The 115343-nt window shown below is 37.9% G+C and carries 72 protein-coding genes and 4 tRNA genes (1 of these 76 only partly in view); 34 read left to right on the top strand and 42 right to left on the bottom strand.

Annotation, left to right across the window (positions count from 1 at the left end):
• Positions 1 to 548 precede the first annotated feature (548 nt).
• The 5 genes from ABD917_RS01845 to ABD917_RS01825 all read right to left on the bottom strand — a co-directional run bounded on the left by ABD917_RS01845 (position 549) and on the right by ABD917_RS01825 (position 23760).
• A complete protein-coding gene (locus ABD917_RS01845; RefSeq protein WP_345118375.1) occupies positions 549 to 4682 on the bottom strand; it encodes a Vomp family autotransporter in 4134 nt (1377 codons plus the stop codon).
• A 556-nt stretch (positions 4683 to 5238) separates the two neighbouring features.
• Positions 5239 to 8787, bottom strand: a complete 3549-nt coding sequence (locus ABD917_RS01840; RefSeq protein ID WP_345118374.1) for a Vomp family autotransporter — start codon at positions 8785 to 8787, stop codon at positions 5239 to 5241.
• A 1011-nt stretch (positions 8788 to 9798) separates the two neighbouring features.
• Positions 9799 to 15825, bottom strand: coding sequence for a Vomp family autotransporter (locus tag ABD917_RS01835; protein ID WP_345118373.1), 6027 nt, complete (start codon positions 15823 to 15825; stop codon positions 9799 to 9801).
• A gap of 436 nt (positions 15826 to 16261) precedes the next feature.
• Positions 16262 to 21862, bottom strand: a complete 5601-nt coding sequence (locus ABD917_RS01830; protein WP_345118372.1) for a Vomp family autotransporter — start codon at positions 21860 to 21862, stop codon at positions 16262 to 16264.
• A gap of 1361 nt (positions 21863 to 23223) precedes the next feature.
• Positions 23224 to 23760, bottom strand: a complete 537-nt coding sequence (locus tag ABD917_RS01825) for a helix-turn-helix domain-containing protein (RefSeq protein ID WP_345118371.1) — start codon at positions 23758 to 23760, stop codon at positions 23224 to 23226.
• 253 nt (positions 23761 to 24013) lie between these two features.
• Between ABD917_RS01825 and ABD917_RS01820 the strand changes: the two genes are divergently transcribed.
• From ABD917_RS01820 to ABD917_RS01810, 3 genes are all read left to right on the top strand, one after another.
• Complete coding sequence (locus tag ABD917_RS01820) at positions 24014 to 24166, top strand: hypothetical protein (RefSeq protein ID WP_345118370.1); 153 nt, start codon at positions 24014 to 24016, stop codon at positions 24164 to 24166.
• Positions 24167 to 24242: 76 nt separating this feature from the next.
• Positions 24243 to 24473: a hypothetical protein gene (locus tag ABD917_RS01815; RefSeq protein WP_345118369.1), complete on the top strand. Its 231-nt coding sequence runs from the start codon at positions 24243 to 24245 to the stop codon at positions 24471 to 24473.
• A 220-nt stretch (positions 24474 to 24693) separates the two neighbouring features.
• Positions 24694 to 24975, top strand: a complete 282-nt coding sequence (locus ABD917_RS01810) for a hypothetical protein (RefSeq protein WP_345118368.1) — start codon at positions 24694 to 24696, stop codon at positions 24973 to 24975.
• Between the two features lie 534 nt (positions 24976 to 25509).
• On the opposite strand, the gene ABD917_RS01805 is transcribed toward ABD917_RS01810, so the two are convergent.
• The 3 genes from ABD917_RS01805 to ABD917_RS01795 all read right to left on the bottom strand — a co-directional run bounded on the left by ABD917_RS01805 (position 25510) and on the right by ABD917_RS01795 (position 28170).
• Positions 25510 to 26721, bottom strand: coding sequence for an MFS transporter (locus tag ABD917_RS01805; RefSeq protein WP_345118367.1), 1212 nt, complete (start codon positions 26719 to 26721; stop codon positions 25510 to 25512).
• 935 nt (positions 26722 to 27656) lie between these two features.
• Positions 27657 to 28043 (bottom strand): dTMP kinase, encoded by a 387-nt coding sequence (locus tag ABD917_RS01800; RefSeq protein ID WP_345118366.1) that lies wholly within the window; start codon positions 28041 to 28043, stop codon positions 27657 to 27659.
• A complete protein-coding gene (locus ABD917_RS01795) occupies positions 27988 to 28170 on the bottom strand; it encodes an ATP-binding cassette domain-containing protein (RefSeq protein WP_345118396.1) in 183 nt (60 codons plus the stop codon). The genes ABD917_RS01800 and ABD917_RS01795 overlap by 56 nt, the downstream gene beginning before the upstream one ends.
• A gap of 503 nt (positions 28171 to 28673) precedes the next feature.
• Here ABD917_RS01795 and ABD917_RS01790 point away from each other — a divergent pair.
• The 7 genes from ABD917_RS01790 to ABD917_RS01765 all read left to right on the top strand — a co-directional run bounded on the left by ABD917_RS01790 (position 28674) and on the right by ABD917_RS01765 (position 36064).
• Positions 28674 to 29450, top strand: a complete 777-nt coding sequence (locus ABD917_RS01790) for a class I SAM-dependent methyltransferase (protein WP_345118365.1) — start codon at positions 28674 to 28676, stop codon at positions 29448 to 29450.
• 1416 nt (positions 29451 to 30866) lie between these two features.
• A complete protein-coding gene (locus tag ABD917_RS01785) occupies positions 30867 to 32093 on the top strand; it encodes an MFS transporter (RefSeq protein ID WP_345118364.1) in 1227 nt (408 codons plus the stop codon).
• Positions 32094 to 32136: 43 nt separating this feature from the next.
• A complete protein-coding gene (locus ABD917_RS01780) occupies positions 32137 to 32451 on the top strand; it encodes a hypothetical protein (RefSeq protein ID WP_345118363.1) in 315 nt (104 codons plus the stop codon).
• Between the two features lie 12 nt (positions 32452 to 32463).
• Complete coding sequence (locus ABD917_RS01775) at positions 32464 to 33342, top strand: ATP-grasp domain-containing protein (protein WP_345118362.1); 879 nt, start codon at positions 32464 to 32466, stop codon at positions 33340 to 33342.
• 346 nt (positions 33343 to 33688) lie between these two features.
• Entirely contained in the window at positions 33689 to 34081 is a 393-nt protein-coding gene (locus tag ABD917_RS08860; protein WP_425548538.1) for a YqcI/YcgG family protein, read from the top strand.
• A complete protein-coding gene (locus ABD917_RS01770) occupies positions 34074 to 34388 on the top strand; it encodes a cupin domain-containing protein (RefSeq protein WP_345118361.1) in 315 nt (104 codons plus the stop codon). The genes ABD917_RS08860 and ABD917_RS01770 overlap by 8 nt, the downstream gene beginning before the upstream one ends.
• A gap of 1052 nt (positions 34389 to 35440) precedes the next feature.
• Positions 35441 to 36064, top strand: coding sequence for an MFS transporter (locus tag ABD917_RS01765; protein WP_345118360.1), 624 nt, complete (start codon positions 35441 to 35443; stop codon positions 36062 to 36064).
• A 900-nt stretch (positions 36065 to 36964) separates the two neighbouring features.
• Here ABD917_RS01765 and ABD917_RS01760 read toward each other — a convergent pair.
• The 4 genes from ABD917_RS01760 to rplU all read right to left on the bottom strand — a co-directional run bounded on the left by ABD917_RS01760 (position 36965) and on the right by rplU (position 42167).
• Positions 36965 to 37054, bottom strand: a tRNA-Ser gene (locus tag ABD917_RS01760).
• A gap of 443 nt (positions 37055 to 37497) precedes the next feature.
• On the bottom strand, positions 37498 to 40014 hold the full coding sequence (ptsP, locus tag ABD917_RS01755) for a phosphoenolpyruvate--protein phosphotransferase (protein WP_345118359.1): 2517 nt from the start codon (positions 40012 to 40014) through the stop codon (positions 37498 to 37500).
• Positions 40015 to 41393: 1379 nt separating this feature from the next.
• Positions 41394 to 41660 carry a 50S ribosomal protein L27 gene (gene rpmA, locus ABD917_RS01750; protein WP_345118358.1) on the bottom strand — a complete coding sequence of 89 codons (267 nt, stop codon included), beginning with the start codon at positions 41658 to 41660 and terminating at the stop codon, positions 41394 to 41396.
• A 12-nt stretch (positions 41661 to 41672) separates the two neighbouring features.
• Positions 41673 to 42167, bottom strand: coding sequence for a 50S ribosomal protein L21 (rplU, locus tag ABD917_RS01745; RefSeq protein WP_345118357.1), 495 nt, complete (start codon positions 42165 to 42167; stop codon positions 41673 to 41675).
• A 299-nt stretch (positions 42168 to 42466) separates the two neighbouring features.
• On the opposite strand from rplU, the gene ABD917_RS01740 reads away from it, so the two are divergent.
• Positions 42467 to 42556, top strand: a tRNA-Ser gene (locus ABD917_RS01740).
• A 358-nt stretch (positions 42557 to 42914) separates the two neighbouring features.
• Here the strand turns inward: ABD917_RS01740 and ABD917_RS01735 are convergent.
• From ABD917_RS01735 to ABD917_RS01720, 4 genes are all read right to left on the bottom strand, one after another.
• Complete coding sequence (locus ABD917_RS01735; protein WP_345118356.1) at positions 42915 to 43304, bottom strand: VOC family protein; 390 nt, start codon at positions 43302 to 43304, stop codon at positions 42915 to 42917.
• Positions 43305 to 43973: 669 nt separating this feature from the next.
• On the bottom strand, positions 43974 to 45638 hold the full coding sequence (pgi, locus tag ABD917_RS01730; protein WP_345118355.1) for a glucose-6-phosphate isomerase: 1665 nt from the start codon (positions 45636 to 45638) through the stop codon (positions 43974 to 43976).
• Positions 45639 to 45832: 194 nt separating this feature from the next.
• Complete coding sequence (locus ABD917_RS01725; protein WP_345118354.1) at positions 45833 to 48967, bottom strand: efflux RND transporter permease subunit; 3135 nt, start codon at positions 48965 to 48967, stop codon at positions 45833 to 45835.
• Positions 48967 to 50106: an efflux RND transporter periplasmic adaptor subunit gene (locus ABD917_RS01720; RefSeq protein WP_345118353.1), complete on the bottom strand. Its 1140-nt coding sequence runs from the start codon at positions 50104 to 50106 to the stop codon at positions 48967 to 48969. The genes ABD917_RS01725 and ABD917_RS01720 overlap by 1 nt, the downstream gene beginning before the upstream one ends.
• Before the next feature lie 387 nt (positions 50107 to 50493).
• On the opposite strand from ABD917_RS01720, the gene ABD917_RS01715 reads away from it, so the two are divergent.
• From ABD917_RS01715 to ABD917_RS01700, 4 genes are all read left to right on the top strand, one after another.
• A tRNA-Arg gene (locus ABD917_RS01715) sits at positions 50494 to 50570 on the top strand.
• 628 nt (positions 50571 to 51198) lie between these two features.
• Positions 51199 to 52872, top strand: coding sequence for a formate--tetrahydrofolate ligase (locus tag ABD917_RS01710; RefSeq protein WP_345118352.1), 1674 nt, complete (start codon positions 51199 to 51201; stop codon positions 52870 to 52872).
• A gap of 228 nt (positions 52873 to 53100) precedes the next feature.
• Positions 53101 to 53307, top strand: a complete 207-nt coding sequence (gene rpsU, locus ABD917_RS01705; RefSeq protein WP_208440757.1) for a 30S ribosomal protein S21 — start codon at positions 53101 to 53103, stop codon at positions 53305 to 53307.
• Positions 53308 to 54487: 1180 nt separating this feature from the next.
• A complete protein-coding gene (locus ABD917_RS01700) occupies positions 54488 to 55060 on the top strand; it encodes an SH3 domain-containing protein (protein WP_345118351.1) in 573 nt (190 codons plus the stop codon).
• Positions 55061 to 55122: 62 nt separating this feature from the next.
• On the opposite strand, the gene irrA is transcribed toward ABD917_RS01700, so the two are convergent.
• A complete protein-coding gene (gene irrA / locus ABD917_RS01695; RefSeq protein ID WP_345118350.1) occupies positions 55123 to 55617 on the bottom strand; it encodes an iron response transcriptional regulator IrrA in 495 nt (164 codons plus the stop codon).
• Between the two features lie 231 nt (positions 55618 to 55848).
• Between irrA and fabA the strand changes: the two genes are divergently transcribed.
• From fabA to fabI, 3 genes are read left to right on the top strand one after another with little or no spacing between them, the layout of a single operon-like run.
• Positions 55849 to 56358, top strand: a complete 510-nt coding sequence (fabA, locus tag ABD917_RS01690; RefSeq protein WP_345118349.1) for a 3-hydroxyacyl-[acyl-carrier-protein] dehydratase FabA — start codon at positions 55849 to 55851, stop codon at positions 56356 to 56358.
• 55 nt (positions 56359 to 56413) lie between these two features.
• Complete coding sequence (fabB, locus tag ABD917_RS01685; protein ID WP_345118348.1) at positions 56414 to 57634, top strand: beta-ketoacyl-ACP synthase I; 1221 nt, start codon at positions 56414 to 56416, stop codon at positions 57632 to 57634.
• 49 nt (positions 57635 to 57683) lie between these two features.
• Entirely contained in the window at positions 57684 to 58502 is an 819-nt protein-coding gene (gene fabI, locus ABD917_RS01680; protein WP_345118347.1) for an enoyl-ACP reductase FabI, read from the top strand.
• Between the two features lie 317 nt (positions 58503 to 58819).
• Here fabI and gpsA read toward each other — a convergent pair whose 3' ends face one another.
• From gpsA to acnA, 11 genes are all read right to left on the bottom strand, one after another.
• Positions 58820 to 59842, bottom strand: a complete 1023-nt coding sequence (gpsA, locus tag ABD917_RS01675; RefSeq protein WP_345118346.1) for an NAD(P)H-dependent glycerol-3-phosphate dehydrogenase — start codon at positions 59840 to 59842, stop codon at positions 58820 to 58822.
• 401 nt (positions 59843 to 60243) lie between these two features.
• Positions 60244 to 60885 carry a cytochrome o ubiquinol oxidase subunit IV gene (cyoD, locus tag ABD917_RS01670; RefSeq protein WP_345118345.1) on the bottom strand — a complete coding sequence of 214 codons (642 nt, stop codon included), beginning with the start codon at positions 60883 to 60885 and terminating at the stop codon, positions 60244 to 60246.
• Positions 60885 to 61550 (bottom strand): cytochrome (ubi)quinol oxidase subunit III, encoded by a 666-nt coding sequence (locus ABD917_RS01665; RefSeq protein ID WP_345118344.1) that lies wholly within the window; start codon positions 61548 to 61550, stop codon positions 60885 to 60887. The genes cyoD and ABD917_RS01665 overlap by 1 nt, the downstream gene beginning before the upstream one ends.
• On the bottom strand, positions 61547 to 63565 hold the full coding sequence (gene cyoB / locus ABD917_RS01660) for a cytochrome o ubiquinol oxidase subunit I (RefSeq protein ID WP_345118343.1): 2019 nt from the start codon (positions 63563 to 63565) through the stop codon (positions 61547 to 61549). The genes ABD917_RS01665 and cyoB overlap by 4 nt, the downstream gene beginning before the upstream one ends.
• Positions 63566 to 63640: 75 nt before the next feature.
• On the bottom strand, positions 63641 to 64612 hold the full coding sequence (gene cyoA / locus ABD917_RS01655; protein WP_345118395.1) for a ubiquinol oxidase subunit II: 972 nt from the start codon (positions 64610 to 64612) through the stop codon (positions 63641 to 63643).
• Between the two features lie 115 nt (positions 64613 to 64727).
• A complete protein-coding gene (gene aroQ, locus ABD917_RS01650) occupies positions 64728 to 65192 on the bottom strand; it encodes a type II 3-dehydroquinate dehydratase (protein ID WP_345118342.1) in 465 nt (154 codons plus the stop codon).
• 54 nt (positions 65193 to 65246) lie between these two features.
• Positions 65247 to 66377 (bottom strand): DNA replication/repair protein RecF, encoded by a 1131-nt coding sequence (gene recF / locus ABD917_RS01645; protein WP_345118341.1) that lies wholly within the window; start codon positions 66375 to 66377, stop codon positions 65247 to 65249.
• 20 nt (positions 66378 to 66397) lie between these two features.
• Positions 66398 to 67519: a DNA polymerase III subunit beta gene (gene dnaN, locus ABD917_RS01640; RefSeq protein ID WP_345118340.1), complete on the bottom strand. Its 1122-nt coding sequence runs from the start codon at positions 67517 to 67519 to the stop codon at positions 66398 to 66400.
• A 188-nt stretch (positions 67520 to 67707) separates the two neighbouring features.
• A complete protein-coding gene (gene dnaA, locus ABD917_RS01635; protein ID WP_345118339.1) occupies positions 67708 to 69273 on the bottom strand; it encodes a chromosomal replication initiator protein DnaA in 1566 nt (521 codons plus the stop codon).
• A 706-nt stretch (positions 69274 to 69979) separates the two neighbouring features.
• The gene (gene rpsT / locus ABD917_RS01630) at positions 69980 to 70246 is read right to left on the bottom strand and encodes a 30S ribosomal protein S20 (RefSeq protein ID WP_345118338.1); all 267 of its coding nucleotides are present in this window, start codon (positions 70244 to 70246) and stop codon (positions 69980 to 69982) included.
• A 229-nt stretch (positions 70247 to 70475) separates the two neighbouring features.
• A complete protein-coding gene (acnA, locus tag ABD917_RS01625; RefSeq protein WP_345118337.1) occupies positions 70476 to 73160 on the bottom strand; it encodes an aconitate hydratase AcnA in 2685 nt (894 codons plus the stop codon).
• Between the two features lie 298 nt (positions 73161 to 73458).
• Between acnA and ccmA the strand changes: the two genes are divergently transcribed.
• Genes ccmA through ABD917_RS01600 form a run of 5 tightly spaced genes read left to right on the top strand, consistent with a single transcriptional unit; the run spans position 73459 to position 76440 of the window.
• Positions 73459 to 74085: a heme ABC exporter ATP-binding protein CcmA gene (ccmA, locus tag ABD917_RS01620; RefSeq protein ID WP_345118394.1), complete on the top strand. Its 627-nt coding sequence runs from the start codon at positions 73459 to 73461 to the stop codon at positions 74083 to 74085.
• The gene (gene ccmB, locus ABD917_RS01615; protein ID WP_345118336.1) at positions 74082 to 74750 is read left to right on the top strand and encodes a heme exporter protein CcmB; all 669 of its coding nucleotides are present in this window, start codon (positions 74082 to 74084) and stop codon (positions 74748 to 74750) included. The genes ccmA and ccmB overlap by 4 nt, the downstream gene beginning before the upstream one ends.
• Before the next feature lie 43 nt (positions 74751 to 74793).
• Positions 74794 to 75549, top strand: coding sequence for a heme ABC transporter permease (locus ABD917_RS01610; protein ID WP_345118393.1), 756 nt, complete (start codon positions 74794 to 74796; stop codon positions 75547 to 75549).
• An 11-nt stretch (positions 75550 to 75560) separates the two neighbouring features.
• Positions 75561 to 75812: a hypothetical protein gene (locus ABD917_RS01605; RefSeq protein ID WP_345118335.1), complete on the top strand. Its 252-nt coding sequence runs from the start codon at positions 75561 to 75563 to the stop codon at positions 75810 to 75812.
• The gene (locus tag ABD917_RS01600; RefSeq protein WP_345118334.1) at positions 75787 to 76440 is read left to right on the top strand and encodes a DsbE family thiol:disulfide interchange protein; all 654 of its coding nucleotides are present in this window, start codon (positions 75787 to 75789) and stop codon (positions 76438 to 76440) included. Before ABD917_RS01605 ends, ABD917_RS01600 begins: the two co-directional genes overlap by 26 nt.
• A 383-nt stretch (positions 76441 to 76823) precedes the next feature.
• On the opposite strand, the gene ABD917_RS01595 is transcribed toward ABD917_RS01600, so the two are convergent.
• Positions 76824 to 77351, bottom strand: a complete 528-nt coding sequence (locus ABD917_RS01595) for a GcrA family cell cycle regulator (protein WP_345118333.1) — start codon at positions 77349 to 77351, stop codon at positions 76824 to 76826.
• Between the two features lie 482 nt (positions 77352 to 77833).
• Here ABD917_RS01595 and ABD917_RS01590 point away from each other — a divergent pair, with 482 nt between their 5' ends.
• Genes ABD917_RS01590 through ABD917_RS01580 form a run of 3 tightly spaced genes read left to right on the top strand, consistent with a single transcriptional unit; the run spans position 77834 to position 81014 of the window.
• Positions 77834 to 79015, top strand: a complete 1182-nt coding sequence (locus ABD917_RS01590) for an aspartate aminotransferase family protein (protein ID WP_345118332.1) — start codon at positions 77834 to 77836, stop codon at positions 79013 to 79015.
• Between the two features lie 28 nt (positions 79016 to 79043).
• A complete protein-coding gene (gene argF / locus ABD917_RS01585; protein ID WP_345118331.1) occupies positions 79044 to 79979 on the top strand; it encodes an ornithine carbamoyltransferase in 936 nt (311 codons plus the stop codon).
• Positions 79980 to 80012: 33 nt separating this feature from the next.
• Positions 80013 to 81014, top strand: coding sequence for an Hsp33 family molecular chaperone (locus ABD917_RS01580; RefSeq protein ID WP_345118330.1), 1002 nt, complete (start codon positions 80013 to 80015; stop codon positions 81012 to 81014).
• A 777-nt stretch (positions 81015 to 81791) separates the two neighbouring features.
• Here ABD917_RS01580 and ABD917_RS01575 read toward each other — a convergent pair.
• Both ABD917_RS01575 and ABD917_RS01570 read right to left on the bottom strand, forming a co-directional pair.
• Positions 81792 to 82391, bottom strand: a complete 600-nt coding sequence (locus ABD917_RS01575; RefSeq protein WP_345118329.1) for a Smr/MutS family protein — start codon at positions 82389 to 82391, stop codon at positions 81792 to 81794.
• Between the two features lie 56 nt (positions 82392 to 82447).
• Entirely contained in the window at positions 82448 to 83140 is a 693-nt protein-coding gene (locus ABD917_RS01570; protein WP_345118392.1) for a Tim44/TimA family putative adaptor protein, read from the bottom strand.
• Positions 83141 to 83345: 205 nt separating this feature from the next.
• On the opposite strand from ABD917_RS01570, the gene ABD917_RS01565 reads away from it, so the two are divergent.
• Together ABD917_RS01565 and secB are read left to right on the top strand one after the other, a co-directional pair.
• Entirely contained in the window at positions 83346 to 83828 is a 483-nt protein-coding gene (locus ABD917_RS01565) for an FxsA family protein (protein ID WP_345118328.1), read from the top strand.
• Between the two features lie 146 nt (positions 83829 to 83974).
• Positions 83975 to 84457, top strand: coding sequence for a protein-export chaperone SecB (gene secB, locus ABD917_RS01560; protein WP_345118327.1), 483 nt, complete (start codon positions 83975 to 83977; stop codon positions 84455 to 84457).
• A gap of 49 nt (positions 84458 to 84506) precedes the next feature.
• Here secB and ABD917_RS01555 read toward each other — a convergent pair whose 3' ends face one another.
• Complete coding sequence (locus ABD917_RS01555) at positions 84507 to 86798, bottom strand: NADP-dependent malic enzyme (RefSeq protein ID WP_345118326.1); 2292 nt, start codon at positions 86796 to 86798, stop codon at positions 84507 to 84509.
• A 211-nt stretch (positions 86799 to 87009) separates the two neighbouring features.
• On the opposite strand from ABD917_RS01555, the gene mutS reads away from it, so the two are divergent.
• Positions 87010 to 89745 (top strand): DNA mismatch repair protein MutS, encoded by a 2736-nt coding sequence (gene mutS, locus ABD917_RS01550; protein WP_345118325.1) that lies wholly within the window; start codon positions 87010 to 87012, stop codon positions 89743 to 89745.
• Between the two features lie 514 nt (positions 89746 to 90259).
• On the opposite strand, the gene ABD917_RS01545 is transcribed toward mutS, so the two are convergent.
• From ABD917_RS01545 to ABD917_RS01530, 4 genes are all read right to left on the bottom strand, one after another.
• Positions 90260 to 90388, bottom strand: a complete 129-nt coding sequence (locus ABD917_RS01545; RefSeq protein WP_345118324.1) for a hypothetical protein — start codon at positions 90386 to 90388, stop codon at positions 90260 to 90262.
• 201 nt (positions 90389 to 90589) lie between these two features.
• Complete coding sequence (gene ilvD, locus ABD917_RS01540) at positions 90590 to 92428, bottom strand: dihydroxy-acid dehydratase (protein WP_345118323.1); 1839 nt, start codon at positions 92426 to 92428, stop codon at positions 90590 to 90592.
• A 486-nt stretch (positions 92429 to 92914) separates the two neighbouring features.
• Positions 92915 to 92990, bottom strand: a tRNA-Ala gene (locus ABD917_RS01535).
• A 128-nt stretch (positions 92991 to 93118) separates the two neighbouring features.
• Positions 93119 to 93499 carry a TIGR02300 family protein gene (locus ABD917_RS01530; protein ID WP_345118322.1) on the bottom strand — a complete coding sequence of 127 codons (381 nt, stop codon included), beginning with the start codon at positions 93497 to 93499 and terminating at the stop codon, positions 93119 to 93121.
• A gap of 189 nt (positions 93500 to 93688) precedes the next feature.
• On the opposite strand from ABD917_RS01530, the gene aroA reads away from it, so the two are divergent.
• From aroA to pncB, 5 genes are all read left to right on the top strand, one after another.
• Positions 93689 to 95017: a 3-phosphoshikimate 1-carboxyvinyltransferase gene (aroA, locus tag ABD917_RS01525; protein ID WP_345118321.1), complete on the top strand. Its 1329-nt coding sequence runs from the start codon at positions 93689 to 93691 to the stop codon at positions 95015 to 95017.
• A complete protein-coding gene (gene cmk / locus ABD917_RS01520) occupies positions 95014 to 95661 on the top strand; it encodes a (d)CMP kinase (protein WP_345118320.1) in 648 nt (215 codons plus the stop codon). The genes aroA and cmk overlap by 4 nt, the downstream gene beginning before the upstream one ends.
• Before the next feature lie 134 nt (positions 95662 to 95795).
• Positions 95796 to 97496: a 30S ribosomal protein S1 gene (gene rpsA, locus ABD917_RS01515; protein ID WP_345118319.1), complete on the top strand. Its 1701-nt coding sequence runs from the start codon at positions 95796 to 95798 to the stop codon at positions 97494 to 97496.
• 230 nt (positions 97497 to 97726) lie between these two features.
• Positions 97727 to 106309 (top strand): glycoside hydrolase family 94 protein, encoded by an 8583-nt coding sequence (locus ABD917_RS01510; protein WP_345118391.1) that lies wholly within the window; start codon positions 97727 to 97729, stop codon positions 106307 to 106309.
• Positions 106310 to 106416: 107 nt separating this feature from the next.
• Positions 106417 to 107721: a nicotinate phosphoribosyltransferase gene (gene pncB / locus ABD917_RS01505; RefSeq protein WP_345118317.1), complete on the top strand. Its 1305-nt coding sequence runs from the start codon at positions 106417 to 106419 to the stop codon at positions 107719 to 107721.
• Between the two features lie 661 nt (positions 107722 to 108382).
• Here pncB and ABD917_RS01500 read toward each other — a convergent pair.
• The 6 genes from ABD917_RS01500 to pheT all read right to left on the bottom strand — a co-directional run.
• Positions 108383 to 108769, bottom strand: a complete 387-nt coding sequence (locus tag ABD917_RS01500) for a YbaN family protein (protein WP_345118316.1) — start codon at positions 108767 to 108769, stop codon at positions 108383 to 108385.
• Between the two features lie 379 nt (positions 108770 to 109148).
• The gene (locus ABD917_RS01495) at positions 109149 to 110054 is read right to left on the bottom strand and encodes a metal ABC transporter permease (RefSeq protein WP_345118315.1); all 906 of its coding nucleotides are present in this window, start codon (positions 110052 to 110054) and stop codon (positions 109149 to 109151) included.
• Complete coding sequence (locus ABD917_RS01490; RefSeq protein ID WP_345118314.1) at positions 110051 to 110917, bottom strand: metal ABC transporter permease; 867 nt, start codon at positions 110915 to 110917, stop codon at positions 110051 to 110053. Before ABD917_RS01490 ends, ABD917_RS01495 begins: the two co-directional genes overlap by 4 nt.
• Positions 110914 to 111744 (bottom strand): manganese/iron ABC transporter ATP-binding protein, encoded by an 831-nt coding sequence (locus ABD917_RS01485; RefSeq protein ID WP_345118313.1) that lies wholly within the window; start codon positions 111742 to 111744, stop codon positions 110914 to 110916. The genes ABD917_RS01490 and ABD917_RS01485 overlap by 4 nt, the downstream gene beginning before the upstream one ends.
• On the bottom strand, positions 111741 to 112649 hold the full coding sequence (locus tag ABD917_RS01480) for a metal ABC transporter substrate-binding protein (protein ID WP_345118312.1): 909 nt from the start codon (positions 112647 to 112649) through the stop codon (positions 111741 to 111743). The genes ABD917_RS01485 and ABD917_RS01480 overlap by 4 nt, the downstream gene beginning before the upstream one ends.
• A 287-nt stretch (positions 112650 to 112936) precedes the next feature.
• Positions 112937 to 115343: the 3' portion of a phenylalanine--tRNA ligase subunit beta gene (pheT, locus tag ABD917_RS01475; protein WP_345118311.1), read on the bottom strand. The gene runs 8 nt beyond the window's last position; only the last 2407 of its 2415 coding nucleotides appear in the window; its start codon lies beyond the right edge, outside the window — the gene reads right to left on this strand; the stop codon is at positions 112937 to 112939.

The raw sequence follows: 115343 nt of genomic DNA, 5'->3' as shown, positions 1-115343 counted from the left end.
CATTGTACTTAAATAAGGGTTTTATTGCTTAAAAGAGTGCTTTCGAAAGTGTTTTTTGTATTGAACTTCTTTTTATTAAAAAGCTCTTTTTCTTAATAATAAGTAAATTAAGGACTTATAGTGTTTAAGAAAGATTCAGATTTTTTAAGAAATTTTGTTCTAGAGCGTTTTTTTTATTAAGCGTAATGTAATAGTATGAATTTGCTTTGTTATTATATCTTTGTCTTTTACGCATTATTTCTCCCCCTCATAATTGTCTATTTAATCAAAATGAGTCTTACTAAGATACTTTCCGTATCGCTATCTGTTATTTAATAAAATAGCAACAAGAAAATAAAATTTTTAAGAAAATGGAATAAAAATATACGCTTTCACGTCAGTGTGTGATTTTTTTTCAACATTTTAAAAACAAATATTCTAGAAAAAAGCAATAGCTCTATAAAAAATGAACGGTCTAAACGAATCTCTATGGAATTTATTGTCGAAATAAAATTAAAATACTTTAAAAATATAGTTTCATAACTCGAGTATAATATTCCTAACATATATCAATTTAGCTTTACTCTTAAGCCTGCTCCTATGCCCCAATGACTTCCTGAACTTGTCACTGATATATTAGACCGGATCTTACCATTTTCAGACATATAACCAGCGCCTATAGCAAAGGCCGATTGGCTACGCCACACACCCGTACCAATCGATAAACTTAAGGATCCTGGAGTATCTTCATAACTCAAATTTGATACAGCCAAACCTATCGCCGCTGCCTGTCTTGACTCCTTCCTAACTTCTCTAACTTCATATCTTAAGCTTTCAAATTTCATATTCGTATAAGATTTCGCTTCATTAATAACATCTTCCATCTGGCTATTTATAATGTCATTGAAACGCTCATCCGTATATTTCTTCGCATCATCAAGGATTGTTTTCATCTGCTGGTTCGTTTCCCATAGCTGACTACCATTAACCGCTTCTTTCGAACCACTCTCAATACGACCATCCGCTACATTGTCTATCAATACTGGTTCACTTTCATTGCCACCAACTAACGTGATCTTATTACTCTTCTTGCCATCAGCTCCTTTATCATACTTAACCGCATCATTCGTAACCGTGTTTTCAATATCTTTTACATGTTGATCTATACTCTCTACACGATCTTCAACTGCTTCAACTTTCTTATTTGTTTCCCAGAGTTGTCCTCCATTAACAACATCCTTCGAGCCTTTCGATACATCTCCATCTGCTACATGCGTAATCTTACTATCAACTCCATCATGACGAGCATCAAAAGCTTTTTCTGTCTCATTCCAATTTAAACCACTCGATGAGATATCCTTAGCAACATTATTAATACGCTCGTTGATATTTTTCATGCTATCATTCACACCTTCAAACGCACCTGCAACATCATGATAGCCACTTTTGTCATTACTACTTCCATCATTCTTGAATTGTGAAACATAAAATGTAGGCTCTTTCCATTCTCCATTCTGATAGCTTGCACCACCACCAAAATACCCAGAAAGTGAATTGATCACTGAATAAAGCTGAGATCCATTGATTGCATCCATTGATTGAGCAGTAATGTCTCCAGCCTTAAGGTGCATAATCTTGCTCTCTGCTTTTTTATCGCCTTCCCCATGCTGGGCTACAAATGCTTCTTTCTCATTATCCCACAATAAGGCATCCCCTTTTGTTTTATTGATTTCCTTGGTAATTTCATTGGTGATTGTATTCTGAATATTCGTGAAAGATGTACCAACAGCAGAAAATGCGTCTGCTACAGTATGATAGCTTTCTTCATTTGCTGTACCATCATCCTTAACGGTATTAACCTTTAAAGTAAGCTCTGCCCATTTGCCATCTTTGTATTCAGCTCCACCTCCTAAATATGCGGCAAGACTATTCCCCATCGAATAAAGTTGAGAACCATTGATCGCATCCATTGAGTTTTTAGTGATATCACCATTCGCAAGAAAGCTGATCTTACTATTCGTCTTTTCTTCACCGTGTTGAGCTACAAATGCTCCTTTCTCACTGCTCCACAATAAGGAATCACCTTTAACTTGTTGCGTAATATTCGTTATATTTTGATTAAGCTCATTATATTTATTTGTTATTTCGTTATTTACATATTTTATACTTGTATCAAACTGCCCTTTGTTAATGGCTTCATTCTCTTGTGTTGCTGCCTTAACACCAGAAATTGTTCTATCCTCACCATTTTTGTTGGCTATATTGATAGCACTGCCTTCTACTTCTCTACCAATAATGATATCATTTGTTTTTGAATCTTTCTTAACAAGGCTATCTCCTTGTATATTGGTAATCGCATTATTAATCTGGTTGGTAATATCCTTGATAATTTTATTCTGAACATTTGTAAAAGAAGTACCAACTCCTGTTAAAGCATCGCTTACATTTTGATAAGTCTTATCTTCTTCTTTGCCTTCATCGTTAACAGTTTTCAGTGTAAAAGTTGGAGCACTCCATTTGCCATCTTTATAGTCAGCACCACCGCCTAAGTAAGTAGCAATATTTTTATTTGTCTCAAAAAGTTGTGAACCAGTTACAGCTTCTTTTGAATCTTTTGATATGTCACCATTCTTTATACCCGTAAGAGTACGCTGTTCATTTTTGTTATTGGTAATATCGATTTTATCACCACCTGCACCCTTACCAATAGTTATGTTTTGCGTTTCAATATTTTGTTTAACCAGACTATTATTCACCACATTTTTAATTTGATTTTCAACATTCGTGACAGAATTACTCACATCCGTAATCTGTTGCTTTACCTTTGTAAAAGAGCCACTCACACCAGAAAAAGCACTAGAAACATCATTATAGGACTCGTCTTCAATAGTATAGGTGGGTGCTTTACTATTCAATACATCAGCACCACCACCCAAATATTGCGATGTATTTGTAGATATTGTTGATAAGTTTGTTTGAACACTTGTTACACTCGTCTGTATCTCAGAAAAGTTATTCTTAAGAATTACCACATCATTATTGGTCGCAAAAAGCTGCGAACCAGTCACTGCTTCATTTGAATCTTTTGAAAGTGCCCCATTCTTTACACCAGTGAGAGTCCGATTTCCTTTATCCTTGTTAGCAATATCAATTTTATCTCCACCTGTATCTTTACCAATGGTGATATGTTGCGTTTTAGTATCTTGTACAACTAAGATACTGCCTTCTAATTGTTTTTTAACTTCCTCAAGCTGCGCAAAATTCACCGCATCGGTATTTTCTGTACCCTCTTTTATACCTGTTATTTTTTTATTGCCTGCAGAAATTCCAGAAGTTGTTATCTTAGGACCATCTTTAATGATTAAACCCATTCTATCGAAGGTATTTTCACCTGTTTTTACGCTATCCAGCGTAATGTCCTTTGCTAAGTCAAACTTTACCTTTTTGTCGTCTTTATCTTTGGTAATTTCAAAATTTTTACTTCCAGCTGCCAAAACTAATGTATCGCCTGAACCAATGGTTGTCTTCTCTGCACCATCAACAATAAGATCCCACCCCTCTTGTTTTGTGATCATTCCTCTTAACGCTTTTAGCTGTGCAACATTTACCGCATCGGTATCTGCAGTACCAGCTGCTACTCCTGTAATTTGTCGTGTTATGTTTTCCTCAGGATTACCAATACTTAAAGAACCTACAGAACTTTTCCATGCCGCACTCTTATCTTTTGATGGCGTGTCCCCCGTAGGATCATAACCCAAAATACCATCTCCAACATTAGCAACAGAACCATAACCCAAGGCAATACCTTTTGAAACAGATACAACCGCACTTGCACCAACAACAACTGAATAATCCTGAAGACCCATAGCATTAGAACCTATAGCAATTGCTTGTATACCCATTGCTGAGGCTGAATTATTTTTCTCTCCCCCCTCAGTGCCACTACCTATCGCAATAGATTCCTTACCCTGAGCACTAGACTTCGTCCCTATAGCAATACTACGTTCACCGCTTGCTTTTGTCAGTCCACCAAAAGCAACCGCAGCATCTCCTGACGCTTCTGCCCCCACACCAATAGCAACCGTCACCTTCCCACTTGCAAGCGCCGCAACACCAAAAGCTTGCGACCCTCCAGTCACTGCTGTTGCATTTGCACCAAATGCTACAGAATAATTCCCCTGCGCAGAAGATCCACAACCAGTTGCAAAAGAATAAATACCATAAGCCTCAGGCATGATATTGGTATCACCACCAGTCGAATCTTTCCCCATATAACCCGTACCTCCATTTGTTTTCCCATCACCAGACCAAATTTGTGATGTTGAGCTTTGGCTATAAGGAGAAGTGCCATTAAACTTTGCTTGTTCAAGAAATCTCCGATATTCTTCTTCTACAGTTATTGCAGACCCAGAACGCGGAGCACTTCCTCCACGACCCGTAACATTATCCACACCGCAGTAGTCATCATCACCAGAAAAAACAATACTGCCATGACTCCCTTTAGTATAACCTACACTTGGAGCATTTTGACTCATATTTTTTGCTCCTGTTATTGCAAGATTTGCAGCTAGCACAGGCGATACATTCGATAAAAATGTAATCATTGCAGTTCCAAATGAAAGCTTTGCAGATACAGATAAACACCGAGAAACAGGTGAAGCATTCAAACCATGTCTCTTTAATGTGGCAGATAATTTTTTCATAATAAGTTTCCCAATGCAAAAAAGCGAATCAGTTTATTTATGACACAAAAAAGACATATTTCAATTTATAATATTTCATCCTTTTATATTTAATGAATTATTAATAGTTGTTGGAAAAGATTTTCTGTATGACGCAATAACAAAAAGAAACCGATTTAAAAAAGTTAAAAGGTTTCTGATAGTGCTATTTCTGTAGTGGTGCGTTATTGGAACATAAATTTATTTAAGAAATAAATCGATAACAGCGTATTTTTATGCAAGATTCGTAAAGTTACCTGTGAACTTAAATAATATATTGGCATCATGCTCTTTTGAACGGTTTTAGTTAAAAGCAGAAGCTTTTTGTGATATTCTCCATTCCTATCAAGTTATAAAAAGAGCTTTGTTATTAAGGGTACGTTCTGTTTAATTACTCATCGAATGGTTATGTTTTTCTTTAAAGACTTCATTATTTCATTTAGTGACTTTATTGGTTTCTTATCAAAATAAACTTTCGCCCTTGCCTTTATTGAAGACAAGGGCAAAAATGTTTTTACTCAAGCTATTTTATTGATTATCAGTTCAATGTCATATTGAATCCCGCACCTATACCCCAATGACCACCAGAATTAGTGACAGATACATTCGATAGAACAGAGCCACTCTCAGATGTATAACCAGCACCAAAGGCAAACGCAGATTTGTTACGCCATAAGCCGGTACCAAATCCAACACTTAATTTTCCAGGCGTTTCATTGTAGCGTAAGTTGGCCACTGCTATACCAATAGCCGCTGCTTGTCTTGCTTCTTTTCGCACACCCTCAATGCTGTAATTTAAAGCATCAAATTTCATATCCGTATAAGATTTTACCTCATTAATAACATCACCCATTTGGTGATTGATAATGTCATTGAAACGCTCATTCGTATATGTTCTTGCCTTATCAAGGACTACATCTATCTGCTGGTTTGTCTCCCAAAGTTGACTACCAGTTACAGCTTGTTTTGAATTTTTGGATACGTCACCGGACGCTACATTGTCTAACACGATTGGATCACTTTCATTCACACCAGCTAATGTGACTTTATTTATTTTATCACCCTTATCATTTTTATCATACTTAACTGCATCATTCGTAACCGTATTTTCAATATTTTTTACCTGTTGACCTATAGTGTCTACGCGCTTTTCAACCTTAGATACTTTCTCATTCGTCTCCCAAAGTTGTCCCCCATTAACCGCATCCTTCGAGCCTTTCGATACATCTCCATCTGCTACATGCGTAATCTTACTATCAACTCCATCATGACGAGCATCAAAAGCTTGCTCTGTCTCATTCCAATTTAAGCCGTTCGTTGACACAGTCTGCTCTACATTATTAATACGATCGTTGATATTTTTCATGCTATCATTCACACCTTCAAACGCACCTGCTACATCATGATAATCCTTCTTGTTATCACCATTCCCATCATTCTTGAATTGTGAAACATAGAATGTCGGATCTTTCCATTCCCCATTCTGATAGCCTGCACCACCACCAAAATATCCAGAAAGGGAATTGATCACTGAATAAAGCTGAGATCCATTGATTGCATCCATTGAGTTTTTAGTGATGTCACCATTTGCAAGAAAGGTGATCCTGCTATTTGTCTTTGTCTCACCTTCTCCATGCTGAGCACTAAAGGCTTTATCAGCAGTGCTCCATAATAAAGCATCGCCTTTAACTTGTTGTGTAATATTCGTTATGTTTTGAGTAAGCTCATTATATTTATTTGTTATTTCGTTATTTACATCTTTTATACTTGTATCAAGCTGACCTTTGTTAATAGCATCATTATTGTTTTTTGCATCTGCCACACCAGAAATGATCCGATCCTTGCCACTTTTATTGGCAATATTGATTTCTGTGCCCTCTGTTTTGGCACCAATAGTGAAACGATTTGTTTCCTTATCCTGCTGAATGAAACTCTCACCTTCCACTTTGGTAATAGCATTATTAATCTGGTTGGTAATCTCATTGGTGATTTTATTTTGAACGTTTGTAAGAGAACTACTAACTCCCGCCAAAGCTTTTGCTACATCCGGATAAGTTTCATCTTTTTCTTCACCATCAGTGTTAACCGTTTTAAGCGTAAAAGTTGGAGCACTCCATTCGCCATCCTTATACTCAGCACCACCACCAAAATAACCTGCAAGCTTATTACTTGTCGAATAAAGCTGAGAGCCATTGATTGCATCCGCCGAGCTTTCAGTGATATCACCATTTGCAAGAAAAGTGATCTTGTTATTTGTCTTTGTCTCACCTTCTCTATGCTGAGCACTAAAGGCTTTATCAGCAGCGCTCCATAACAAAGCATCCCCTTTAACTTGTTGTGTAATATTCGTTATGTTTTGAGTAAGCTCATTATATTTATTTGTTATTTCGTTATTTACAGCTTTTATGCTTGTATCAAACTGACCTTTGTTAACAGCATCATTATTGTTTTTTGCATCTGCCACACCAGAAATAATCCGATTTGCACCGCTTATATTGGTAATATCGATTTTATCACCATCTGTATCTTTACCAATGGTAATGTATTTTGTTGTATCATCCTGTTTTACAAAACTATTGGCTGCAACTTGTTTTTCAACTTTTTGCAGTTGTGCAAAATTCACAGCGTCAGTCGCATCCCTACCGTCTGCTAAACCTGTTATCTTCCTACCAGCAGCATTCATACCCTCAGCTGTTATTTGCGGACCGTCTGTAATTTTTAAGCCTGTTGCATCTAAGGTATTCGTACCTGCTGTTAAACTATCCAGTGTAATATTCTTTGCGAGATCAAATTTTATATTATTGTCTTCTATGCCTTTTATAATTTCGAAATTGCTACTTCCAGCTGCAAAATCTACAGTATCGTCTATCCCTACAGCTTCAGCATTTTCACCGCCAACAGAAAGTTTCCAACCCTTATCTACGTATGTTTGTAATGACTTTAACTGCGCAATATTCACAGCATCAGTATCTGCACTACCTGCTGCTACGCCTCCAATTTGCCGCGTTTTACTCTTAGAAATATCACCAACACTAACGGCACCTTGTGTACTTTTCCATACAAAATCGGCATTTTCCCCCTTCTTCCCAAGAGGACTATAACCCTCAACACCAGCTGCAACATTAGATACAGAAGCACTCCCCAATGCAACTCCTCCTGCTATTTCAGTTACAGCATAATCCCCAAGCGTAACACTTCTCTCTTTATTCGCTTCCGAATAAAATCCCATAGAAATAGATTGTTTACCCTTTGCGAATGCACGATGACCAACAGCAGTTGCACCATTTGCAGTAGCCTTAGAAACAGACCCCAAAGCTGTTGAATAATTACCACTAGCCGTTGTATAATCATTTTCTCCGTGTTCACTATTAGCATTATATTCACCACCCAGTGCAGTACTGCTTTCCCCCACAGCATGCGCCATATAACCCACAGCAACACTGAATTGTTTTTGTACTTGCGTTCCGCCACCCAAAGTGACATTTGTATTTGCACGTTGTAATCCGGCATCAAGCTGCGCTATTGCCGTTGAATCATCACGCGAGGCATTAAATACACCAATAATTTCTGTATTCTCATCATGCTGTGCAAGCTGTTGGGAAGACATACTATTACGAACAGACAATTGCGGACTGATAATAGATTGCTTCTTTTCTTCCTCTGTACTTACCGCTCTTTTCGAACGTTTCTTACCATCTGCCGTAAGAGTATTGACAACAACACTATCATCACTCCCATCAGAAAGGGTGCTCGTTAAAAAATTTACATAGTCACTGTCATCTGTAGAAGCGCTTACTTTTGGTGTCAGCACTGTATTCAGCACTGTCACATAATTTTCTTTTGATCCATAAAGAGGCTCTAAATAACTGGCAGAGGTGTCGTAAGCAGAGATAACACTTTTTGGATATGCCACAGCAACCTTCTTTATATTCGTAGAAATTTCTTCTTTTGAATCAAGATTTTTTGCCAATACAGGAGAAACGCTCGATAAAAGCGCAGCAATTGAAGTTAATGACAGAACTTTAATAAAAAGAAAACGAGAAAATTTTAAATCAATCCCCGCTGATTTTGTACATAATTTTTTCATAAACAAATTCCCCAATGAAAAAAATTAACTATAAACACAAAAAAAGACATATTTAAATGTATATGTTAAAGGTCCCCCGATTTGTTTTTTTCTAACGTATTCAGAAAATTAAAGCGTAATTGAAAAGAGCGAGAAATTATGTTTAGTTAAAGTAATGTGTTAGTATTTTATCGTCTTTTTTAAAGAAAACAAGAGGTATCTTTTTGTATATTGGTTAATATTTCCTTAATTTTTTAGACTGATTGATTATTTTTTTGCAAGGGGATGTTGTTTTCTTAGTTTTTGATCTGCCCTTTTTATTTAATAATAACTTATTGCACTGTAAAAAAGGTTTTTTAAGTCAAATAAGCTTAGTATTACGGGTTTGGTGATTTTTTAAAATGCGTGAAAGGATGTTATTATCTCTAGATTCTGCGTTTGTATTTCTTTTTTCCTAAACGCATTACAAAGGTTAGAATGGTATCACTTTTTTTACAGTTCAATACCAAAAGCAGATGTGTGTTAGAACGCACTATGTGCTATTATCAAATGCTGCTTGACTTTTTGCTAAGTAAAGGCATTTACACTTTCATTTCTCCCCTTTCAGTATAAAAGCACTAAAGAATGCTGTTTCATCATCAGCACTATAATTTTGTATGCCTTCAGCACCTGTTATGACAGCAATAAAGAGATAAATAAGTAAATGTGTATTTTATAATAAGTTCGTAACTTGTCTTCTGTAGAAATTAATTAATACATTGATTTTAGAGCTCTTTTAAACTGCTTTTAGCAGAAAGTATTCATATGTGGTATTTTACCTTTTTACCAAATTATACATGAGTTAGAAAAAGAGCTTTATTATGAATGTTGTGTTTTGTTTTACGCTTCAGCTCTTTATAATTTATTGCTTTAAAAATTTAAATTCACTCTTTGTTATCTCATTTGTAACTTTGATTGTTTCTTGTCAAAATGAATTTTTACCCTTGTCAATTAAGATAAAGGAAAAAATTCTCTTAAAATTTAGTTTTCATATTATTTTATTTTCAGAGTTATCGCACCGCCTACGCCCCAATGACCACCAGCACTTGTTGCAGATAGATTAGAGCGAATTTTTCCATTTTCAGACGTATAACCAGCGCCAAGAGCAAATGCAGATTGTCCACGCCACGTGCCACTACCAAATGAGACACTTAAAGATCCTGGATCGTCGAAGTAACGTAAATTAGACACAGCTAAACCAATGGCTGCTGCTTGCCTTGCTTCTTTACGTACACCTTCAATGCTGTAATTTAAAGCATTAAACTTCATATCAGTATATTGTTTGGATTTATCTACAGCATCGTCCATGGCATCGATAACGATATTATTAACCCGTTGATCTGTATAGCGCTTCGATTCATCGAGAACGATTTTCATCTGTTCTTTGGTGTAGTCATGAAGTTGTCCACCATTTACAGCTTCTTTCGAACCCTTCTCAATGCGGCCGTCAGCAACATTATCGATCATCACAGGTTCACTAGGATCGCTCCCCTTCAGAGTAATTTTATTGGTTTTTTTACCATTTTCATCTCTGTCATAGCGAACAGCATCCTCAGAAATATTGTTAACCTTGTCATCAATCTTATCAACTTTGACATTAATATTGGCAATTGTATCACCAATATCCCCAATCGTATTGGAAATATTATCAACTCTTTTGTCAATAATCTCAACATGATTTTCAACATCCGTAACACGATTTTCAACCTTCGCAACACGCTCATTGGTTTGCCAAAGTTGTCCGCCATTAACCGCATCCTTGGAACCTTTTTCAATTTTACCATCAGCTACATTGATAATCTTACTTGGTGTTCCATCATGAGTAGCATCATAGGCTCCCTTTTCCTTATTCCACTTTAACGCATCGGAATCGACCTTGTTGATAACATCATCAATACGGTTATTAATGTTTGACATATTTTTATTGACGTCACCAAAGGCATCAGCAACATTATTGTGCGTGTTTTCAACTGTCGTACCATCAGCATTAACTTGAACAATCTTGAATTGAGGAGATGTCCATTGGCCATTCTCATATTTAGCACCACCACCGAAATAAGCAGCAAGTTGATTGCTTATGGAATAAAGCTGGCTACCATTAATTGCATCCGTTGAATCTGCAGAAATGTCACCATCTACGAGATATTTAAGCTTGCTATTTGTCTTCTTACCATCTTTTTCATGACGTGCAACAAATGCTTGCTCCTCATCATCCCACAATAACGCATCTTTGGAGATACCTTCAATTTTCTGATTAAAGTTATTGGCTACATTCGTTATACGATTATTTACACTTTTGACATTCGCATCAAGCCCTGTTAAAGCTGAGCCAACATCATGATAATTAGCTTTTGCTACCTGACCATCTTCAGTAATAACAGATAGAGTATATTTGGGTCCTTTAAAAGCACCGTCAACAAACTTTGCATCACCACCAAAGTAATTTGCAATATCCTTAGATATTTCATTAATTTGGCTACCATTAATAGCATCGTGGGAATTTTCAGCAATTTTGCCATCTTTGACATTGAGAAGTGCAACGGGAGTTTTGTTCGTATCGCCGCCTAAAGTCACGCTACCATAATTAACAATACCATCTTCATCTTTATCATAGAGAACCGCAGCAACACTTGCTGCCTCAATATCTTTAGAAATTTTCTCTATGCTTTTATCAAGTTGGTCTTTGTTGACAGCTTCATCGCCCTTCTCTGCTGCCTGCACGCCAGAAATCTTGCGCGCTACACTGGCATATCCTGCAATATTGATTTCAGTACCAGATTTATCCTTACCAATAGTGATAAGTCTCTGTCCTTCATCCCATTTAACAAGACTATTTTCTTTCATCTCAATAATCTTATCATTAATATTATGGATAGAAACATTCACACCAGTAAATGCCTCTGTAACATTACGATATGTCTCTCCATCAATAACAAAAGTAGGTTTTATCCCTTCAATTACATCTGTACTACCACCAAAATATGCAGATGTATTTTGAGCAATATTGAAGAGCTGAGAACCGTTGACTGATTCTGTTGATGTTATGGAAAGTGTTGCTTCTTTCACACCAGAAATGGTTCTTTCTTGACCATCTTTATTTGCAATACTAATTTTTGTCCCTCCTGTTTCTTTACCAACAGTGATAGGATCATCCTCTCCTTCTTGCTTCACAAAACTATTTTCTGTCACATTGTTAATCTGATTATAGATATCCGTGATAGAATTATCGACACCTTCAAAAGCATCAGCAACATTATGATGCTTTTTCTCAACAATAGTGCCATCCTCATTACGCTGAGAAATTTTGAAAGTAGGCTCACCCCATTCTCCATTTTCATAACGCGCACCACCGCCAAAATAATTAGCAATTTTATCGCCCATTGTATAAAGCTGAGAACCATTTACGGCATCTGTTGAATCTTTTGTAACATCACCATTCAAAAGAGAGGTAATCTTACTGTCTGTTTTACGTCCATCTTTTTCATGACGTGCAGAAAATGCTTGCTCTTCTTCACTCCAAAGCAAGGCGTCTTTAGAGAAATCATCAAATTTCTGATTAAATTCATTGGTGACATGTGTCAAACGACTATTGACATTTTTGACATTCGCATCAAGCCCTGTTAAAGCTGAGCCAACATTGTCAAAGGCCTTCTGTTCTACATTACCATCTGCAGAAACTTTAGATAAATTATATTGTGGACCTGAAAAAACTCCGTTATTAAATTCTGTACCACCACCAAAGAAATTTGCAATATCTCCTGATATCTTATTGATTTGGCTACCATTGATTGCATCATGCGACTCTTCTGCAATTATACCAGCTTGTACATTATGGAGAGCAACTGGAGCTTGGTTATCACTTCCACCTAAAGTCACACTCTTATAATTGACAGTACCATCCTCATTTTTATCGTAGAGAACTGCAGCAATGCTTGCCGTTTCAATATCTTTTGAAATCTTCTCTATGCTTTTATCAAGTTGGTCTTTGTTGACAGCTTCATCGCCCTTCTCTGCTGCCCGCACACCAGAAATAGTACGCCCTGCACCAGCATATCCTGCAATATTGATTTCAGTACCAACTGTATCCTTACCGATAGTGATAATGCCTGATACATCGCCCTCTTGCTGCACAAGATTATTTTTTTCCAAATTGGAGATCTTATTATCAATCCTATGGATAGAAACATCCACACCCGTGAAAGCCTCTGTAACATTATGATATGGCTTTCCATCAATAAGGAAGGCTGGCTCTACACCGTTCAGTACATCCGTGTTGCCACCAAAATACTTCGATGTATTTTGCGCAACTTTCGATAAATCACCAGTAACATTGGCAATTCTTTCATCAGTAGCAAAAAGCTGTGAACCATTTACTGCTTCTGTTGATGTGCTAGAGAGTTCTGCTGCTTTCACACCCAAAATGGTTCTCTCTTGATTATTTTTATTTGCAATACTGATTTTTGTACCACCCGTTTCTTTACCAACAGAGATAAGACCGTTCTCTCCCTCTTGCTTCACAAGACTGTTTTCTGTCACATTGTTAATCTGATTATAGATATCTGTGATAGAATTATCGACTCCTTTAAAAGCATCTGTAACATTGAAATACGTTCCCTCAACGAGATCACCATTCTCACCGCGCTCAGTAACTTTAAATTCAGGACCCTTAACCCACTTTCCATTCTCATAATGCGCAACACCGCCAAAATAATCGGCAATCTTATCGCCCATCGTATAAAGCTGAGAACCATTTATGGCATCTGTTGAATCTTTCGTAACATCACCCTTCAAAAGAGAAGTAATCTTACTGTTTGTTTTTTGATCTCCTGCTCCATGACGTGCAGAAAATGCGCCCTTTCCATTATCCCACAAGAGGGCATCTTGAGAGAACTTATCAAATTTATTATCTACATATTTTATACGGCTATTCACATAGTTGATATTTTCATCAAGCCCTGTCAAAGCAGAACCAACATTATTATGATCCTTAGATACTACACCATCTTCAGAAATCTGCGATAAATGATATAGTGGACCGAACAAAATACCTTCACTAAATTCCGCATTCCCACCAAAAATGTTTGCTACATCTCGGGATATTTTTTCAATCTGGCTACCATTGATTGCATCATGCGACCCCTCTGCAATTGTACCAGCTTGTACATTATGGAGAGCAACTGGTGCCGTAGTCTTATCACCACCTAAAGTCACACTATTATAATTGACAGTGCCATCACCATTTTTATCGTAGAGGACAGCAAAGCTATTTGCTTCTTTAATAACCTTAATACTGTACGTGATATCTGCAATTTCACCATCGAGTTGTTTTTTATTAACGGCTTCATCATCATTCTCTGCTGCCTTCACACCGGAAATTGTACGAGCATCACCTGATTTGTTTGTAATATTAATTACAGAACCACCTGTCTCTTTACCTATGGTGATCCAACCTGCTTTTCCCTCATCTTGCTTGACAAGACTATTTTTTACTATTTGATCTTTTGTCTCTTGTAGCTGTGCAAAATTCACTGCATCGGTATCATCAGTCCCCTCTGCTACTGCTGTAATCTTTTTATTACCAGCATCGATACCATCTACAGTTATTTGGGGACCATTACCATCAACAAAAGCAAAACCTGTATCACTTATAAGAGTATTCCCTGCGGTAACACTTTTTATTGTAATCTTTTCAGCTAAATCAAACCGTACTTCATTGTTATCATCTCTTACAATTTTGATATTTTTGCTACCATCCTCACCTGCAGCAGCAAAATTTACTGTACCGCCAGCTTGAATGTCTGTAGCATCTCCATCTTCAACAGAAAGCTTCCAGCCTCCTGCTTTTGATATCAATCCTTTCACCTCAGTTAATTGTTTGAAATTCACTGCATCGGTATCTTCTTCCCCTGCCGCTACTCCTCTAATCTTTTTATTATCAGCATCAATACCATCAGTAGTCATCATTGGCCCATGCTCAATAATAAAGCCATCATCACTCATAGAGCTTTGACCTGTGGTAACACTTATTAACTCAAGATTCTCAGCTAAATCAAATTTGACATTATTATTGTCTTTACCTTTTGTAATCTCAAGGTTGTTACTTCCTGTTGATAAATCTACCACGTTCTTTATACCAACCGTTGTAGCATTTTCCCCTCCAATAGATAGCTTCCAACCTTGGTCTACGTATATTTCTAACGCTTTTAACTGTCCAACATTAGCCGCATCAGAAAACTTGGTACCAGCTGCTACCCCTTGAATCTGTCGCGTTATACCCCTATCAGAATCACCAACAGTCGCTGCAGGCGCAGTACTTTTCCATACCAAGTTGTCACTATTTGCTGGACCTTTTCGCAAAGAACTATAACCGTAAACACCAGCAGGCGTTTCTGTTGCAGAACCGTCTCCAAGAATAACATTACTATATGCTCGCGTTTCAGGTTCAGTCTCTATAGCAATATCTGCATTACCTTCAGCCCTTGCTCTTGGAGAATCATCATTCACGAATGTATACTCCCCAGTGTCATCTTGGTTATTATAGTCGGAATCTATAGCGCTACTGCTTAGCCCTAAAGCGCGAGCCATGGATCCTGTAGCAGCACTTTTCTTCTTTGTCGTATATGTCTTTGGATTTAAAACAACAGCATTTTTAGTCTTCTTGTCTTTTTTTGAATTAGAAACAACAACAATCCCTGCTGTAAAGATATTTTGTGCATCTCCTCTTATAGAGCTTCCGTCAACTGTTAAAATATTTATGACAGACTTATCACCATCCATACCACTGTTATCATCAATATAAGGAGAAAGAATAGTTTGCGGATAAACCACAGCAGAATTCTTTACACTTTCAAGAGATACTTTTGTTAAATCAAGTTTTGCTGAAGAAACAGGAGAAACATTTGATAAAAATAAGACCACCGCAGTGCCCAATGAAACAACTTTAAAAAACGAGGTTCTTTCATGTGAACGAGAAAAATTTAAATCACATGCCGTTTGTGTCGTATATAATTTTTTCATCATATCCCCCCTCATAATAATACTTCTTAAACACAAAAGACAGATTTTAGAGTTTTAAAGCTCTCTCTTTTCTTTGCGTATTTGTGCTTTTACAGCGTGTTTTTAGATCATAAATAAAACAAAATATAAGCTGCCATTGCTACCTCACCTTTTAGGAGAATTAGGAGCATTTGTGTAAAAATCAATGTGGGAAACATAAAAAAGTGATTTTCATGAGTAAATATGTTTTCGTTTTTATCAAAGATGACGCATCATTTGTTTAACTGTATCCTCTATGAAGAGTCCATAATCTTTATGCTTATGGATCATCCTGTTAAGAGAGGGATTATTATTCACGGATAGGATTTTTTACTTCATGAAAGGATTTTAAAGCTCTTACCAAAATGCCCCTGCTTCATCAAAGCAAGGGCAAAAAGTGTGTTTAAAAAGTTTTCGAATATCAGTTCAGAGTCATATTGAACCCTGCACCTACACCCCAATGGCCGCCAGAAGTGGTGACAGATACATTAGAGCGAATATTTCCCTTCTCTGATGTATAGCCAGCACCAAAGGCAAAGGCAGATTGGCTACGCCATAAACCACTTCCAAATCCAACACTTAATTTTCCAGGTGTATCATTATAGCGTAAGTTTGCTACTGCTAAACCAATAGCCGCTGCTTGCCTTGCTTCTTTTCGTGCCCCTTCAATGCTGTAATTTAAAGCATTAAACTTCATATCAGTATATTGTTTGGACTTATCAACGGCATCGTCAATGGCATCGATAACGATATTATTAACCCGTTGATCTGTATAGCGCTTCGATTCATCGAGAACGATTTTCATCTGTTCTTTGGTGTAGTCATGAAGTTGTCCACCATTTACAGCTTCTTTCGAACCCTTCTCAATGCGGCCGTCAGCAACATTATCGATCATCACAGGTTCACTAGGATCGCTCCCCTTCAGAGTAATTTTATTGGTTTTTTTACCATTTTCATCTCTGTCATAGCGAACAGCATCCTCAGAAATATTGTTAACCTTGTCATCAATCTTATCAACTTTGACATTAATATTGGCAATTGTATCACCAATATCCCCAATCGTATTGGAAATATTATCAACTCTTTTGTCAATAATCTCAACATGATTTTCAACATCCGTAACACGATTTTCAACCTTCGCAACACGCTCATTGGTTTGCCAAAGTTGTCCGCCATTAACCGCATCCTTGGAACCTTTTTCAATTTTACCATCAGCTACATTGATAATCTTACTTGGTGTTCCATCATGAGTAGCATCATAGGCTCCCTTTTCCTTATTCCACTTTAACGCATCGGAATCGACCTTGTTGATAACATCATCAATACGGTTATTAATGTTTGACATATTTTTATTGACGTCACCAAAGGCATCAGCAACATTATTGTGCGTGTTTTCAACTGTCGTACCATCAGCATTGACTTGAACAATCTTGAATTGAGGAGCTGTCCATTGGCCATTCTCATATTTAGCACCACCACCGAAATAAGCAGCAAGTTGATTGCTTATGGAATAAAGCTGGCTACCATTAATTGCATCCATTGAATTTGCAGCAATTCTGCCATCTTTGACATTGCGAAGAGAAACTGGTCCACTGCTTTTATCGCCACCCAAAGTTACACTACCATAATTAACAATACCATTTTCATCTTTATCATAGAGAACTGCAGCAACACTTGCTGCCTCAATATCTTTAGAAATTTTCTCTATGCTTTTATCAAGTTGGTCTTTGTTGACAGCTTCATCGCCCTTCTCTGCTGCCTGCACGCCAGAAATCTTGCGTGCTACCTTGCCAAATCCTGCAATATTGATTTCAGTACCAGCGGTATCCTTACCAATAGTGATAATACCTGATACACCTCCCTCTTGCTTAACAAGATTATTTTTTTCCAAATCAGAGATTTTATTATCAATCTTATGGATAGAAATATTCACACCTGTGAAAGCATCTGTAACATTATTATATGAGTTTCCATCAATAAGAAAGGCTGGCCCTATACCGTTAAGTACATCCGTTCTGCCACCAAAGTACTTCGATGTATTTTGAGCAACTTTCGATAAATTATCAGTAACAGTGATAACATTCTGATTAGTTGCAAAAAGTTGCGAACCATTAACTGCTTCTGTTGATGTTCTAGAGAGTTCTGCTTCTTTCACACCCAAAATGGTTCTTTCTTGATTATTTTTATTTGCAACACTAATTCTATCTCCACCTGTTACTTTACCAATAGTGATAAGACCGTCTTCTCCTTCTTGCTTCACAAGGCTATTTTCTGTCACATTTTTAATCTGATTGTAGATATCTGTGATAGAATTATCAACACCCTCAAAAGCATCCGCGACATTATAATATATTCCCTGCACAAGAGCACCATTCTCACCGCGCTCAGAAACTTTAAATTCAGGTCCCTTAACCCACTTTCCATTTTCATAACGCGCACCCCCGCCAAAATAATTAGCAATCTTATCGGCCATCGTATAAAGCTGAGAACCATTTATCGCATCTGTTGAACTTTCCGTAATATCACCATCCAAAAGAGAGGTAATCTTACTGTTTGTTTTTTGACCTCCTACTTCATGACGTGCAGAAAATGCTTCCTTTCCCTCATCCCACAAGAGGGCATCTTGAGAAAACTTATCAAATTTATTGTCTACATATTGTATATGTTTATTGACATTTTTGACATTCGCATCAAGCTTTGTCAAAGCATCACCAACGTTTTCAGCTGTATATTGAATTACTTCACCATCTGCAGAAACTTTAGATAAATTATATCTTGGTCCTACAAATTTACCACCTTCAAATGCTGCATCTCCACCAAAGAAATTCGCAATATCTCCTGATATCTTATTGATTTGGCTACCATTAATAGCTTCTTTCGAATCCTTTCCAAGGTTACCATCTGCAACACCAAAAACAACTCGATTTTCGCCGTCAGAGTTAGCAATACTGATTTTTGCGCCACCTTTTTCAGCACCAATAGTGATAAGTTTCTGTCCTTCATCCCATTTAACAAGATTATTGCCTGCTATTTCATTTTTTATTTCTTTCAACTGCGAAACATTTACTGCATCTTCGTCTAAAACACCATTTGCTACTCCGCTAATCGTTTTATTACCCGCATGAATACCGCCCAATGTCACTCTCGGACCACCCCTGATCATGAAACCGGCATTACTCATACTGCTCAGCCCTGTTTCTACACGATTAACTTTAATATAATCATTTAAATCAAAGGATACTTTATTGCCTTCTTTTACAATTTTAATATTTGTAACGTCATCATTTTCACTACCATCATCGTTTTTATGCTTAATAGCAACAAGATCTACTGTATTGCCAGCTTTAACATCTGTAATATTCTTACCATCAACAGAAAGCTTCCAACCACTTTCTGCAAGTGTTTTTACATCTTTCAACTGTTTATAATTTACTGCATCGCTATCATCAGCCGCATCTGCTACTTTAGTAATCTTTTTATTCCCTGCATCAATACCATTCATAGTTACGCTTGGCCCCCCATCAACAAACTTAAAGCCATCTTTGCTCATTATGCTGTTGCCTGTAACAACACTTGTCAACTTAAGATTCTCATTTAAGTCAAACTTAACTTCATTATTGTCTTTTTTAAGTGTGATGTTTTTGTTTCCATATTTACTCTCAGAAGCAACAAGATTTACTGTATTGCCAGCTTTAACATCTGTAGCATTTTGGCCATCAACAGAAAGCTTCCAGCCATTTTCTGCAAGTGTTTTTACATCTTTCAACTGTTTATAATTCACTGCATCAGTATCATCAACCGCATCTGCTACTTTTGTAATCTTTTTATTCCCTGCATCAATACCACTTACCATTATTTTGGGCCCATTACCATCAATAAACCCAAAGCCCGAAGCATCCATAATGCTGTTGTCTGTAATGACACTCGTCAATTTAAGCGTATCATTCAAAGAAAAGGTGACTTTATTGTTATCTTTTACAATTTTGATATTTTTGCTACCGTCTTCACCTGCAGCAACAAGATCTACTGTATTGCCAGCTTTAACATCTGTAATATTCTTACCATCAACAGAAAGCTTCCAGTTTCCCCCGTTCTCTTCTACATATTTTTGCAGCTGCCCAAAATTCACTGCATCGGTATCTTCTTCCCCTGCCGCCACTCCTTTAATTGTTTTACCACCAGCATGAATACCGTTAATAGTTATGCTCGGTCCACCACCACCGTCAAACCGAAAGCCCGAAGCATCCATAATGCTTTCTCCTGTTTTGACAGTCATTACATTAATATTATCAGCTAAATCAAAAGAGATGTTTTGCCCACTTGTATTTGCAATTTTTATATTTTTGTGACCAGTATCATTATTCGCAACAGCAAAAAAACGAACTGTGCTGCCTGGATTAACATCTGTAGCCTCTCCCTCTTCAACAGAAAGCTTCCAACCGCCCCCTTTAATTCCTGCCGTAAATTTTTTCAGCTGCCCCAAATTCACTGCCTCATGATCTTGAGTTGCATCTAACACATTTTTAACGTTTGTGAGGCCAGCATCAATACCATCCTCAGTCATATTTGGGCCTTTATCATCATTCACATAAAAGCCATCCACAGTCATGCGTGTACCATTTACGCCATTAGTAAAAAAGCCATCATCACTCATAGAGCTTTGACCTGTAGTGACACTTATTAACCTAAGATTATCAGCTAAAGTAAATTCAATTTTATGCTTATTCTCTTCAGTGTTTTTTGCAATCGTTAAGTTATCTTTTCCTAACTCACTATTTTTCACTGAAAAATCTACGGTATCACCTGCACTCACTGCTGTAGGATCTGTATCGTTAGCAGAAATCTGCCAACCTCCCCCTCCTGCTATGACATCTCTCATAGCTTTTAACTGTGCGACATTCACGGCATCGGTATCTTTTTTACCAGCAGCCACACCGGTAATCTGCCGTGTTATTACACTTTTACCATCACGACCTTCAACTTCACCAACGCTAAAAGCACCTGCTGTGCTTTGCCATACTATATCGGTTTTTGTTGTCTCTTTACCTGTTGCAGGGTCATACCCCTTTTCCTTTTCTCTATCAGAGACAGAGCCACCACCTATAGCAACGCCATCCTGAACATTCACTTGTGCATTTGCACCAATAGCAACTGAATCGTGTCCTTCAGCAAAAGTGTATGAACCTATAGCAATAGCATTTTCATCCTTCGCTATGGCTTTTCTTTTGGGATCTGCTTCTGTTGTTCTGTCTGACTTAACGCCACCAATTGCAATAGAACCTGATGCTTTAGCTTCCGCCCTCGCGCCAATAGCAATCGCATATTCCTTTTCTGCTTTTGCCTCTGTCCCGAAAGCAACAGTATCTTTACCAGAAGCAGTTGCAAGTCCACCAATAGCAACTGAGGAAACCCCTGATGCTTCTGAACTCACTCCCATAGCCACACTTGCTGTACCGCTTGCAAGCGCCGCAACACCAAAAGCCTGTGCTCCACCAGCCTTTGTGGTTGCACCAGCACCAAATGCCGTTGAATAGTTCCCTGTTGCTGAAGCTCCACAACCCGTTACAAAAGAATAAACACCATAGGCTTCAGGCATAATATTTTGAGATCCTCCTGTATGAGTTCCCATATAAGTAGCATCGTTGGTCAGAAGCCCATCGTTTACCCAAGTAACCTTTTCAGTGGTTGTGCCATAAGGATTACGACCGTTGTTGTCTGCTTGATTAACAATAAAATTTTCAAACTCTTGCTTTGCAGTTATTTTATTATTAAGGTTCTCCTGTTGTTTGCCTCCACGCCCTTGAACATTATCCACACCGCAGAAGTCATCATCACCAACAAAAACGATACTCCCATGGCTTCCGTACGGATAAAGAACACCTGTGCTAGGTGTACTTTGACTCGTCCCTCCTACTATAGCAAGATTTGCAGCTAAAACGGGAGAGACACTTGATAAAAGTGTGGCCATGGCGGTTCCTAATGAGACCGCTTTAAGTAAATTTGATTTTGAATATTTTTTCATAAAAACCTCCTCCAACAGAACTCAATATCATTGCAACGCGCAAAAACTCCCAAGACAAAACCCTCGTTTGCGCACCAAAAACGAATAAATAAAGGTAAAGCTGTCCCCTCCTGATGCCGGCATTTCTTAACTTACGGCATCATCCTAAAATCTCTGTAAAAACATTGAATCTAGAAAAGTCCCCAACCCTTTTAGCTAAAGGGATTCAAGCTAAAATTAAAGCAAAATACAAAGTTTTGAGAATATATTAAATCTCCATTCAAAAATATCGCGATTTATCTCATAACAAAAACAGCTTCTTAAAGAGCAATTCTACCTTTCAAATAAAGCACATATGTAGAATGGCAAGAGTATGAAAAATAATTTTTCATTAATTTGCAAAATACTTCTTATTAAATACAAAAAGAGTTCTTTAAAATAACTGTTCTTATAAGCATAAAATTATTTTTTTAAACTTATAACATCATATGATAAATAATAATCATACTCATTACCGAATTTTTGCTACGAGACACTCTCCCTTAGCATGGGATAGGAGTGTTCGAAAAAACTTTTCCATTTATTGCTATATAATATCAGTTGTCACTTTTTTGAGCGATTTTATCTTCGTACTACAGAGTTTTTTCATAAACCTCTCTTAAGAATGAGCATCTAGAACAAGCTCTCAAAACATTTTTTACAAATAAACCATGCTCTCTCTGTTTTTTGTACAAACAATACAAAAGGTCGCCTGAAAATGAATAGCTTATAGGTTTTTAATTATCTAAACGGACATTACAGAAAAATGCGTACTGTTGCATTTGAACTGTTAGTGCAAAGATAATTGCTGATATTCTTTGAACATTCTCAAAATATATCGCTAAGATATCAGCATGTTTAGACGTCCTATCATCTAAAATACATATTTTAGTGAATCGTCTGACTTATCAAATATAAGACATTTATAGCTTTCTCTTCTCAGCAAATGCTATATTTTGAAAATTTGCTTTTTCTTTATGAAAGAAAATACAAAAACTTTACCCAAAATGATAAAAAACTGAAAAATCAAATTATTCGCAGGTCAAGCCTTTATAATTTCTCTCTTTTTCCTCTGAATATCATTCGTTCATTTATCTCTAGATAAAAATATCTCCAGTATATTTGGAAATGAATATGCACGTTGTGCCAATCTTTTTCTGTATCCCCAAATGATAAAAATATGCGGAATAGATAAAAAACCAATAAAATGAATTTTCTGTATTATCTGCAGCTTTGTATCCCGTAGAAAAATTCAACAAGAAATATGTCTTAGAGATGTTTATCATTCAAGGCATTGTTTTTGAGAGAATATTTTTACAGCAAAAAAGATTTTTCTTTTGAGATCATTCATCTGTTTCTTTTGTCGTTGTTTGCTGTGCCTTTTCAGCTTCGATTTGGCGTTTTAAATGAAGTTTTAATAGAAGCAAAGTGGCTTCCACTTCTTCCATATCATAGATGTTTTGAATAAGTTCTTGCAATTTTCCATAAAGCTTCTCTGCTAATTCCGCCACATCTTCAGGAGAAAGTATTATTTGTACATCATAATAAGTTGTATAAACTAAATGCCCAAGCTTTTTCATCACCCCTGCAGGGATCGCTTGCGGTTTAAAACCAGCAGCCTTTGCCTTGTCTGTGTCTGTGAACATTTCACCTTTACCAGTTATCAGCCAATCTAATGAAACACCGCAAATTTCTTTGTATTTAGAGAGAGCAGAGGCGGTAGGTTCACTTATGCCGGTCTCATAAGTCCCTATAGAACCAACAGTTACACCAAAATGTTTAGCAAATTGTTTACGCTCCGTGAAACCAAGTACACGTAGCACTTCACAAAAACGTCTTGTTAATTCGGTTTTAGATTCTTTTTCAGGACGTGCCCCCAAAATTACTCCAAAAGCCTATTTAGGCTGTATACCTACTATCACTGCCCGTTAAGGTGGCGGTTATTTAAATAAACCCTACAAAAATGGATGCTTTACCATCTATTTAAGCAGGAGCAAAATCTATGACAATCACACAAAAATGCGATCGCCGTGGTATTTTGTTAAACTGCCCCGTTGTCATATGACCTTGGAAAAAGTACAAAAACCTCTTAAAAATTATTTTCCAGTGTCAAAAGCATTTGGACACAGCCCAATGAAAAAGCCAAACGCGCCATTACTCACTTTATCAGTTTGCCCGTTAAGCCAATTTATTGACCGCTCTCTTAAAAATTACAGTCGCATCCTTTCAGCAGCAAAACAGCTTAATACGATTTTTCTCATCTTCCTGCGTAACAATACTGCTTAAACCTCTTTGCAAGGATCTACATATCAAACGTATTCCCATCATTTTTAAATTACAACATAAGGTAAAAGGTTTATCAATGTCTAAAAGTCAATACAAAATGGATAAGATAAGTGATGTTCTACAAAAAATGAGCATATCAACTCTTCTGCAAAGGCTAAATATTTATAAACCGCACTTGCTTATTAACAATGGTACTGATTTGGCTTTTATTGGCAAGGATAAAATCTTAACGCGCTTTGTTCATCGTAAAAATATTCTCTCTTACATGCAAATTAAAAGCTGTTTAACGATACAGCTTAAATTCTGAAAATCCTATAGTAAAAATATTGCTACATCTCTTCACAGTTGGAAAATTCATAACATTAACGCAATAACGTTTCTAACTAACAGCATTTTTAAAACTGCTCCTTTGTAGAAAATTGACAAAATGATCATGTTGGTATACATGGCAATTCTTGGTGATGACCGTGAGGTAAGACCTAAAATATCAAAGCCACACGAAAAAGCCGCAACGTGGAGGAGCGAGCATGGCCTCTTTATGCGATAAAGAATTATCCGATACACTTGTTGGTCTTTATGATGACTATCAACGCGGTTTTGATATTGGGGAAGAGCTTAAATTGTGCGTGGATTTGGCTTTATCTCTTGAATTGGAACTGAGTATTCATCGTTTAAGCGAAGCAGATGCAATTTTGAAAAAAGAAATTATACAAACTTTGCACCGTCGCAAAAACATTCATTCCAATGAAGATGAAATAATCGATAAGACGGACACAATTATTCATATGGATTTTGAAGAACGCAATTAAGAAAACATAGCAGGTATAAGAAAAGCGAATTGTTCTACTCTCTATTATTTTCATTAGATTGATTTATAAAGATAATTTATCGCTCTCCCTATTGAATAATAACCCCGCATATCCTAAAATTCTCTCCGTTCAAATCTGGATCTCTTGCCCCCCCCCTTAAAACCATTTGCTTGCGTTTCACAAGCGGGATTGCTGTATAGATAAAATGAGGAAAGAAATGATTCTCATAAATGCTCTACAGCGCCAAGGGCTGTTATAACATTGGAAGTAGGCAAATAGTATGATGGTGTTGCTTGCTAAAACATAAAAACTTTTCAAAGTCTTAAAGCGCTGTATGAGAGAAGCATGGCGATAGTGAACTTGATCAAAAAGAACTCTTGACGCGCTTTCTTGGTAATGCATCAACACAACGCGCATTTTAGAGCATCAATAAAATTTATGCTTTATCGGTTAGCTTCCCTAGCATTCACTTCCTCTTTAAAAGCAAAATATGAAGGCTCTCGCAACTGTTTGTGAATAACGCTTAAATAAAATTTATTGTTTTTTACTTTTGTAAAATAGGGCGATGAGCGTACCAATAACAGCAATCATACCTTGAAAAAAGTATATCGACTGAGATGAGATGCTGTTGGTATCACTTGCCATAAAGAGATAGACTCCAAGAATAAAGCACCCAGAAAGACCATTAAAACTTGCTTGCAATCTTCCTTGATATTTGGGATCACAAGAGAGTTGCGATAAAGAAATCGAAAGAGCCCAACTTGAAAGTCCAAATCCAATCATGAAATAAATAGGAAAAACAATGTGTGTCTGTATATTAACAGACAGAATAATAAGACCGATAGCCATAATAGCTAATAAAAATGCCAGTGTTTTACTTATAGAGAAAGCTTTACAAAGAAGTGGCGAAAAAAGCGCACCGATCAAAGCGCCTGCAGAATAAAGTGCTTCCAATATTGCAAAGATCCTGCCATCTGCTTTTAAAATCTCTTGTGTATAAGGAACAAGAATAACAGGAATGGTCATCAAAAGAGTCATAATAATCATCTGACTTACATAAGGCATAAAAAGAACCGGATTCTGCTTAAAATAATGAAATGACGATATATAACTTTTCCACCAATTGAGTTTATTTTGGCTTTCATATCCTCGGGTTTCAGGCACCTTCATTGCAAAGTTAAACAAACCAGCAATAATAAAAAATATGCCACCTATGAGAAGCGTTCCTTTTGTTCCTGCATAGGCGAGTATAAATCCACTTACCCCCATACCCATGATTGTGCCAAGTTCATAAACCATATCGATAGTGGCATTTGCATTGACGAGCTGTTCTTTTGGAACAATCGTTTGGATTAAAGGTATAGCTGATGGCATATAAAAAGAGATAAAAATACCTAAACAGGTAGATAAAACTATTAATTCAATTTCTATGCCCAATTTTCCAAGTATTACCCAAGCCACGAGTACCACCCCCCTGACAAGATTTGAAATTATAATCTGCATTTTACGATTATACTTATCTGCCAATACGCCAAAAACAGGCGCAAAAATAATGCTCGGCATCCAGAGAAAAAACATGAGAAGCGCTACACCACGAATTGAACTCGTTTGATTGTAAGCAAGCCATGACAAAGCGATATAATTTAGCCCATTGCCAAATGTAGCAAATAAACCACTCAATGTAAAATAGAGAAAAGTTCTATTCTCGAATAAAGCAGCGCGTTCTTTCAAATTTGCCGCGAACATAAATTACCCGCTTCATATCAATATCATACGATATATATTGAAACCCATTTTAAAAGATATGTTTTTTTACAATTTTATATTTTAGCCAATGAAATTAAAAAAATTCCTCATTTGGATGCTTTTAAATATCCATTTTGTCATAATGTGACTCACTTTTCTATAAAATAAAACACCTTAGAGATAAGCTTAAATCATTTTACAATCTTGAAAATTTATAAATATTCCTGCTCTCATTGAGTATTTACACCGTCAACACAGGATAGTCATGGTGAAATAATTGCTTTTCTTGTACCAAAGAATAAAAGCTGCAAATCAAAGACCAGCAAAACCTTACCAAGCCAAAACTGATGTCATTTTATAGATATCAATATTAAAAAAGAAAGAAACTTTGCTACTGCATCTGTGAAAGACAAGAGGGAATATTAAATCCTCACAAAAAGGAGACATGATTGCCTTCAGCTTTAACTTACTTTCTTTATGCAAATATATTTGAGCATATCCACACCTTATCGTGCTTATATCGCTAAATTTAATGTAAAAAATTAAGTTATTATCATCGCCATAAATATTGATGATTTTTTTAGTACTTTACACTCTCCTACCAAAAATCTTTCAAAAAAGTACTTTGCAATTTAATGATAGATAATTTCCCAGTAAAAAGCTTCAAATATTCAAGGCAATATTTTTCAAGCACATATCAATTATTATAACATCTCTAAAATTTCCTATATAAGCTTTAAGTAAAAATATAAAAGAATATACCGCAGATAGGTTTTAAGTTTAATACTCAATATTACAGTTATGTTTAGCCAAAACAAATCTTATCTATATGATGGCGTATTTGATGATGGATTGAAGAAATAGGGGAAGTTCCATCAATTATGATAAATCGTTCATCTGTTTTTGATAAAAATCGATATACTTCACAAACTTTTTCAATAAATGAGAGCTTTTCTTCGTATTTTTAAAATTAAACCATCCCTTTTTTGCAACCGTTCTATAATCACAGCAGGCAGTAAATGAAGGTAAAATGTGATATGAGGCCTTGGAAGAGATTGGTTTAATTTTACCACAGAAAGATCTCGCGTATAAAAATAAGCAAGACTAGAATAAACATATCGATCGCTGATTAATAAATTTTGTGATGACATTAAAGAGGGTTCAATAATTTCAAGGATATGTTTTCGTCTATCTGTCGCAGCTAATAGTGCTAAAAGTAATGAATCGATGCTTTTACCATTCTCTAAATAATTTCTAGCCTCTGGATTATTTCTGTACCAATGACTGGGTTGAAAAGTTTGTATGACCTGTTTCTTGTGCATAATGGTGGGCAAGCTCTTTTATCTGCGTTGTCTTACCACTCCCATCAAACCCACATAAAGCAATAAAAGAGCCAGAGTATGTCGTTAAAGACCACATGGAATTATAAACATCTTTATTAAAATACATCTTATAAAACCATCCATTCTTTCAGTCATTTGATATGCAAAATCTCTTTTTAGACATAGGGCATGTTTAAAATTTATCTCTCGATACCAGAGAGAGGCATCAAGAATATTAAACTCCTTAAGTGGAAGATTCTGAAATTTTTGACTTGAATTTTCTGATAGCGTGCAAATGCGTGACCTCATTTTTTGCATTCCAGTATTCGGATTTGATCGTTCGCATCTAGTGAGCTGTAAATTCAAGACTCGCTCAAAACTTTGATGCGATAATCGCGCTAGAATTGAGACGGATTTTTATCGGAATGTATAAAATTTCTACCTGATTATGATTGCACTGCAAAAGAGATCATTGAGAGAGAAATGTGCGCATCAATTTTATCGAATGAAAGAGAAAAGATACTAAACTAAAGGGTGCTACTCATTTCTCCCTTTTTCAGAACTTATGCTTAATACTAGCCAAAGAAGAGCTTCTCAATTATGTATGATAACAATTATAAGGAGGGTACTATGATACAAAGCGTTCAACCAAAAAATGAAAAATTTGACGGATTGGCTGATGATTATGATCGCTATCATCCACGCTATCCTTTTGCCTTATTGAAAACTATGCTGCTTCCTTTTAAGGATAAAAAGCATTTGTCTATCGTAGATGTGGGGGCTGGAACAGGCATTGCATTAGAGGGAATTGTTAAAATGCTAGGGAATGAACATCAATATCATGCTATTGATGTCTCAGCAGATATGATTAAGCAAGGGCAAAGAAAGTTTCCTTTTGTGCAATGGTATCAAGGCAAAGCTGAAAGCTTATTGCCTAAAATCGGTAAAATCGATCTTGTTGTTGCAGCGCAAGCGTTTCAGTGGATGAATCGCCCTCTGTTGCTTAGCACTGTCTCAAACCAACTCCGAGATGGAGGTGTTATGGCAGTCATTCAAAATAATCGTGATTTTAAACAGAGCGAATTTCTCAACGCTTATGAGACATTATTAGAGGAAATGAGCCCTAACTATTCCCGTTATTATCGTCATTTTGATTTCCTACAGGAAATGCGTGATGGTCTTGAGGAAAATCCAGAAAATATTTCTCTTCATACACACAATTGGACGATGACAATTCCATCCGATACCTTTATTGGCATGATCCGCTCTTCAACACAAGTACAATGCGCTATTACTAAGCATGGAGACGAATATTTGCAACGATTATCTACATTGATAAAACAATATGAAGTACAAGGACATTTACAGCTTTTGTATCAAAGCGAGCTCTACATGTATGTAAGATAAGCTACCTCAGTTACCTTCACTCTCTTTCGGTATCCTAAAACAAATGATGCGAAAAAAACGCCCGCATCACTCATGTGCGCGTTTAAAAGCAGCGCACAGATTTTCCCTCTCAGAGCTTAAACGGACATCTCGTTGCATTCAATCTTTATTGTCTATTCCGATGTTTGTATTCAACAGGAGACTTCTTGGCTGCATCATAATATTTGGAGAAAAGTGTTTCTTTATTTTCTGCTTCATAACAATCAAGTCATCGACAAACTGGATGAGACAAAGCCTTTGTTACAGCCATGGTGTCTAAAGCTGCAAACGTCATCTCTGGGTACATAAAAATTATTTTATGCAAAGCGTTAATTGAAAATATTTGTTTTTACCAGAGAGGGGTTATCCGAATGATGCCCATCAACCGTTCATTATGTATATCAGTTAGAGTAAATTCAACGAACAATAGATACATTGCTTGTTTGGTTACAAGTGCATTGCTTCTTAAACAAACCACTCAAAGAAGGCATCGGAAAATACGTTTAAAGACAATGCGATGTAGAGATTCAATTCTAAACTAAAAGTTCTCTTTTTGATCCCTTAAAATGAAATTCATTCCTTGTTATCAAAGATATTTTTGTTCACACTGGATAACCTGCTATTTTTCAGTAAAGCTTTTGGGGATTGATCGCGTAGAGCAAAGGTTATAGAGATGAATTTTACTCACGCATATCATTGCCCCTAAAAGAGAATAATCTATTCTGCTATGTAGGTGACTTATGAATTCTTGATCTTTTCTTGAACCACCACCCATTATGTGCATTTGATATCCAATCTTGTCAAAAAGTAGCAAAGAAAATCTTGGAAAGCATCACAGAACTATTAATTTGCTTCTTGTAAAAGCGTTTAAAGAAAATATTCCTTATATATTTTTATCACTATGATAAGAAGCTGTTATATAAGCTTAAAAACAACGCCACTAATTTATATAAATCAGTTGTATAGAATCCTATAAAGCTATTCAATAGCATGCTCCTCTTGAAAAAAACACTCTGTAAAACTGTTAATACAACTGTGTCTTCAGCCTGAGATCATAAATGATTTTCTGCCCGATAACAGAGTTTATCATCACAGCAAAATTCAAGCTTATCGCGGTAACGATCAATAGCAAAATTTCAAAATTAGGCAATGAATATAATCAGTACTGAGTGCGGCACCCTCTCAAGGGAGAACTAGACTAATCATCTCGTGATGCAACCCCTATTAATAATCCAACTAGCAAGAGGCACAGCATAAACACAAACTACTCTTAGTTTCTTAAGCTTCTGAAAATGATTTATCATTACAATAAAGGTTAGCATTTAAATTTGTATCATATCCTTATTTAAAAAACTTGAAATGCTTAACAATACGTGTATTCATTATTTGTAGAGATGCATGTTGATTATCATATTGCATATTTTTAGACCTATGGGCATAGATGTTATGGGGGGTGATGTGCGCAAACAGCTGGTCTTTCGATTTTATGGGCTTGTCGTCCTGCTCCATCTTTCTGATATGGTGCTATTCTTAAGTAATCTTTGGAATGCTTATCGTATAACATCCTCATCGGTTTTCCTAGGCGTAACCATGGCTTTGGGAACCCTTACACCCTATCTTTTGAAAAAAAGCAAACTTGTACGCATTAAGTCCTCTTTGCGGTTGGTAGATTTATACAAAAGGCGGATTATCATTTATAGTCTTCTTTTATTGATTGCCCTTTTTCATTATGTCGATTCCCCCTTTGGTTTTATTGCTGTCTCTATCTCTATTGGTTATCTCTCTTTGATCACTCTAAGTACACTCGAAACTTATAATACTAAACTAGCGCTTAGCGGTTATATTAGCGCGCAAAAGGCTTCCCGCATCATGCAAACAGTGGTGCAAATTGGTGCTTTTTTGGGAGCAGCATTAAGTGGTTATCTTTTAGATGCAACCAGCCCGCGAGGAATAGTCGCTGGAGTTGGCTATAATGGTTTGATTGCAGCAATTTGTCTGTTTGACATTATCGTAAGCCTTGTGGCCGGTTATGTTATCTTTCGCGATGAATATAGCACCGATAATGCTACAAATGCTACGCCGCTTGCAACTGAAAAAGAACCAACAACAACACTGCAAATAGACGGACTCTCTCCTGAATTGAAGCTTTTATGTATCTGCATAGGTCTTATTGGCGTTCATATTTGCGCCTATAATACACTGGCAACTATTCTTTTTCAAAGTGTGAAAAATTTTGGCTCTGAATATTATGGGCTTTGCAGTGCAGTTGCGGGTGTAGGCGCTTTTTTAGCTGCTTTTATCAAAATCCCTCGTTTTGAATTTATTCTCCCCGTCCTCCTGTTGAGTGTAGCTGATGTCATTTTTAGCACCACCCAATTGCCCTATTTGGCTGTCGTCTTTTGCTTTTTTATTGGTTTTTCGATGAATACCATGCGAATTAATGCCCGCAAACATACGATTGAAGCAACCAAGACAGAAGCTCAAGCAGAGCTGGTGGGAAGCTATAGCGGTATGCTTTATACTCTTTCCCAATCGGCGGGTTATGTTATCCTTGGTCTCCTTACAAGCTCTGCCCTTATGGGACCACAAGCAGCTGTTTATCTTCTCCCCCTTATAGGTTCATAATCTTTATTTATGTCCTTTTCCTTGTCACACAGCGGACCACAGCATGAGTAAACCCATTCTTATCGTCGATCCTTTCTCCACGGCTACCCTCTATGGCCCTGATTTGCAAAAATTAGGCTATGCTTGTTATGGTGTTGTCTCTCAACCAACTCTTTCTTCGCACCTCACGCTTTCTTATCAGGGTGAGGGCATGGCAGAAGCGAAACTTCATAGTGTAGAGGAAATAAAGCAGCGCTTTCCGGTGGGCGCTATAGCAGCCGTGGTAGCTGGTGCTGAGGGAGGTATTTATTATACAGAGCAATTGGCTGCTTATTATGGTTGCTCTGGAAACAACTCCTTGACCACCGATTGGCGTTGAAAAAAAGCTGCAATGCAAAGGCGCCTCTATGAAAATGGTTTGTCTTATATCCGCTCAAAAATTCTTACAAAAGATGATTGTGCTTTCAATGATTTTGAAAGCCATAGTGGCTATGTGGTGAAGCCTAATGCTTCTGCTGGAAGCGATGGTGTTTTATTTTTCTCCAACCGTGAGGAAGTAGAAGCGTGGATCTCTGGGATCGATTGGAGGCAGAGAAATATTTTTGGCATGCCTAATGAGGCTTATTTGCTCCAAAAAAGATTAGTAGGAGAAGAATACATCGTAGATGCCGTTGTAAAGGGAGAAGCTATCAAGGTATGCAGTTTATCGCGCTATAAAAAGGGGCTCCATAATGGGAGTGCCTTTGTTTATGAATCGCTTGATGTGCTTGATGCTCAAGAACCCCTTTATGCCGATCTTATCTCTTATGCAAAAAAATGTATTGGCGCAGTGGAAACTGAATATGGACCTGCGCATATGGAAATCATGCAAACCGCTCGCGGTCCCGTGATGATTGAAGTGGGAGCCCACCTCCATGGAGGAATTGCACCCTCCTTGTTCGCGCATTGCTATGAAGATGATTTACTGAAAAGCTCTGTCAACCTGATTGCGGGAGTGTTTTCGCCAATACCAAGCCGCTTTAAGAAAAAAGGGTGTATTCTCTTTCTTATCAACAAAACCGACGGTCGTGTTATAAAAGATATGAATCTATGGTGGCAAAAGCTTCATTCTTGGGAAAATGTGGTTCATTTTATGCTCTTTTTTAAAGAAAATGAGCCTCTATCTCTGACAATCGATTTAAACACCTGTCCAGCTATTATAGCAATTTTGGGCGAAAGTGATGATGAACTATCGACCTTAGAGGCCTCAATTCGTAGCAGTTTCTTATAAAATATAATAGTTGGGAGGAAAACATGGATTCAGCAACGCAAATAATGAGAAATATAGACAAATATGAAAAATGGAAGCAAGTTGTTTTTAAAGAATTCAATGCGCTCATGAATAACAAAACGAGACTTTTTCCCTGCTTATTCAGGGTAAATGGATAGCAAAAAGACATGCTCCGATTTGGATTCTACAACAAGTTGACCGCAAAAAATATTATGGAAGATCTTATAAATTATTGCGATCCTTATAAGAATTTTGGAAAAAACACGTCTTTTGTTGCATTCGAGGAGCCTTCCCCCGTACAAAGTATCGAAGTTTATAGAGAGAAATTTGGTCTATCCTTAAAGATTTGAGAGCTCTTGACGAGCGAGATTGGCCGAAGCATATACCCCAAAATATGGACGATCCTCTATGGGAATTTTGCTTTCATGGCGAACCCATGTTCATAGTTTGCAATACACCATCTCATATAAACAGAATAAGTAGAAAAAGCTCTACATTTATGGTAACTTTCCAGCCAAGGTGTTTTTTTTCTGATTTGCTCGATACGGAACAAAAAGCAAAGAATGCATTCTCCGCTGTAGGGAAAAGACTTGAACCTTTTGATATTATCACAAAATCCCCCTTTTTAGGAAAATATGGCGATCCCAAGGATAGAGAGTGGATGCAATACTTCTTGCAAGATAATAATATTGAATCCCCATCTTGTCCATATCATATCATGGAGCACGATAATGACTAAGTTTTCTCAAATTCAATTAAATAAAAATGTCTATGATATCTTAAAAATGACGCTGCCAAAACAAGGTTCTATAGAGATACAAAGAGATTCTCTAGGAAAAATACACTATTGGCATACTCATAAGGTCAATGAAACTCTTTTAATTATAGAGGGAGAGTTAGATTTTTTCTGTAGTGAGAAGCGTATAACCTATACACTAGGAAACATGATACAACTTCCTGCCAACACAAGGCATAAAACAGTTGCAGCAGATACAGGATGCATATACGCAATCGCTACGAAAATGCTCGCTCTTGAAAATGAGTAGCTGAATGCTCTCTCATTGATTTTCTCTGATACAGAGGAGCTTTTCGTCCCTTTGCCATAAAGCTGTACTCCTTGGGTTTTGTGGCGGATAAAATCATTAATTTGACTGCCTCCGCTCCACATCCAATGCAGAAGCCCTTCGAGTATCGCATTGTGCTTGTCGCAGCTCATTTTTCTCTATATTCTATAATGAAAAAATGGATAATGTAGAAAAAACATACCGACCACTCGAAAGTACTGATCTTGTACTATGCGCAGCCAATAATCTGAAATCAGATTTTTTCATTTTATAAACCAAACTATCTGCAACATGAAAGGGATACCGTTATATACCTGCTCAGTTATGGCAAATGCTGTTGTAAGGCTTCTTATTATCCCAAATAAAACTAGATGCTCTTCATGTGCAAATTAGAATCACATGAATATTGTCAATGTATTTATTAAGAATATTAAGAAAAATTCTATGAACCTTTATGATACCCTATAATACGCTTGCTGGTTGTTTGGCTGTTCTTAAATAAATGAAATATTTCACGGATTTTAATCAATGAAAAATTATAGAAATAACATTCTTCATGAATCTTTCTGGATAGAAAATTGATAAAACTGGCGATCCGTATAGCGGCTATTTCTCTATTTTTCATAAAAGTATAAGCTTCCGCGTCTCTCTATTTTATAAAATGAGGTCCTCATTACTTTAAGGACATTGATGTACTCATTGCTTTATTCGTGTTGGTGGGGAATAGATGGCGAGTATATGAGCGTTTGGATTTTTATTTAACGGTATAAGGATTTTAACAGGCGCCCTTATTGTATTTTATATGCTTGAAAAAAGCTGAACGCTTATTGATATCAGTATCATTAAGTCATTCCAAGCCTTTGTTATGATGGTTACAGATATTCCTCTTGGATATTTTGCAGATAGAAAAAATTATAAAATATCGATCCTTTTAGCAGCGGATTTTGCAACCACATGGCTCTTTCTCATGGACCGTTTCTACAAGCTTTTATGGTTTTCTTCTGGCAGAACTTTTTAATGTATTATCACTTACATTGATTGCTGGTTCTTATAACGCTTTACTTGTTCAATATGCAAAAATAAAATGTACATCTACGAAAAAAGTGCTTGGTCATAGCTCTCAATATAATTGCATTGGTATGTTTCTCTTTAGTTTGATCGGTGCATATTTTGCCTATTATTCTCGCCAATATATATGGTATATTTCTGCATTTCTCATGATGATGACCACAATATTTGTTTTTTTTCTGGATGATCTAAAAGGAGAGAAAAAGACAAAACACGCGAATTTTGTCATTTCTGAAATAAGAGAAATATTGTCTATTTTTATTAAAGTTCCTTATATTTTTCTGTGTTTTTATTTTTCGCTTATTTTTTCAATATATTTTCGCAATATTGGCAATGGATATTTAAAGATTATAATATCCAATGTAAGTTATTTTTATCTTGGCTTAGTCTTCTCTTTTATGTTGCTCTCCCAACTACTGGCTCGTTTTCTATTTACAAACTTAAGTGAGAGAATGAATTTTGTTTTACGGCTGTTGCTTTCAGCTGCCATGACTTTGACAGTGGCTTTCTTTGAACCAAGAAAAGAAATTGCTGTTCTTTTAGTCTGTATGATTTTTTATTTAATTAAGTATACATATCTTCGTGTATAAGTTGCCTTGTATAACAGTATTAGTAATAGCCTTAGAGCCACATACGAGCCATTCTTGTCGACTGTCGGGAGGCTTATCTTCTTAGTATTTTTTACATGAGTGCATATATGGTCAATATATTTGGCTTTTTGTCGTTGGTTTATATTTTGGGTATATATTTACTTATTTATTTGTCTGCAGTGTGTTTTTTAGAAGGAAATCTTTAAGCTTATTATTATTATTACAAACGTCTTATAGCATCTTATAATGGAGCGTTTAAATACCACGATACGGCTTTAACCTCCAATTACCGCCTCTCATAAGGCTGTGCTCTTGAGTTATAGGACGCATGAGGCTATTAGCTTTATTGGTATCCAGTCCTAATCATTCTTCGGCTACCTATTGTACTCTTTACGGTTGATTTTGCAATATAAGATAAAATGCACGAAGAGATGTCTGCTTCCCTTTTATAGTAAAAAAGCTTGTGCATTGAACAGCACATCAATCAGTAGCACGGTGATAAAATAGAGAATGGCTCATTCAACAATTACCGCATCTTGCTGCAAAAATTCAGCCTGCTCTTCATCTATACTAGCTTAAAAATTCTTAACGTCTTGAATCCAACAGCTATAGCGAATAGTGATTTACCAAACAAAAAACGGTATGGGGAGAAACCTCGAACTATAGGTTCAATTCATTTGATACATCTTATTTTTACAGTATCTTTATAACTTTTAAACTTTTTATCTCTCTATTCAAAAAGCCCGCATTTTGACTGGACCACAGATAAAATAGCATCCTCTACCAATGGCCTATAAAAACGATTAAAAATAGAAGCTATAGAAAAATTCAAGATAGATAAAAGGAATCAAAGGAGTCAAAATTTTTACATTTTATATAATCCATTGATTTTATGATAAATGGCGGAGAGAGAGGGATTCGAACCCTCGATATGATTTCTCATATACACGCGTTCCAGGCGTGCGCCTTCAACCACTCGGCCACCTCTCCAGAGGCTTGCACACTATACCCAGAAAAAAATAACGTGCAAGCCTAAACTATATGCTCAAAATTTAAAAAACAATTTTATTTACCAAAATAAGATGAGATACTTTTATTGAAACACAAACACACCCTCTCCTTTTCAGAAGAAAGTTTTTTCCGTGGATACAAACAGCTAAAATAAGGCCACAAAATTGCCGTAAGCATGCCATTTTATCTCACATGTCATCTCCTTACGCATGAACAACACTCTTTTTGATTATATTGCCCAGTGTTTTTTACAAAGCATGACTCAAAACCCATTACCTTTGATTGCATCTCACAATCAGTAAGACAAGCGGCTGCATAAACCTCTTTCTCTCCAACACTTAAATATGCTTTAGAGATATAATAAATTCATTCTAAAAAAACGATTTATCTTGCTTTACCAAATTGATGCACTCTTCTCCTCTTTAAATAGCTTGTCGCTTTATCTCACTGCTAAGAGCGCGTACAGCCCGCGCAGTCTCACACTGTAATGCTTTTTTTGCTAAAATTTTCATATCCTCAAAACTATGGGCTTGCAAACATGCTTTGACTGAAGAAATATCACAGGATATCATCGAAAGTTCATTAATTCCCAATCCTGTCAAGATCATTGCTGCAAAAGGATCACCAGCCATACCGCCACAAACACTAACCCAACACCCGTGTTTTGCTGCACCCTGAACAGTTTGATGTATCATACGTAAAATTGCTGGATCAAGACTATCAGCTTCAGAAACAAGATAAGGATTTTGTCGATCAACAGCCATTGTATATTGTGTTAAGTCGTTAGTTCCAATCGAAAAAAAATCAACATAAGCACTTAAAACATCTGCCATAATGGCAGCTGCTGGAACTTCAATCATAATACCAAGTTTTAATTTTGGTGCATCAATATCGGTGCGAATTTCTTCTGTGATCTTTTTTATAGCAAAAATCTCTGAAACAGACATGACCATTGGAAACAGAATCCATAGGTCTCCACCTTCTTTTGCAGCTCGATAGAGAGCACGTAATTGAGGTACCAAAAGATCACGCCGCCGCAACAAAAGCCGCGTTCCTCTAACACCTAAAAAGGGATTGTCCTCTTTAGATAAATGTAAATGTGTAACTTGTTTATCCCCACCAATATCAAGTGCACGAATAATTAATGGCTTATCTCCTAAAGCTGCAATCATTGCACAATACACATCAAATTGGGCTTCTTCATCTGGAATATGTGGACTATCTAAAAACAAAAACTCTGTACGCATAAGTCCAACACCCTCAGCTCCCAAATCTAGCGCGATAGGAACCTGAGTTGCATAGTTGACATTAGCCATGATACGAATCTGTTGACCATCCGTCGTCTGCACTGGTAATTTACATACACGTATTTCACTTGCACGCCTTTGCATGGCGATACGCATCTGCCTTTGAGCATCTTCAACATCTTCAAGAGCAGGATCAAGATAAATGAACCCATTATCGCCATCAATAATAGCTTGAACACCACATTCAACTGATAAAACATCCACACCCATAGCAACAATCATCGGAATACCAAGGGTACGCGCTAAAATAGAGGTGTGAGAAAGTGGTCCTCCACATGCCGTTGCTAACCCTTGTACTTTCGTACAATCAAGCTGGGCTACATCAGAAGGAGAGAGATCATCTGTAATAAGAATAACACCATGCGGAATATCATTTAAAAAGAATGATCTATATGATGGATTGATTTCTCCTAAAACACGACGACCAACATCAATTAAATTAACAGCACGCTCTGCTAATAAAGGACTATCTACCTTAGAAAACATATCTGCAAATTGCTGAATTGCTTTATCCCAAGACCAAGCTACACCATGACCTTCTGCCATAAAACGACAAGCTTGAGCTATGAGATTTTCATCTTCAAGCAAAACCATTTGCGCAGAAAAAATAGCAGCCGAATCTGCACCCATACGGGCTGTAATATCAGCAATAACAGATGCCATTTTATGTTTTGTTTTTGTAAGAGCATTTTCAAGACAAGACACACCAACTGCAAAATCTATTGGTTTATCTATTATGGAAATATCATTTTTCTTTAAAATAAAAAGCTTGCCAAAAGCTAGACCTGAACTTGCCCCAACACCAGAGATAGCATTTTGTTTAAAACGCGGATACCAACCATGAAAAGTCTTTGTTTGAGATTCCATTTCTCTCACCATGCACTTTTCACTTATGCTTACTTTTTTCACAACAGAAATCGCATTCTTAAGAAGTTGTATACCCTCCGCATCGTCCGTCGAAAAAGTGAGAACATCACCGTTTTTTACTCCTAATTGCAATAAACCAACCAAATTTTTCATTTCAACGGAACACTGACCATGGCGAACTCTGATAGAACTGTGAGCTTTTTTCGCAAAATCAACCCAAAGAGAAGCCGGACGCGCATGAAGACCACTTGGATAATCTAAAGTCCATTCCTGACATACTGAAAGGTCTCCTATAGACGCTCTTTCTATTTTTATGTCTTGAGCAAAAAGAGTTGTAACAATCTGTTGTTTTTCAGTAGTTGTCAAAAGTGTTTCAAGCCGTTCCTTATCAAATAAAAGACGTGTTAACTGTTGACAAATTTCTCTATAACGATCTGCACAAGCCGCAATGGCAATAACCAAACGCGCTTTATTTTCATCCCACCACTCAACACCAGCAGGAATCTGTATAACAGCAACAGCATCTCTGATAACCAAGTCACCACTTTCAAACATTCCATGAGGAATTGCTATACCATTTCCAAACCACGTATTTGTTATTGCTTCACGTTTTAACATGCTTGCTAGATAATATTCATCAACCGCACCAACCTGCACAAGCAATTCAGCAGCAGCATGAATCACATCATTTTTATGATTAAAAGCAGCTGCGAGCTGCACAGATCTGATAGATAAGATTTCACCCTCATTAAAATCTATATCCATTACTTCTACTTCCTCACATCTCATAATGAATTTAAACTTCTGTACATTTGAATATGTCTGATAAATTTCATTTCAAAGCTACAATTCCCAAAATACAAACTATAAATAATACTACAATTTGCCTCTGTTATACGGAATAAAACTTAACTAAGACGTTTAAACACTCCAACACGGCTTATTAAACAATTGGAGAGCCAAAATACCAAAATTGCCTTAAAACCATCATAAACAAATTGGCTTCTTCTTCTGTACTTCACAAAGACTCATGCCCTGCTCTTTACATATCCAACGTCCTGAAAAACTATTTCTAAAAATGCTCCCATCCTTTCAAGTTATTTGATATAACTTGTCATTATCCCTCATACTAAGAAAGTCCCTCCCCAATCACCCGCAGCTTCAATTAATATTTTAATTGATCTCCCCTAAACTAAGTAAGCCACCTTTCTCTCTTTATTTTTCTTTGATCCCTCACAGAATCATGAATTCCTACACTCAAAATCCCTCTTTAAAATTCGCTGAGGTTAAATATCTCATGGCATAGAATGCTCAAGATACAACCTTAACAATATTCTATGTATTCCTTTCCCAAACAAATATCGCAACCACATAGTGCCCTCTGTCTACGTATTAGTCACATCTCTCTCTAAAAAATATGTGCGATAACTAAAGAAAACAAAGTTATAAAAGAAAAACGCTCTTAGCTTAGATCCTTAGATCAATCCTCTCCTCGATACTGATTGAGTTTATATTCATAACACCCCATAACAGATAGATCAAAAAGACTCTTTATATCACTGATGATATATTTGTTATTTTGATCATCTCATACTAAATCCCCTTACAAGTGAATTTCTTTAATCTAGATTGGTCTTCCCTAAAAACATTTCATTTAAAAACAGTTTTGAGCAATGCTTTGTATAATCTTTTTACATATTTTCTCTCCCAAACGAATAGCCTCACCAATACCCACAATCATTTAAAGAACATTATATACACTGCTAACATTCATAAATTTATTTATTTTTATACAAATGACCATGCAAATATTTCCATAAAATTTCTCTGGAAATACCAATTATTGGATGCTTTTTAGCGCATAAAAAGAAAAAATTTTTCCACAGCTATCATACACCAATTTATCGTAAAATTCTATCATCACCTCAATGTCTTCATTATAAATCAGATAAAATAGAAATTTTTTAGGTATTTGAAGAATAACTATTGCCTTAATTCTACATTTTCAATTTTCTACAGATCGCTGTGTTTTATTATATCATCAACAAAAAAAGGAAAGATAGCACCCTATCTTTCCTTTTTAAGACTCATAATTTTATCATCGAATTCCAATGAAACACGGCTTATACGGATAATATTATAACCTATTCTGGTGCCTCCATAGGAATGACCGAAACATAGGAGCGGTTATTTGCTTTTCTTTGAAAAGAAACCACACCATTTGACAGTGCAAAAAGGGTATGATCTTTTCCAATACCAACATTATTACCAGGATGCCAACGTGTACCACGCTGGCGAATAATAATATTACCAGCAATAACAGCTTCACCACCAAATTTTTTAACACCAAGACGTTTCGATTCTGAATCGCGACCATTACGCGAGGAACCACCAGCTTTTTTATGTGCCATGGACGTTCTCCTTTAATCTTCTTTACTCTTTGATGCTACAGCCGCTTTTTCTTTTTTCTGCGGCATGGCCTTTTTGTCATTTTTGTCAGCTGTTTTCTTAACAGAAGCAGCTGCTTTTGTTTCCTTTGTTGTCTCTTTTAATGCAGAGGCTTCTTCTTTAATTGGTTTTGTTGCTGCTTTTTTAGATTTTGTACCACCCATTAAAATTTCTAAAATACGAAGTGTTGTCAGCTCTTGGCGATGACCACGCGTACGTTTCGAATTTTGACGACGGCGCTTCTTAAACGCGATAACTTTACGTCCACGTGTCTGCTCTACAATTTCAGCTGTAACCAAAGCATCGGAAACAACAGGTGAACCAATCACCGCATTGCCCTCTTGCCCTACCATCAACACATCATTGAATTCAATAATATCACCGGCATTGCCAATAATTTTTTCAATTCTCACCACTTGGTTAGCAACAACGCGGTATTGCTTACCACCGGTTTTAATGACTGCGAACATTTTTTATCCTTTCGTTCACTCCAGCTCTTCTTTAACCCTTATTTGATTTTTACCTTATCAATAAGGGAAAATAGGCTGCTTTTTATCAGTCGTAAGAAGTTTTAAAAGAAGGATAAATATCCTTCCAAACACAAACATGCGCAGATTTCTCCACGCTCCCACCTCGTATATATGACGGAATTTCTCTTCTCTGTCAATAAAGTCCCACAAAAAAACAAAAAAGGGTTGTACTCGGAGCAATTGAAGTTTATCTACCCGTCATATACTCAAGCAATGCAAATCTTGTTGTGCTTTTATACGGAGAGATGGCTGAGTGGTTGAAAGCACCGCACTCGAAATGCGGCATAGGGGCAACTCTATCGGGGGTTCAAATCCCTCTCTCTCCGCCAGAATGCTCAATGTAGCTTGCCAGCGGGTTTTGTGTATTTTGACACTAGATTTTGTACCAATTTATTTTGTTTCACATGATTTTTAAGGAGGTCTCAAAGGGTCTTCAAAGACCTTTCAAAGGTCATTCAAAGCCCCTTTCATGAATCTTTTTTCTTTTAAAGGTCGCAATTTTTGATGGTAGATCATCAGTAGAAATCGTATTATAGGAATTACATCATTTGAAAAGCAGCATGCATAAAATGCTATGGTGTCTTTGAGCATAAACTGACTGAAGACTTTTTGGATTTCTGATACGTTATTAAAAAGCATAAAGAAATTTTGAAAAATTCAGTCAAGTTGACCGAATTCTACTTCAATTTAATCCAGTGGGCAAACACGAATAATATGGCCGTCGGGATCTTTGATGAGGAAGGTACGTCCAAATATGTCAGTATATGGTTCCTTCAAGACATTTATCTCAACGGTTGTTTGCTCTTGCCATTCTGCATAGAGTTTATCTACGTCCTCTCCATGAGGTAACATAATACCGATTTCTGAAAAACGAGGCACATTTTCCTCAGGCGTATCGCCTCCAGACCATATGGCAAAGAGTGCATCACCCGAAGAAGAAAATGCAACATAGCGTGGCGAGATGAATACAGGTTCTTTCTTAAAGATGAATTTATAAAAAGCGGTAGAATACTCTACGTTTGATACATATACTAACTGTAGGTTTGGGGTAACAGGATAAGTAGAAATATTACTCATAAATCCTCCATGATTTAGTAGCTGTTGCCTGACACTCTATACCTATTAGAGGATATTTCAATAAGATTTTATGATGCTTCCGTTCATAGTGTGCTCTATTGATATTTTTTTACTCGTTTATTGCTCGAAATTATTGCTCGAAATCGCTACTTCATAGTCTCTCTAACCTGATTTTGCCGCCAATATAAGCAGCAGCTGGTGTGATAAGATCAACAGATTTTAATTTTTATGATGTCTCGTTTTTTAATTTTCTGCTGTTAAGATTCAATCTAACAAACAATACCTCAACAATAAATGTACGTAAAATAGTGAGTTATCACACATTCTTTTTTCATAAATCTCTTTTCCACATAATAAAGAAATACTCTCAAATTATATTGAAACAATCTATTGATTTATAATGGTAATTTATCTTTTCGTATGTTGAATAAGAGTCTCGAATATTTTAAATTCTCTTATTTGAAATTTACGTATTCAACTTGAATCAATCAGTATTGTTTTTTTGTGCCCCATAAGCAAGGGAAATAAGAACTATTTAAAAAAAATAAAAATGCTCTTTGTAGACTACCTAAATGCAAGGATTATCGCAATATTTTGAGCTGGTAAAGAGAATGATGCTGGCTTGCATTCTCGTAAGCATAAAGATGGTTGTGCATAGTGCCTTCTGCGTTATTTTGCACGTCTTGCCTGAATATGTTCTAACAATCCTAATGTTGAGCTATCGCGTTTATCTGCTTTATTTTCTCCACGCAGTATTGGTAATAGTTCATCTGCTAATTCTTTACCAAGCTCAACACCCCATTGATCAAATGAATTAATGTTTATCAAAACACCTTCGACAAAAATACGATGCTCATAAAGTGCAATAAGACGACCGAGCGCAAAAGGTGTCAACAAATCCTGAACCAACGTAATACTGGGGCGGTTTCCTGCAAAGCTTCTATGAAGTGCTAAATTATCCGCTTCACACGTATTAATGCCATTCTTTAAAAGGATACGCCGCGTATCTTCAACACTGCGTCCTTTCATTAAGGCCTTTGACTGCGCTAAGCAGTTTGCTACCAACATGTCGTGCATAGAATATAAATTTTTCTCATGCCCTTTTATAAATAAAATAAATTCTACAGGAATAACATCTGTTCCTTGATGCAGAAGCTGAAAAAAAGCATGTTGGCCATTTGTCCCTGAATCACCCCAAACAACTGGACCACTTGAAAAATTTAATGGCTTGCCATTCAAAGAAACTTGCTTACCGTTTGATTCCATATCAAGTTGCTGTAAATAAGCTGGAAAATGTGCTAAACGCTGTGCATAAGGAATAATAGCACGTGATGAATAACCACAAATAACACGATGCCAGAATCCTAAAAGAGCAAAGCGAATAGGAATATTTTTAGCTAAAGGCATTGTTTTGAAATGTTGATCCATTTGCAGAGCGCCTTGGAGAAACTGACGAAAATTATGCCCCCCTATTGCTAACATCACAACAAGACCAACAGCTGACCAAATGGAATAACGCCCTCCAACCCAATCCCAAAATCGAAAAACTCTTGAAGAATCTATACCAAATTCCTCCACTTTATCAAGAGCACTCGAAACAGCAACAAAATGCGCACAAACAGCTTTTTTCCCTAAATGTGAAAGAATCCATTGACGTGCAACTTGAGCATTTGCCATTGTTTCAGCCGTTGTAAAAGTTTTAGAAGCAATGACAAATAAGGTTGTTGCTGGTTTCAAAACAGAGAGAACATCAAAAATATCTGCACTATCCGCGTTAGAAACAAAGTGACAATTTGGACCATCATGATAAGGTTTTAAAGCACATGTAACCATCGCCGGTCCAAGATCAGAGCCTCCAATACCAATATTTACAATATCAGTTATCTTTTCACCACTGTACCCCTTATAGCTACCATTACGTACCCTTTCAGAAAATCTTTCCATATCATGGAGAACAGTTTGAATATCCTGAATCAAATCACGACCATCCAACATGAAAACTTCATCAGCAGGTAGACGTAGTGCAATATGAAGAACTGAGCGCTTTTCTGTTGTATTAATAGCCTGCCCTGAAAACATTGCTTCACGCTTACCTAATACATCTGCCGCAACAGCTAAATCATCTAAAAGTTGTAATGTCTTAAATGTTACGCCACATTTTGAAAAATCAAAAAGGAGATCATTAAGCCTTAAAGAAAAATGAGAAAAACGCTGTTTATCTTCCAAGAAATGCCTACGGATGTCACTCACACCATCCTTTGCGGCATGTTCTCTTAAAGCCTTCAAAGCCTCCTCAAAAGCTTTCTCGTTCCGCAGTGACAAAGGATCTTTCATGAATTCATCCCGTACAGTTATTGACAATGAAATTTATATACAAAACACATCATAATACAGTGACTACCGTCCTTTATTGCTCATAATTTTACTGTTCACATACAAAATGAAGAAGCACAAAAATGAAAAGGTAAAACTCGAAAACGACATTTTTAAAACACATGAAAAAACTTCTCAATCTTTTACCAGATGCATCATTCAACTTGGCTGAGTTCTCTTGTTAAACGTATCGCTTCTTCTGCTTTTGGTCTTACAAAATGTCCAAGAAAAAGATAAACAACCGGTGTGACATACAACGTAAAAATAGTTGCTAAACCCAAACCACCAACAATAACCCAACCTAAAGCTACACGTGCTTCTGCACCAGCGCCTTTGGCTAACACCAGAGGAATTCCTCCTAAAATGGCACAAATCATTGTCATGCAAACTGGACGAAGACGAATATTTGCCGCTTCTTCTACAGCTTCACGAACAGTTTTGCCTTGATCTCGTAATTGATCCGCAAACTCAACAATGAGAATACCATTTTTAGCCATCACTCCAATCAATAAAATTAAACCAATTTGACTGTAAATATTAAGGCTAACACCACTCAACAACATAGCAATCACAGCACAACCAATCCCTAATGGTACAGTCGCCATGATAATAAATCCTGAAATAAAACTTTCAAACTGTGCGGCTAAAACTAACAGGATAATCACAAAGGCAATTCCAAATACAATCATAAAATTGGAAGATGTTTCATCAAGTGTTGCCGCCTCCCCCAAAGGAACCACATAGTTTCCTTTGGATAACAAAGGAGCAGCAATTTTTTGTACAGTCTGATAAGCATCCCCTAAAACAACACCTGGAGCAAGATTGGCACTTAAAATAACAGCACTCATACGTTTTTCCCGTTTTAATTGGGGTGCAATAGCTTTTTCATGTAAATTCGCAATAACCGATAAAGGAATATATTGATTGCCTTTTGTTTTTAAAAAAATATTTTCCAAATCATAAGGACTTTTCATAGGATTATTCCGCGATGTCAGTTTAACATCATAAGAATGATCATCCACATAAATGGAACCGATCTTTTTACCATCCAGCATTGCTTGTAGTGTATTGCCTAAATTCGTGATATCAATCCCTAAATCTGCGGCTTTTTCTCGATTCATTTCAATAAAAAATTGCGGTTGCGTTGCATCAACAGTAAGACGTGGACGAATAAAATGCGGATCAGCTTGTAGAGCATTCACAAGCTTATCAGCAATTGGCTGCAATTTTGTGTAATCATTGCCAAGAACTGCAAATTGTAATCCTTGTCCTGTTCCTCTCACACCTAAAGAATTTCCCTGCGCTGCAAATACCAAAACTGCTGGAAACTGTCTTACCTTTGCATTAACATCTTCTACAATCTCTTGTTGACTACGTAAGCGTTTGTCCCAAGATGAAAGCAACAAAACCAAAAAAGCCGTATTGGGCGAACCACCAATCCCCGCAATAGAATAGCTATTAACAATCTCTCCAGCATCACGTAAAGGTTGTAAACTTGCTTCAACCTGCTCTACTTGCTCATTGAGATATTGTGTTGAAATACCCTGTGGCCCATTAATGACTAAAAAGATAAGAGCTCTATCTTCTGCTGGTGTCAATTCTTGTTGTAATTTCGTATAGCCTCCAACACAAAGACAGACGAAAATAAGCGAAACGAAAACAACTGTCCAAGGCCTTTCTAAACATTTATGCAAACTATAAGCATACCATTTGCTAAAAAAAGAGCCTAATTTATCCAGAAAAGCAAAGTAATGTGTTCTTTCTCCATTACCCTCAATATGTCCCTTAAGAAGACGTGACGCTAACATGGGGCAAAGCGTCAAAGCAACAATCGAAGAAAGGAGAATAGAAATTGCTAATACAAAACCAAATTCTCTAAAAAGCCCCCCGACTTGCCCAGGCAGAAATGAAATAGGCACAAAAACAGCAACTAAAGTCAATGTCGTTGCTAAAACAGCAAAAAATACTTCCCTTGTTCCTAATACTGCTGCTGCCCGAGAACCTAATCCCATATTACGCCACCGAACAATATTCTCAAGGACAACAATTGCATCATCCACCACGAGCCCTGTTGCCAAAACAAGTCCCAAAAATGTGAGAATATTTAACGAAAAGCCTACAAGATAAATGGCAGCAATGGTACCAATCAAAGCAACAGGAATCGATAAAGCGGGAATAAGTGTTACACGAATATCTCTCAGAAAAAGAAAAATAACTAAGATCACACTGAGAATAGCAATAACCAGTGCAACTTCCACCTCATGAAGTGCACTCTTAATAAAAACTGCATCATCACTAATAACACTCATATGCACAGAAGAAGGAACAACAGTTTTGAGATGATCAAGAGCTTCTCGAACGCCTTGCGAAATATTAAGGGCATTGGATTGTGCCTTACGCACAATTCCCAACCCAATACCTGTCTTTCCATTGATACGAAGAATAACTGTTTCCACATCAGGTGATAAAGTAACATGCGCAACATCACCAAGATGCACATGTGGTTTTAAAACAACTTGTTCAAACGCTTCTGATGTCGTTAAACGCGCGGTAGCACGTACAATTAAAGTTTGCTTAGAATTACGCAATGACCCTACCGGTACATCCGTTGTCATATCAGCAAGTACACGTGAAATATCTGCTACAGTTAATCCGTAGCTAGCAAGCTTTGCTTGATCAACATCAATCTGAAAAATCTTCGTACCAGCACTATCGACCTGCACATCACCAACACCGTCAACAGCAGATAGTGCATCAACAACTTGGTCATTTACGACTGTCGTTAAATCATCAATATTCATTGTTGATGAAGTCACAACCAAATACATCATTGCAGCAGCATTCGAATCTGCCTTAATAATCATAGGTGAATCAGCATTTTTGGGCAAAGAATAAGCAATACGTGAAAGGGCATCACGAATATCAGATGCTGCAATATTCAAATCAACACCAACATTAAAATGAACCTCTACACGGGAACGACCAAAAGAAGAACTTGAAGAAATCGTTTTAACACCTGAAACACGAGCAACAGCATCTTCTATCACTCTTGTAATTTCTCGATCAATCGTTTCCGCTGATGCCCCAGAAAAAACCGTCATAATTGTTGTTACTGGAGTATCAACATCGGGGAGTTCACGTACATCAACATTTAACCATGCAGCAAACCCTGCAATCATGATCATAGTGTTCAAAACAAAGGTAAAAACTGGCCTGCGAATAAATAATGCAATCATACCACCTTGCTCGGCCTGTGTTAGAGGGTATTTCGTGCTCAATTCTTGACTCATTATACATCCTGTCCACGAGGTGCTAATAATTGCTGTTGATCGGTTATGGGATCATCAATAATCACTTGGCTTCCTGGATGAAGCATTTGTACTCCCTGTATGACAACTTGATCACCATTTTTTAAGGGAGCTTTCACAAATATCTGATCTGCTTTATGCTGAATAATTGATACTGGAATGGGCTCTACCTTACCCTCTCTTACACACCAAACAAATGATCCTTTGCTGTTCCATTGAACTGCAAGAGGATTCACAACAGGAAAGAAACCTTCATGAATTTGCAACGCAATAGAAAAAGACATACCAGACATGAAGATATTTTTTTCATTCTTGATTCCAATTTGAACATGAAGCGTACGGCTTTCTGGATCAATGACATTATCAATCGCGTGAATATAACCAACAAAAGTTTTATCCGGCTGTGCTGTTAATATTGCCGTTACTTTATCTCCTTTATGAATATGCGATATGTAACGTTCAGGAACCCATATATCGACTAAAATACGTTCTCTATTCTCAATACGACCTATTACAGTATTAGGGGTTACAGCATTACCCTCATTAATGGGTAAAATTCCAATAATTCCACTAATTGGTGCCCGAATTGTTCGCCGATCGAGATCTAATTCAGCATTACGCAAAGTCAAATTTGCGTTATCCAGCTCTAAATGAGCAGTAATCTCTTGAACCTCTGTTGCTGTCTTGCTGGAACGTAATTTAAGAATACGTGAAAGTGTTAGCGCACTATTATCACGTTGTATCTTTGCTTTTGAAACCGCTATTTCTTCCTTTTTAGAATCAAGCTTTGCAATAATATCACCTACTTGTACTTTCGTGCCAGCTGATACAAAAACCTTATCAATAACACCTGATGACCAAGGCTTTAATTCCGCAAAAGCCAATGCTTGTCCACTGCCAAGCGCATTTAACTGTTCATAAAAATCTTTAACTTTCACAAGATCAACAACAACATGCGTTGGCGGTCTACCGCTTGGCATTTTTAAACTTTTCTGCGATATACTTATTGTTTTATCCACTACAGAAATGCGTTGTTGTGAACTTTGTTTGCCTGCCCAATAAGTAGCCATTAAAACTATAACGAGAAATACTGATGGAAAGGTTTTTTTTAACAGCTCCATACATCTACCCTTGCTGTATCATGAATATGCAAATTTGTCTGAAACAGTCCTTAACAGCAATATCCAAGTTTTATACAAAACCGAATTGCAGGTAGCGTATCTTACTCCCCCACCGCAAAAAACATATCTCATTCCTCACTTGACTATCTTTCGTAAACTAAATGGTCAAGTTAACTATCGTTCATCTTAAATGATACCGTTGTTCACACAACACAAAAACAATCATCTGAAAATCCAACTAAAACCTAAAACATATGACAGCCTTTTCTGAAATATGTTATAAGCAAAGAGATAAAATTTTTATTTCCACCAAGTTTTGCTTGCAATTCCTTAATGAAACGATTAGGAACCCTTTGTCCTAAGTAAAATAGGAAATTGGGAATCTATGCACCCGTAGCTCAGCTGGATAGAGCACCAGACTACGAATCTGGGGGTCAGGAGTTCGAATCTCTTCGGGTGCGCCACTCCATAAACTCTTATTTTTTTCAGTGTTATGATTTAACCAATGTTCTTTAATTGAACTATTTTCTATTATGTATTTGTAGCTTTATCAGGTTGCATCATACTTGTTCTGTCTTGTTCTTTAATAGTTGCGAATCAAGAATTCCTTTCGGGACGTTTTTAGATGCATCGTATATTTAACGTATTTTCACCCCTTAATAATGAAAATCCTTGGAGTTTTTTTCATTTCTTAAACTGTAAAACAAAATATTCTTTCTTCATTTTTTTAATCTCATTAATTTTTTTTACAGAACTTTCAGAACCATAATATTATTTCTTAATAGGATAGAGAAAAATTGAAGAAAATACATTGTCATAATCTCCCAAAATGCAAAAGAATATTCTCATGAACAGTTTAAATTTGATATAAACGCGTTATTTTTAATCCTGTCTGCTTTCTAAAAACATATCAGACTTAAAAATGTAGTCACTCTTTTCAATTATCATACTTCTTTCACTCTAGTATTGCTTCTTGCGTGGTGTATTTTCGACTTTTCTGATATCTTGCACCCTCTTATTCTATAGGTTATCTTGCCTAGTTATAGCACACGCTCTTAATGTCAACAAAAGCCAAGTTTAAAGAGTTTTTCCATGCCTAAAACAGATATTGAAATTGCTCGAACTGCTCATAAGCTACATATCACTGAAATTGCCAAAAAAATCGGTATTACAGATGATCATCTCATTCCTTATGGACATGATAAAGCTAAAATTTCTTCTACATACATAAAATCACTCAATAAAAATCCGGATGGGAAACTCATTCTTGTCACAGCTATTAATCCAACACCTGCCGGAGAAGGAAAAACAACAACAACGGTTGGTCTTAATGATGCTCTCAATCTCATCGGAAAAAAAACCATAGCCGCCTTAAGAGAACCATCTTTAGGCCCCTGTTTTGGGATCAAAGGTGGTGCTGCTGGAGGTGGTTATGCCCAAGTCGTACCGATGGATGATCTTAATTTACATTTTACCGGTGATTTTCATGCCATTACAGCTGCTCATAATCTTCTTGCTGCAATGATAGATAACCATATCTACTGGAGAAATCCTCTGAATATCGATCCTCGACGCATTGTTTGGAGACGAGTCCTTGATATGAATGACCGTGCATTGCGTGATATTGTTACTTCATTGGGTGGAGTAACCAATGGTTTCCCTCGCCAAACAGGCTTTGATATTACTGTTGCATCAGAAATTATGGCACTTTTTTGCCTTGCCAATAATCTAGAAAATCTCACGCAAAGGCTCAAAAAAATTATTGTTGCTTATCGTTACGATAAAACACCTGTAACAGTTGCTGATCTCAACGCAGAAGGAGCAATGACAGTTCTTCTTAAAGATGCCATGCAGCCTAATCTCGTACAAACAATTGAAAATAACCCTGTTCTCGTGCACGGAGGACCTTTTGCCAATATTGCTCATGGCTGCAATTCAGTTATAGCAACAAAAACCGCTTTAAAACTCGCCGATTATGTTGTCACAGAAGCAGGATTTGGAGCCGATCTTGGAGCAGAAAAATTTTTTAATATTAAATGTCGCCAAGCAGGTATTATCCCGAATGCTATAGTGATTGTTGCAACAATTCGTGCATTAAAAATGAATGGTGGTGTGAATAAAAATGACCTGACCAAAGAAAATATCGCCGCTTTAGAAAAAGGAGCAGATAACCTTTTACGACATATCAAAAACATGGAGCACTATGGTATTCCTTGTGTCGTTGCACTTAATCATTTTGATACTGATAGCGATGCCGAAATACATACGTTACAAAAAATAGTTGCAACAACCGGACACAAGGCTGTTGTCTGCAAACATTGGCAACAAGGTGGAAAAGGCGCAGTAGCACTTGCACAAGAACTTGTTAGTTTAATTGAAGAAAAAGATTCTCATTTCAAAGTTTTATATCAAGATAATCTTTCTCTCGTTCAGAAAATTAATGCTATTATAAAAAATATCTATGGTGGTCGTGGAGCTATAATCTCTGCCTCGATTCTCAAACAGCTGGAAGCTTGGGAAAAAGAAGGTTACGGCACATATCCTATTTGTATGGCTAAAACACCCTATTCGTTCTCTGCTGATCCTACTCAATACGGAGCTCCTGTAGATTTTGAAATCCCTGTACGTGAAGTTCGCCTGTTAGCAGGTGCAGGTTTTATTGTTGTCATTTGCGGAGATATCATGACTATGCCTGGCTTACCACATCACCCTGTTGCTGAAAAAATTTATCTTGATGAAAATGATCAGATACAAGGGCTTTCATAAGCTTATATCCGTAAACTCAATCATTCATTATAAAAAGTGTCCGACAGCAAAAAGAATAGAATTTAAAAAAACAATATAGACAAATACCTTCTTTATGTGGTATCCGTATTTATATTGTATGTATATTATACGTACAATATATGTATGATAGGTGTCCTTTTAGATATTTATTTAAAAGGAGCTAAGTTTTTCTATTATTTATGACACTGAAACAAAGCAGGATAAATAGTGCAAGTACTCGTTCGTGATAATAATGTTGATCAAGCGCTACGCGCGTTGAAGAAAAAGATGCAGCGTGAAGGTATCTTCCGTGAAATGAAAATGCGTGGTTATTATGAAAAGCCATCAGAAAAGCGTGCTCGTGAGAAAGCTGAAGCTGTTCGTCGTACACGTAAGCTTGCTCGTAAGCGTGCACAAAGAGAAGGCGCTGTTTAATAACGGTTGAGCTTCTGCGGTGAAATAGTATTTTTTGTTCTATAGAATTCCGTAGTCATAGCAGTGGATAGAATATCTGAATAATTTGGTACGATGGGGAGTACTTTTCATCGTTTTTGGTTTGGTTTATCTGCTATTATGTGTTGGTACGTTGTTTAGACCGTAGCGAGTAATCTTTTTTATAATGAGTGGATGTGTTTAGCTCTTCATTATGCCATGTTAGAGTTGTTGCGTGGGATGTGGTTGGCTGTTTGTTATTACGCATAGTATAGAGGATGTTTTTCTGCCTCTTAATATTATTTTTTCTTCGTACCTACATTCTTTTAAGATTTCTGTTATTTTCTGCTCGCTCTTCAGCATTTTTCAAGTTCTCTTAAATGAGTTCAAGTCACGAATTATAGAATTAGCTATGACAATATACAATTGAGTGCGTAGAGGGTATAAATAGCGGACATGCAGTTTTTCTCCTTAACATGCATTCAATGAGACAATCAAACTCTATGACTTTTGGTGTTTTATGACAATTGGGAATTCATGAGATGTTCTTATAGCCTCCTATGTTTGCTACCACACTCCAGCATTGCTCGTTAAACAAATTATTCTATTACCAAAATAAAAAGCTTGTAAGAAACGTTAGCACCCAAAATCATCTCACGTTTGTAAGATTATAAATGAGCCCCTCCCATTTTGGTTTATCCTCAATATTGCAAATAGTTTTGTATTTGAACGGCTCATTGATTGCATGTTTTCGCTCTTCTCAAACGACTTTTCAAGTTACATGCTTATTTCTCCATTGAGTTCTCATTAAACAATTTTTTGATCATAAGACAAATACAGCTGTTTCATCATTTGAGAAATAAATCAAACAGATAGACACAATATTTCACTCCCAATCTGTTTATAAAGGCTTATACAACTCGTATACACTTCAATCCGCTCAATATTTATCTCAATCCTATAACTGGATGAAAATTCACTGTTGATTTAAAAGGACCCTCTCATACATAAAGAAAATGTTAGGCAGTTTAAATTTTTATCTTAACTTATTCTATGATTCTTGTAACCATTTCCTGATTGTTTAGATCTCTTTAACTAGCAGTATGCCATAGCTTTTATCAGCTCTCAATTCTCTCTCTAAGATCTTAGATTGCCAATATAGAGAAATAAAAAAGGTTTAAGTGTGCAATATTTTCGTTGGTTTCGATTCTCAGTACTCACATCATGTATCCTCATAGCAGGTATTTTTGTATTCAATTCCCTTCGCTTTGTGCACGCACAAACACTCAATCAAACTTCAGGGCAAAATTTAGGACCAAGTGGTTTACCTCTCCCACGGTTTGCTTCCATTAAACCAACTCGTGTGAATGTGCGCATCGGACCAGGAAGCAATTATGCTATTCTCTTTACCTACACAAAACAGGGGATTCCTATTGAAATTATTCAAGAATACGATCAATGGCGCAAAATTCGTGATTCCGAAGGCGATGAGGGGTGGGTCTATCAATCGCTTCTTTCTGGAAAAAGGACTGCTATAACCATTCCATGGCAAAAAGATAAAACAAAAAGGCTGATGCTACGCAAAAATCCCGCAAACAACGCAAAACTTGTAGCAGAAGTAGAACCAAACGTCATTGGTAATATTCGCCAGTGTGATGAACAGTGGTGCGAATTAAGCATTAATAATGTCCGAGGATGGCTTCCTCAATCCCTGTTATGGGGGATCTATCCTGATGAAAAAATAAATAACCGATAATCTTTAATCAATAAAGTTTAATTTTTATCCTTGATTGAACTCTCTCATGTTCTGTAATCAAATTAGCTTTTCGGTTTTAACCGAACGATCAAGTCAACATGTGAGATTTCCATACCTTCTGGTGGTTTAGGCAAATTCCCAATAATAGGTGCTTCTCCTAAATCGCAGGGAATATCAAGAATACGATTTTCACCTTCTATATAAAAGTGATAGTGATCCGACGTATTAGTATCAAACCAAGTTTTCGATCCTTCTACGGCAATAATCCGTAATAGCCCCGCTTCCGTAAATTGATGGAGTGTATTATAAACCGTTGCCAAAGATACAGGCACACCTGCCCTCACTGCCTCTTCATAAAGCTCTTCAGCAGCAATATGACGATTACCTTGAGAAAAAATCATATAAGCAAGTTCTAACCGCTGACGTGTTGGCCGCAAACCATTTTGACGTAAGCGTTTTTCTAATGTAGAAATTGAATAATAACGTATAACCTTCCCACAATCTTCCACGGGATGCTGTTCTTGATCCACACTTAAATTGTCTGCGTCCACTGACATGTTTAAAACCACAATATATTTCTGTTCAAACAAGATTAAAATACAAAAAATGGAAACAGTGTGATACAATTTTTATTCCATTTTTAAATAACCACGTATGTAGAATACATAAAAAAGGGTTTTTGTCATTAAAAATGATATAAAATCATTTCCCTCTCTTTCAAATTTGCTCTAAAAGTAGATTGGGGAAAAGCGCAGAAGTCGAAATATACGCAAATAAATGGAGTAACAATGGCTGAACAAAAGTCTCGCTATACTTATGAAGAGCTTCTAAGCTGTGCTCGCGGTGAAATGTTTGGTAAGGGTAATGCACAATTACCTGCACCGCCAATGTTGATGATTCATCGAATCACCCAAATTAGTGAAACTGGTGGTGAATACGATAAAGGAATGGTGCGCGCTGAATTTGACATTACCCCAGACCTATGGTTCTTTGATTGTCACTTTATAGGTGATCCAGTTATGCCAGGTTGTCTCGGTTTGGATGGTATGTGGCAATCAACAGGTTTTTTTCTCGGTTGGTTAGGTGAACCAGGAAAAGGAAGAGCTATATCAACAGGTGAAGTAAAATTATCAGGTATGGTAACTCCGCAAACCAAACTTCTTGAATATGGAATAGATTTTAAACGTATTCGGCGTGGGAATTTGGTGTTAGGAATAGCTGATGGATGGGTAAAAGCAGATGGAGAAGTTATCTATAAAGCAAATGATTTACGTGTTGCCTTATTTAAAGAAGATTGAAATTATTTCCACTAACAGGACATTTTGTTATTCTGTATGAAACAAGGAGGTATGGATGCGTCGCGTTGTTGTAACTGGAATGGGAATTGTCTCCGCAATTGGAAATAATACAGAGGCAGTTTTAACCAGTTTGTATGAAACCAAATCCGGAATTTCTTATGCGCCTCAATATGCTGAATTAGGTTTTCGTAGCAGAGTTTACGGTAAACCTGATATTGATATAGAAGAATTGGTTGATCGACGTGCTTTGCGTTTTCATGGACGTGGAACTGCTTGGAATCACATCGCTATGGATCAAGCAATTGCTGATGCGGGTTTAGAGCTCCAAGAAGTATCAAATGAACGCACAGGTATCATTATGGGCTCTGGAGGTGCTTCAACTCAATCAATCGTTGAAGCTGCTGATATTACACGGCAAAAAGGTCCAAAACGCGTTGGTCCTTTTGTCGTACCTAAAGCAATGAGTTCTACAGCATCTGCGACACTTGCAACTTTTTTTAAAATTAAAGGTGTGAACTATTCAATTTCTTCAGCATGTGCGACCTCTAATCATTGTATTGGAAATGCTTACGAATTAATACAATATGGCAAACAGGACCGCGTCTTTGCTGGTGGTTGTGAAGACTTGGATTGGACATTGTCTGTACTCTTTGATGCTATGGGCGCGATGTCTAGTAAATATAATGACACACCAGAAAAAGCCTCACGTGCCTATGATGCCAATCGTGATGGATTTGTTATTGCTGGGGGAGCAGGTGTTTTGGTTCTTGAAGAACTCGAACTTGCTAAAGCACGTGGCGCAAAAATCTATGGAGAAATTGTTGGATATGGTGCGACATCAGATGGGCATGACATGGTTGCTCCATCTGGTGAAGGGGCAGAACGGTGCATGCGTATGGCGCTTACAACCGTAAAGAATAAAATTGATTATATCAACCCTCATGCAACAGCCACACCTGTTGGTGACCCTCCCGAAATAGAAGCAATTCGCCGTATCTTTGGAGCAGGTGATCAATGCCCACCAATTGCTGCCACAAAATCTCTGACCGGTCACTCTCTGGGAGCAGCGGGGGTTCACGAGGCGATCTATACATTGTTAATGATGAATCATAATTTCATTTGCGAGAGCGCTCATATTGAAGAGCTTGATCCAGCTTTTGCCGATATGCCCATTGTTCGTGAACGTCGTGATCATCAACAACTTAATACTGTATTGTCAAATACATTCGGTTTTGGCGGTACCAATGCAACGCTCATTTTCCAACGCTATGCATAAATAGGGATTCTTAGCTGGTTGAAAAAAGCACGGTCTTACGGAGAATAATATGAAAGGTTTGATGGAGGGCAAACGTGGCCTTATTATGGGGGTTGCAAATGACCATTCGATTGCATGGGGCATTGCATGCCAACTCGCAAAAGAAGGAGCTGAATTGGCATTTACCTATCAAGGAGAGGCCTTCGGAAAACGTGTTCAACCTTTAGCGGAACAACTTGGTTGTAAATTATTGCTTGAATGCGATGTTGAAAAAATTGAAAATGTTGATCGTGTCTTTGAGCATCTTGAAAAAGAATGGAAAACGATTGATTTCATTGTTCATGCCATCGGCTTTTCAGATAAGAATCAATTAAAAGGGCGTTATGTAGATGTAACAACACGCGAGAACTTTAAGCGTACAATGGTTATTTCAGCTTATTCTTTTACTGAAATCGCTCAGCGCGCTGGTAAGCTTATGCCTCATGGAGGTGCACTTTTGACACTGACCTATGGAGCTTCACAACAAGTGGTTCCTAATTATAATATTATGGGTGTGGCTAAAGCCGCTTTAGAAGCTATGGTACGTTATTTAGCTGCGGATTTTGGTCCTCAAAATATTCGTGTTAATGCAATTTCAGCTGGACCTGTGAGAACTTTAGCGGGCAATGGCATTGCAGCTGCACGTGCGATTTTTTCCTATCAACGTCGTAATGCACCATTGCGTCGCACTGTAAATATTCACGAAATTGGAAAATCTGCTCTTTATCTCCTCTCTGATTTATCATCAGGCGTTACGGGTGAAATTCATTATGTTGATTCAGGCTATAATATTATGTCTATGCCAACCCTTGAAGAATTAAAACAAAGTGAGGAAACACGAGGAGAATAGATCTTCATAGTGCTTGGTCAAAGTGCGAAAAGGACCCTTTGCATAGTTTTATTAAAATATGTGAAGTGCTTTCTTATCGTCTGTAAGATCTATAATGGGAGAAAATAGCTTATTTTGTAAAGATATGATTTAAGCAGCAGTTAAGTTTTTTGATGATTAACCTATATTGTCATGCTTAAGTTATTATATCGTATAGGAGAGACTTGCCCCTCTAGCCATCTCATTTGGAGAGTGTTCTTGTTTTGTCTCATGGTCAGCATAATACACTGCAAAATTGCTGTTATATTATCACCATATCTCTCATCTGTTTGAATAGCTTAAAAACATTTTGTATCATGTATTTCATCTTTGAGTGCTCGACTCAATAATGTATTGGTTGCTTCGACTACACTTTTATCACAAAATAAGACTTGATAGATTTGCTCTGTAATGGGCATTTCTACTCTGATACGTTGCGCTAATGCGTGCACTTCTTTCGTATTTAAATAACCTTCCACAACTTGGCCAACCTGTCTTTCTGCTTCTTTTATATTCATTCCTTGACCAAGCAGCATACCAAAACGGCGATTGCGCGATTGATTATCAGTACATGTCAAAACCAGATCACCTAAGCCTGTCATCCCCATAAATGTGGAAAGTTTAGCACCCATAGCAACACCCAAACGACTAATTTCCGCTAATCCTCGTGTGATGAGCGCTATTCGAGCATTTGCCCCAAATCCCATACCATCTGATATTCCTGCACCAATAGCAATAACATTTTTGACTGCTCCACCTAATTGAACACCGATCATATCAGAACTTTTATAAACTCTAAAACTTTTATCACAATGGAAAAGTTGCTGTAATTCTTTACTAAATTTAGCATCAGAAGCTGCTACTGTAATTGCTGTAGGCAAACCAATAGCAAGCTCCTTAGCAAAAGTTGGTCCAGAAAAAACAGCTAAAGGAATTTTATCTCCTAAAATTTCACGAGCAACTTCTTGTAAGAGACGTCCTGTACCATGTTCCAAACCCTTCGTTACCCAAATAATACGTGAATGTTGATCTAAATAAGGTTGGATATTGTATAATACCTGATGAAATACATGGCTTGGAACAGCGATTAATATATCATGGTTTGCAGTTATTGCAGTTTCAAGCGAAACTTCAGGAGATAGATTTTCAGGAAATTGAATATTGGGTAAAAATGCTTGGTTGCAGCGATATTTCCGTAATTCTTTAATATGTTGAGGATTATGCCCCCAAAGTAAAACACGATGACCATTACGGGCCAAAGCTATCGCTAATGCCGTGCCAAAAGAACCGGCACCAATAATTGTCATCGAAATAGCTTTCATTAAGTTTTTTGATTATTCTCCAGATTTTTATTTATATTCTTTTATGATTCTATTCTAACACAGTATGAAATCTTTTCAAAATTCTCATGCTCTCTGTATTCAATCGTACGAATATAATTATTACAGCTTCTATAAATGGCTGCTTATCTCAAGCCAAAATGAAGATTTCGCTCAGTTATTTATGAACTTGCGCATTTAAAATAAAAATATATTCAAAATAATTGTCTCTTCAATGACTACTCTCTACCCCTATTTATCACTCACCTTACATCCTATAACTTGTTTATGACTAACGCTAACAAAAAGAGCCAATGCATTGGGCATTGGCTCTATGAATATTTTTATTCTTAGTAGTTTTACTGTGCGGGCATTTGCATGCTTGGTACTTGCTCTATAGGAGCCTACATATGTGGCTCTTGCTCCACAGGCATTTGCATGCTTGGTGCTTGCTTTACAGGAGCCTGCATATATGGCTCTTGCCCCACAGGCATTTCAACGCTTGGTGCTTGCTCTACAGGAGCCTGCATATGCGGCTCTTGCTCCACAGGCATTTCGATACTTGGTTCTTGCTCTACAGGAGCCTGCGCATCCGGCTCTTGTCCCGTAGAAACCTGAATGCTTAATAAATTTCTCTTTAGCTTTTGTGTATCTGATAATTTATCCACCGATACAGAACCATTTCCTTCTGTCATTTCCGGCTCAATAATACGTCCTGAACCACCCATCATATTATAATTCAAATGGGAAATAGCCCACCACGTACCTCCAACAATAATTAAAACGCAAATAGCTGCAAACCATAAAGCACTTATATTCCATTTCGCATCTGGACCAGAACTCAAGTGCAAAAAGAAAACAATCTGCACTATAATCTGAATAATTGCCATCCCAATAAGATACGCAACCTTCGTACTAATTGCCCAGCTTTCCATCATTCCGTACATTACAGGAATAAAAGAGCCCAAAGTAAAAAATACAGCGAGAATAAAGCCAATTAAATAGGAACCCGTACTGGGACCATGTGTTTCGCTTTTCATGTTCATTACAGCGCTCCTAACAGATAAACCATGGTGAAAACACCGACCCATACAATATCAAGCAAATGCCAAAAAATTGAAAGACATGTTAAACGCGTTTTATTATCCTGATCCAAACCACTCCGACGCAAATGAAAAAACATAACCACCATCCAAAGAAGACCTACACTCACATGAAGACCATGGGTGCCAACCAAAGCAAAAAACGCTGACCAATAAGCAGATAAAACTTCTTTTCCAAAAAGCTTTAAGCCCGTTGCAGGATCAATACCAGCATAAGCACTGGGATCGTAATAAAATACTTCGCCCAAAAGCTCATGGAATTCATAAATTTCCATTCCAATAAAGCAGCATCCAAGTACAAAGGTAACAGCCATCCATAAACGCACACCACTGAGATTACCTTTATGGGTTTGTACCATCACAAACCCATAAGTAATTGATGAAAGCAATAAAATAGCAGTTTCAACCAAAACAAACTTTAAATCAATAAATTCATTACCTGCTTTTCCTCCACCATAAGAAGCAGAAAAAACAGCAAAACTTGAAAAAAGTGTCGAAAACAGGATCAAATCCGAAAGGATATAAACCCAGAAACCAAACGTCATAACCGAACTATTATCGTGATGATGTTCATCAATGTGAGTATTCTTCATTGCCATTGTACTCATACTGTTGCCCCTTGTTCTTTAAGAACAGCTGTAAAAGCATCTTCTGTCTTTTGCACTTCTTCAGCCGAAATATAGTAACCATGATGGTCACCTGTTAAAGAATGACACACAATCGTCGCAACAAAACCAATCATTCCAATCGCAACGAGCCACCAAATATGCCAAACAAGTGCAAAACCAACAACTAATGAAAAGAACCCAGCAATAATTCCAGCCGATGTATTTGATGGCATATGAATTTTCGAAAATCCACTTGTCGGACGCTGATAACCATTCTTCTTCATATTCCAATAAGCATCATCGGAATGTACTTCTGGAATAATTGCAAAATTATAGGAAGGAGGCGGTGAAGAGGTAAACCATTCAAGTGTACGTGCATCACCCCAAGAATCATTTAGTGTTACGGGCAAGCGTCCCTTATGCTTAATACCATACCAAATTGCTAAAACAACTTGCAGGACAAAACAAAGGATACCAACCAAGATAATAAAGGCACCCAGCGCTGCAATCATAAACATCGGCTGCCAACTAGGCTCCATGTAATGTTGAAGACGGCGCGTCGCACCCATAAGTCCAAGCGCATAAATCGGAAAAAAGGCAAGATAAAAACCAATGAACCAACACCAAAAAGATGCAATACCTAACATCCGATTCGGTTTATACCCAAAAACTTTTGGAAACCAAAAAGCAAGCCCAGCTAAATAAGCAAACACAACACCTCCAATAATTGTATGATGGAAATGCGCTATCAAAAACAGCGAATTATGAAATTGCCAATCCGCAGGCACAATAGATAATAAAACACCTGTTAATCCACCACCTACAAATGTAAAGATCATCCCCATGCACCAAAGCATTGGAGGCTCAAAACGAATCCGCCCTTTATACATGGTTAGCAACCAATTAAAAACTTTCACACCCGTTGGAACCGCAATAATCATCGTGGCAAGACTAAAGAAGGTGTTCACAGCTTCACCTCCACCCATCGTAAAGAAATGGTGTCCCCAAACAAGAAGCGAAAGAATCAAAATAACCAGCATAGCCCATACCATTGAGGTATAACCAAAAAGACGTTTTGAAGAGAATGTTGAGACAACCTCAGAAACAATACCAAAAGCAGGAACAACCAAAACATAAACTTCAGGATGCCCAAAAACCCAAACATAGTTAATCCATACCATTGGATTTCCGCCACCAACATTGGTAAAAAAATTCATGTCCAAATAACGGTCACATGCCAAGAGAGCAAACGCTACAGCTAAGACAGGGTAAATCACTAAAATAAGGACATTACTAACAAAAGCGCTCCAACAAAAGACGGGCATCCTCATCATCGTCATTCCAGGAGCGCGCATTTTAATCATAGTTGCAACAAAATTGATTGCACCCATCGTCGTTGCAATCCCAGAAAGTTGAAGTGACCACAAATAATAGTCTACCCCTGTATCTGGACTGCCTTGCAACTCTGTAAAAGGGGGATACATTAACCAACCACCACGACCAAAATTACCAACACCTAGTGATATGTTAATTAATATTGCTCCGGCAGCTGTAATCCAAAATCCCAAATTATTTGCAAAAGGAAAGGCAACATCGCGAGCACCAATTTGAAGAGGTATAAGATAATTGAAAAGACCAAATAAAATCGGCGTAGCCATGAAGAAAATCATAATGGTGCCATGGGCCGAAAAAATCTGATCAAAATGCTCAGGGGGCAAATAACCTGCTGTTTCGCTCCCAAGAGCAAAGGCCTGATGCGTTCGCATCATGATTGCGTCCGCGAAACCGCGAACAAGCATAATAATACCAAGCACTATGTACATAATGCCAATGCGTTTATGGTCAACTGTTGTAATCCAATTTCGCCATAAAACTCCCCACCATCCAAGTGCTGTCAAAGCAATAACAGCAATTAAACAACCCACAACAATCGCAATACATGTGTATAGAACGATCGGTTCATGTGCTAGTGCATGAAAAGCACCAGCCGTAGGATCTGTAAGTCTTCCAAACATTTCTCAACCCGTATCAGATAAATTTCATTTTAAAGAGGCCTTATTTTAAAAAGGTCTCTTTCTCGATTGATAACCTCAATAACCACTAGGATCAAAAACTGAACAAAGTGCACCCCAAAGTGTCTGAGCCGCAGCACGCTTCATTAAATCTTCATTACACACCGTATTTTCATCAACACATCGATTAACAATACGGTAGTAAAGCTGCTTCTCAACAGGTGCAAAATAACGCACCTCAGCGTCCTTTTCTTTCGCAGCAATATCACCCATACGAGGCGCAATAGCAAGCTGACGATAAGATGCACGATCAAGAACTTTACCATGGACCCGCGCTTTAGAAATCCAATTATCAAAATCCTGCGATGATACAGAATGCCATTTAAACCGCATCCCTGCAAAACCATCGCCACTGTAATTTGCTGAAGTTCCGTTGAATACTCCTTGCTTATCAGCAACTAAGTGTAATTTAGAATTCATTTGCGGCATAGCATAAAGAACCGTGCCCAATTTTGCTACCCAAAAAGCATTAACAGAATTCTCTGATGTCAACTGCAATAAAACTTGGCGACCTTCAGGTGCGTAAATTTCATTGACTGCTGCAATACCATATTGAGGATAAATAAAGACCCATTTCCAATCAGTCGCCACAGCATTTATTTGCAACGGCTCCCCTTCACCAACAACCTCTATTGGAAGTGGATTCTCTGGTTCAAGCTTATAGGTGTAATAGGCCGTCAAAGCGCCTAAAACAGAAACAATAACAATTGGAATACTCCACATAAATGCTTCAATTTTATTGGAATGTCCCCACTCAGGTAAATATTCTGCAGACGTGTTTGATGCACGATATTTAATGGCCAAAAACACAACACTCACCATGACTGGGATCACAACGCACAGCATAACAGCAACACAAATAATAATCAAAATAAGCTGCTGCCGAGCAACATATCCCGCTGGGTGAAGAACGTCAAACTTACAACCTGATAAAAGCGACATAAGCCCTAAAATTACGAGCATCTTTATTTGTTTAACAAAGTTTTTCATTTCACCTGCCCCATCATACGGATCAGAAATTGCCATAAAAAGATGACAAAATCTTAACAATATGCTTACCGATTTAAAAAGAATTATCAAGTAAATTCAAATGCCCTCATTGACATTATACAACTTTTGATTCCTCTATGCCAAATTTAAGCCTCTTGGCAATATATTCAAGCGCAAACCAATACCCATCACTCCCACAACCGGCAATGACAGCATCCACACTGGCAGACGTATAAGAATGATGGCGAAACGATTCACGATGATAAATATGAGACAAATGCACCTCTACTTTTATCCCTGTAAAAATTTTTAAGGCATCAAGAATTGCAACAGAGGTATGGCTATAAGCAGCAGGATTGATTATCAATCCTGCACTTGTTCTAACTGCTTCTTGTATCCACTCTACCAATTTCCCCTCATAGTTGCTTTGATAGAAATGTACTATTACACCCGCTGTTGTTGCCCATTCTTGACAGAATTTTTCAATATCTTCTAGAGTTTCAGTTCCATAAATTTCTGGCTCACGTTGCCCAAGAAAATTTAAATTGGGACCGTTTAAAACCGTTATAATTGCAGACATCGTAAGCCTCTTCTTTTCGACCGTCATTTTTCAAAAAACTTTAGCATATTTTTATTAAAATAAAGCTCCATCTTTAATTTCAAAAAACTCTGCTCGTCCTTTTAAGGCATCAAATAAAACGCGGTCTGTTCCTGTCATAAATGTTTGCCCCCTCAAGTCATCAAGAATATCAAATAAAGCAGAACGTCGATGAGAATCAAGATGTGCTGCCATTTCATCAAGAAGAAGTATAGGAGCTTTCTGGGACATCATACCTGTTAAACGTGCATGACATAAAACCAAACCTGTTAGCAACGCCTTTTGCTCACCCGTAGAACAAGATGCTGCAGCCATGTTTTTATCAGCATAAAAAACTTGTAAATCTGTGCGATGTGGTCCTTCTAGAGTCCGTCCAGCTGCACGATCTATTGCACGGTTATGTCGCAACCGATTATAAAATTGCTCTTCAACCTCAACCGCCGATAATTTACTTAGAGCCTTTTCGACAAAACCATCAATTTGCAAAAAAGCGCGTGGAAAAGCTCTCTGCGATGGCGTTTGTACAAACATATCATTTAAAAGCCGAATGACATCAATACGTGCCGCAGCAATAGCCGTTGCCAGTTCTGCCATCTGCTTTTCTAACGCATCAAACCAAGCGTAATTCTCATTGCCATCTAAAAACAAACGATTGCGCGCACGCATCACCTTATCATAATCTGCTATGCGGCGACTATGCAAAGGATCAATAGCCAAAACCATACGATCTAAAAAACGACGCCGCTCAAGCGAAGGACCTATAAAAAGCCCATCCATAGAAGGAATAAGAATACTAATATGACAGTAATCTGTTAAGCAATCTCCTGTCTCATTTACACCATTAATATGTATTTTGCGACTATTCGTATCAATTTCGAGTGCTGTACCAATCTTTACTTCGCCATAAAGAGCACATTCAAGACGTGCAAAGACAACAAATCCCTCCCCTTTACCATTTGCCAAACTAACATCAGAATAAGCTGCACGACGCAAACCGCGGCCAGGAGAAAGAAAAGATAACGCTTCTAAAAGATTCGTCTTACCAGCACCATTATGGCCAGTAAAAACCACATGCTGACCTGAAAAATGGATATTAAAGGAAGAATAATTGCGATACCGCACAAGCTTTAGCTGTCTCACTGCCACCTTTTGCACATGACCAGCCATGCATTGCAAAACAATAGTCCCTAAACACGAATGGGCATCAACACATAAAGCGCATCTGAGTCATCATTATCACGAATCAGAGCTGGCGCTACAGCATCTGCCAACATAAAAACCATCTCATCACTCGAAAGCTGACCAGCAATGTCTAAAAGATAGCGTGAATTAAACCCTATCTCAAACGGATCAGATGTATAAGTTGCCGCTAATTGATCTTCCGCACTGCCCGAATCAGGATTATGCACAACAAGCTTCAATTGTCCTTTCTCAATCGCTAATTTCACTGCACGTCCGCGATCACTTGAAATCGTTGAAACACGATCAACAGCAGAAGAAAAATCCTGCCTGTTAACAATCAATTTTTTATCATTTCCAAGAGGGATAACACGCTGATAATCTGGAAATGTTCCATCAATTAACTTCGATGTAAAAACCACGGAACCTACAGAAAAACGAATCTTTGTCTCTGAAAGTTCTATACATACATCACCATCAATTTCTTCAGAAAGAAGCTTTTGCAATTCTCCTACGGCTTTACGAGGAATAATGACACTAGGCATACCATCAATACCTGAAGGAGCCTCCATATCAACTTGTGCCAAACGATGACCATCGGTCGCAACCAAACGCAACTTCAAAATATCATCATTCACAACATGAAAATAAATCCCATTAAGATAATAACGAGTCTCTTCAGTAGAAATAGCAAATTGCGTACAATCAAGTAAATGTTTCAACCCTGAAGCCGATAGAGAAAAACGATAACCAAACTGACCTGGAAGAGACTCTGGAAAATCTATTTTAGGAAGACACTGAAGCTGAAAATGCGCACAACCCGAAACGACAGACATCGTACTTGCTTGATTCTCATCAACTGACAAGATAATCTCACTACCATCAGGAAGTTTGCGAACTATATCATACAACAAATATGCGGGGACAGTTATCGCTCCTGCTTGTGCAACATTAACTGCAAAAGACTCCGTGACCTCTAAATCAAGATCCGTTGCTTTTAATTGCACACTCCCATTTTCTGCATCAATCAATACATTCGACAAAATAGGAACTGTATTACGACGCTCCACAACACGGTGAACACGACCAAGAGATTTAAGAAACTGACTGCGATCAACTGTAATACGCATAAAATCTCCATTACAATTTACAAGAAATTATAGAAATTCTCTAGAAAAATGACCTCTTTCCTTAAGAATCATCTGCTGAATTTTATTCAACCTATCTTAAAATGGCAAGTGACTCTTGAATATAAGAAAGAAACATACCGCCTACCCCCCTACAATATTTCTTTAAAGATCAAGAAAGACTGCAAATACTAAGCAGCCTGCTCTCCAATCAACCGTTTAAGCAACTCAAGCTCTTTGGCCAATGTCTGATCACCACAAACCAAATCTTCAATTTTACGAACAGCGTGTAAAACTGTCGTATGATCACGACCACCAAAACGACGCCCAATTTCTGGCAATGAGCGAGGCGTTAACATTTTTGCCAAATACATCGCAACTTGTCGCGGTTTGACAACTGTGCGTGTGCGACGATTAGATAACAAATCCTGTTTAGAAACATTATAATGACGTGCAACCGTACGCTGAATTTCTTCGATTCGAATACGCTTAGGCTCACCAGAACGTGTCAAATGACCCAACAGCTCATCAATCCGCTCTAAGGATAAATCAGTTTCAAACGACTGGCGGAACAAGAGTTGATTAAAAGCCCCCTCAATATCACGTCCTGATCCTAAAACTGTTTTTGCAATATACTCCAGAATATCATCCGAAATCGAAAGAACACTATCATCTTGCTGTGCTGCTTTTAATCGCAGCTTTAGCATTTTCAAACGCATTTCATAATCCGGCGCCTCAATTTCAAGGGCTACTCCTCCCTGAAGACGAGACCGAACACGAAGATCAAGCGATTCTAATTCTGCTGGTGGACGATCCGCGGCAACAACAACCTGTTTCGCACTATCAAGCAACATATTAAGTAAATGACAGAATTCATGTTGAATCGACTTTCCTTGCAAAAATTGCATATCATCAATAATGAGAAGATCAATATCTCGAAGTTGCTCTTTAAAAGAAAGAGCGTCATTATCACGAATAGCCGTTGCAAAACGCCACATAAAATATTCAGCAGTTAAATAAATAACCCGCGCAGGCGTTAAACGCTCCAAAGCCGCCGCCGCAATAGCTTGAAGCAAATGCGTTTTTCCTAAACCAACAGATGCATGAACAAAAAGAGGATTAAATCTTAAAGCACTTTTATGCCCCTCTGCAATTGAACGTGCCGCAGCTAAAGCAACACGATTAGAAGAACCCTCTACAAAACTTTCAAACGTATAACGAGAATCAAGTGGCGAACCAAAAACACCCGCTTGAACATTCTTTCCAGAATTCTCTGTGTAACTCTCAATAAAAGATTGTGTCGTTTGCTCTTCCAAAACAACAGGGGCTGCACTTGTTTTACAGGTCACACCTCCCGAAACGCGCTTCATACCGCGAACAATAACTTCAACACGAAGAATCGATGCATTCTCTTGTTTCCACAAATTTGTTAAAAGAGAACCATAGTGATTATTAATCCATGAACGTAAAAATGCTGTGGGAACAGAAAGTTTTACAAGACTACGACTATATTCAGCAAGCTTGACACGACCAAACCAACTCGTATAAGCCTCAATACCAACCTGCGCCTTCAACTGGGCCATAACCCGTGCAAAAGCCGCTGCACCCTCTTCCTCTGAAATAATAGGAAACCCTCCAGAAATATTTCTACTCACTGCTCCACCACTATCCGTCATCTTGATTACTTTTTCTGCCGACAGGATATTCACCGAAACCCTTTTAAAGGAACTAGCTTTAGAGTTCAATTTATCCACCATCTTTCATCCTGATAAAAATAAAAAATTTGTCTTGCCAAATAGCTAAAAACCAACATAGCAACGGCAAAACGCCCTACCCCAAATAAGATTACTTACCCTCCCCTAGGATAGTTTCATTACAACCCCACCAATAAAGATGACCAATAAGATTTACTTGCACTCATGATATGACCCATTTTCCTAAAACGGCAAACATACCACCCGAGAAAACTAAAAAACACGTTAGAAAACCTATCCAACATAAGAGCCTATGACAGCCTAAACTCAAGCATCTTACACTCAACACACTACAGGATAACAAACTGATGTGAACCCTGCCTGTTTTCAGTCTTCGTCAGAAACATACAAAACAGCAGAGGTAAAATGCAAGGGGTCAAAATAAAACCAAAAACTCCTATAAACCTGTTTATATAAATCAGAGATAGGAAAAATTATTGATTCAATTCATTTTTTTTCCCTAAATTTACCAATAATTAAAGAATCCATGCGGATTAAAAAAAAAAAATAAAAATGCTTGACAGAAAAGACTCTGCAAAAATCCACAAAGCTTGTGGATAACCATCAAAACTTTATAAATCGTCTCTTCTTCCTCATAGAAGGAATCATAATTGATTCCCTCTCTTAAAAAGTGATGCATTTTTGGAAAAAAAAACCAGCACCCTTCGATGCTGGCCTCATCTTTAAATCCTAAAAAAATGAAAAAGCTTTAAATGCTCAGTGCTTTCAAACGCTTTGCCAAACGCGATACTTTTCGCGCAGCAGCATTTTTATGAAAAACGCCTTTGGAAGCAGCACGCATAATTTCAGGTTCAAAATTCTTAAATGCTATTTCCGCAGATGCCTTATCGCCACCAGCCAAAGCATCATCAAACTTACGCATAAAGGTACGAACGCGCGAACGACGTGCTCTGTTAACCTGCGTGCGTGCCGCAACTTTGCGCACCGCTTTTCGTGCGGAAGGTGTATTCGCCATAAATATATCTTTCTTTTAACGCATCGGATAGGGTTAGCACAAAGACTATCTCGACCAATCCAAATAAACCAATTCAAGCAATACTAGAAAGCTGCTAATAACTGAGTGGCTTATAACGCAATCCTTAAGCCAACGTCAATCGAATTTTCACAGATTAAGTATAAAAAGCAGATCCTAACCTCTTGAAACCTTCATGATTTAAAGACAGTTCTAAACTTATAAATTCGCTTTAAACTGCCAAATTACGCAAAACATATTGCAAAATACCACCATGGTGCAAATAGTCTAACTCATCTTCAGTATCAACACGGCACAATAATGGAACAGTTTTTATCATTCCATCAGAAAAAGTGATGATGGCAACTGTTTTTTGACGAGGTTTTAAGTTATGAATTCCTTCAATGCTTACCTTTTCATCCCCCTTTAAGCCCAAAGACTTCCAGCTCGTACCCTCTTCAAATACAAAGGGAACAATTCCCATACCAACAAGATTAGAACGATGAATTCGCTCAAAAGATTGAGCAATCACTGCTTTTACACCAAGAAGGTTCGTACCCTTAGCCGCCCAATCACGAGATGATCCATTACCGTATTCAATACCGGCAAAAATAACTAATGGAACGCCTTCTTGTTTATACACCATAGCTGCATCATAAATCGCTTGCTCTGTTCCTGATGGATAATGAACTGTATAGCCTCCTTCACGACCATTTTCTCCTAGCATGAAGTTACGAATGCGGATATTGGCAAAGGTCCCACGCATCATCACTTCATGATTCCCACGACGCGTTCCATATTGATTAAAATCAGCGACTTGAACTCCATGATCCGTTAAATATTTTCCAGCAGGAGAATCAATCTTAATGGAACCAGCAGGAGAAATATGATCTGTCGTGATTTTATCACCAAACAAACCTAAAATCCGTGCATCTTTGATATCTGGCAAAACATCAGGAATCTTCCGCATATGATCAAAATAGGGTGGATTACGAACATATGTTGACTGTTCGTCCCAAGCATACGTCACTCCTGTTGGAACCTTAACTTTTTGCCAATTCTCATCGCCCTTAAACACATCTGCATATTTTTCAGCAAAAATCTTACGCGTAACATTCTTTTCGATAAATTCTTGTATTTCCTGAGAGGTGGGCCAAATATCCCTCAAATAGACTGGTTGACCATCTGAACCTGTTCCTAAAGGTTCTTTTGTTAAATCCTTGCGTACTGTTCCAGCCAAAGCATGTGCAACAACCAATGGTGGTGAAGCTAAATAATTTGCTTGCACATCAGGTGATACCCGCCCTTCAAAATTACGATTTCCTGAAAGAACTGCAGCTGCAATAAGACCCTGATGATTAATCGTTTTGGAAATAGCAGGATACAAAGGACCAGAATTTCCAATACAGGTTGTGCATCCAAATCCTACTAAATTAAATCCTAGTGCATCCAAATCTTTTTGCAGTCCTGAATTGTGAAGGTAAGCTTCAACGACTTGAGAACCAGGTGCAAGAGAAGTCTTAACCCATGGTTTGCTTTTTAGACCTTTTGCCACAGCATTACGTGCCAAAAGCCCCGCAGCAATAAGAACGCTTGGATTTGATGTATTCGTGCAAGAAGTAATTGCCGCAATCACCACATCGCCATGGCCAAGCGCATATTCCTCACCTTCAACTTGATAACGAACATCTTGCTCTGAAGTCTTCTTATAATCCTCAACTAATGCTTTCTCAAAACCTTGCCCAACGCTTTCCAAGGCAATACGCCCTTCTGGACGCTTAGGACCAGCCATAGAAGGTACAACATTTCCCATATCTAATTCTATTGTATCAGTAAAAATGGGATCGGCGACAGCTTCATCATGCCACATCCCTTGCGCTTTGGAATAAGCTTCTACTAACGCTATTCGATTCTCATCCCGCCCTGTCATATTGAGATAACGCACTGTTTCCTTATCAATGGGGAAAAAACCACAGGTTGCTCCATATTCGGGAGCCATATTCGCAATTGTTGCCCGATCTGCAAGTGTCATATGTTCCAGACCAGGACCAAAAAACTCAACAAATTTACCAACAACACCCTTCTTGCGTAGAATTTGTGTCACCATCAACACTAGATCAGTCGCCGTTACACCTTCTTTCAGTTTACCTGTTAGGCGGAAACCAATCACTTCAGGCAATAACATAGAAACGGGCTGGCCTAACATTGCCGCTTCAGCTTCAATACCGCCAACGCCCCACCCCAAAACACCCAAACCATTGACCATAGTGGTATGCGAATCAGTTCCCACACAGGTATCAGGATAAGCTGTCTGCTGCTGCTCCTCCTTCAGCCAGACGCATTGTGCCAAATATTCTAGATTTACTTGATGACAAATCCCCGTTCCTGGAGGAACAACACGAAAATTTTGAAATGCCTGCTGTCCCCATTTCAAGAAACGATAACGCTCACCATTGCGTTCATATTCATGCTCAACATTTTCCTTAAAAGCCATGGGATTGCCAAAATCATCAACGATAATGGAGTGATCAATAATAAGATCAACAGGAATAAGAGGGTTGATTTTTTCAGCATTCCCTCCAAGTTTGACCATAGCATCACGCATCGCAGAAAGATCAACAACCGCAGGAACACCTGTAAAGTCTTGCATGAGGACGCGTGCAGGACGATAAGCAATTTCGGCACCAGCACTGCCTTTATCATTTAACCATTTAGCAACGTTTAAGATATCTTCTTTCTTAACCGTGCGTCCATCTTCAAACCGTAATAAATTTTCAAGAATTACTTTCATCGAAAACGGTAAGTGAGAAATGCCGTTAAGTCCATTTTTCTCCGCTTCGATCAGGCTATAATAAGTATATTCCTTGCCACAAACATTCAAAATTCTACGACAATTAAAGCTATCAATTTGAGTCACGACTGTCTACCCTCATACTACAAACCATCCAATTTTCCGGAACAAACAACACAAACTACGAGTCAAGGTCGCAGCTTGAGTGCAGACGCAATAACTTCTCCCTCCCATTTCCTCCTCTGCCTTTTTATCAGCAAATTCAGAAATCGACACCAAAAACCATTCTTCACCAGATCTTGATGTAAGATATGTCTTATAGAACTATTTCTAGAACTATTCTAGGTAAAATTACATAAAAAACGTGTTTTTTATCTTATAATGCAATAAAGATTATAGAAACAATAGAAAAATGGGTAAACACATGGTGTTATCGGGCATAGATTTAGCAGCTCACAGAAACGAAGAGATTCTGTTCCAAGGCCTTTCCTTTTGTTTACTCCCACAACAACTTATGACAGTCACAGGTCCAAATGGAATCGGAAAATCTACATTACTGCGAATTATTGCCGGTCTTCTTAAAGCTACGCAGGGCAATGTCATCCTTAAAGAACAAGAACAAATATATCCTGTAGCAACTGCATGCCATTATCTTTCCCCCCAAAATGCTATGAAATCTTTTTTGTCCGTCATCGATAATTTACAATTCTGGTCAGCATTTTATGGACAAAATCTACGCTCTCCCCATGAAGCTCTTGCCGATATCGGTCTTTCTGATCTTGAAAACTTACCCTTTCATATTTTGTCAACTGGGCAAAAAAGACGGGTGGCTATTGCCCGCCTTTTGCTCTCCTATCGTCCTATTTGGATTTTAGATGAACCAATATCTGGAATTGACAGCTATGCTCAAACTCTTCTTGGTCATATTTTTCAATGTCATCTAGACCAAGGAGGTATGATTATCGCTGCAACACATAATCCTCTCGGCATTCCAGAAAACCATAACATTGTTCTGGAAAAATTCTTACCTCCCCAAGAAAAAAAAGAATGAAAGCACTGTTCTGGCGTGATCTTAAATTAACCTTAGCACCACAAACCTCTTCATTAAAAGGGCTGTTGTTTTTCATCGCTGTTATTATCATAACCCCTTTCGCCATTGGACCAGATCCTAAAATACTTACACAAATAGGTCCTGGCATATTATGGTTTGGAGCTCTTCTCGCAGGACTTCTCAATCTCAATAAAATTTTTCAAACCGATCATAATGATGGAAGTCTTGATCAATTCATTCTTTCTGGACAAAGACAAAGTTTTACACTGATGGTATTTACCAAATGCCTCGCCCATTGGGTAGGAACAATGCTTCCGCTTATTTTTATTACACCAATTTTAGCATTCATGCTCCATCTCGATACTGTAACAACTTTTACAACAATACTCACTCTCTTATGTGGAACACCTGCTATTATTTTTATTGGCGCTATAGGAGCTGCCCTTGCAACGTCATTGTTACATAGCTCTCTTCTTATTTTTATCATTATTTTACCATGGATCATTCCCATTATGATTTTTGGCGTTTCAGCTGCTACAGCTCCAACAAATCCAAATATCTCTTTTCTGAGTTCCTTGACTCTTCTTATCGCTTTCTCACTTCTTTTGAGTCTTTTTAGTTCTGTTGTCACAGCTATAACGCTCAAGCTTTTATCAGAAGAGTAAAAGATAATTGCCGCACAGCAAAACTCTGCCTATTATAAATTCCATGAATGAAATATCTCACAGACATAAAATGGGGACACTCCCAGTAAGTTTAACCCGTTTTATGAAAATAAGCAGTGTTGTTTTACCTTGGTTAACCAGTGTGACATTGGGCCTTCTTATCCTAGGACTTATTCTGATTATGCATTCTCCTGATGACTATCAGCAAGGCATTACTGTCAAGATTATGTATATTCATGTACCCTTCGCGTGGCTCTCTACATTTTGTTATGTTATCATAAGCGCTGCTGCTTTAGGGAATCTGATTTGGAGATATCATCTTGCTGATGTGGCACTTAAATGTGGTGCGCCTATTGGAGCAGTCTTTACAGCTTTGGCCCTGATGACAGGCGCACTTTGGGGACGCCCTACATGGGGAACATGGTGGGTATGGGATGCACGACTCACATCGGTTTTAATCTTATTTTTTATCTATCTTGCCATCATCATGCTTGCTCGTGCTTTTCATAATCAAGAAAAAGCTGCACGCGCAACAGCAATTCTCACACTCGTTGGACTTGTAAATATTCCCATTATCAAATTTTCCGTTAATTGGTGGAATACACTCCATCAGTCGGCATCACTATTACGTTCAGGAGGACCAACAATCGAACCTGCTATGTTATTGCCCCTTATTACGATGCTCTTTTGTTTTAGCTTTCTGTTTATTTTGCTCTATTTGATAGCTATGCGCAACGAAATCAACAGTCGTCATATCCAGCTACTTCAGAGAAAAAAAGCCCGTCATGCACAACATTAGGAATCTTTATTATGCCTGATTTTAATAGTATTCATAGCGGACTTTTGGGAAATCTCTCTCAGCAAATTGACTGGTTTCTTGGTACTCTTCACCACAAGCAAATTGTTATTTTAAGTTACGTGCTTTCCGCAATCTTCCTTCTCTGCTTTATTGGACATATCCTTTGCAAAGCTCTCTATCAAAAAAAAATTCTACAACAGTTGAATAAAAAAGAACTGTTTTTGAAGGAAAAACATAATGAAAAATACCTCTCAAAAAATTAAAAAAAACACATCTTTATCTATCATTTTTGGTCTTTTGGGGCCATTTGTGTTTTTTTCTCTTCTCATTGTGCTTTTCTTCTATCTTATAGGGAGAAGATATCCCAATGATACTTCTCTTCTACCAAACAGCTATGTTGAAAAATCTGCCCCCCAAATAAATCTTCCCCTTCTTGACAATGAAAATCATCTCCTCCATTCAGACCAATTTAAAGGACGTATAACATTGGTCAATTTTTGGGGATCTTGGTGCTCATTTTGTCGTAAAGAACATCCGTTTTTGATGAAAATTGCACAAGATAAACGTTTTGATCTTATTGGCATTAATTATAAGGATAATAAAGAAAATGCTCAGCGCTTTCTGAATCGTTTTGGGAATCCTTTTAAAGTAATTGGCTTTGATGCTTCAGGATATACAGCCATTAATTGGGGAGTATATGGAGCACCAGAAACCTTCCTTTTGAATAAAGACTGCATTATTATTGCCAAACATGCAGGTCCCTTAACATGGCAAATTTATCAAAACAAAATCCTACCCAAAATTGAAAAGGCCATCATGCAAGAAAATACCCCAAACAACAATACATTAATGCATAAAGATAAAGCGTTACTTTCCCATATTGAAGAATGAGAATAGGGTTTAAATTTTTTATCTCTCGCTTTTATGATAGATCCTTAAAAACTTGATCACATGTTATAGTAAAAAGTGATCGATGGATAAAATACTCAAGAAAACGCCCTTTGCATTCTTGTGGGGCTTAATGCAAAAGTAGCTGTATATTAGGGATGGGTAAAATAGAATAACTAAAAAATGAGTTCTTTAAGACTAATTACGTAACTGAATAAATACTGTAGACACTTTAGAAAAGTGTAAAGCTAAATTGAAATAAAAGCTAGTGAAAATAGAAAAAACTTCTCTTTTCAGCAAAAGCCTACCCTCACAAACTCCTCTCTCATGGAAAACTCTATCTTAATGATAAAATAGAAAAGCCAATATACGCTACATTCAAATTATTATATTCTTATCCGCCGTCTTTCAGATACTGGCTGAAATGCTATTTTAGCATGAAAAGCACAGTAGGGACTATTTTCACCGGAATCAGCACCACAAAAATGAAAATCTGATGATAAAGGATCCCCAACAGGCCATCTACATGTATTCTCACTCAATTGCAAAAGATTAAGATGGCGTGATATAGGTACAACGACATTCGGTTTTTCAGGCACATCGGGCTCTTTTACATCCTCGGCTACAAACTCTACCTTTAAAGTTGTTGCTCCAACGCTGCAAGACGTAGCGCTCGTTGGTAATACTGTCGCTGGTGCGCGACGCATACGCGGAGATGATGGACTAGCAGGTGTTTTTTGTGCACGCACACTCCCTTGTGCTGTTTTACCACGTCCCGGTAACTTTAACCGATGCACTTTACCAATCACCGCATTCCTGCTGACCCCACCTAACTGGGCGGCAATTTGACTTGCACTCAACCCCTCACTCCAGAACTTTTTAAGAAGTTCAACGCGTTCATCTGTCCAACCCATATCAGCACTCCATTCTGATTACCTCAATGAGATGCTCCCCTTTGCATCTTCAAACATTCAAATAATGTCTCCAATGAATCGAATGAAAAAAAATTACCCACCCTAAGCATAACAATTTCACCCAACTTATGGAACTTAAAACCTTAACACAACCTTACTTGCTGATTTAAACTACAATATGCACAGACTCTCTGACAAGAGTCTTTCCCTCTTGAAGAGTTTATTTAGAATGTTTTCCCCAACTTGCAAATCAAGTATAGACCAAACTATCGTATTTGTTTAGGATTTGCCCCTACCAATGCTTATTGCAGAACCTTTATTGACTTTTTATCCATTTCTGTAAAGACCTATCACATGGGTGTAATAATGGATTATGTCATGAAATGATAATTACTATTGCATCTAAAGGTAGAACACCGCTTTATTTATCGCATTGTTTTGTTTATTATATAGTAAAATTTATAACACAAAAGGAAATGATAATGAGCACTACTGCTCTACAGCCACTTTATACGTGTTTTGCTCGACGTAATCTACATTTTAAACAAGGCAGTGGTATCTGGCTTATTTCCGATAAAGGAGAGCGTTATCTTGACTTGACAGCTGGTATTGCTGTTAATGCATTAGGATATACACATCCAAAGCTGGTTGATACCCTCAAAAGACAAGCTGAAAAACTTTGGCACATTTCCAATCTTTTTCAATCACCTGAACAAGAGGAATTTGCTGCACGGCTTTGTGCAAACAGCTTTGCTGAAAAGGTTTTTTTCTGTAATTCTGGTGCTGAAGCACTAGAGTGCGCATTCAAAACAGCTCGTCATTATCATTATGCATCTGGCCATCCAACACGCGTTGAAATTATTACTTTTGAAGATGCATTTCACGGACGCACACTTGCAACGCTTGCTGCTACTGGAAACAAAAAATATCTTGAAGGCTTTGGACCAAAAGTTGATGGTTTTATTCAGGTTCCCTTCTGTGATGAAAAAGCTTTACGAAATGCCATCAATAAAAATACTGCGGCTATTCTTATTGAACCTATCCAAGGTGAAGGAGGAATACGAACGGTTCCTCACGACTATTTAAGATTTCTGCGCAAAATATGTGATGATCATAATTTGTTATTGATTTTAGATGAAGTCCAAACGGGTATTGGACGAACAGGAAAGCTTTTTGCTTATCAATGGAGCGATATCACACCTGATATTCTTACCCTCGCAAAAGGACTTGGGGGTGGTTTTCCGTTGGGAGCTTGTCTTGCAACAGAGAAAGCTGCAAAAAGTATGACACTAGGGACCCATGGTTCAACCTTTGGAGGAAATCTTCTTGGAATGGCGGTAGGCAATAGTGTTCTTGATATTATATTAGAACCAAGCTTTCTCCACCGTGTTCAGAACATGGGCGATAAATTTAAAAGTGGACTTTCGAGAATTCTCAATATCTATCCTCATATTATCTGTGCAATTCAGGGAGTAGGCCTTATGATAGGCATTCAATGTGTCGTTCCCGCAAATGTTGTCGTGAATGCCTTAGAAAAGGAATATGTTCTATGTACTAGTGCCAACAATAACGTAGTGCGCTTGTTGCCTCCTCTTATCATTACGGAAGAAGAAGTCGATGAAAGCTTGCGTCGTATTGAAAAAGCAATTTCTTATCTTTCGTAAACAAACAAAAAAGGCAAGTATCATAAACATGACAAATGCGCTTCATCACTTTACCGACTTATCCGCTTTAACCCCACAAACAGCACGTGCTCTTATCGATTATGCGAAAAGTCTTAAAGCCTCTTTCAAAGCTGGGAAAGGTTCAAAACCTTTTGTTGGTAAAACACTGGCAATGATTTTTGAAAAACCATCTACACGAACCCGTATTTCATTTGATATCAGTATGCGCCAGCTTGGGGGAGATACAATCATGTTAACGGGATCAGAAATGCAACTTGGTCATTGTGAGACCATAGCTGATACAGCACGTGTTTTATCGCGTTTTGTGGATATCGTTACATTACGAACAACAACGCATAACCGAATGCTTGAATTGGCGCAATATGCACAAATTCCTGTTATTAATGCCCTTACAGATGATACACATCCTTGTCAAATTTTAGCTGATATCATGACCTATGAAGAACATCGTGGCCCCATTGAAAGCAAAATATTTGCGTGGATGGGAGATGGCAATAATGTGCTTCATTCCTTGATCGAAGCAGCCGCTCTTTTTAACTTTCATTTGCGTATTGCTACTCCGAAAGATAGTGAGCCACAAGAAAAATTTGTACTCTGGGCTCGTGAACGAGGAGCTCATATCACACTGACCCACAATCCCCAAATGGCGGCTAAAGATGCCGATTGTATTATTACCGATACATGGTTTTCCATGGGACAAGAATTTCGTGCTCGCAGTCATGCTATTTTTCAACCCTATCAAGTCAATGAGGCTTTGATGAAATTAGCCAAACCCAATGCTCTTTTCATGCATTGCCTTCCTGCTCATCGTGGTGAAGAAGTTGTCGATGCTGTGATAGATGGAGCGCATTCCGTTGTTTTTGACGAAGCTGAAAACCGACTCCATGCCCAAAAAGCAATTCTTGCATGGTGTTTACAAGATGCATTTTTCTCTTCACAATAGCCAGTCAAAATGGATCATATAAAAGGCAAAGATATGCACGAACAAACCACAGATGAATCTTCTTTCAACAATATCCACTTGAAAGAAGATAATACTGTTATTCCCTTTCAAGTAGAAGAACTGGATATTCGTGGGCGCGCTGTCCAACTTGGTGAAACTTTAAATTCTATTCTTACAAGACATCAATATCCTGAACCGGTTTCTTATCTTCTCGCAGAGGCTTTAGTTTTGACCGTTCTACTTGGAACTTCCCTAAAACTTAAGGGAAAATTTATTTTACAGACCCATTCCAGTGGGCCAGTTAATATGTTAGTATGCGATTTCTCTCCTCCCTCTCATCTGCGTGGTTATGCACGTTTTGATAAAGAACAGTTAAAACAAGTGATAGCCAATGAGAAAATATCTTCAGAAATCCTTCTTGGAAAAGGCACTTTAGCCTTCACCATCTACCAAGGCTCTCATACACAACCCTATCAGGGTATCGTTGCATTAGAGGGAACAAACTTACAAGAAGCTTCTCGTATTTATTTTGATCAATCAGAACAAATTCCCACCGATATCCGTTTGGCAGTCGCTATACTGGTCAATCGAAACCAACAGGGAAAAACACAGAAAAACTGGCGAGCAGGAGGGCTTTTGACCCAATTCTTACCCAAAGCATCATCCCACTCTAAAATAGAAGATCTAGGTCAAAAACAAGAAGAAACGCATCCCCATGTACAACTTGAGAACCAATGGCAAGAAGCTAAAGCGCTCACAGCAACTATTGAACGTGCAGAATTGACAGATCCCCAAATTGGCAGTAAGCGGTTATTATTCCGTCTTTTCCATGAATACGGTGTCAGAGTTTTTAATCCGTTTTCTGTTGTGGACCAATGCTCTTGTTCGCGTAACAAAATTAAAGGAATGCTCGAAGGATTCCCCCCTGATGAACGAAATGAAATGGTTAAAAATCAATATATCTCCGTCACATGTGAATTTTGCTCAACAACTTATCGTTTTAAACTGAAAGAATTTTCTGAAGAAAAAAACTAATAAATATTTCTTAAAAATAAGAAAATTCTTACTGTCACTAAAATTGTTTTCATTACGCAACTGAAATTTAGAGACAACTCATATCAACCTTTGCAATCCTTTTTGTATCTTATTCTCTGAAAGAGATACCGCTTCTTCCTTACCGAAACAATCATATATCTTTTCAAAGATTTGCTCATGCCATATATTTCTTACAAAAAGAATTCACTTTTTAAATTATGAATATATTGATTTTTAATAGTAAATTATCACTTTCAGATTCAATCAATATGAAACAGTTGAATACAAAAACAGGTATAGAATGGAGATTGTAAATATAATGATGGTTCTGTTTTGTTGATTGATAAACATACAGAGTGAGAGTGAAAAAACTTCTTTACCCTATCTGTCCCAAATCAAAAGTAAAGATAAAATATTTTATGCTCTTTTATCAAAAATCATCGATAACATCTATCAATCCCAATATGCTGCTATGCTAACCTAAAGCATAAAAAATAAAGACAACAAATAAATATTTAACTCTTGAAGAGAGTAAGAATCTTTTAAAAATTTTGTAGAATTTTGGATATTCTTTATACAGGTCGTTATTCTCCGAATATTTTTTGAATTTATACTAGTTGTTTCTTTATAAATTTGCTTAAATAAAATTATTGTTTATAAAAATCGGCCACAATGATGCGAAACTCAGAATTAAATTTTACGCTTCCAGATTACTGCCAAGAGAATATAACTTGTAAAATACCATAATGGACAAAGAAAGATTAAGCCTAAAATAATTCAAATAACATCATGCCCTTTATTTGGGGCAAAACGACGCAGCCAGATATAAAGCGCACCTCCACCACCATGTTGGCGAGCCGCCTGCTCAAAGGCATGAACATAATATCGGAAAGTTGGTGTTGATAACCAGTGAGGAACAAACTTATATAAAGCACCTTCACTTCCAGGTGATCGGCCTTTTCCTGTAATCACAAGCACATAACGTAATCCATTCAGCTGAGATAATTGTAAAAATTTTTTTAAGAAAAAATAAGCTTCTTCCTGCATACAGCCATGAAGATCAAGACGCGCTTCTATAGGATAATGACCTTTGGCAATCTTGCGATATGTAACACGATCAAAAAAATGAATCTTATGTGCTTGTGCAACCGTTTCCTTTTTTATTTTAATAATTGTTTGTTTCTGTTTATTTTCTTGAGATAATGGAAATTTCGGTGTTACGCACTGTTTTTCATTACTAACACTTGCCGCATCTTTTGTAAGAGAAGAATGGATCTTATCATGAAGTGGTGTTATTGTACGGCACACCCTCTCCCATAAAAGATGATCTTGTGGAGTCAATAATTCCTTTTTGCGTCTCCCTTCATCCATAGACATTTCAATCGTCAATCTCTTACTGAGCTTATTTATTATGATCTTATGGAAAAAAGAGCTTAATTTTCATCTTCTGTTGCAAAAAGTTTCCAATTTGGATCTGACGATAGGCTGTTGCGAACAAAAGTCCAAACATCTCTAATTTCTACTATAGTATCAGAATCACCATCTATACGCTCTCCTTGCTCATTGTAGGTTACAGAAATCATCTCACTGATAATCCGCACCGTTACAAATTCATCCCTATCTTGTATTGCTGCTGAAACAAACTCTATTTTATTAATTCCAACAAAAGTAAACTGAACTTTTTCATTATTGTTTTCACGTTGCTCAATAGCAGCACAAAAACTTTCAAAAACATTTTGAGAAAGTAATTTTTTAAGTTGATCTCTATCACCTCTAGCAAAAGCCGTGACAATCATTTCATAAGCAACTTGAGCACCTTCGATAAAAAATTGAGGAGAAAAATGAGAATCAATTTTGCGAAGCGCTCGCAAACTTTCATTCAGTGCACTGCCTTCTGGCGAAATAGCATCAATTTCGCTAAAATCATTCTTTTGCGAATTATCCTGATGAGGGAACGAAACAATATTATCGGCCGTTTCTACATCAGTTTGTTTTTTAGAACAACGCGTATAAGGATCAAAGGGAGGCTTTTCAAAACCAATCCGTTTTCCTAATACATTACGCAGTTGCACAAAAACGATAACCATAATAACAAGAGCTATGACAAGTATAACGTCAAATTCCATGGGGGCTGTCAATCTCCAAACCTTAGATGATCTGTAATAAACATTGCAGTCAATACCATTTATCAATAAATATGTAAAATAAGGAATCTACGATTCAAATATTTTTATAGCTTCTTATATACTTTTATAACCTTTATTCGCGTATGTTTAAAAGGATAGCTCTTATAATCTTCTACCCTAAACTACCCTATAAGGAAATTTTCATTTGATAAAGTCTTACCCTATAAATCTTCGCTTTTTTATCATTATCTTCCTTATCGCTCTATTAATCGAAATTGCTGGCTTTATTTTTGTAGGGAAAGAAATTGGCATTCCAGCAACTCTGAGTTTGGTTGTTCTCACAACAATAGCTGGAAGTATTTTATTGAGAATTCAAGGAGTTAGTCTTTTAAAAAATATACAACATGAACTTATTCAAGGACATAGACTGGAAAACAATATTATCAACGATGCCTTCGTTATTGTGGGCGCAATTTTGCTTATTCTTCCTGGATTTGTAAGCGACATTTTGGGAATATTAATCCTTATTAAGCCAATTCGTTCTCTTATTTGGCATTTCCTTTCATCATTTAAAAATAAAACCAACACTCAAAATGATTCTGAAAAAATTATTGATCTTAATGCAGAAGACTACAAAGTTCATTATACTACAGAATCTCCATGGCGTAAAAATGATGATAATCATTAAAATGCCCCTAAAATCTGTAGCCAATTTAAAAAATAATCAAGACAAGAGTAGCGTTTCTTGCAACCTTTTGCAAGGCGTGATAACCAGCTTAATTCGTAGATCTAAAATAGAAATATATACATATAATAACTGAGAAGGTTTGTATTATGGCTGAAGGTGAAATGAACAACAGTGGTGGAGAGCCAGTTTTTGCTGTGTTAACTCAATATTTAAAAGATTTCTCATTCGAGAATCCAAGTGCTCCCCGTTCACTGCGTCCGCGTGAAAAGTCACCACAAATCGATATCAATATTAATGTCAACGCGAATCCAATTGGTGATGATAACTATGATGTCGTTTTGTCACTCTCCGTCAAGGCCAGTGACGACGCTGAAACACTGTTTCATGTAGAACTCATTTATGGTGGTGTTTTTCATATTAAAAACATTCCACAAGAGCATGTTATGCCTCTTGTTTTTATTGAATGTCCTCGTCTTTTGTTTCCATTTGCGCGGCAAATCATATCTAATGCTACCCAAAACGGTGGTTTTCCACCTTTGTGGATTGATCCAATTGACTTTGCAGCATTGTTTCAAAAACGTCTTGCTGAAGAACAAAACGACAATCAGAGTCAGGTACAACCATCTTAAAAATTTGTTTTTTATTATAAAAAAGGCCCTGAAATATCAGGGCCTTTTTTTACAACTTTTTTGCATGATACGCTGCTAACATTGCAATATTAACGATATCCGTATCATTTCCACTAAACGGTATAATTTGAACAGACTTTTCCAATCCAATCAAAATGGGACCAATAATGGTTGCTTCACCAAGCTCTTGCAACATTTTGCTCGCAATGGAAGAGGTATGATAGTCAGGCATTATTAAAATATTAGCTGGTTCTGTTAATCCCATAAAAGGATATTGTTGCATCAATTTCAAATTAAGTGCTACATCAGCACTCATTTCTCCATCAAATTCAAAATCAACTCCACGTTCATGTAAAATATGAACAGCATCCTGAATATGCTGCGTAACCTTTCCTTTCATATAACCAAAAGTAGAAAATGCTAAAAATGCCACCCTTGGTTGATATCCAAATCCATGAACAAAAGAAGCTGTTTGTTCTGCTATATCAGCAAGTTCTTCCGCGTTAGGATCCTCGTAAACAGCTGTATCTGCAATAAACACAGTTCGCCCACGGCAAATAGCCATCGAGATACCAATTAACCGTTCTTTTGGTTTTTCATCAATAACACGACGTATATCGATCAATGCTGTTTCATAATTACGTGTTACCCCTGTAACCATTGCATCAGCTTCCCCTAATGCCACCATACAAGCAGCAAAATAATTGCGATCATTATTAATACGATGATGACAATCACGTAATAGCCAGCCTTGACGCTGCATCTTTTTATAAAGGTAATTCGCATAAGCATCTGTACGACAAGAGAGCTTAGCATTCATAAGTGAAATACCTTCACGCTCAAGGTCAATACCGGCAATAGCAGCAGTTTCTCTCACCTGTTCTTCACGACCAATCAAAATTGCTTGTCCAAGTTTTTGATGAACATAGGAAACAGCCGCCCGCATGACTTGCTCTTCTTCTCCCTCTGCAAAGACAATCTTTTTTGGTGCTTGGCGAACATGGTTATAAACTCCACGCATCATGGAAGAAATGGGGTCACGTCTTGCACTCAAATCACGTTCATAAGTCTCTAAATCATCAATATGTTTTTGCGCAACACCGCTTTCCATTGCTGCTTTTGCCACCGCTATTGAAACGACCGTGAATAAACGTGGATCAAAAGGAACGGGAATGATGTAATCTGGTCCGAATTTTAATCGCTTTCCACGATAAGCTTCCACAACACTGTCAGGAACCTCTTCATGAGCCAACTGCGCTAGAGCTTTTGCAGCAGCAATTTTCATATCATCATTAATAACCGTCGCCCGTACATCAAGTGCACCACGAAAGATATAGGGAAAACAAAGAACATTGTTAATCTGGTTTGGATAATCCGAACGACCTGTTGCCACAATGGCATCATTACGCACTTGCATAATTTCTTCTGGTGTAATTTCTGGATCGGGATTGGCCATAGCAAAAATAATTGGCTGTGATGCCATTGATTTGACCATCTCAGGAGTAATTGCACCTTTAGCAGAAACCCCAAAAAACATATCAGCGCCTTCCATTGCTTCGGCAAGTGTGCGTTTATCGGTCCGAAGAGCATGGGCGGCTTTCCACTGATTCATTCCCTCCTTGCGCCCTTCATAGACAACACCCTTCGTATCGCAGAGTATGATATTTTCAGATCGAAATCCCATTGCTTTAATCAATTCAATACAAGCAATGCCAGCAGAGCCAGCACCATTACAGACTAACTTCGTATTTTGCATATCACGTCCTGTTAAATACAGAGCATTCAGTACGCCAGCAGCCACAATAATTGCTGTACCATGTTGATCGTCATGAAAAACAGGAATATTCATGACTTCGCGTAAGCGACTCTCAATCATAAAACATTCTGGTGCTTTAATGTCTTCAAGATTGATGCCACCAAAAGAAGGCTCCAAATGACGCACTAAATTAATAAAATTTTCTGGATCGTTTGTATCAATTTCTAAATCAATGGAATCGATATCTGCAAAGCGCTTAAAAAGCACTGCTTTGCCTTCCATTACCGGCTTAGATGCAAGCGCACCTAAATTGCCCAAACCTAAAATAGCTGTTCCATTTGATATAACAGCCACAAGATTTCCCTTTGTTGTATACTCATAAGCCAACGCTGGATTTTGAGCAATTGCTTTAACTGGAACGGCAACACCTGGTGAATAAGCAAGTGCTAAATCATGCTGTGTTGCCATAGACTTTGTTGCAATAATTTCAAGCTTTCCAGGTCGACCGCAACTATGAAAATCAAGAGCTTCTCGCTCACTAACACTATAAATTGTTTGAGGTATTTTTTGATTTTGTTTTTTCATTTCACTCAATTATCTCCAAAACAGTGTCAATTTTGCTCTACGATACGTGTAATTGCCCGATTTTAAAATTTGATTCATATATGAGAAATCGCTATGTTTGCTTTAACAAACCTGATTACACGTTTCAATTCAGAGATAATGAAGATAAGTATTACTGAAGTAAACAAAAAAGGATATCAAAGCCTCACTTGAAGGAGACAGACTCGTAAACATGGATAAGAAAACTAACCATAAAAATAATTTAATTCCTCAGTCTGCTTCCTCATCCGCTCTCCATCAACAACGTCTTACACCTATGATGGAGCAATATATAGAAATCAAAGCCGTCAATAGCGATTCTCTTCTTTTTTACCGCATGGGTGATTTCTATGAATTATTTTTTAATGATGCAGTTGAAGCTGCTCAAGCTTTAGGAATCACACTCACAACACGTGGTAAACATTTGGGTGAAGATATTCCTATGTGCGGGGTTCCCGTTCATGCTGCTGATGATTATTTGCAAAAACTCATTGCTTGCGGTTATCGCGTTGCCGTTTGTGAACAAACAGAAGATCCTGCAGAAGCTAAAAAGCGTGGATCAAAATCGGTTGTTCGACGTGATGTCGTTCGCCTTGTTACACCTGGAACTCTTACCGAAGAAAAACTTCTTGATCCAACCCGCGCAAATTATCTGATGACACTTGCCCGCATCAAAACCAGCGACGGAGAGGATTTTGCTCTTTCTTGGATTGATATCTCAACAGGCATATTTCGTGTAACAGAAAGTCGTCATGAAAAACTTCTGGCAGACATTATGCGCGTAGATCCTCAAGAAATTATTGTCGCTGACTCTTTTTTCCATGACAAATCCCACAAATCACTTTTTCATGTTCTTGATCGCATTGTTTTGCCTCAACCTGCTAGTCTCTTTGACACCGTCACTGCTGAGCGCGATATCTGCGGTTATTTTAAACTCTCAACCCTTGAAGGGGTTGCCGATTATTCTCGCCCTGAACTCTCTGCAATCGCTGCTGCTATTCGTTATATCGAAAAAACACAAATCACGCATCGCCCTCCTCTGATGCGTCCTGAACGTCAAAATGAAAGTGCTACCCTTTTCATTGATGCTGCAACCAGACTTAGTCTTGAGCTTGTCCGAACCACTTCAGGACAACGTGATGGAAGCTTATTAAAAGCTATTGATCGCACAGTAACGGGAGGGGGATCACGTCTTCTTGTCGATCGTCTTATAGCGCCCCTCACCACACCCTCGGCTATTGATCATCGTCTCGATTCTGTTGCCTTTTTTTTACGAAACACCTCGCTTGCAGAAGCTATAAAGCTTATTTTGAAAGGGGGGCCAGATATGCCCCGCGCAGTGTCACGTTTGGTGCTTGGTCGAGGAGGCCCCCGTGATATGGCTGCAATCAAGCGTGGTTTTGAAATTATTCGTGAAATTAACCAGCTTTTTCATGATCAATTGCTTCCCCAAGAAATCAGTGATGTACAACAAGTTTTCTTAGATTTGCCGATTGCCTTACATGATCATTTAGAACGAGCATTAGCAGATGACCTTCCTCTACTTAAACGTGATGGTGGTTTTGTTCGTCCTCAATATCATAAAGAGCTTGATGAAATGCGTGCTCTCCGTGATGAATCACGCCGTTTTATTGCCGAACTTCAAACACAATATGCCCAAGAAACAGATATTAAGACTCTTAAAATCAAGCATAATAATATTCTAGGCTACTTCATTGAAGTCACCAATGTGCAAGCAACCGCACTCACCAATAGTCCTCAAGCCAAAGCACGTTTTATTCATCGGCAAACAATGGCGAATGCTATGCGCTTTACCACAACAGAGCTTGCTGACCTTGAAAGCCGTATTGCCCATGCCGCTCACCACGCACTGACACTTGAACTAGAAATTTTTGAGACTCTTGTGCATGAAATGACTGAGCAGATTGATTTCATTCGTAAAGCAGCTGAAGCACTTGCTGTCTTGGATGTATCTGTTGCCTTAGCACATCTGGCCGAAGAACAAGGATATTGTCGCCCTAAAATTGATCATTCTCTTACCTTTCATATCACCGCAGGACGTCATCCTGTCGTAGAACAAGCACTGCGCAAACAAGCAGCGGAACCCTTTGTTGCCAATAATTGTGATCTCTCTGTAGAAGAAAATCATCAATATCCAGCAATTTGGCTTTTGACAGGTCCAAATATGGGAGGAAAATCCACTTTTTTGCGACAAAATGCGCTTATTACTATTATGGCGCAAATGGGATCCTTTGTTCCGGCAACTTGCGCACATATTGGCGTCGTTGATCGCCTCTTTAGTCGTGTTGGTGCTTCCGATGATCTTGCAAGAGGGCGCTCAACCTTCATGATGGAAATGGTGGAAACAGCAACAATTCTTAATCACGCTAGTCACAAATCCCTTGTTATTCTTGATGAAATTGGACGAGGAACATCAACCTTTGATGGACTTTCCATTGCTTGGGCAGCTGTGGAATATCTGCATGAAGTGAATCGCTGTCGTGCTATTCTTGCTACCCATTTTCATGAAATGACAGCACTGACAGAAAAGCTTAACCGCCTTCATAATGTAACAATGAAAGTTAAAAATTGGGATGGTGAGGTGGTTTTTCTTCATGAAGTCACACTAGGAGCTGCAGACCGATCCTACGGCGTACAAGTTGCAAAACTTGCTGGACTTCCGCCAGCAGTTATTGCTCGGGCTACAGATGTTCTACACCAATTAGAACAAGGTGAAATGGCTGGAAAAGGACATAAACTCATTGATGATTTACCGCTTTTTTCCCTTAAAGAAATATCTCCTGTAAATGCAAAAACACAAGAACATTGCGCGCTTCATGAGGCTTTAGCAACTATTCACCCTGATGAACTTTCCCCTAAACAGGCTTTAGAAGAACTTTATCGCCTCAAGCAACTGGAAAAAAGCTAAATCCCTTATAAAAAATTAAAGAAGGCATTCTTCCCTTGATCATTCTAACGCTATCGACCTCTTCACTGTATAATCATTGCTTTCACACAATGTCTCTTAAAGAACAATAAAGTAGAGACCGAGAAAGAAATTGTACCATACTTTCTGTAAGCTAATTATTTTTATACAAAAAAGCAATTTTTAGCGCCCATAATCATTAGAACAACACTTGTCATTTTGATACACTCTGACTTTCAATATTCTTCTAGAACATGTAAAATAATCAATTTTTAATTCTGCTTTCGACTTTTAAAAGTATCTCAAGCAATGTCCTTTAAAGAATGGCGATTGCGCATTGCTTTACACTTTTTTTCTCTCGTTTTTACATAAAGTCACGACCTTTATGTAAAACAGAACGCCACCCAATTGCACATGCACGTGCTTTTTTAAAGAAACATTTCTTAAGGCACAAAAGCCAGTTTCACAGAGCCGACCATAAATGGTATAATGATAAAGCCATTAAGTACCGTCATCTTTACGCTTGTGGAGGAGCAAGCCGACACCAGAATTTACTTTGCCAGCCTTCAATATTGCCACTACTCTTGCCTTTGAGAGCATTCATAAGAGGTATTTTTACTCCTTTCTTGTCCAGTTTTACCCACACGCTAGCCCCGCTTTTGACGTGTAAGCAAGTAATCTTAATTGATTCAATATAAGAGGATTTGTGATAAGAAAATATCACGATATTCGGAGTTGTGATCCAAGTTGGAAAATGATAACTTATCATTATAAATCAATGTCTTGTCATATTACGAAAAATACCTACAACTCTCTTCATTTTCCATAAATAAGGTTTTTCATACAATCATATACTGCGAACCGCCCCTTTAGCAGCAGAAGTTGTCATCGCTGCATAAGCTTTAAGAGCCTTTGAGACTTTACGCTCACGCTTCTCAACGGGTTGCCAAGCTGCTTTTCCTTTTGCTTCCATTTTAGCACGACGATGTTTTATCTCAGTGTCATCGACCAGCATATGAATAGTACGATTAGGAATATCAATTTCTATGATATCCCCCTCTTCTACCAAAGCAATTTCTCCCCCCTCTGCAGCCTCTGGTGAGATATGTCCTATCGAGAGTCCTGAAGTTCCCCCTGAAAAACGTCCATCTGTTATAAGTGCACAAGCCTTGCCCAGTCCTTTCGATTTGAGACAACTCGTTGGATAGAGCATTTCTTGCATTCCAGGTCCACCGCGTGGCCCTTCATAACGGATTAAAACAATATCACCTGATTGAATTTTATCATTTAAAATTGCTGAAACAGCTGAATCTTGGCTTTCAAAAATTCTTGCTGAACCTTTAAAAGTTAAAATTGACTGATCCACGCCTGCTGTTTTCACAATACAACCATCTCTGGCAAGATTCCCATAAAGAACCGCTAATCCTCCATCTTGCGAATAAGCATGTTCTCTATTACGAATCACACCTTTTTCACGATCAAGATCAAGAGTTGCATAGCGACAAAATTGACTAAATGCTGTTTGTGTTGGAATACCCCCTGGAGCCGCACGATAAAATTCATGAACCGTTGATTCATTTGTTTGCTTTATATCCCAGTGGTAAAGAGCTTCTTTCATTGTTCTTGCGTGAACTGTATAAGTAGACGTATCAACCAGTCCGGCTGCATCTAATTCCCCCAAAAGGGCCATAATACCACCAGCGCGGTGAACATCTTCCATATGCACATTTGCAACAGAAGGAGCAACCTTACACAAAACAGGAACGCGGCGTGAAAGATGATCAATATCCGTCATGGTAAAATCCACCTCACCTTCTTGCGCAGCTGCCAAAAGATGTAAAACAGTATTGGTTGATCCCCCCATAGCAATGTCTACAGCCATGGCATTTTCAAAAGCCTTACGTGAAGCAATCGAGCGCGGCAGAACTGTCTCATCACCTTGTTCATAATAGCGTTTAACTAATGTAACAATCTGTCGCCCTGCTTCTTCAAAAAGAAGCCGTCTATCTCTATGCGTCGCTAATATTGAGCCGTTACCAGGAAGAGAAAGCCCTAATGCTTCAGTTAAACAATTCATGGAATTGGCAGTAAACATTCCTGAACAAGAACCACATGTCGGACAAGCAGCACGCTCCATTTCAGCAATTTCTTCTTCTGAATTATCTTTGGAAGCCGCAGCAACCATAGCATCAACCAAATCAACGGTAAGATCTTGACCTTTCCATTTAATCTTACCAGCTTCCATAGGACCACCTGAAACAAAAATTGTTGGAATATTCAAGCGTAAAGCAGCCATTAACATACCAGGCGTGATTTTGTCACAATTGGAAATACAGACAAGTGCATCAGCACAGTGGGCGTTGACCATATATTCAACAGAATCAGCAATGATTTCACGTGAAGGCAAAGAATAAAGCATTCCATCATGCCCCATCGCAATTCCATCATCTAAAGCAATGGTATTAAACTCCTTCGAGACACCACCAGAAATTGCTATCTGTTGTGCTACAAATTGTCCAAGATCTTTTAGATGAACATGTCCTGGTACAAATTGCGTAAAAGAATTAGCAATAGCAATGATAGGTTTACCAAAATCAGTCTCTTTCATCCCTGTCGCACGCCAAAGACCGCGAGCCCCTGCCATATTGCGCCCATGTGTCGATATTCTTGAACGGTAAGAAGGCATTATTTTTTCCCCTCAAATAATTCCATTTTCTCTGTTGTGCGGCAATATCCCCCTAAAAACAAGAGCACCCCTGCAAAAAATAAAAAAAGCCTGTTATTGAGACAATTAAATCACAAAATTAGAAGCCACAGTCATTATTTGTCATTCAAATAATATTTTCTGCGAAAAGTGACCCCTAAATCTTTTAAAAATCTATAAAAACTGCCTTTTAGCTCCATAAAAAGATTTTGATTTAAGCAATAATACGGGAACAAACGTTCATTCTTTCTATAGAAATATTTGCACAAAATACAAAATATGTCCCATCTGTTCTTGCAATTTTATAGCAATAAAATTTCCCGAGTTTTATAAAGAAAAGGCCATAGCGAATTATCGCAGATAGACGCGTCATGAAATTACTGAAAATACTATAGATAAGAATACGCTTCTGACAGAAGATAAATCTTTTTATCAATATCAATAGTTATTGAAAAAATTGAGTCTTTTTGGTGGAGCTAAGCGGGATCGAACCGCTGACCTCTTGCATGCCATGCAAGCGCTCTCCCAGCTGAGCTATAGCCCCACATAAAGACAGTTACCCCTAAAAAAAACGGTCAATAACCTGAATAGAATTTTTTAGAACGATAAAAATTGAAGATCAAGAAGAATTTGTATTCAATGAAAAGAATAGCCTTATACTTCTTTTAACTTTTAAGAATCGTCATCGTTAGAAACACCGCCTCCGAGAATATCAGCAACATCATCATCCTCATCGTCATCATCATGAGATAAAAAGGCGTCATCGTCATCACCAAGATCAACATCACCGTCCTCCAAATCAGGAAGATCATCATCTTTAGAATCGTCACCATCCTCTTCGAGAAGCATAAAAGCAGATTTTTCAAGTGCTGTATCAAGCTCTTCAGTATCAACATCTTCCTCACTATTTGCTTCTGCTGCTGCAACCTCAAAATAAGAACGTGGATAAGAAATCCCTGTATAAGGCGATACAATAGGGTCGCGATTAAGATCATAAAACTTCTTTCCCGTTTCTGGATCAACACGCTTAGTTCCAAGATCCTGTTTTGCCATGAATCGTGCCTCTTTGGTTAACTATCATTCCATTTACAAAATAAATTCCATGGTGCTTAATCAAAAAATAATGTCTTTGTCAAAAGATAAATACATCATTCTCTATGGATTTTCTCATGACGCCTCTCAAAGCATGTGCTAAAGGAGAGCTAATTTAGTAAAATTTAGATAAAATTAAATAGAATTTCTATGCAAAAAGCAATACCCATAACCGCTTATAAATCTCCCAATCTTTTTGGAAAAATTAAAATACTAGGAGATAAATCAATTTCTCACCGATCTCTTATATTGGGAGGGCTAGCAACTGGTGAAACACATATTCATGGACTACTTGAGAGTGATGACGTTTTAAAGACAGCTGCGGCTATGCAAGCTATGGGTGCCTGCATTCAAAAGAAAAATGATCTCTGGATTATACGAGGAACTGGGAATGGTTGCCTTTTAGCAGCTCAAAACCCTTTAGATTTCGGAAATTCTGGAACAGGTGTTCGCCTTGTTATGGGAATGGTTGGTCCTTATCATATGAAAACAACCTTCATTGGTGATGCTTCTCTCTCCAAACGTCCCATGGGACGCATTCTCGATCCACTACAATCAATGGGCGTTGAAATTACTGCAACCCGCGGCGACCTTCTTCCTTTAACGCTTCATGGTCCCAAAATGGCTAATCCAATTTGCTATCGTATTCCCATGGCTTCTGCCCAAGTTAAATCTGCAATCCTGCTTGCTGGTCTTAATACAGCTGGTACCACAACCGTTATTGAAGCTATTCCCACGCGAGATCATACAGAAAAGATGCTCAAAGCATTTGGTGCTGAAATTGATATAGAAACGGATAAAGAAGGCACACGTTTTATTCACCTTAATGGACAACCACATCTTACCGGACAGATTCTTGATATACCAGGAGATCCCTCTTCTGCAGCTTTTCCACTGATTGCTGCCCTTCTTGTAGAAAACTCTGATATCACCATTGAAAATGTTCTTATAAACCCTTCTCGAATAGGACTTATCGAAACATTATGGGAAATGGGCGCTCAGATTGAACTTTTGAACCAACGCCAAACAGGTGGAGAGGATGTTGCCGATCTGCGGGTCCAATCATCAACGCTAAAAGGTGTTGTTGTACCAAAAGAACGAGCCCCATCGATGATTGATGAATATCCCGCTTTATCGGTAGCAGCAGCCTTTGCTGAAGGCAAAACAACAATGCTCGGAATTGAGGAATTGCGTGTTAAAGAGTCCGATCGCCTTTCTGCACTCGCACAAGGACTTAAAATGAATCACGTAGAATGTGAAGAAGGAAGAGATTTTCTCATTGTTCATGGCAACGGCTCTGGAAAAGGATTGGGAGGTGGAAACGTTACCACATATCTTGATCACCGAATTGCTATGTGCTTTCTGGTTTTTGGACTCGCGTCAGAAAAACCTGTTACCATTGATGATAAGCGTATGATCGCTACCAGCTTTCCAAAATTTATTTCTTTCATAAAAAAACTTGGGGGGAACATCGCTTGAAACCTTTTGTAATTGCTATTGATGGACCAGCAGCTTCAGGAAAAGGAACATTAGCACGTAAGATTGCTACACATTATCATCTTCACCATCTCGATACTGGACTTACTTATCGCGGTGTTGCTCACGCACTTTTACAACAAAAATTGCCTCTTAATGATGAAAAAAGTGCTCTTTCTTGTGCTCAAAAGCTTGATTTTGATACTTTAAATCCAGCTCTTCTCTCTTCTCATGAACTTGGCGAGGCTGCCTCAAAAATAGCACTTAATCCTGCTGTACGTGAAATTCTTGTCGCAAAACAGCGTGGCTTTGCTAAAACTTTACCTGGCAGTGTGCTTGATGGACGTGATATTGGTACTGTTGTTTGCCCCGATGCCGATATTAAATTTTACGTTTTAGCCAATGTTCAAACACGTGCAAAACGTCGCTATGAGGAAATGGTAAAAAAAGGGAATCAAGCAGAGTATCATGAAATCCTTAGTGATCTTGAACTGCGCGATAGACGCGATATAACCCGCAAACAAAGCCCACTTCGACCAGCAAAAAACGCCCACTTGCTTGATACGTCAGAATTGAGTATAGAAGCAACATTTGCAATTGCATGCACTTTTATTGATCCTATCATAAAAGAGCGTATAATTGGATAAAGTTGTAAAGGTGATTTCCGGCCTAGCGCTAATTTTTCTTCCTGTATTCAAGGGAAAAGGCAGGAAGTTGCCCTATGTTAACACTAACCTAGCGCTTATACCTTTTGTAATGAAGGTATGTATCAGGAGTTCTTATGTCACAATATAATCCCACAACAGCGGATTTCGAAGCTCTTCTTATGGAATCCTTTCAAACTAATGATCTTAATGAAGGATCCGTTGTTAAAGGTCGCATCATTGCAATCGAAAAAGATATGGCCATCATTGATGCTGGACTTAAAGTCGAGGGACGCATTCCACTCAAAGAATTTGGAGCGAAAGGAAAAGACGGTTCCTTGCAAGTTGGCGACGAAGTTGAAGTCTACATTGAGCGCATTGAAAATGCGATGGGTGAAGCTGTTCTATCGCGTGAAAAAGCGCGACGTGAAGAAAGCTGGATTCGTTTGGAAGAAAAATTCAATGCCGGTGTACGCGTCGATGGGGTTATCTTTAGCCAAGTAAAAGGAGGCTTTACAGTCGATCTCGATGGTGCCGTTGCTTTCTTACCTCGCAGCCAAGTCGATATTCGCCCCATCCGTGATGTTTCACCTCTCATGCACAATTCACAATCCTTTGAAATTTTAAAAATGGATCGTCGTCGTGGTAATATCGTCGTTTCACGCCGTACTGTCTTAGAAGAAAGTCGTGCTGAACAACGTTCAGAAATTGTGCAAAATCTTGAAGAAAACCAAATCGTTGAAGGTGTGGTTAAAAATATCACTGATTACGGTGCTTTCGTTGATCTTGGTGGAATTGATGGTCTCTTGCACGTTACAGATATGGCTTGGCGACGCGTTAATCATCCATCAGAAGTTCTCACCATTGGGCAAACAATTAAAGTCCAGATTATTCGCATCAATCAAGACACACACCGTATCTCTCTTGGCATGAAACAGCTTGAAAGTGATCCTTGGGAAAGCATCAGTGCAAGATATCCTGTGGGCAAAAAAATTACCGGTGCTGTTACCAACATTACTGATTATGGTGGTTTCGTTGAAATAGAGCCTGGAATCGAAGGGTTGATCCACGTCTCTGAAATGAGTTGGACAAAGAAAAATGTTCATCCTGGAAAAATTCTGTCTACATCACAAGAAGTAGAAGTGGTTGTACTTGAAATTGATCCTTCTAAACGGCGTATTTCTCTTGGCTTAAAACAAACATTTGAAAATCCATGGGTTGCTTTTGCCAATAAATTTCCTGTCAATTCACAAATCGAAGGAGAGGTCAAAAACAAAACAGAATTTGGTCTCTTCATTGGTCTTGAAGGTGATGTTGATGGCATGGTTCATCTCTCTGATCTTGATTGGAATCGCCCTGGTGAACAAATCATTGATAGTTATAATAAAGGGGATATCGTTAAAGCCGTTGTCCTTGATGTTGACGTTGAAAAAGAACGTATCTCTCTTGGAATTAAGCAACTTTCTAGTGATAAAGTTGGAGAAGCAGCAGCAGCAGGTGAACTTCGCAAAGGCGCTGTTGTGACATGTGAAGTGATAGCGGTTAATGAAAATGATATTGCTGTAAAATTGATTGACCACAATCTTGAAACAACTATCCGCCGCGCTGATCTTGCCCGTGATCGTGATGAACAACGTCCTGAACGTTTTTCCATTGGTCAAAGAGTGGATGCCCGCATCACTGCATTTGATAAGAAAACACGTAAACTTTCAGTGTCTATCAAAGCTTTAGAAATCGCAGAGGAAAAAGAAGCCGTTGCACAATATGGTTCTACAGACTCAGGTGCTTCTCTTGGTGAAATTCTCGGTGCTGCTTTGAAAAAGCAAGAACAAGACTAATGTTCCATTGTTAAAAAAATTATTTAAAATTAAGGTCGCTTGTTTTTAGAGCGACCTTTTTATTTGTTTTTAAAAGTTGTTTGCTCATTTTTTTAGTTGTCTCGTTTAAAATTACAAATATTTTTAAAGAAAAATAGAAAGTTTATTTTTTCTTTAAATTGCTTATTATTAAGATAAAATGCTTACAGCCTATTAAATACAAAGGAACCACATGATTGAATAGTAATAATATGGCATTCACAATATCTTTCATAAAGTATTTCTTTTCTCAGCAAACAAAAATCTATCATCTGAATCAAAGCAATACTCCTCTTCGTTCAACTTATAAATCGCAGGATGAACTTTATAAATTAGGCTATGATATAGCTTCTAAAAAAGAAATCCGCCTTCCTGAATATAAAGGAGAAAATAATTTTCATAAGCGATTAAATAAAAATGCTAAACTCATTCTCCATGCATTTCAAACCTGTGATATTGCTGCTCGAAATGATGAAACCATGCCACCATCTGCTCAATGGCTCCTTGATAATCATTATACCATTGACAAAACGATACAACAGCTACGCCGTAACCTATCTAAATCCTTCATCAAACAACTTCCCCTTTATAAACAAAGGACAGACATACCGCGTATCTTTGCTTTAGCTTGGCTTTATATTGCCCATACTGACAGCAGATTTTCACAAAAAACACTCACGGCTATGATCCATGGATTTCAAGAAATTTGTCCTCTTAAAATTGGTGAATTATGGGCACTTCCTTCTGTGATACAGATGTTGCTCATTGAAAATGTCCGCCGTCTTTCATTGCGTATTGAACAAACACGCACTATGCGCCATCTTGCCCATAAAGCCGCTAATAAAATTTCCCTCGCCGATAATGAAACAAAATTACATATTCTTTTCACGCATTATGCACCATTCACTGCTTATCCAAGCTTTTCAGCCCATTTATTCTATCGTCTGCGCAGTGCATCTGTTGATTCAACAACTGCATTAAATTGGCTTGAACAGCAATTACAAAGCCAAGGCAGTAGCCTAGAAATTGCCACAGCCGAAGAACATACGCGCCAAGCAGCAGATGGTGTCACCATGAGCAATATTGTCCGTACCCTTAAAAAACTTGGTGATGTTGATTGGACAATATGGTTTGAAACTGTTAGTTCTGTAGACTCTATTTTACATAAAAATAGTGATTTTTCTGAAATTGATGCTCAATCACGCAATATTTATCGACAAGTAATTGAAAAAATTACACGCTTTTCGCCCCTTAATGAACAGGAAGTTGCACGCAAAGCTATAGAAATAGCACTTTCTCCTTCTGAAAAGACACCTCTTCACTCTTCTGTTGGGTGGTATCTCGTCGGTGATGGAAGGCATCATTTTGAAAAAGCATGTGGCTATACCCCACCTTTGCTTATAAAATGGGTAGGATCTTTTTACTACTCAAAGATAAGCATCATTGCCATTCCTGTCTCTTTTCTAACACTTGCTTTTTTGCTTGCAGTATACACTCTCTTACAAGCGTCTGAAACACCATGGCTATCTCTCCTTTTTACTGTATTAGCGCTATTTCCTGCTATGGATGCTGCTTTTGCTTTCTTCAACACTGTTGTTTCATGGATTATTCCCTCAAAACATCTTATTGGTTATGAATATAAAGAGGGAATTCCAGAACATGCACGCACAATGGTCGTTGTACCTACTTTAATCACCTCACGCGGATATATTGATGAACAAGTGCACAATCTTGAAGTACACTATCTTTCCAATCCCAAAGGCGCCATCCATTTTGCACTTATCACAGATTGGATTGACTCTCATTTAGAGAAAACGCAAGATGATCTTGATTTGTTGCACTATGCACAAAAGAGTATCGATAAACTTAATTCCCGTTATCATCGTGATGATATCCCCCTTTTTTTCCTTTTACACCGTCGGCGCCTTTATAATACCAGTGAAAAATGCTGGATGGGATGGGAGCGAAAGCGTGGGAAGCTTCATGAACTCAATCTGTTATTAAGAGGAGATAAAAACACCAGCTTTTATCCCCCTAACCCACATCTTCCCATGGATTGTCGTTTTGTTATGACACTGGATTCAGATACACGCCTGACCCCTGAATGTGTCACAAAACTTGTTGGAAAACTTAACCATCCGCTCAACTACCCCACTTTTGATCCATATCATAAAAAGATTGTAAAAGGCTATAGCATTTTACAACCCCGTATTACGCCTTCTCTTACCACAGGAAATGAAACATCAATTTTGCAACGGGCTTTTTCTACCAATCGCGGTATTGATCCTTATGTTTTTGCTGTCTCTGATACCTATCAAGATCTTTTAGGAGAAGGAACTTTTATTGGCAAAGGTCTTTATCATATTGATGCATTTCAACAAGCACTTGATGGTAAAATTAAAGAAAATACTGTTCTTAGTCATGACCTTTTAGAAGGAGGGTATGCACATACTGCATTTGTGAGCGATGTAGAAGTGATTGAGGATTATCCAATAGCTTATAATGTGGATGTTGCACGTTATCATCGTTGGATTCGCGGGGATTGGCAACTTTTACCTTATCTCTTTTTCCCTCATCAAATTAGCCCTATGACACGTTGGAAAATGCAAGATAATCTGCGCCGTTCCCTTACACCACTTATGTGGCTCATTGCTGCCTTCGCAGGATGGTCTCTTTTACCGTTAAAAAGTGCAATTGCTTGGCAAACATTTTTGTTCTTTAGTCTCTTCATTTCACCAATTTTAAGTATATTACAAACGCTTGTTTCATCCAATATTGATTATTCTTTGCGTGGGTATTTCCAATTAATTTTGAATAAAATGACCCTGACAGGTACAAATATATTTCTTAAAATTACACTTCTTGCTCATTCAGCTTATTTTATGACCGATGCGATTATCCGAACACTTTATCGCATGGCGATCTCAAAACAGTATCTTCTTGAATGGAAAACTTCTGCAGCAACAAAATCTATTCCTAACAGTCTTGGCTTTTATATCCTTACAATGTGGCCAGCAGCACTTATTGGTGTTCTTGCCATAACACTGCCTCTCTTTTCTCACAGTTCTACAAGCTTTATTGCTTTACCTTTTGGACTTGTATGGTTTTTTTCTCCCTTGATTTCTTGGATTGTCAGTCAACCTTCAACATTTCAAGATACCCTTCATGGTTCTTCTGAAGATAAAAAAACTCTGCGATCTATTGCACGACGGACATGGTTTTATTATGCAACCTTTGTCAATGCCCAAAGCAATTATTTGCCCCCCGATAATTTTCAAGAAGATCCAGAACCTCTGATTGCACAACGCACATCCCCTACGAATATTGGACTTTATCTTCTTTCTGTTGTTGCTGCACGTGACTTTGGTTGGATTAGTTGTAAAGAAACTATTTCCCGCATTGAATGTACATTAAGCTCTCTTGAAAAAATGGAAAAATTCCGTGGGCATCTTTATAATTGGTATGAAACAGATACACTCAAACCTCTCTTGCCCACTTATGTATCAACTGTTGATTCAGGAAATCTTGCTGGTCATTTACTGACCCTTGCTTCAGCCTTAAGGGAATGGGCTGAAAAACCTCATGTTTTTATTCAAAGTAATCGCACAGGTTTGTGTGATGTTTATGCTATTCTTGCCGAAACTTTCAAAGAAATTCCAAATACTCAACCCATTTTGCATCCCTTACGTCAACAAATCGAAAAACGCATCGCCAATTTTGATCACTGTATTCATACTGTTATAGAAACACCAAACACTATCACTTCTCAGCTTACGAACTTATCGCTAATTGCTCGTGATCTTATGCAATTAATAGATGAACTTCATCAAAAAGTTCAAACAACAAAATCCGCTCAAACACTCTCTTGGGCAAAATGCCTTTTAGAAACCTGTGATGCCTATCATTACGATGCTTGTTATGATTATGATAGTGAAAAATTATCAAATGAATTGAATAGGTTAGCTGTCAAAACAAGGCAAATAGCCTTGGATATGAAATTTGATTTTTTAGAGAATCCTAAACGGCATCTTTTGTCCATTGGATATCGTGTTCAAGAAAATAAACTCGATGAAAATTGTTATGATTTACTCGCCTCAGAAGCGCGCCTTGCAAGCCTTTTTGCTATCGCAAAAGGCGATATAAAAGTAAAACATTGGTTTCATCTTGGTCGACTCCTCGTCCCCATTGGTTGGAAAGGTGCATTGCTATCATGGTCTGGCTCCATGTTCGAATATCTCATGCCATCCCTTATTATGCACGAACCTTTGGGATCTCTCCTCGATCAAACCAATCGACTGATTATTCATGGTCAAATACAATACGCCTCTAAACGTGGATTACCTTGGGGCATTTCAGAAGCAGCATTTAACGCTCGCGATCAGTTAATGAATTACCAATATGCTCATTTTGGTGTTCCAAGCCTCGGGCTTCAACGTGGTCTTTCACGCAATACCGTTATTGCTCCCTATGCTAGTCTTTTAGCAGCACAATATGTTCCTGAACAAACCGTGACCAATTTAAAACATCTCCGTGATCTTGGAGCTTTAGGAACATATGGTTATTACGATTCTCTTGATTTTACCCCCTCACGCGTGAAAACAGGAGAAAAATACGCTGTGGTACGCAATTATTATGCGCATCATCATGGCATGTCTATTATTGCTATCAACAATGTTATTTTTCAAGGGCGAATGCGTGATCTTTTTCACCGTGACCCAATCGTTGAAGCAATTCAATTTTTATTACAGGAAAGAGCACCACATCAAATTCCTATCATTCATAGCAAAGTTATTCATCGCATGCGCAATAATTGTCGAGAATTCAATGAAGCTCCTTTGCGCATTATAAAAGACCCACTGCTTAAACCACGTGAAACTTTGCTTTTATCTCATGGTTCCTATTCTACAATGTTGACAGCCAATGGTTCTGGTTACAGCCGTTGGCATGACTATGCGATTACGCGCTTTATTCCCGATGCGACAGAAGATCAACAAGGGACTTTGTTCTTTCTGCGTGATACAGATAGTGGCCGTTGGTGGTCTGTGACTGGTGAGCCAACACGCATTGTGGGAGAAGAAGCAGTCTGCATTTTTACAGATGAAAAAGCTGAATATATAAAAATGGTTGATGGTATCAAATCAACACTTGAATGTCTTATTACCTCTGAAGGGTGCGGGGAAGGGAGACGTCTTCAACTTATTAATACAACAAACAAAGACCGTATCATTGAAGTAACCTCTTATGGTGAACTCGCCCTTGCAACAATGGATGCAGATCAAGCACATCCTGCTTTTTCGCGGATGTTTATAGAAACAGAAATTGCTAACAGGAGAAGAACAATTTTTGCCAAGAGGCGCAAACGCTCTCCCCATGATCCTGAAATCCACATTGCCCATTTTGTTACTGGTATAACAGATGACATTCAAGAAACAGATGCTGAAACGGATCGCTCTTTATTTATTGGTCGGGGACGATCTATTCATCGGCCTGCTGCATTTGACCACAATGCGCATTTTAGTAACAGTCAAGGTTGTGTTCTTGATCCAATTATCTCACTGCGTTGCCGTATAAAAATTCCAGCATATGAAAAAGCTGAACTCATTTTTTGGACTTTTGCTGCTTATGAAAAAGAAACACTACATAATTATGTCAAACATTATCAGCAACCTAATATATTCCAGCAAGAATTTTCAATGGCATGGACACGCTCACAAGTCTCACTATATCAAAGTGGCATCGATCCTAAAGAAGCTATTACCTATCAAAAATATGCAACACCACTTATCTATCTTGATCGAACATGGCGTCTTTCTCCCAAAAAATTAGAAGAAAATCTTGGCAAACAATCTGATCTTTGGCCAATGTCGCTTTCAGGAGACATTCCTCTCTGCCTTCTCAGATTAGATAATGAAGGAGACATCGCTGTCCTCCATGAGCTTCTTAAAGCACATGAATATTGGCGTATGCGTGGGCTTATTGTCGATCTCGTCATACTTAATGAACAAGCATTTTCCTACATACAAAATACCCAATATGCTATTGAATGGGTATGCGAATCTTATCGCCACCATACTCACGATGTAGATGAACGCCAACATATTTTCATACTTCGGCGTGATCAAATGAATGAACAGAGCTTTAAAACGCTTCTTGCTTCAGCTCGCATTATTCTTGATGCGCAAAACGGCTCTTTGTCTGAACAACTCAAACAACTTGACAATAATGACTTTGATCTCACCATCTGTAAGATTCATCAAGAATCCCGTTATCAATTAAATGATCCAAAACACAACGAAGAAAAACAAAGCATAACATCCACGGAGCAAAGCCTCTTTGCTTCTCTTGGTCTTATCGGTCAACAAAAAGCTTCACCTCTCCCCATTGATGGAAATGATCTGAAATATTGGAATGGTTATGGTGGATTTAATCATCATAATCATTATGTGATACGTCTTCATGGGCATACGACCACACCACATCCATGGATCAACGTTATTGCTCATAAAAGCTTTGGCTTCCATGTCTCTGCTGAAGGTGCAATTTTTACTTGGGCAAACAATAGCCGTGATTATCACCTAACCCCTTGGAGTAATGATCCCATTTCTAACCGCCCAGGAGAGGCACTTTATCTTGTAGACCGTCTTTCTTTAAAACGGTTCTCACCCGTTTCGGCCGTTGAATGTGATGAAAATATTGTTTATGAAGCTTGCCATGGTTTTGGATTTTCAACCTTTAAATCCACGCATGCGGAGATCACCTTAGAGCTCACCCATACACTCTATCCAGAAAAACCAGTGCGTCTTTCACGCCTTACCCTCAAAAATAACGGAGAAAAAACACGTCGTCTACGCCTTTACAATTATGTTGAATGGGTTTTAGGCAATGCCCGTACAAAATATGCACCTTTCATACTCCCCTGTTATGATCTTATGCGTGGTGCACATTTTATCCAAAATCCCTACCACATCGACAAATGGCAACAAGTAGCATTTTTATCTGCTTCCCAATTACCAACAAGTACGACTACTGATCGCACTGAATTTATCGGTCTAACGGGAACAGTGATACATCCTCACGCAATCCGTAAAGCAGATACTCTTTCAAATACAGTTGAAGCAGGGTGTGATCCCTGTTCAGCATTTTCCTACGATATTGATCTTCTCCCAGGGCAAACAAAAGAAATCATTTTCTATCTTGGCAGTGCTGAAAATAGGCAAGAAGCGGAAAATTTACTAGACAAAGTGCGTGCAAGTGATTTTGAAATTCTGCTCACACAACAAAAACAGCAATGGGATGATTTTGTTTCCTCATTCCAAGTTAAAACACCTGATCCCTCTTTTGATCTTATGGTCAATCATTGGCTTCCTTATCAAATTTACGCTTGCCGCATGAGGGCACGCGCTGCCTTTTATCAAGCAAGTGGTGCATTTGGCTTTCGCGATCAGTTGCAAGACAGCTTGTCTTTGTTATTATTAAACCCACAAATCGCACGTGAACAATTGTTAAACGCCGCAGCACACCAATTTCTCGAAGGCGATGTACAACATTGGTGGTTGCCCGATACAAATGCTGGTGTTCGCACACGTATTTCTGATGATATTGTTTGGCTTGCCTATGGAACAGCACTTTATGTCAACACCACTGGTGATAGCATATTTCTTGATACTCCTATTGCTTTTATTGAAGGAGATTCTCTTAACAATGAACAACAAGACGCTTATTTTAAGCCCATACAATCCTTAAAGGTCGCAACACTTTATGAACATTGTGCTTTGGCTTTAGATCTTGCCATCAGACGCTGTGGATCACATGGACTCCCCCTTATTTTGTGTGGTGATTGGAATGATGGTATGAATTTGGTAGGCGCACAAGGCAAAGGTGAAAGCACGTGGTTGGGATGGTTTCTTGGTACTACACTACAAGCATTTATCCCCCTTGCCCAAAAAAGGAATGATAACACCCGTGTTGCAACATGGAGTGCATATCTTGAACGTTTAACTACGTCCTTAGAAGAAAATGGTTGGGATGGTGCTTGGTATCGGCGTGGTTATTTTGATGATGGAACGCCTCTCGGCTCTCAAATCAATGATGAATGTAAAATTGATACCATTGCTCAATCTTGGGCTGTTATTTCAAAAATGGCATCGCTTGAGCGCCAAAAACAAGCAATGGCATCAATGCTTGAACAGCTGTATGATGAAAAAGGCAGTCTTATACGCCTTTTCTGGCCACCTTTTGATAAAACAACTCTCGAACCCGGTTATATAAAAGGTTATCCTCCAGGTATTCGAGAAAATGGCGGCCAATATACACATGCTGCTGTTTGGAGCATTTTGGCACTTGCTCAAATGAATGAAAACGATAAAGCTTATGCTTTATTTTCTGCGATTAACCCAATTACTCATGGGAAAAATCCTGAAATTTATCGCGTTGAACCTTATGTGATGGCTGCAGATATTTACGCCGTTGAACCATATCGTGGGCAAGGTGGTTGGACATGGTATACAGGTTCGGCAGGCTGGTTCTACCGCGCTGCAACACAAGCCATTCTTGGGATTAATCGTCAAGATGACCAATTATTCTTAGAGCCACATTTACCTTCTTCATGGCCAAAATATGAAGCAAAAATGAAATTTTATGATGCCATTTATACCATTACCGTAAAATGGGGAGCTGAAAATATGCTTCGTGTTGATGGTAAAAAATATGCTCATGTTCAAGCAGGAATAAAGTTGGAAAAAATGGGAAAACATGAAATCATACGCACACTTAAATCCTCAAAACAGAAAAGATAAAAGGCTTTTTTATTCTTGCCCAAAACCTTAGAGTTGTTATAGTTCTTATATGTATTTTATTGGAGCACAATAATTTTATATTCTATGAGATTGAAAGAACGAGGGTTATGAATCATCCAGATATTGCGAGGCGTGTTTATAATCATACTTGGAAACTCGATCCTATTATTCGTTCATTGCTTGATACGGATTTTTATAAACTTCTTATGGTACAAATGATCTGGGGGCTTTATCCTCATGTCAATGTTACCTTCTCCCTGATAAACCGCAGCAAAACAATACGTCTTGCCGATGATATTGATGAGGGTGAACTGCGTGCCCAACTTGATCACGCCTTGAGCTTGCGCTTTACGAAAAAAGAAATGATTTGGCTTGCTGGTAATACATTTTATGGGCGTAAACAAATTTTCGAACCAGATTTTCTTCATTGGCTTGAAAACTTTCAACTCCCAGAATATGAACTTACCCGCAAAGATGGCCAATATATCCTTCATTTTCATGGTCCGTGGGCTCATAGCTCCATGTGGGAAATCCCCGCTCTTGCTATTATCAGTGAATTGCGTTCACGTGCCGCTATGAAAAACCTCGATCGTTTTGCTCTCGATGTGCTTTATGCACGCGCTAAAGCAAAAATGTGGAGTAAAGTTGAACGCCTAAAAAAATTACCTGATATTAAAATATCTGATTTTGGTACAAGGCGTCGCCATTCTTTTTTATGGCAACGCTGGTGTATTGAAGCATTAAAAGAGGGTATTGGTAATTCTTTTACTGGAACTTCTAATGTTCTTTTAGCCATGGATACAGATTTAGAAGCTCTTGGAACCAATGCCCATGAATTACCCATGGTCATTGCTGCTCTTGCCAACAATGATAATGATTTACGTAGAGCACCCTATCAAGTCTTGCAAGATTGGAACCGTTATTATGGTGGAAATCTTCTTATTGTTTTACCAGATACCTTTGGTACAGAAGCATTTTTGCGCAATGCACCAGATTGGGTATCTGACTGGACGGGTTTTCGACCTGACAGTGCTCCACCTATTGAGGGAGGTGAACGCATTATTAACTGGTGGAAAGAAAAGGGAAAAGATCCACATGAAAAATTATTGATTTTTTCCGATGCACTTGATGTTGATACAATTGAAAAAACCTATCACCACTTCCATGGAAGAGTGCGCATGAGTTTTGGCTGGGGAACAGACTTGACAAATGATTTTTCAGGCTGTTCCCCACAAGAAATTGTAACTTTTGATGCCCTGTCCCTTGTTTGTAAAGTCACCAAGGCCAATGGTCAACCAGCCGTAAAACTTTCAGATAATCCCGAGAAAACTATCGGTGATCCGAAAGAAATACAGCGTTATATCAACTTTTTTGGCAATGAAAAACGTATTGCGAGATCTATAAAAACTTAGCTTCTCGCTAACTTAAAAAATGATTATATTGATTATCATGATAATTCCCTGTTTGGAATGAGAATACAACGTAAAACAATTTCTTATTTCAAGTGTTTGTCATTATATAAAAAATCTATTACTTGTATGTCATAAAAAGAATGAATCTATGCATAAAAACTTTTTGAAAAAAGACTTGATTACTTTGTCTGAACTCTCTGTAAGGTAAAATACATATAACACGAGCACAACCTTCAGATAATAGATGATCTGTTACTTTATAAATAAAAAATGATGATGCTTAAAAGAGCTCTCGTCATACTATTCATAGAAAATATTGAAAACTAAAAGAGTATAAAGTGCATCATTGATGGATAGGGTGAATGTAGATTGTGTTACCATTGATTTGCAAAAATACTCACCTATGAACGTAGCTCTCATTTCTTATCAAGATATTTTACGCATATTGAGTTATAAGGTATTTGCAGATAATCTTTTTTTCATACAATTATTTTACCCCCATGTTATCTTATCATAAATTGTCCTAAAAGCATTCTCTTATAGATATCCTTATTATATAAGCATTCCCTCAAATTTTGGAGTCAAAAAACTATCATATAACTCTCACAAACCTGCGAAAATCAAAAAACTTCTCGGTTTATAAGTCCTTTACTTTCTCTCATTATGAGGATGGACGGGTTATAATATAAAAAACAATAAACAGTAAAACTGCAGCAACCAATAAAGCAATCCACAAAGCAGGATGCGTTATCACTAAAAAAGATAAAAAACCACCTGCTATACTTACCAGTGCCAAAACTTTCACAAATGTAGAAATGGCTCTCTTTTCTTCCCATTGCTTAATGGGTGGGCCAAAAATGCGGTGATTATTCAGCCAACGATGAAAACGTGGCGATGAACGCGCAAAACACCATGAAGCAATTAATAAAAATGGCACAGTTGGCATAATAGGCAGTATTATACCAATAATTGCCAATATAATCATTGCCCAACCTGTTACATAATAGCAAATACGCAAAGGGTGAGATATTTTAAAATCTTTTTTCATCCTCTCGTACTATTTCTCTCCATATTTTCCTGCTTTTTGCACGCTCTAGAGCACAATCATTTATATTACTTTACTCGCAAGTGTATTTTCTTCAATATCTTCTTCTAAAGCAAAAACAGCTTACGCAATATGATGATCATTTTTAAATTTTCAAGAAATATGAATAAATTTTTAGAAAAATAAAAAATAAAAAGGCTGCAGAATAACTCAATGCAGCCTCTTAATTATGAATGCAGTGTTGGGGGGGGGGAGAATACATACTGCATTCATTCGCTAGATGTTAGGAGGAAAATAACCTAGCGGGGTGCTTTCTATTTAAAACAAACATAAGAGACAATACACAAAAATGCATGGCTGATATGCATGAACTTTAGCAACCTCAAATTTCCTGAACCGCAGCGCGACGAAAAAAAACTGACATGGAAATCGCAATAAAAATCAATGTCAAAATCAATACGATCGTAGAAGCAGAATCAGAACCAATAAACAAACTGAGATAAATTCCTAAAAAACCAGAAAAAGCTGCAACAAGTATAGCAATCACCAACATAAAAGAAAACCGCTTCGTAATAAGATAAGCAATTGCTCCTGGTGCTATGAGTAAAGAAATAACCAGAACAATGCCAACAGCTTTCAAAGCTGCAACAATCGTAAGAGAAATCATTGTTAAAAGGGTATAGTGAAGTAACGATATCCGCAATCCCATTGCACGACCTTGAACGGAATCAAAAATATACAGCATAAAATCGCGCCATTTTGCTCCTAAAATAAAAGTAACAAGAGCAGAAATAATTGCTGTCTGTGTAATATCAAGCCAGTTAACACCCAATAAATTACCAAATAGAATATGATTCAAATCTAAACTGCTATAGATAGATGTTGCCAAAACAAGCCCTAAACCAAACATCGATGAAAAAACAACACCCATCACTGTATCCTGTTTGATCCGGCTATTGCTCCCTAAAAAACCTGTTGCAAGCGCGCAAACCATACCCGCAACGAAAGCACCGCAAGTAATCAAAGTCATGGTGATATTTTCTGAACGCATATGCTGAAGCCAAGCAAATGGTAAAGAAGTCAAAAATGCTATCACCCATGGCGTTGTCATATAACCAACAACAACACCAGGAAAAACAGCATGAGAAATGGCATCACCTAACAGCGCCCATCCCTTCAAAATAAGAAAACAAGAAAGCATCGCCATAGGAACAGAAAGGATCACAACAATAAGCATGCCTTTCAACATAAAAGAAAACTGAAAAGGAAGTAGTAATTGATCCATCATGACAATATCATACCTTTTTTGGCCGCATTTATACGCAAACGTGCAGCAATAAACCCATGTTTAGGAGCAAAAATAAAAGCTAACATAAACAAAAATGCTTGAAACAGCACAACAACACCACCTGTTTGTGCATTTAAAAAGTAACTCACATAAACACCTAATACGCTTGTAAATGTCCCAATTATAACTGCTATGACCAAAACATTTATAAAGCGATCACTTAAAAGATAAGCTGTTGCTCCAGGCGTCACAACAAGGCAAATCACCAAGAATGCTCCAACTGTTTGCATAGCAGCAACAGTACAGGCGGCAAGCAACGTGAAAAAGAGAATCTTTAAAAACTTTACGTTTAATCCAATGGCACGCGCATGCGTTTCATCAAATAAAGAAACAAGAAGATCTTTCCATTTTAAAAGCAAGATAAATAAAGAGAAAAAACCAATAAAGGCCAATTGTATAATATCTGATGAACTGACTGCTAAAATATTTCCTAAAACGATTGTATCAATATTCACAGCCATTGGCTTTAATGATTTAAGAAACAACCCAAAAGCAAAAAAGGAAGAAAAAATGAGACCAATAATCGTATCTTCTTTTAGTTTTGTCCGTTGATTAAAAAACAGCATCGCTGCTGCAGCAAGTCCACCAGAAAAAAAAGCTCCAAGCGAAAAAGGTAACCCTAAAAGGTAAGCCCCTGCGACACCAGGAACAATCGAATGAGAAAGCGCATCACCAATAAGCGACCAACCTTTTAACATCAAAAAAGCAGAAAGAAAGGCACAAACACACCCAACTAACCCAGAAACCCACATCGCATTAACCATATACTGATAGCTCAGTGGTTCAAGCAACCAAGAAATCATGCAACATGCTCCATTCTTTGAATATTCTCATGAACGACAGAGCGTTTGTCCCCCATGAAACCATCACCTGTGCTCACACCTTGAAGATCAAAAATATGATGATGCAAAGCACCACCAAAGGTTTTCTCCAGATTTTCCTTTGTAAAGACGGTTTCAGTTAACCCAGAAGCCAAAACTGTTCCCTTAATTAAAACCGTGTGGTCACAAAATTCACGAACAGAACCTAAGTTATGCGTAGAAACTAATATCACCGCTCCTTCTTTACGAAGATCTTGTAACAAAGCAATGATTTTATCTTCTGTTGTGACATCAACCCCTGTAAATGGTTCATCTAATAAAATCGCTTTAGCTTGCTGGGCAAGAGCACGTGCTAGAAAAACACGCTTTTTCTGCCCACCAGAAAGTTCGCCAATTTGGCGCTTGGCAAATGCCAACATATCAACCCGTTCTAATGCGACACGAACAGCTTCATAATCTCGTGTTCGTGCATAGCGAAAGAAATTCATATGACCATACCGCCCCATCAAAACAACATCTTCAACCAGAACAGGAAAATTCCAATCAACATCCTCACTCTGGGGAACATAAGCAATAAGGTTTTTTTTCAAAGCCGTATCAACGGGCAAACCAAACATACGAATTTTCCCTTTTGAAGGGCGTACAAACCCCATAATAGCTTTAAATAACGTTGATTTACCTGATCCATTCACGCCAACTAATGCCGTAATAGAACCTGTTGGGCTTTCAAAATTTACTTCTCGTAAAGCTGTATGTCCATTATGATAAGTTACCGTCACCCCTTGGGCAAATATTCCAGATCCCGTCATTGGATTTTTACTCCCTCTAATAAGGCATTGCTAATACGTCCAGTTGTGACGCGTAATAAATCGATATAGGTCGGTACTTCACCATTTTTCTCACTCAGAGAGTCAACATAAAGCACACCACCATATTGAGCTCCTGTTTCCCTGGCAACTTGTTTAGCAGGTGCAGGAGAGATCGTGCTTTCAGAAAAGACGGCATGGATATCGTATTTACGAACCATATCAATAACATGCTTAACCTGTTGTGGTGTTCCTTGCTGATCAGCATTAATGGGCCATAAATAGAGTTCTTTTAAATCAAAATCACGCGCTAAATAGCTAAATGCACCCTCACTAGTTACAAGCCAACGCTTATCTTGCGGTACTGCTTCTAACGCAGACCTGATTGGATCAATCGTTGCACGAATCTTCTGCTTATAAATTTCCGCATTTTCTTTATAAATAGCAGCATGCTCAGGATCATATTTTACAAAAGCATCGCGAATATTATCAACGTAGATCAGAGCAGAAGTTGGTGACATCCAAGCATGAGGATTTGGCTTGCCACTAAAGGGACCTTCACCAATTGTAATGGGTACGACACCTTTTGAAACAACCACACTTGGAATATCCTTGATGTTTTGAAAAAACTTTTCAAACCAAAGCTCTAACTCTAATCCATTCCAAAATATAAGGTTTGCTCCTTGCGCGCGCATAAGATCACGAGGTGTTGGTTGATATTCATGAATTTCAGCACCTGGTTTCGTGATTGATTCAACATCAGCGACATCACCTGCTACATTGCGCGCCATATCAGCAATAATAGTAAATGTTGTAACAGCTTTAAATTTATCAGCACACAAAGCAAAATTAGGGGTAAATAAAACAACACTTCCAAAAACTATAGCGAAAAACCTTCTTATGTTCATTGCTTCTCTCTTTCTTTCATATGCCCTCTATTTATTGCGAATAATTTGCATTATCATTTAGCAATAGCAGTTATCTTTTACATTTGCAATGAAGGATTATTAGAAATAATAACTTTTCAAGATGTTTAAAACAGTCTTTTTCACCTTGAAAATCTTGATGATTTAAAGTGAGCATGCATTGATAGGGAAATCCCTTTTCCAGAAGCTCTATCGTTCTTGAATGCAAAAAAGGGAGCATTTAAAAGTGCTCCCAATTCATAAGAATTGTCCAAGAAAAAATGAAAATATCAACAACGCAAATATGCGCCTGTCATCTTTGTAACATTCTCTACTACTTTCAAGGCAAGACCTTCTAGATCTTTATCCGTAAGAGTCCGTTCCATGGGTTGAAGAGTTACTTCAATGGCAACAGATTTTTTATCTTCACCAAGGCTTGAATCTTCAAAAACATCAAAAACCTGTACAGAATGAATAAGCTTTTTATCCGCCCCGCTCGCAGCACGCACGATAAGAGAAGAAGTAACTGTTTTATCAACGATAAAGGCAAAATCACGCCGCACCATTTGGAAAGGCGATAATTTCAATGGAGGACGACTTTTTGTTGTTTTTTTCTTTGACTCTGGAATTTGATCAAGAAAAATTTCAAAACCACAGACAGGGCCACTGACATCTAATTTTTCCAATGTAGCAGGATGAAAAATACCAAAAAAACCAAGGACAATCTTTGATCCAAGCTTTATGACCCCCGAACGGCCAGGATGATACCAATCAGGTGCTCCAACTTCAATTTGTAGCTTGCCACTCTCTATACCACATGCTTCTAAAACAGCCAATGCATCGGCTTTTGCACCAAAAATATCAACGACTTTTGCATTTCCATCCCAAAAGCGTCCTGCCCCTTCAAAGTGTTCTGTTCCACGACGAATACCACCAACGACACGGTGTTGTTTATCAGGAGTATCACTTTCATAGATATTGGAAACTTCAAACAAAGCAAGATCTGGAAAACCACGATCAGCATTGCGCTGCGCTGCCACCAACAAACCAGGCAAAAGAGAAGGACGCATAACGGACATATCAGCAGAAATAGGATTTACTAATTTGAGCTTTGCTTGACCACCTCCAAAAGCTAGCGCCTGATTTTCAGAAATAAAAGACCAAGTGACAGCCTCCTTCATACCACGATGTGCTAAAACCAAACGTGCAACACGCGCACGAAGTTGAGAAATTGTTAAAATTGGACCTTTGTTTTCTGTAAAATGTTCCAATGGAATAGGCTTAATTTTATCTAGCCCATAAATCCTCATTACCTCTTCTACTAAATCGGCTTTACCAGCAATATCAGGGCGCCATGTCGGCACTTTAACCGTAACCACATCTCCTTTTCCTTCAACACAAAAGCCAAGCTTTGTTAAAATAATGACAGCTTGTTCACGCTCTATTGGCAAATTTGTTAAACGTTTAATTTCAGAAAAAGGAAAAGCAATCTGTTTAATTTCTGGTTGCTGATAACCAACAGTCCTCTTTTTTGATATTTTACCACCGCAAAGGCCCAAAGCGAATTCTGTTGCAATTTCAAGCCCTGTTTCCATAAAAGCAGGATCAACACCTCGTTCAAACCGATAACGAGCATCACTGATAAGACCTAATGCGCGACCCGTTTGCGCAATACTCTGCGCATCCCAAAGCGCTGACTCAATAATAACGCGTCGTGTCGTCTCATCACAATTCGTTCGCTCACCACCCATGATACCAGCAATGGAAACAACCCCTTCTTCATCGGCAATGACACAATCTTTCACACTCAAATGATAGGTTTTTCCATTAAGCGCTTGAAGCTGTTCCCCTTCCCGTGCACAACGTACATGCAAATTGCCTTTAATCTTATCAGCATCAAAAACATGAAGCGGACGACCAAGATCAAAAATGATGTAATTGGTCATATCAACCAGCGCATTAATCGGTCTTAAACCTATGGCATTTAAGCGCTGTTGCATCCATTGCGGTGAGGCACCATTTTGAACATCACACACTTCACGCCAAGCAAAACCTAAACATAATGGCGCACTTTGCGAAAAATCTAAAGAAACATCCAATGATGTCTCAAAGCTCGCATCGAGTTGTGGTAAGGATAATTCCTTTAATTTTCCAATTCCAGTAGCAGCAAGATCACGGGCAATGCCGCGAACACCCGTGCAATCAGAACGATTAGGAGTCAAACTAATATCAATAATCGGATCATCTAAACCGGCGTAAACCGCAAAAGATTCCCCAATCGGTGCATCTTCTGGCAGCTCGATGATCCCATCCTGTTCACCTGATAATTCAAGCTCAGCCTCCGAACACATCATCCCAAAACTTTCAACACCGCGAATTTTACCTATCGATAATGTCACATCAAGTCCTGGTACATAAGTGCCTGGTAAAGCAAGAACACCCACAAGCCCAGCACGTGCATTTGGTGCCCCACAGATAACTTGTAGAGGTGTACCAGACCCTGTATCTACCGATAAAATCTGAAGTTTATCTGCATCAGGATGTTTTACTGCCGTTAAAACTTTCGCAATGACAAAAGCTTTTAAAGAAGAACGGTCATCAACATAATCAACCTCAAGACCTATAGCCGTTAGCTTCTCACAAATTTCATCTAAAGATGCATCTGTTTCTAAGTGATCTTGTATCCACGACAATGTA

Source organism: Bartonella pachyuromydis (genome assembly GCF_039543065.1).
Taxonomy (GTDB): domain Bacteria; phylum Pseudomonadota; class Alphaproteobacteria; order Rhizobiales; family Rhizobiaceae; genus Bartonella; species Bartonella pachyuromydis.
The sequence above is the reverse complement of the archived record's forward strand: the minus strand, read 5'-3'. Positions and strand labels throughout refer to the sequence as shown.

Bases quoted from the DNA above. Each gene is read 5' to 3' on its own strand.
- ABD917_RS01845 (WP_345118375.1), bottom strand. From the start codon at position 4,682: ATGAAAAAATTATCTGCCACATTAAAGAGACATGGTTTGAATGCTTCA.
- ABD917_RS01840 (WP_345118374.1), bottom strand. From the start codon at position 8,787: ATGAAAAAATTATGTACAAAATCAGCGGGGATTGATTTAAAATTTTCT.
- ABD917_RS01835 (WP_345118373.1), bottom strand. From the start codon at position 15,825: ATGATGAAAAAATTATATACGACACAAACGGCATGTGATTTAAATTTT.
- ABD917_RS01830 (WP_345118372.1), bottom strand. From the start codon at position 21,862: ATGAAAAAATATTCAAAATCAAATTTACTTAAAGCGGTCTCATTAGGA.
- ABD917_RS01820 (WP_345118370.1), top strand. From the start codon at position 24,014: ATGAAAAAGCCAAACGCGCCATTACTCACTTTATCAGTTTGCCCGTTA.
- ABD917_RS01815 (WP_345118369.1), top strand. From the start codon at position 24,243: ATGTCTAAAAGTCAATACAAAATGGATAAGATAAGTGATGTTCTACAA.
- ABD917_RS01810 (WP_345118368.1), top strand. From the start codon at position 24,694: ATGGCCTCTTTATGCGATAAAGAATTATCCGATACACTTGTTGGTCTT.
- ABD917_RS01805 (WP_345118367.1), bottom strand. From the start codon at position 26,721: ATGTTCGCGGCAAATTTGAAAGAACGCGCTGCTTTATTCGAGAATAGA.
- ABD917_RS01800 (WP_345118366.1), bottom strand. From the start codon at position 28,043: ATGCACAAGAAACAGGTCATACAAACTTTTCAACCCAGTCATTGGTAC.
- ABD917_RS01795 (WP_345118396.1), bottom strand. From the start codon at position 28,170: ATGTATTTTAATAAAGATGTTTATAATTCCATGTGGTCTTTAACGACA.
- ABD917_RS01790 (WP_345118365.1), top strand. From the start codon at position 28,674: ATGATACAAAGCGTTCAACCAAAAAATGAAAAATTTGACGGATTGGCT.
- ABD917_RS01785 (WP_345118364.1), top strand. From the start codon at position 30,867: ATGTTGATTATCATATTGCATATTTTTAGACCTATGGGCATAGATGTT.
- ABD917_RS01780 (WP_345118363.1), top strand. From the start codon at position 32,137: ATGAGTAAACCCATTCTTATCGTCGATCCTTTCTCCACGGCTACCCTC.
- ABD917_RS01775 (WP_345118362.1), top strand. From the start codon at position 32,464: ATGCAAAGGCGCCTCTATGAAAATGGTTTGTCTTATATCCGCTCAAAA.
- ABD917_RS01770 (WP_345118361.1), top strand. From the start codon at position 34,074: ATGACTAAGTTTTCTCAAATTCAATTAAATAAAAATGTCTATGATATC.
- ptsP (WP_345118359.1), bottom strand. From the start codon at position 40,014: ATGGATATAGATTTTAATGAGGGTGAAATCTTATCTATCAGATCTGTG.
- rpmA (WP_345118358.1), bottom strand. From the start codon at position 41,660: ATGGCACATAAAAAAGCTGGTGGTTCCTCGCGTAATGGTCGCGATTCA.
- rplU (WP_345118357.1), bottom strand. From the start codon at position 42,167: ATGTTCGCAGTCATTAAAACCGGTGGTAAGCAATACCGCGTTGTTGCT.
- ABD917_RS01735 (WP_345118356.1), bottom strand. From the start codon at position 43,304: ATGAGTAATATTTCTACTTATCCTGTTACCCCAAACCTACAGTTAGTA.
- pgi (WP_345118355.1), bottom strand. From the start codon at position 45,638: ATGAAAGATCCTTTGTCACTGCGGAACGAGAAAGCTTTTGAGGAGGCT.
- ABD917_RS01725 (WP_345118354.1), bottom strand. From the start codon at position 48,967: ATGAGTCAAGAATTGAGCACGAAATACCCTCTAACACAGGCCGAGCAA.
- ABD917_RS01720 (WP_345118353.1), bottom strand. From the start codon at position 50,106: ATGGAGCTGTTAAAAAAAACCTTTCCATCAGTATTTCTCGTTATAGTT.
- ABD917_RS01710 (WP_345118352.1), top strand. From the start codon at position 51,199: ATGCCTAAAACAGATATTGAAATTGCTCGAACTGCTCATAAGCTACAT.
- irrA (WP_345118350.1), bottom strand. From the start codon at position 55,617: ATGTCAGTGGACGCAGACAATTTAAGTGTGGATCAAGAACAGCATCCC.
- fabA (WP_345118349.1), top strand. From the start codon at position 55,849: ATGGCTGAACAAAAGTCTCGCTATACTTATGAAGAGCTTCTAAGCTGT.
- fabB (WP_345118348.1), top strand. From the start codon at position 56,414: ATGCGTCGCGTTGTTGTAACTGGAATGGGAATTGTCTCCGCAATTGGA.
- fabI (WP_345118347.1), top strand. From the start codon at position 57,684: ATGAAAGGTTTGATGGAGGGCAAACGTGGCCTTATTATGGGGGTTGCA.
- gpsA (WP_345118346.1), bottom strand. From the start codon at position 59,842: ATGAAAGCTATTTCGATGACAATTATTGGTGCCGGTTCTTTTGGCACG.
- cyoD (WP_345118345.1), bottom strand. From the start codon at position 60,885: ATGAACATGAAAAGCGAAACACATGGTCCCAGTACGGGTTCCTATTTA.
- ABD917_RS01665 (WP_345118344.1), bottom strand. From the start codon at position 61,550: ATGAGTACAATGGCAATGAAGAATACTCACATTGATGAACATCATCAC.
- cyoB (WP_345118343.1), bottom strand. From the start codon at position 63,565: ATGTTTGGAAGACTTACAGATCCTACGGCTGGTGCTTTTCATGCACTA.
- cyoA (WP_345118395.1), bottom strand. From the start codon at position 64,612: ATGAAAAACTTTGTTAAACAAATAAAGATGCTCGTAATTTTAGGGCTT.
- aroQ (WP_345118342.1), bottom strand. From the start codon at position 65,192: ATGTCTGCAATTATAACGGTTTTAAACGGTCCCAATTTAAATTTTCTT.
- recF (WP_345118341.1), bottom strand. From the start codon at position 66,377: ATGGCTGGTCATGTGCAAAAGGTGGCAGTGAGACAGCTAAAGCTTGTG.
- dnaN (WP_345118340.1), bottom strand. From the start codon at position 67,519: ATGCGTATTACAGTTGATCGCAGTCAGTTTCTTAAATCTCTTGGTCGT.
- dnaA (WP_345118339.1), bottom strand. From the start codon at position 69,273: ATGGTGGATAAATTGAACTCTAAAGCTAGTTCCTTTAAAAGGGTTTCG.
- rpsT (WP_345118338.1), bottom strand. From the start codon at position 70,246: ATGGCGAATACACCTTCCGCACGAAAAGCGGTGCGCAAAGTTGCGGCA.
- ccmA (WP_345118394.1), top strand. From the start codon at position 73,459: ATGGTGTTATCGGGCATAGATTTAGCAGCTCACAGAAACGAAGAGATT.
- ccmB (WP_345118336.1), top strand. From the start codon at position 74,082: ATGAAAGCACTGTTCTGGCGTGATCTTAAATTAACCTTAGCACCACAA.
- ABD917_RS01610 (WP_345118393.1), top strand. From the start codon at position 74,794: ATGAATGAAATATCTCACAGACATAAAATGGGGACACTCCCAGTAAGT.
- ABD917_RS01605 (WP_345118335.1), top strand. From the start codon at position 75,561: ATGCCTGATTTTAATAGTATTCATAGCGGACTTTTGGGAAATCTCTCT.
- ABD917_RS01600 (WP_345118334.1), top strand. From the start codon at position 75,787: ATGAAAAATACCTCTCAAAAAATTAAAAAAAACACATCTTTATCTATC.
- ABD917_RS01595 (WP_345118333.1), bottom strand. From the start codon at position 77,351: ATGGGTTGGACAGATGAACGCGTTGAACTTCTTAAAAAGTTCTGGAGT.
- ABD917_RS01590 (WP_345118332.1), top strand. From the start codon at position 77,834: ATGAGCACTACTGCTCTACAGCCACTTTATACGTGTTTTGCTCGACGT.
- argF (WP_345118331.1), top strand. From the start codon at position 79,044: ATGACAAATGCGCTTCATCACTTTACCGACTTATCCGCTTTAACCCCA.
- ABD917_RS01580 (WP_345118330.1), top strand. From the start codon at position 80,013: ATGCACGAACAAACCACAGATGAATCTTCTTTCAACAATATCCACTTG.
- ABD917_RS01575 (WP_345118329.1), bottom strand. From the start codon at position 82,391: ATGTCTATGGATGAAGGGAGACGCAAAAAGGAATTATTGACTCCACAA.
- ABD917_RS01570 (WP_345118392.1), bottom strand. From the start codon at position 83,140: ATGGAATTTGACGTTATACTTGTCATAGCTCTTGTTATTATGGTTATC.
- secB (WP_345118327.1), top strand. From the start codon at position 83,975: ATGGCTGAAGGTGAAATGAACAACAGTGGTGGAGAGCCAGTTTTTGCT.
- ABD917_RS01555 (WP_345118326.1), bottom strand. From the start codon at position 86,798: ATGAAAAAACAAAATCAAAAAATACCTCAAACAATTTATAGTGTTAGT.
- mutS (WP_345118325.1), top strand. From the start codon at position 87,010: ATGGATAAGAAAACTAACCATAAAAATAATTTAATTCCTCAGTCTGCT.
- ilvD (WP_345118323.1), bottom strand. From the start codon at position 92,428: ATGCCTTCTTACCGTTCAAGAATATCGACACATGGGCGCAATATGGCA.
- ABD917_RS01530 (WP_345118322.1), bottom strand. From the start codon at position 93,499: ATGGCAAAACAGGATCTTGGAACTAAGCGTGTTGATCCAGAAACGGGA.
- aroA (WP_345118321.1), top strand. From the start codon at position 93,689: ATGCAAAAAGCAATACCCATAACCGCTTATAAATCTCCCAATCTTTTT.
- rpsA (WP_345118319.1), top strand. From the start codon at position 95,796: ATGTCACAATATAATCCCACAACAGCGGATTTCGAAGCTCTTCTTATG.
- ABD917_RS01510 (WP_345118391.1), top strand. From the start codon at position 97,727: ATGGCATTCACAATATCTTTCATAAAGTATTTCTTTTCTCAGCAAACA.
- pncB (WP_345118317.1), top strand. From the start codon at position 106,417: ATGAATCATCCAGATATTGCGAGGCGTGTTTATAATCATACTTGGAAA.
- ABD917_RS01500 (WP_345118316.1), bottom strand. From the start codon at position 108,769: ATGAAAAAAGATTTTAAAATATCTCACCCTTTGCGTATTTGCTATTAT.
- ABD917_RS01495 (WP_345118315.1), bottom strand. From the start codon at position 110,054: ATGATGGATCAATTACTACTTCCTTTTCAGTTTTCTTTTATGTTGAAA.
- ABD917_RS01490 (WP_345118314.1), bottom strand. From the start codon at position 110,917: ATGATTTCTTGGTTGCTTGAACCACTGAGCTATCAGTATATGGTTAAT.
- ABD917_RS01485 (WP_345118313.1), bottom strand. From the start codon at position 111,744: ATGACGGGATCTGGAATATTTGCCCAAGGGGTGACGGTAACTTATCAT.
- ABD917_RS01480 (WP_345118312.1), bottom strand. From the start codon at position 112,649: ATGAACATAAGAAGGTTTTTCGCTATAGTTTTTGGAAGTGTTGTTTTA.